The 115,343-nt window shown below is 41.2% G+C and carries 115 protein-coding genes, 1 pseudogene and 3 riboswitches (1 of these 119 only partly in view); of the genes and pseudogenes, 48 read left to right on the top strand and 68 right to left on the bottom strand.

Annotated elements, in window-relative coordinates; translation table 11 throughout:
- The 4 genes in view from gerPC to CUU64_RS11955 are tightly spaced (at most 44 nt apart) and all read left to right on the top strand, a layout consistent with a single transcriptional unit that may run on beyond the window.
- Nucleotides 1–324 carry the 3' portion of a spore germination protein GerPC gene (gerPC, locus tag CUU64_RS11970; protein WP_142383621.1) on the top strand. The gene continues 288 nt to the left of window position 1, outside the view, so the window shows 324 of its 612 coding nt (coding positions 289–612); the start codon falls outside the window, past its left edge; the stop codon is at nucleotides 322–324.
- Entirely contained in the window at nucleotides 314–490 is a 177-nt protein-coding gene (locus CUU64_RS11965) for a spore gernimation protein GerPD (protein ID WP_101633963.1), read from the top strand. The genes gerPC and CUU64_RS11965 overlap by 11 nt, the downstream gene beginning before the upstream one ends.
- Nucleotides 491–492: 2 nt before the next feature.
- Nucleotides 493–927 carry a spore germination protein GerPE gene (locus CUU64_RS11960; RefSeq protein ID WP_101633856.1) on the top strand — a complete coding sequence of 145 codons (435 nt, stop codon included), beginning with the start codon at nucleotides 493–495 and terminating at the stop codon, nucleotides 925–927.
- Between the two features lie 44 nt (nucleotides 928–971).
- Nucleotides 972–1,190, top strand: a complete 219-nt coding sequence (locus CUU64_RS11955; RefSeq protein ID WP_101633855.1) for a spore germination protein — start codon at nucleotides 972–974, stop codon at nucleotides 1,188–1,190.
- Between the two features lie 63 nt (nucleotides 1,191–1,253).
- Here CUU64_RS11955 and addA read toward each other — a convergent pair whose 3' ends face one another.
- From addA to CUU64_RS11935, 5 genes are all read right to left on the bottom strand, one after another.
- Nucleotides 1,254–5,030, bottom strand: a complete 3,777-nt coding sequence (addA, locus tag CUU64_RS11950; RefSeq protein WP_101633854.1) for a helicase-exonuclease AddAB subunit AddA — start codon at nucleotides 5,028–5,030, stop codon at nucleotides 1,254–1,256.
- Nucleotides 5,023–8,517, bottom strand: coding sequence for a helicase-exonuclease AddAB subunit AddB (gene addB / locus CUU64_RS11945; protein ID WP_101633853.1), 3,495 nt, complete (start codon nucleotides 8,515–8,517; stop codon nucleotides 5,023–5,025). Before addB ends, addA begins: the two co-directional genes overlap by 8 nt.
- Before the next feature lie 70 nt (nucleotides 8,518–8,587).
- Nucleotides 8,588–8,713, bottom strand: a complete 126-nt coding sequence (locus tag CUU64_RS22600) for a hypothetical protein (RefSeq protein ID WP_257985498.1) — start codon at nucleotides 8,711–8,713, stop codon at nucleotides 8,588–8,590.
- Between the two features lie 193 nt (nucleotides 8,714–8,906).
- Nucleotides 8,907–9,461, bottom strand: coding sequence for a signal peptidase I (lepB, locus tag CUU64_RS11940; RefSeq protein ID WP_101633852.1), 555 nt, complete (start codon nucleotides 9,459–9,461; stop codon nucleotides 8,907–8,909).
- 39 nt (nucleotides 9,462–9,500) lie between these two features.
- On the bottom strand, nucleotides 9,501–10,115 hold the full coding sequence (locus CUU64_RS11935; RefSeq protein ID WP_101633851.1) for a TVP38/TMEM64 family protein: 615 nt from the start codon (nucleotides 10,113–10,115) through the stop codon (nucleotides 9,501–9,503).
- 381 nt (nucleotides 10,116–10,496) lie between these two features.
- Here CUU64_RS11935 and CUU64_RS11930 point away from each other — a divergent pair, with 381 nt between their 5' ends.
- Entirely contained in the window at nucleotides 10,497–10,874 is a 378-nt protein-coding gene (locus CUU64_RS11930) for a YhjD family protein (protein WP_101633850.1), read from the top strand.
- 70 nt (nucleotides 10,875–10,944) lie between these two features.
- Here the strand turns inward: CUU64_RS11930 and CUU64_RS11925 are convergent, their stop codons facing one another.
- Entirely contained in the window at nucleotides 10,945–11,532 is a 588-nt protein-coding gene (locus tag CUU64_RS11925) for a competence protein ComK (RefSeq protein ID WP_101633849.1), read from the bottom strand.
- Between the two features lie 246 nt (nucleotides 11,533–11,778).
- Here CUU64_RS11925 and CUU64_RS11920 point away from each other — a divergent pair, with 246 nt between their 5' ends.
- Complete coding sequence (locus CUU64_RS11920) at nucleotides 11,779–12,015, top strand: IDEAL domain-containing protein (RefSeq protein WP_101633848.1); 237 nt, start codon at nucleotides 11,779–11,781, stop codon at nucleotides 12,013–12,015.
- A gap of 146 nt (nucleotides 12,016–12,161) precedes the next feature.
- Here CUU64_RS11920 and CUU64_RS11915 read toward each other — a convergent pair whose 3' ends face one another.
- Together CUU64_RS11915 and CUU64_RS11910 are read right to left on the bottom strand one after the other, a co-directional pair.
- Entirely contained in the window at nucleotides 12,162–12,971 is an 810-nt protein-coding gene (locus CUU64_RS11915) for a YitT family protein (protein ID WP_101633847.1), read from the bottom strand.
- 169 nt (nucleotides 12,972–13,140) lie between these two features.
- Nucleotides 13,141–14,412, bottom strand: a complete 1,272-nt coding sequence (locus CUU64_RS11910) for a M48 family metallopeptidase (protein WP_101633846.1) — start codon at nucleotides 14,410–14,412, stop codon at nucleotides 13,141–13,143.
- A 269-nt stretch (nucleotides 14,413–14,681) separates the two neighbouring features.
- Here CUU64_RS11910 and CUU64_RS11905 point away from each other — a divergent pair, with 269 nt between their 5' ends.
- The gene (locus tag CUU64_RS11905) at nucleotides 14,682–15,269 is read left to right on the top strand and encodes an SCO family protein (RefSeq protein WP_101633845.1); all 588 of its coding nucleotides are present in this window, start codon (nucleotides 14,682–14,684) and stop codon (nucleotides 15,267–15,269) included.
- Nucleotides 15,270–15,327: 58 nt separating this feature from the next.
- Here CUU64_RS11905 and CUU64_RS11900 read toward each other — a convergent pair whose 3' ends face one another.
- The 4 genes from CUU64_RS11900 to CUU64_RS11885 all read right to left on the bottom strand — a co-directional run bounded on the left by CUU64_RS11900 (nucleotide 15,328) and on the right by CUU64_RS11885 (nucleotide 17,921).
- Nucleotides 15,328–15,633: an AzlD domain-containing protein gene (locus CUU64_RS11900; protein ID WP_101633844.1), complete on the bottom strand. Its 306-nt coding sequence runs from the start codon at nucleotides 15,631–15,633 to the stop codon at nucleotides 15,328–15,330.
- A complete protein-coding gene (locus CUU64_RS11895) occupies nucleotides 15,633–16,361 on the bottom strand; it encodes an AzlC family ABC transporter permease (RefSeq protein ID WP_101633843.1) in 729 nt (242 codons plus the stop codon). Before CUU64_RS11895 ends, CUU64_RS11900 begins: the two co-directional genes overlap by 1 nt.
- Nucleotides 16,362–16,471: 110 nt before the next feature.
- Nucleotides 16,472–16,999 carry an HD domain-containing protein gene (locus tag CUU64_RS11890; RefSeq protein WP_101633842.1) on the bottom strand — a complete coding sequence of 176 codons (528 nt, stop codon included), beginning with the start codon at nucleotides 16,997–16,999 and terminating at the stop codon, nucleotides 16,472–16,474.
- 145 nt (nucleotides 17,000–17,144) lie between these two features.
- Nucleotides 17,145–17,921: an enoyl-CoA hydratase-related protein gene (locus tag CUU64_RS11885; protein WP_101633841.1), complete on the bottom strand. Its 777-nt coding sequence runs from the start codon at nucleotides 17,919–17,921 to the stop codon at nucleotides 17,145–17,147.
- Nucleotides 17,922–18,334: 413 nt separating this feature from the next.
- On the opposite strand from CUU64_RS11885, the gene CUU64_RS11880 reads away from it, so the two are divergent.
- Nucleotides 18,335–19,330 (top strand): cation diffusion facilitator family transporter, encoded by a 996-nt coding sequence (locus CUU64_RS11880; protein WP_101633840.1) that lies wholly within the window; start codon nucleotides 18,335–18,337, stop codon nucleotides 19,328–19,330.
- A 20-nt stretch (nucleotides 19,331–19,350) separates the two neighbouring features.
- Here the strand turns inward: CUU64_RS11880 and CUU64_RS11875 are convergent, their stop codons facing one another.
- The 3 genes from CUU64_RS11875 to CUU64_RS11865 all read right to left on the bottom strand — a co-directional run bounded on the left by CUU64_RS11875 (nucleotide 19,351) and on the right by CUU64_RS11865 (nucleotide 22,867).
- Nucleotides 19,351–20,901, bottom strand: coding sequence for a fatty acid--CoA ligase family protein (locus CUU64_RS11875; RefSeq protein WP_101633839.1), 1,551 nt, complete (start codon nucleotides 20,899–20,901; stop codon nucleotides 19,351–19,353).
- Between the two features lie 183 nt (nucleotides 20,902–21,084).
- Complete coding sequence (gene lplA / locus CUU64_RS11870; RefSeq protein ID WP_101633838.1) at nucleotides 21,085–22,074, bottom strand: lipoate--protein ligase; 990 nt, start codon at nucleotides 22,072–22,074, stop codon at nucleotides 21,085–21,087.
- A gap of 58 nt (nucleotides 22,075–22,132) precedes the next feature.
- Entirely contained in the window at nucleotides 22,133–22,867 is a 735-nt protein-coding gene (locus CUU64_RS11865; protein WP_101633837.1) for an MBL fold metallo-hydrolase, read from the bottom strand.
- A gap of 184 nt (nucleotides 22,868–23,051) precedes the next feature.
- On the opposite strand from CUU64_RS11865, the gene yhfH reads away from it, so the two are divergent.
- Nucleotides 23,052–23,186, top strand: a complete 135-nt coding sequence (yhfH, locus tag CUU64_RS11860) for a protein YhfH (RefSeq protein WP_101633836.1) — start codon at nucleotides 23,052–23,054, stop codon at nucleotides 23,184–23,186.
- Between the two features lie 346 nt (nucleotides 23,187–23,532).
- Here the strand turns inward: yhfH and CUU64_RS11855 are convergent, their stop codons facing one another.
- The 4 genes from CUU64_RS11855 to hemE all read right to left on the bottom strand — a co-directional run bounded on the left by CUU64_RS11855 (nucleotide 23,533) and on the right by hemE (nucleotide 27,820).
- Entirely contained in the window at nucleotides 23,533–23,925 is a 393-nt protein-coding gene (locus tag CUU64_RS11855; RefSeq protein ID WP_101633835.1) for an acyl-CoA thioesterase, read from the bottom strand.
- 305 nt (nucleotides 23,926–24,230) lie between these two features.
- The gene (gene hemY, locus CUU64_RS11850) at nucleotides 24,231–25,676 is read right to left on the bottom strand and encodes a protoporphyrinogen oxidase (protein WP_101633834.1); all 1,446 of its coding nucleotides are present in this window, start codon (nucleotides 25,674–25,676) and stop codon (nucleotides 24,231–24,233) included.
- A gap of 75 nt (nucleotides 25,677–25,751) precedes the next feature.
- The gene (gene hemH / locus CUU64_RS11845; RefSeq protein WP_101633833.1) at nucleotides 25,752–26,684 is read right to left on the bottom strand and encodes a ferrochelatase; all 933 of its coding nucleotides are present in this window, start codon (nucleotides 26,682–26,684) and stop codon (nucleotides 25,752–25,754) included.
- A 95-nt stretch (nucleotides 26,685–26,779) separates the two neighbouring features.
- On the bottom strand, nucleotides 26,780–27,820 hold the full coding sequence (hemE, locus tag CUU64_RS11840; RefSeq protein WP_101633832.1) for a uroporphyrinogen decarboxylase: 1,041 nt from the start codon (nucleotides 27,818–27,820) through the stop codon (nucleotides 26,780–26,782).
- 336 nt (nucleotides 27,821–28,156) lie between these two features.
- On the opposite strand from hemE, the gene CUU64_RS11835 reads away from it, so the two are divergent.
- Together CUU64_RS11835 and CUU64_RS11830 are read left to right on the top strand one after the other, a co-directional pair.
- Nucleotides 28,157–28,666, top strand: coding sequence for an antibiotic biosynthesis monooxygenase family protein (locus CUU64_RS11835; RefSeq protein WP_101633831.1), 510 nt, complete (start codon nucleotides 28,157–28,159; stop codon nucleotides 28,664–28,666).
- Between the two features lie 168 nt (nucleotides 28,667–28,834).
- A complete protein-coding gene (locus CUU64_RS11830) occupies nucleotides 28,835–30,040 on the top strand; it encodes a M20 family metallopeptidase (protein ID WP_101633830.1) in 1,206 nt (401 codons plus the stop codon).
- A gap of 26 nt (nucleotides 30,041–30,066) precedes the next feature.
- Here the strand turns inward: CUU64_RS11830 and CUU64_RS11825 are convergent, their stop codons facing one another.
- The 3 genes from CUU64_RS11825 to CUU64_RS11815 all read right to left on the bottom strand — a co-directional run bounded on the left by CUU64_RS11825 (nucleotide 30,067) and on the right by CUU64_RS11815 (nucleotide 32,838).
- On the bottom strand, nucleotides 30,067–30,792 hold the full coding sequence (locus CUU64_RS11825) for an EcsC family protein (RefSeq protein WP_101633829.1): 726 nt from the start codon (nucleotides 30,790–30,792) through the stop codon (nucleotides 30,067–30,069).
- A 104-nt stretch (nucleotides 30,793–30,896) separates the two neighbouring features.
- Nucleotides 30,897–32,105, bottom strand: a complete 1,209-nt coding sequence (locus CUU64_RS11820; RefSeq protein WP_101633828.1) for an ABC transporter permease — start codon at nucleotides 32,103–32,105, stop codon at nucleotides 30,897–30,899.
- Entirely contained in the window at nucleotides 32,098–32,838 is a 741-nt protein-coding gene (locus CUU64_RS11815; protein WP_101633827.1) for an ABC transporter ATP-binding protein, read from the bottom strand. Before CUU64_RS11815 ends, CUU64_RS11820 begins: the two co-directional genes overlap by 8 nt.
- Before the next feature lie 609 nt (nucleotides 32,839–33,447).
- Here CUU64_RS11815 and CUU64_RS11810 point away from each other — a divergent pair.
- From CUU64_RS11810 to CUU64_RS11800, 3 genes are all read left to right on the top strand, one after another.
- Nucleotides 33,448–33,870, top strand: a complete 423-nt coding sequence (locus tag CUU64_RS11810; protein ID WP_101633826.1) for an HIT family protein — start codon at nucleotides 33,448–33,450, stop codon at nucleotides 33,868–33,870.
- A gap of 180 nt (nucleotides 33,871–34,050) precedes the next feature.
- Nucleotides 34,051–35,154: a 3-phosphoserine/phosphohydroxythreonine transaminase gene (serC, locus tag CUU64_RS11805; protein ID WP_101633825.1), complete on the top strand. Its 1,104-nt coding sequence runs from the start codon at nucleotides 34,051–34,053 to the stop codon at nucleotides 35,152–35,154.
- A 141-nt stretch (nucleotides 35,155–35,295) separates the two neighbouring features.
- Nucleotides 35,296–35,814 (top strand): tryptophan transporter, encoded by a 519-nt coding sequence (locus CUU64_RS11800; RefSeq protein WP_101633824.1) that lies wholly within the window; start codon nucleotides 35,296–35,298, stop codon nucleotides 35,812–35,814.
- A gap of 52 nt (nucleotides 35,815–35,866) precedes the next feature.
- Here CUU64_RS11800 and yhzF read toward each other — a convergent pair whose 3' ends face one another.
- A complete protein-coding gene (gene yhzF / locus CUU64_RS11795; protein WP_483861837.1) occupies nucleotides 35,867–36,049 on the bottom strand; it encodes a membrane protein YhzF in 183 nt (60 codons plus the stop codon).
- Nucleotides 36,050–36,385: 336 nt separating this feature from the next.
- Here yhzF and CUU64_RS11790 point away from each other — a divergent pair, with 336 nt between their 5' ends.
- The 3 genes from CUU64_RS11790 to CUU64_RS11780 all read left to right on the top strand — a co-directional run bounded on the left by CUU64_RS11790 (nucleotide 36,386) and on the right by CUU64_RS11780 (nucleotide 38,116).
- The gene (locus CUU64_RS11790; RefSeq protein ID WP_101633822.1) at nucleotides 36,386–36,766 is read left to right on the top strand and encodes a YtxH domain-containing protein; all 381 of its coding nucleotides are present in this window, start codon (nucleotides 36,386–36,388) and stop codon (nucleotides 36,764–36,766) included.
- Between the two features lie 304 nt (nucleotides 36,767–37,070).
- On the top strand, nucleotides 37,071–37,649 hold the full coding sequence (locus tag CUU64_RS11785; protein WP_101633821.1) for an HTH-type transcriptional regulator Hpr: 579 nt from the start codon (nucleotides 37,071–37,073) through the stop codon (nucleotides 37,647–37,649).
- Between the two features lie 287 nt (nucleotides 37,650–37,936).
- The gene (locus tag CUU64_RS11780; RefSeq protein ID WP_180954584.1) at nucleotides 37,937–38,116 is read left to right on the top strand and encodes a hypothetical protein; all 180 of its coding nucleotides are present in this window, start codon (nucleotides 37,937–37,939) and stop codon (nucleotides 38,114–38,116) included.
- A 50-nt stretch (nucleotides 38,117–38,166) separates the two neighbouring features.
- Here the strand turns inward: CUU64_RS11780 and CUU64_RS11775 are convergent, their stop codons facing one another.
- On the bottom strand, nucleotides 38,167–38,265 hold the full coding sequence (locus CUU64_RS11775; protein WP_101633819.1) for a YjcZ family sporulation protein: 99 nt from the start codon (nucleotides 38,263–38,265) through the stop codon (nucleotides 38,167–38,169).
- 112 nt (nucleotides 38,266–38,377) lie between these two features.
- Nucleotides 38,378–38,473, bottom strand: a complete 96-nt coding sequence (locus CUU64_RS11770) for a YjcZ family sporulation protein (protein ID WP_101633818.1) — start codon at nucleotides 38,471–38,473, stop codon at nucleotides 38,378–38,380.
- A gap of 200 nt (nucleotides 38,474–38,673) precedes the next feature.
- On the opposite strand from CUU64_RS11770, the gene CUU64_RS11765 reads away from it, so the two are divergent.
- Nucleotides 38,674–39,540 carry a peptidylprolyl isomerase gene (locus CUU64_RS11765; protein ID WP_101633817.1) on the top strand — a complete coding sequence of 289 codons (867 nt, stop codon included), beginning with the start codon at nucleotides 38,674–38,676 and terminating at the stop codon, nucleotides 39,538–39,540.
- 203 nt (nucleotides 39,541–39,743) lie between these two features.
- On the opposite strand, the gene CUU64_RS11760 is transcribed toward CUU64_RS11765, so the two are convergent.
- The 7 genes from CUU64_RS11760 to CUU64_RS11730 form a co-directional block, all read right to left on the bottom strand.
- Nucleotides 39,744–39,926: a sporulation YhaL family protein gene (locus CUU64_RS11760; protein WP_101633816.1), complete on the bottom strand. Its 183-nt coding sequence runs from the start codon at nucleotides 39,924–39,926 to the stop codon at nucleotides 39,744–39,746.
- A 107-nt stretch (nucleotides 39,927–40,033) separates the two neighbouring features.
- Complete coding sequence (gene yhaM, locus CUU64_RS11755; protein ID WP_101633815.1) at nucleotides 40,034–40,972, bottom strand: 3'-5' exoribonuclease YhaM; 939 nt, start codon at nucleotides 40,970–40,972, stop codon at nucleotides 40,034–40,036.
- Nucleotides 40,973–41,198: 226 nt separating this feature from the next.
- A complete protein-coding gene (locus CUU64_RS11750; protein WP_101633814.1) occupies nucleotides 41,199–41,993 on the bottom strand; it encodes a thermonuclease family protein in 795 nt (264 codons plus the stop codon).
- A 185-nt stretch (nucleotides 41,994–42,178) separates the two neighbouring features.
- A complete protein-coding gene (locus CUU64_RS11745) occupies nucleotides 42,179–42,334 on the bottom strand; it encodes an FbpB family small basic protein (RefSeq protein ID WP_101633813.1) in 156 nt (51 codons plus the stop codon).
- A 379-nt stretch (nucleotides 42,335–42,713) separates the two neighbouring features.
- Nucleotides 42,714–43,370: a potassium channel family protein gene (locus CUU64_RS11740; protein ID WP_101633812.1), complete on the bottom strand. Its 657-nt coding sequence runs from the start codon at nucleotides 43,368–43,370 to the stop codon at nucleotides 42,714–42,716.
- A 28-nt stretch (nucleotides 43,371–43,398) separates the two neighbouring features.
- The gene (locus CUU64_RS11735) at nucleotides 43,399–44,739 is read right to left on the bottom strand and encodes a TrkH family potassium uptake protein (RefSeq protein WP_101633811.1); all 1,341 of its coding nucleotides are present in this window, start codon (nucleotides 44,737–44,739) and stop codon (nucleotides 43,399–43,401) included.
- 35 nt (nucleotides 44,740–44,774) lie between these two features.
- A complete protein-coding gene (locus CUU64_RS11730) occupies nucleotides 44,775–46,052 on the bottom strand; it encodes an ArsB/NhaD family transporter (RefSeq protein ID WP_101633810.1) in 1,278 nt (425 codons plus the stop codon).
- Between the two features lie 423 nt (nucleotides 46,053–46,475).
- A riboswitch (cyclic di-AMP (ydaO/yuaA leader) is annotated at nucleotides 46,476–46,616 on the bottom strand.
- Nucleotides 46,617–46,847: 231 nt separating this feature from the next.
- Here CUU64_RS11730 and CUU64_RS11725 point away from each other — a divergent pair.
- Complete coding sequence (locus CUU64_RS11725) at nucleotides 46,848–47,222, top strand: Na-translocating system protein MpsC family protein (RefSeq protein ID WP_101633809.1); 375 nt, start codon at nucleotides 46,848–46,850, stop codon at nucleotides 47,220–47,222.
- Between the two features lie 192 nt (nucleotides 47,223–47,414).
- Complete coding sequence (locus CUU64_RS11720; RefSeq protein ID WP_101633808.1) at nucleotides 47,415–47,606, top strand: hypothetical protein; 192 nt, start codon at nucleotides 47,415–47,417, stop codon at nucleotides 47,604–47,606.
- Nucleotides 47,607–47,823: 217 nt separating this feature from the next.
- Here the strand turns inward: CUU64_RS11720 and CUU64_RS11715 are convergent, their stop codons facing one another.
- The 4 genes and pseudogenes from CUU64_RS11715 to CUU64_RS11700 all read right to left on the bottom strand — a co-directional run.
- Complete coding sequence (locus CUU64_RS11715; RefSeq protein ID WP_101633807.1) at nucleotides 47,824–48,237, bottom strand: hypothetical protein; 414 nt, start codon at nucleotides 48,235–48,237, stop codon at nucleotides 47,824–47,826.
- Between the two features lie 148 nt (nucleotides 48,238–48,385).
- On the bottom strand, nucleotides 48,386–51,382 hold the full coding sequence (locus CUU64_RS11710; RefSeq protein ID WP_101633806.1) for an ATP-binding protein: 2,997 nt from the start codon (nucleotides 51,380–51,382) through the stop codon (nucleotides 48,386–48,388).
- A 27-nt stretch (nucleotides 51,383–51,409) separates the two neighbouring features.
- The gene (locus CUU64_RS11705) at nucleotides 51,410–52,624 is read right to left on the bottom strand and encodes a metallophosphoesterase family protein (RefSeq protein WP_180954568.1); all 1,215 of its coding nucleotides are present in this window, start codon (nucleotides 52,622–52,624) and stop codon (nucleotides 51,410–51,412) included.
- A gap of 171 nt (nucleotides 52,625–52,795) precedes the next feature.
- A pseudogene (locus CUU64_RS11700) lies at nucleotides 52,796–53,230 on the bottom strand (GDP-mannose 4,6-dehydratase); the annotation flags it as partial.
- A gap of 140 nt (nucleotides 53,231–53,370) precedes the next feature.
- Between CUU64_RS11700 and CUU64_RS11695 the strand changes: the two are divergent.
- Entirely contained in the window at nucleotides 53,371–53,559 is a 189-nt protein-coding gene (locus tag CUU64_RS11695; protein WP_101633803.1) for a YhzD family protein, read from the top strand.
- Between the two features lie 68 nt (nucleotides 53,560–53,627).
- On the opposite strand, the gene CUU64_RS11690 is transcribed toward CUU64_RS11695, so the two are convergent.
- Nucleotides 53,628–54,455, bottom strand: a complete 828-nt coding sequence (locus CUU64_RS11690; RefSeq protein WP_101633802.1) for an enoyl-CoA hydratase — start codon at nucleotides 54,453–54,455, stop codon at nucleotides 53,628–53,630.
- Nucleotides 54,456–54,583: 128 nt separating this feature from the next.
- A complete protein-coding gene (locus CUU64_RS11685; RefSeq protein WP_101633801.1) occupies nucleotides 54,584–56,200 on the bottom strand; it encodes a long-chain fatty acid--CoA ligase in 1,617 nt (538 codons plus the stop codon).
- 210 nt (nucleotides 56,201–56,410) lie between these two features.
- Here CUU64_RS11685 and CUU64_RS11680 point away from each other — a divergent pair, with 210 nt between their 5' ends.
- Nucleotides 56,411–57,274, top strand: coding sequence for a dimethylarginine dimethylaminohydrolase family protein (locus CUU64_RS11680; protein WP_180954567.1), 864 nt, complete (start codon nucleotides 56,411–56,413; stop codon nucleotides 57,272–57,274).
- A gap of 44 nt (nucleotides 57,275–57,318) precedes the next feature.
- Here CUU64_RS11680 and CUU64_RS11675 read toward each other — a convergent pair whose 3' ends face one another.
- Nucleotides 57,319–58,833 (bottom strand): coproporphyrinogen III oxidase, encoded by a 1,515-nt coding sequence (locus CUU64_RS11675; protein ID WP_101633800.1) that lies wholly within the window; start codon nucleotides 58,831–58,833, stop codon nucleotides 57,319–57,321.
- 199 nt (nucleotides 58,834–59,032) lie between these two features.
- On the opposite strand from CUU64_RS11675, the gene CUU64_RS11670 reads away from it, so the two are divergent.
- On the top strand, nucleotides 59,033–59,488 hold the full coding sequence (locus tag CUU64_RS11670; protein WP_101633799.1) for a DinB family protein: 456 nt from the start codon (nucleotides 59,033–59,035) through the stop codon (nucleotides 59,486–59,488).
- 45 nt (nucleotides 59,489–59,533) lie between these two features.
- On the opposite strand, the gene CUU64_RS11665 is transcribed toward CUU64_RS11670, so the two are convergent.
- The 3 genes from CUU64_RS11665 to CUU64_RS11655 all read right to left on the bottom strand — a co-directional run bounded on the left by CUU64_RS11665 (nucleotide 59,534) and on the right by CUU64_RS11655 (nucleotide 61,348).
- The gene (locus tag CUU64_RS11665) at nucleotides 59,534–59,782 is read right to left on the bottom strand and encodes a transcriptional regulator SplA domain-containing protein (RefSeq protein ID WP_101633798.1); all 249 of its coding nucleotides are present in this window, start codon (nucleotides 59,780–59,782) and stop codon (nucleotides 59,534–59,536) included.
- Between the two features lie 114 nt (nucleotides 59,783–59,896).
- Nucleotides 59,897–60,763 carry an HAD family hydrolase gene (locus CUU64_RS11660; RefSeq protein ID WP_101633797.1) on the bottom strand — a complete coding sequence of 289 codons (867 nt, stop codon included), beginning with the start codon at nucleotides 60,761–60,763 and terminating at the stop codon, nucleotides 59,897–59,899.
- Nucleotides 60,764–60,991: 228 nt separating this feature from the next.
- The gene (locus CUU64_RS11655) at nucleotides 60,992–61,348 is read right to left on the bottom strand and encodes a YlbF/YmcA family competence regulator (RefSeq protein WP_101633796.1); all 357 of its coding nucleotides are present in this window, start codon (nucleotides 61,346–61,348) and stop codon (nucleotides 60,992–60,994) included.
- A gap of 279 nt (nucleotides 61,349–61,627) precedes the next feature.
- Between CUU64_RS11655 and CUU64_RS11650 the strand changes: the two genes are divergently transcribed.
- The 4 genes from CUU64_RS11650 (at nucleotide 61,628) to CUU64_RS11635 (ending at nucleotide 65,782) form a co-directional block, all read left to right on the top strand.
- A complete protein-coding gene (locus CUU64_RS11650) occupies nucleotides 61,628–63,031 on the top strand; it encodes a YheC/YheD family endospore coat-associated protein (RefSeq protein WP_101633795.1) in 1,404 nt (467 codons plus the stop codon).
- A gap of 19 nt (nucleotides 63,032–63,050) precedes the next feature.
- A complete protein-coding gene (locus tag CUU64_RS11645) occupies nucleotides 63,051–64,106 on the top strand; it encodes a YheC/YheD family endospore coat-associated protein (protein WP_180954566.1) in 1,056 nt (351 codons plus the stop codon).
- Nucleotides 64,107–65,480 (top strand): YheC/YheD family endospore coat-associated protein, encoded by a 1,374-nt coding sequence (locus CUU64_RS11640; protein ID WP_101633793.1) that lies wholly within the window; start codon nucleotides 64,107–64,109, stop codon nucleotides 65,478–65,480.
- 92 nt (nucleotides 65,481–65,572) lie between these two features.
- Nucleotides 65,573–65,782: a YheE family protein gene (locus tag CUU64_RS11635; protein WP_101633792.1), complete on the top strand. Its 210-nt coding sequence runs from the start codon at nucleotides 65,573–65,575 to the stop codon at nucleotides 65,780–65,782.
- Nucleotides 65,783–65,815: 33 nt separating this feature from the next.
- Here the strand turns inward: CUU64_RS11635 and CUU64_RS11630 are convergent, their stop codons facing one another.
- Nucleotides 65,816–66,112 (bottom strand): hypothetical protein, encoded by a 297-nt coding sequence (locus CUU64_RS11630; RefSeq protein WP_101633791.1) that lies wholly within the window; start codon nucleotides 66,110–66,112, stop codon nucleotides 65,816–65,818.
- Nucleotides 66,113–66,556: 444 nt separating this feature from the next.
- Between CUU64_RS11630 and CUU64_RS11620 the strand changes: the two genes are divergently transcribed.
- The 3 genes from CUU64_RS11620 (at nucleotide 66,557) to CUU64_RS11610 (ending at nucleotide 69,608) form a co-directional block, all read left to right on the top strand.
- Entirely contained in the window at nucleotides 66,557–67,207 is a 651-nt protein-coding gene (locus tag CUU64_RS11620; protein ID WP_101633789.1) for a M15 family metallopeptidase, read from the top strand.
- Nucleotides 67,208–67,500: 293 nt separating this feature from the next.
- A complete protein-coding gene (locus CUU64_RS11615; RefSeq protein ID WP_180954565.1) occupies nucleotides 67,501–68,388 on the top strand; it encodes a PucR family transcriptional regulator in 888 nt (295 codons plus the stop codon).
- Nucleotides 68,389–68,510: 122 nt separating this feature from the next.
- Nucleotides 68,511–69,608, top strand: a complete 1,098-nt coding sequence (locus CUU64_RS11610; protein ID WP_101633787.1) for an ABC transporter ATP-binding protein — start codon at nucleotides 68,511–68,513, stop codon at nucleotides 69,606–69,608.
- Nucleotides 69,609–70,189: 581 nt separating this feature from the next.
- On the opposite strand, the gene fumC is transcribed toward CUU64_RS11610, so the two are convergent.
- The 4 genes from fumC to CUU64_RS11590 all read right to left on the bottom strand — a co-directional run bounded on the left by fumC (nucleotide 70,190) and on the right by CUU64_RS11590 (nucleotide 73,209).
- Nucleotides 70,190–71,575: a class II fumarate hydratase gene (fumC, locus tag CUU64_RS11605; RefSeq protein ID WP_101633786.1), complete on the bottom strand. Its 1,386-nt coding sequence runs from the start codon at nucleotides 71,573–71,575 to the stop codon at nucleotides 70,190–70,192.
- Nucleotides 71,576–71,826: 251 nt separating this feature from the next.
- Nucleotides 71,827–72,093: a transporter suffix domain-containing protein gene (locus CUU64_RS11600; RefSeq protein ID WP_101633785.1), complete on the bottom strand. Its 267-nt coding sequence runs from the start codon at nucleotides 72,091–72,093 to the stop codon at nucleotides 71,827–71,829.
- A gap of 274 nt (nucleotides 72,094–72,367) precedes the next feature.
- The gene (locus CUU64_RS11595) at nucleotides 72,368–72,547 is read right to left on the bottom strand and encodes a hypothetical protein (RefSeq protein ID WP_101633784.1); all 180 of its coding nucleotides are present in this window, start codon (nucleotides 72,545–72,547) and stop codon (nucleotides 72,368–72,370) included.
- A gap of 32 nt (nucleotides 72,548–72,579) precedes the next feature.
- On the bottom strand, nucleotides 72,580–73,209 hold the full coding sequence (locus tag CUU64_RS11590; protein ID WP_101633783.1) for a spore coat protein: 630 nt from the start codon (nucleotides 73,207–73,209) through the stop codon (nucleotides 72,580–72,582).
- A 167-nt stretch (nucleotides 73,210–73,376) separates the two neighbouring features.
- Between CUU64_RS11590 and CUU64_RS11585 the strand changes: the two genes are divergently transcribed.
- Entirely contained in the window at nucleotides 73,377–73,625 is a 249-nt protein-coding gene (locus CUU64_RS11585) for a sporulation protein (RefSeq protein WP_142383620.1), read from the top strand.
- 95 nt (nucleotides 73,626–73,720) lie between these two features.
- Here the strand turns inward: CUU64_RS11585 and CUU64_RS11580 are convergent, their stop codons facing one another.
- The 4 genes from CUU64_RS11580 to pxpB are packed head-to-tail and all read right to left on the bottom strand — an operon-like array spanning nucleotide 73,721 to nucleotide 77,428.
- Nucleotides 73,721–74,914, bottom strand: coding sequence for an NRAMP family divalent metal transporter (locus CUU64_RS11580; RefSeq protein WP_101633781.1), 1,194 nt, complete (start codon nucleotides 74,912–74,914; stop codon nucleotides 73,721–73,723).
- A gap of 25 nt (nucleotides 74,915–74,939) precedes the next feature.
- The gene (locus CUU64_RS11575) at nucleotides 74,940–75,710 is read right to left on the bottom strand and encodes a LamB/YcsF family protein (protein WP_101633780.1); all 771 of its coding nucleotides are present in this window, start codon (nucleotides 75,708–75,710) and stop codon (nucleotides 74,940–74,942) included.
- Nucleotides 75,711–75,722: 12 nt separating this feature from the next.
- Entirely contained in the window at nucleotides 75,723–76,724 is a 1,002-nt protein-coding gene (locus CUU64_RS11570; RefSeq protein WP_101633779.1) for a 5-oxoprolinase subunit C family protein, read from the bottom strand.
- A complete protein-coding gene (pxpB, locus tag CUU64_RS11565; RefSeq protein ID WP_101633778.1) occupies nucleotides 76,721–77,428 on the bottom strand; it encodes a 5-oxoprolinase subunit PxpB in 708 nt (235 codons plus the stop codon). The genes CUU64_RS11570 and pxpB overlap by 4 nt, the downstream gene beginning before the upstream one ends.
- A 279-nt stretch (nucleotides 77,429–77,707) precedes the next feature.
- Between pxpB and CUU64_RS11560 the strand changes: the two genes are divergently transcribed.
- From CUU64_RS11560 to metC, 3 genes are all read left to right on the top strand, one after another.
- The gene (locus tag CUU64_RS11560) at nucleotides 77,708–80,365 is read left to right on the top strand and encodes a PAS domain S-box protein (RefSeq protein WP_101633777.1); all 2,658 of its coding nucleotides are present in this window, start codon (nucleotides 77,708–77,710) and stop codon (nucleotides 80,363–80,365) included.
- A gap of 333 nt (nucleotides 80,366–80,698) precedes the next feature.
- Nucleotides 80,699–80,813, top strand: a riboswitch (SAM riboswitch).
- A gap of 87 nt (nucleotides 80,814–80,900) precedes the next feature.
- Entirely contained in the window at nucleotides 80,901–82,013 is a 1,113-nt protein-coding gene (locus CUU64_RS11555) for a methionine biosynthesis PLP-dependent protein (RefSeq protein ID WP_101633776.1), read from the top strand.
- The gene (metC, locus tag CUU64_RS11550) at nucleotides 82,010–83,185 is read left to right on the top strand and encodes a cystathionine beta-lyase (RefSeq protein WP_101633775.1); all 1,176 of its coding nucleotides are present in this window, start codon (nucleotides 82,010–82,012) and stop codon (nucleotides 83,183–83,185) included. The genes CUU64_RS11555 and metC overlap by 4 nt, the downstream gene beginning before the upstream one ends.
- A gap of 313 nt (nucleotides 83,186–83,498) precedes the next feature.
- Here metC and CUU64_RS11545 read toward each other — a convergent pair whose 3' ends face one another.
- Complete coding sequence (locus CUU64_RS11545) at nucleotides 83,499–83,798, bottom strand: YppG family protein (protein ID WP_101633774.1); 300 nt, start codon at nucleotides 83,796–83,798, stop codon at nucleotides 83,499–83,501.
- Between the two features lie 254 nt (nucleotides 83,799–84,052).
- On the bottom strand, nucleotides 84,053–84,196 hold the full coding sequence (locus CUU64_RS11540) for a YjcZ family sporulation protein (RefSeq protein ID WP_101633773.1): 144 nt from the start codon (nucleotides 84,194–84,196) through the stop codon (nucleotides 84,053–84,055).
- 472 nt (nucleotides 84,197–84,668) lie between these two features.
- On the opposite strand from CUU64_RS11540, the gene CUU64_RS11535 reads away from it, so the two are divergent.
- On the top strand, nucleotides 84,669–85,388 hold the full coding sequence (locus tag CUU64_RS11535; protein WP_257985497.1) for a class I SAM-dependent methyltransferase: 720 nt from the start codon (nucleotides 84,669–84,671) through the stop codon (nucleotides 85,386–85,388).
- A 59-nt stretch (nucleotides 85,389–85,447) separates the two neighbouring features.
- Here CUU64_RS11535 and CUU64_RS11530 read toward each other — a convergent pair whose 3' ends face one another.
- The 4 genes from CUU64_RS11530 to CUU64_RS11515 all read right to left on the bottom strand — a co-directional run bounded on the left by CUU64_RS11530 (nucleotide 85,448) and on the right by CUU64_RS11515 (nucleotide 90,098).
- Entirely contained in the window at nucleotides 85,448–85,759 is a 312-nt protein-coding gene (locus tag CUU64_RS11530) for an LSm family protein (protein WP_101633771.1), read from the bottom strand.
- Nucleotides 85,760–85,985: 226 nt separating this feature from the next.
- On the bottom strand, nucleotides 85,986–87,254 hold the full coding sequence (locus CUU64_RS11525; RefSeq protein ID WP_101633770.1) for a cytosine deaminase: 1,269 nt from the start codon (nucleotides 87,252–87,254) through the stop codon (nucleotides 85,986–85,988).
- Nucleotides 87,251–88,531 carry a cytosine permease gene (gene codB, locus CUU64_RS11520; RefSeq protein ID WP_101633769.1) on the bottom strand — a complete coding sequence of 427 codons (1,281 nt, stop codon included), beginning with the start codon at nucleotides 88,529–88,531 and terminating at the stop codon, nucleotides 87,251–87,253. Before codB ends, CUU64_RS11525 begins: the two co-directional genes overlap by 4 nt.
- 307 nt (nucleotides 88,532–88,838) lie before the next feature.
- On the bottom strand, nucleotides 88,839–90,098 hold the full coding sequence (locus CUU64_RS11515; protein WP_180954564.1) for a homoserine dehydrogenase: 1,260 nt from the start codon (nucleotides 90,096–90,098) through the stop codon (nucleotides 88,839–88,841).
- A 112-nt stretch (nucleotides 90,099–90,210) separates the two neighbouring features.
- A riboswitch (SAM riboswitch) is annotated at nucleotides 90,211–90,317 on the bottom strand.
- A gap of 445 nt (nucleotides 90,318–90,762) precedes the next feature.
- Between CUU64_RS11515 and CUU64_RS11510 the strand changes: the two genes are divergently transcribed.
- On the top strand, nucleotides 90,763–91,116 hold the full coding sequence (locus CUU64_RS11510) for a hypothetical protein (RefSeq protein WP_101633767.1): 354 nt from the start codon (nucleotides 90,763–90,765) through the stop codon (nucleotides 91,114–91,116).
- Between the two features lie 232 nt (nucleotides 91,117–91,348).
- Here the strand turns inward: CUU64_RS11510 and CUU64_RS11505 are convergent, their stop codons facing one another.
- The 7 genes from CUU64_RS11505 to CUU64_RS11475 form a co-directional block, all read right to left on the bottom strand.
- Entirely contained in the window at nucleotides 91,349–92,461 is a 1,113-nt protein-coding gene (locus tag CUU64_RS11505) for an MDR/zinc-dependent alcohol dehydrogenase-like family protein (RefSeq protein ID WP_101633766.1), read from the bottom strand.
- 18 nt (nucleotides 92,462–92,479) lie between these two features.
- Complete coding sequence (locus tag CUU64_RS11500) at nucleotides 92,480–93,601, bottom strand: ABC transporter ATP-binding protein (RefSeq protein WP_101633765.1); 1,122 nt, start codon at nucleotides 93,599–93,601, stop codon at nucleotides 92,480–92,482.
- The gene (locus tag CUU64_RS11495; RefSeq protein WP_101633764.1) at nucleotides 93,589–94,728 is read right to left on the bottom strand and encodes an ABC transporter ATP-binding protein; all 1,140 of its coding nucleotides are present in this window, start codon (nucleotides 94,726–94,728) and stop codon (nucleotides 93,589–93,591) included. The genes CUU64_RS11500 and CUU64_RS11495 overlap by 13 nt, the downstream gene beginning before the upstream one ends.
- A gap of 20 nt (nucleotides 94,729–94,748) precedes the next feature.
- Complete coding sequence (locus tag CUU64_RS11490) at nucleotides 94,749–95,564, bottom strand: carbohydrate ABC transporter permease (RefSeq protein WP_257985496.1); 816 nt, start codon at nucleotides 95,562–95,564, stop codon at nucleotides 94,749–94,751.
- A 12-nt stretch (nucleotides 95,565–95,576) separates the two neighbouring features.
- On the bottom strand, nucleotides 95,577–96,542 hold the full coding sequence (locus CUU64_RS11485) for a carbohydrate ABC transporter permease (RefSeq protein ID WP_101633762.1): 966 nt from the start codon (nucleotides 96,540–96,542) through the stop codon (nucleotides 95,577–95,579).
- A 56-nt stretch (nucleotides 96,543–96,598) separates the two neighbouring features.
- A complete protein-coding gene (locus CUU64_RS11480) occupies nucleotides 96,599–98,014 on the bottom strand; it encodes an ABC transporter substrate-binding protein (protein ID WP_257985495.1) in 1,416 nt (471 codons plus the stop codon).
- A 193-nt stretch (nucleotides 98,015–98,207) separates the two neighbouring features.
- Nucleotides 98,208–99,701 (bottom strand): rhamnulokinase, encoded by a 1,494-nt coding sequence (locus CUU64_RS11475; protein WP_101633760.1) that lies wholly within the window; start codon nucleotides 99,699–99,701, stop codon nucleotides 98,208–98,210.
- 242 nt (nucleotides 99,702–99,943) lie between these two features.
- Between CUU64_RS11475 and CUU64_RS11470 the strand changes: the two genes are divergently transcribed.
- From CUU64_RS11470 to CUU64_RS11455, 4 genes are read left to right on the top strand one after another with little or no spacing between them, the layout of a single operon-like run.
- On the top strand, nucleotides 99,944–100,702 hold the full coding sequence (locus CUU64_RS11470; protein WP_101633759.1) for a DeoR/GlpR family DNA-binding transcription regulator: 759 nt from the start codon (nucleotides 99,944–99,946) through the stop codon (nucleotides 100,700–100,702).
- Nucleotides 100,703–100,736: 34 nt separating this feature from the next.
- Nucleotides 100,737–101,405, top strand: a complete 669-nt coding sequence (locus tag CUU64_RS11465; RefSeq protein WP_101633758.1) for a class II aldolase/adducin family protein — start codon at nucleotides 100,737–100,739, stop codon at nucleotides 101,403–101,405.
- On the top strand, nucleotides 101,406–102,860 hold the full coding sequence (locus tag CUU64_RS11460; RefSeq protein WP_257985494.1) for an FGGY-family carbohydrate kinase: 1,455 nt from the start codon (nucleotides 101,406–101,408) through the stop codon (nucleotides 102,858–102,860). It abuts the gene before it with no gap.
- A 15-nt stretch (nucleotides 102,861–102,875) separates the two neighbouring features.
- Nucleotides 102,876–103,508 (top strand): histidine phosphatase family protein, encoded by a 633-nt coding sequence (locus CUU64_RS11455; RefSeq protein ID WP_180954563.1) that lies wholly within the window; start codon nucleotides 102,876–102,878, stop codon nucleotides 103,506–103,508.
- Between the two features lie 182 nt (nucleotides 103,509–103,690).
- Here CUU64_RS11455 and CUU64_RS11450 read toward each other — a convergent pair whose 3' ends face one another.
- Complete coding sequence (locus CUU64_RS11450) at nucleotides 103,691–104,479, bottom strand: DeoR/GlpR family DNA-binding transcription regulator (RefSeq protein WP_101633756.1); 789 nt, start codon at nucleotides 104,477–104,479, stop codon at nucleotides 103,691–103,693.
- 340 nt (nucleotides 104,480–104,819) lie between these two features.
- Between CUU64_RS11450 and rpiB the strand changes: the two genes are divergently transcribed.
- From rpiB to CUU64_RS11420, 6 genes are all read left to right on the top strand, one after another.
- Entirely contained in the window at nucleotides 104,820–105,281 is a 462-nt protein-coding gene (gene rpiB / locus CUU64_RS11445; protein ID WP_101633755.1) for a ribose 5-phosphate isomerase B, read from the top strand.
- A gap of 1 nt (nucleotide 105,282) precedes the next feature.
- Entirely contained in the window at nucleotides 105,283–106,287 is a 1,005-nt protein-coding gene (locus CUU64_RS11440) for a dihydroxyacetone kinase subunit DhaK (protein WP_101633754.1), read from the top strand.
- Nucleotides 106,288–106,301: 14 nt separating this feature from the next.
- A complete protein-coding gene (dhaL, locus tag CUU64_RS11435) occupies nucleotides 106,302–106,952 on the top strand; it encodes a dihydroxyacetone kinase subunit DhaL (RefSeq protein WP_101633753.1) in 651 nt (216 codons plus the stop codon).
- A 136-nt stretch (nucleotides 106,953–107,088) separates the two neighbouring features.
- A complete protein-coding gene (gene glpX / locus CUU64_RS11430; protein WP_101633752.1) occupies nucleotides 107,089–108,054 on the top strand; it encodes a class II fructose-bisphosphatase in 966 nt (321 codons plus the stop codon).
- A 210-nt stretch (nucleotides 108,055–108,264) separates the two neighbouring features.
- On the top strand, nucleotides 108,265–109,053 hold the full coding sequence (locus CUU64_RS11425) for a TIGR00266 family protein (RefSeq protein ID WP_101633751.1): 789 nt from the start codon (nucleotides 108,265–108,267) through the stop codon (nucleotides 109,051–109,053).
- A gap of 339 nt (nucleotides 109,054–109,392) precedes the next feature.
- The gene (locus CUU64_RS11420; protein ID WP_101633750.1) at nucleotides 109,393–109,650 is read left to right on the top strand and encodes a hypothetical protein; all 258 of its coding nucleotides are present in this window, start codon (nucleotides 109,393–109,395) and stop codon (nucleotides 109,648–109,650) included.
- A gap of 114 nt (nucleotides 109,651–109,764) precedes the next feature.
- On the opposite strand, the gene iadA is transcribed toward CUU64_RS11420, so the two are convergent.
- A complete protein-coding gene (gene iadA / locus CUU64_RS11415) occupies nucleotides 109,765–110,943 on the bottom strand; it encodes a beta-aspartyl-peptidase (RefSeq protein WP_101633749.1) in 1,179 nt (392 codons plus the stop codon).
- 158 nt (nucleotides 110,944–111,101) lie between these two features.
- Here iadA and CUU64_RS11410 point away from each other — a divergent pair, with 158 nt between their 5' ends.
- Nucleotides 111,102–111,416 (top strand): hypothetical protein, encoded by a 315-nt coding sequence (locus tag CUU64_RS11410; protein ID WP_101633748.1) that lies wholly within the window; start codon nucleotides 111,102–111,104, stop codon nucleotides 111,414–111,416.
- A gap of 218 nt (nucleotides 111,417–111,634) precedes the next feature.
- On the opposite strand, the gene CUU64_RS11405 is transcribed toward CUU64_RS11410, so the two are convergent.
- Both CUU64_RS11405 and CUU64_RS11400 read right to left on the bottom strand, forming a co-directional pair.
- The gene (locus CUU64_RS11405; protein WP_180954562.1) at nucleotides 111,635–114,091 is read right to left on the bottom strand and encodes a transglycosylase domain-containing protein; all 2,457 of its coding nucleotides are present in this window, start codon (nucleotides 114,089–114,091) and stop codon (nucleotides 111,635–111,637) included.
- A 219-nt stretch (nucleotides 114,092–114,310) separates the two neighbouring features.
- Nucleotides 114,311–114,508 (bottom strand): hypothetical protein, encoded by a 198-nt coding sequence (locus CUU64_RS11400; protein WP_101633747.1) that lies wholly within the window; start codon nucleotides 114,506–114,508, stop codon nucleotides 114,311–114,313.
- A 294-nt stretch (nucleotides 114,509–114,802) separates the two neighbouring features.
- Between CUU64_RS11400 and CUU64_RS11395 the strand changes: the two genes are divergently transcribed.
- Nucleotides 114,803–115,327, top strand: a complete 525-nt coding sequence (locus CUU64_RS11395) for a universal stress protein (protein ID WP_142383619.1) — start codon at nucleotides 114,803–114,805, stop codon at nucleotides 115,325–115,327.
- Nucleotides 115,328–115,343: the final 16 nt, after the last annotated feature.

Below are 115,343 nucleotides of genomic sequence, written 5' to 3'. Positions count from 1 at the left end.
GAGCGGGAAGCCGTTATTGGGCAAATTACACAATCCATTCAGGGACAGATGGATGACATCATTACCGAATCTGAACGCAGGGCTGGACGTCCCATCGACTCTTCATACAGGGAATTCATTAAGAGCGACGTAGCCAGGCAGCTTCAACAAAGAATCGAGCTATATCTAGATAGAACAGCGCCCACTGAGCGAGTTAACAGCCAGGTTGATCAAGTCAGGGATAAGGTAACCGAACAAATAAAGAACGACATCTTGAGTGCGATTGGTAATTTTCTCACTTTTTCGCATAAACAAACGGGAGGTTATAATGACAATGCAGTATAATGTGACAAATTGCGGTCTGCATGTAGGCTCTATCAATATGATTGGTATATCCAGTGCTTCCTTGTTCCTAATCGGGGATGCACATACCATCCAGCTTTCATCAGCCTTTGATACTCCTCCGGAATCCTTGATTATTGGTCCTTTGACGCCTTTTGTACAGAGATAAAAATGTTTTCAAGAATTTCAAAAGTAGACAGTGTATCAATCAAGTCCTTAGATTTGAGTTCTACTATTCAAATCGGCGACTGCTCATACATTCATAGCATTGCAAATGTATTTGCCGTTCAAAGACAAATACCAACTTATTTGGGAAACGAAGCAGATGTCCTTCCTTATGAAATTTATTCTTATCCCGACTTTTTTTTGCCAATAACAGAACAAGTCACAACTACCTATGTAAACAAACAGCCATTTATTAATGTCGGGGAGATAGATATTAAGGGTATAGCTGCCTCTTCAGTCGTTATGTTAGGGAATACGGGTGATACTCTCATGCATGCCAGGATTAAGCATATCCGCCAGCTTTTAAATGGCAGCCGCCCAATACCTTATGAAACTCCTTCAACAAGCATTCAAACAACTGGGAGCCAACCTTTCGATTAAATGAATAAACACCAATACTAGTTTAGCAAAGGAGGGGAAGAAAAATGCCAGCTATTATTGGACCGGTCCAAGTAATTAATATAAGCGGGGGAGCACTTCAATTCGGGGACACCCTGTCTACTTCTCCAAAAAGTTCCTCAAAAACATACCTGGGCAGCGGAGGGTACAACCTTGGGGCATTTGTATTATCAGGAAGCGGAATAAGCGGGACCAATGTCATAAACGCAAATGGTGTTGACCAGCCTGTTACAGGCAATTTTTAGTAAAAAAAGAAACGGCTTGCGCAACGCTGCCGTTTCTTTATGGTATAAACTAATCATTTCGTTTCAGCTGTTATTCATGTTCAATAAATGTGCGCCATCAAAGAAGAACAGGTAGCTCTCAGTTACCGACTTCTTTAGTATGGTTTCAATTGCCCGGGTATATAATTTCAACTGGACGCGGTACCTGTCAGCCAAGATTTCCCTGGCCCCCTCAAATCCACTGGCAAACCGCCCAGTAATCGTGTCCGTTTTATAATCGAGGAGAACCGTTCCTTGCTCATCCTCGAAAATACAATCGATGACCCCCTGGATAAGAATATGTTCATCGCCGTTTTCCCAGTCATTATAGGCCTCATGCGCAGGCACTGCCATGGTAAACGGCACTTCACGACGAATCGCGTCAGCTCGTTTTAAACGCTCACCGATCTCACTTTCAAAGAAACCTACTATAACGGCAGGATCTATTGCCGCTTTTTGCTCTTCTGTCATAAGCTCGCGCTTGATTAAATCCTCAGCCAACTGATTTATAGTTTGTTCTGTAACTGGAAGGGCCATATCAATATGCTGCATAATCAAATGCATAACCGTCCCTTTTTCAGCGGGGGTCAGCGATTTTTCCTGCATAAAGACCGGGCGGGTTAAAATGGGGCGCTTAAACTTCCGCAGCAATTCCGTAGAACTTTGGTCATCACGAACCTCAGCCTGCCTCTTTAACTCTGACACCGATTGTTTAGAACGATGAACAGCTGCATCAGCATAAGGATATTCCCAATTCAATTGGTGAACAATTTTATCCTTATATTCTGACTGTGCATTAGCTTTCTCGAAATTTTTCACAGCGTCCAGAAGTTTTTCCTGCTCCATCGCTTCCTCATCATCCGCCAGTTGCAAGTCCCCGCCTGGTACGATTTCAATTTGCCAACTTGATGGATGGCGGTAGACGTCTTCATTGGCGGCTTCACCGTATTCCGTTCCAAATAAGAGATCGCTGTGGTTGTGTCGCACAATCGCAGGACCAATCCAATCCATATAGCTTTTAGCGCCTGCCCTGACATAATCCTTTAGCAGCCAATCGTTATTTGTGCGGGCGGTTGCCCATTCCTGTAACTTTTTTTCCGCATCCTTAACAGTGCCGATCAGGTAGAGCTTTTCCTTAGCCCTTGTTAAAGCAACATAGAGAACACGCATTTCCTCTGCAATCATTTCTAGCTGTTTTTTCTTTTTGAATGCGATTTGCGGCAGGGATGGATATGTTATACGCAGCTCCGGATTTACATATTTTGAAGCAAAACCGTAATCTTTATCAAGTAAATAAGACTTCCGGATATCCATCATGTTGAATTGCTTGGAAAGCCCCGCAATGAACACAACGGGAAACTCTAACCCTTTAGAGGAATGGATGGTCATCAGCCGGACAACATCCTCCTGTTCCCCCAAAGCCCTTGCAGCACCCAAATCATCCCCACGTTGCTGCATTCTTTCGATGAAGCGCAAAAAACGGAATAACCCGCGAAAGGAGCTGGACTCATACTGCCGTGCACGGTCATATAACGCTCGGAGGTTGGCCTGCCGTTGTTTTCCACCTGGCATTCCGCCGGCAAAATCATAAAACCTCGTCTCGCGGTACAATAGCCAAATCAAATCGGAAAGGGGCTCCTTGGCCGCTAACCTTCTCCACTTCACAAGTTTTCCAATAAACCAGGCCGCCCTTTCATAAAGAGAGCCATATTCTTCAGCATCAGCTTTCCTAAAAAAATCGGACATGGCCTCATAATAGGTTCCCGAATGAAATAGTCGGATCTGAGCCAATTCTTCTTCATCCATGCCGACAATCGGCGAACGGAGTACAGAAACTAACGGGATATCCTGCTGAGGATTATCGATCACCTTCAACAAGGAAATCATAATTGCCACTTCAGTAGCCTCAAAATAGCCGGTCGACAAATTCGCATACACCGGTATCCCTTGATTCTTAAATTCCTCCATAATTTGCGGAGCCCATGGCATGGATCGCAAGAGGATGACAATGTCCCGATAGGTAATAGAACGGTAGTTCTGTGTTTTGGCATCAAAAATTTGCTGTTTTTCCGCAATCGCTTTTCGAATCAGCTTCGCCATCATCCTTGCTTCCAGCTGGGCGTTTTCTAATTCCTCCGTATCGAAAGCCGCTTCCGGTGAATCGGTCTCCGGTTCGTGCTGAGACAAACTAACCTCTCCCTCAGTGTTTGTCCCATCAATTAAGTACAATTCAATCGGATATTTGTCTTCCGGATAAGCAGCCCCTTTTTTTAGCTCGGCGTCCTGATCGTACTCGATCTCTCCTACTGCAATGCCCATTAGCTGCTTAAACAAATAGTTTGTACCATCCAGCACTTCCCTTCGGCTGCGGAAGTTTTGGTTTAAGTCAATCCGCAAGCCCGTATCGGTGCCTTCATGTGTAAAGCGTGTGTATTTCCCTAGAAATAGGTTCGGCTCCGCAAGCCGGAAACGGTAAATGCTTTGCTTTACGTCACCAACCATAAATAGATTTCCATTTTCCTCTCCATCAGCGGTCACAAGCTTTATAATCGACTCCTGAACAAGATTCGTATCCTGATACTCGTCAACCAGTACCTCTTTGAATCTGCTTCGGTATTCCAGCGCTGCTTGTGAAGGCAACCTCATCGAATCATCATTCGATTCTGTAAGGATCTCCAGGCAATAATGCTCCAGGTCTGCAAAATCCACCAGATTCTTTTCCGCCTTTGCTGCAAAAAATCGCGAATCAAACTCTTTGACCAGCATGACAAGTGTTTCTGCATATCCTTTTAGTTCACGAATATCACGAATATAGCTGCCCGGCTTTCGGGAGAATAATTCACTTTTCAACTTCTCTAGTATTTTTTTCGCTTTGTTGCGGTGACTTGTAGCTAAATCAACCAGTTCTTTAATATATTGGTCACCGGTACAACGCTTAGCCGTCGAAAATTTCCAGGTCTGCATCGACTCGTAAAGATGGTTCCACGACTGCTCACGGGCATTGGATAATTGCTCGACAATCCTAAGATCATCAACGAAATTTTCAATACGTGGGGCTGGCCCCCCCGGAAGATTTGCCAGGTCCATTGCTTGATTTAGAAGATCGTGCGCTGTTTGGAGCTGTATATCAATATCAAATTTTAAGGCATCAATAAACGAGAGGTCGTCGATCAAGCTATTTTCATCGACTTCATACATTTTGACCAGATTATCCAGCCAAAGGTCCGGCTCTGGATGTGACCTTGAAAAATCATGCAAGGAGCGGACCATGTTTTGCAAGCCTGAGTCATTTCGGTCGCTCGTAAATGCATCAACCAGGTTAAAAAAGCGCTCATTATCGCTTTGGCCGTACTGTTCCTCGAACATGTCTTCCATCACTTCATCCCGGAGCAGTTCAGATTCGGTGGAATCTGCAATCCGGAAGCCTGGATCAATTTCAGTCAAGTAATAATACTTCCTTATTACTTCCAGGCAAAAGGAATGGAGAGTAGAAATCGAAGCCCGATTGATCAGGCCCAACTGCTTTCGCAAATGCTGTGAATCGGGGTTTTCATCAATCGCCTTCTCAAGCGCTTCTCCAATCCGATGTCGCATTTCTGCCGCTGATGCATTGGTAAAGGTCACAACAAGCAGTTCATCCACATCTATCGGATTCTCATCTGAGAGAATTTTTTGGATAATACGATTTACCAAAACGGCTGTTTTCCCTGATCCGGCGGCTGCCGCTACAAGGATATCCTGCCCCTTTGCCCAGATCGCTTTCCACTGGTCGTCTGTCCAGGTAACGTCAGCCGGCTTAACCGGAATCTGCTTTTTACCCATTATCCTGTGTCTCCTTCCTCAGCATTTCCAAGATATCGGACTGCTTTCTTGGTGTTAAAATTCTAAATTCGTTTTCCGCCAGCGACTGATCGAATTGGCAAACTGACTTAAATGAACAAAACGTACACGGAGTCCGGTCTTTCAGTTTGTATGGAGTAATATCAACCTTTCCCTCAACGATAGAATCGCCTGCATCCTGATACACTTCCCGTACGTGTCTTTTCAACAGCGAGAATTCTTCGCGGCTTGCAATTTTGGAGTGTGATTTAATAGAGCCATCTTTATTAAAACCAGCAGGAATCACATCTGAAGACTGTGATCCCTCTTGTTCAAGCGAGCGGTCCATCAATTGGAGAATACTATGTTCCCCAAGCAGAAGGCCCTTCATTTTGAAGCTCTTATAAATCCCCTTCTCTATTTCATCCATTCCAACCATGCCGCTTGTGTTTACCACCGGATTATGGACATGAAAGTAAAGTACACCAGCTGGAAAAGCATCTGTCCCGATCAGAGGCACGGAGTGGGTAATGACTACATCCAGGTAAGTAAGCATTTGTAAAGCAAGCCCATAGTAGACCTCACTGATATTGACATCCTTTTCGCTAGACTTATAATCCATTACCCGTAAATAAACGCCCTCGTTTTCTACCGCTTTATCCACCCGGTCTATTCTACCAACGAGCTCCATTTTTGTTCCATCCTTCAAGGTAAAGGAAAGGGGTGGCAGTTCTCCGTTCTTTCCGAATCCAAGTTCAAGTCCGATCGGCGCAAAGCCGCTGACCTTTGCATGCTCGCTTAAAATCATCGAGGCACGGCCAATGACATTTTCTAGCTTCTTCTTTAAATAATGATGGCGGTTTGTGCTAAGCAGTATTTCATTTTGAAGCCTTGGAGCCAGCCGGTCCACTGCTTCTTTTGCCAGCCTTAGACATTGTTCCTTTGTAAGGGATGCCCAGGAAATATGGTGGTCACGCAAATAATCCGAAATCAGCTTGAGTGCACCATGGAACATCTCTCCTATATCCGGGGCATCAAGCCGGTAAATCTTACGTTCATTTAGTTTCAATCCGTGAGCTGCATAATGGGAAAACGGACAGCTGTTGAACATTTCCATCCGTGATACACTCGCCGTAATTGTATCTCCATATAATTTTTTGCTCGTAGAAGCTGATAATTGCTTTGCCTTGTTCTCATAAAAAAGGCTGGAAAGGACGCGTACCGCTTCCTGTTTCATGACTTTGTTATCAATATAGGCGTTATAAACATCCCACCAGAGCGGATCGATTGGATAATTTCTTTTTTTCAGCTGCAGCTGTGCAGTTAAGTATGATAAAGCCACATCAAAATTCGCTGCATATTCCACTTGCCGAGATGCAGGAAGGTCTGACGGATCATTCATATAAAACGATTCCGCGAGGTTAGGAAGCACATCTCTTACTCTCTTAATATAGGAAGACGGTAATAGTGTTTTTCCTTCTTCATCAGCTAAAGGATAGGAGAGATAAAGCTTCTGTGAAGGCGTCATGAACGCTTTATAGGCGGTAAATTCCTCATCCATCAGCCGAATTTTTGAGCTTGGGGCAATTGGGAGCCCTTCAGTGGATAAAGCGTCCCGGTCACCGTCGGAAAATATCCCTTCTTCACCCGCTTTTGCCGGCAGCACACCTTCTGTAAGACCAATGACAAATGCGGCCTTAACATCATCTAAACGTGATAAATCTAAATTAGCAATAAGGATCTGATCAATGGCGGGGGGAACAAGGGAGAACTTCAATGTTTCTAAACCCGTCTCGATAACGGCAGAAAACTGTTTCAAGCTACTCATTTCATTTCCGAGCATTTCTACAAATTGGTCCAATAAATCCATTACAGCGTCCCACACTTGTTCATGCTCCCGCGCAGCAAGCAAATCCCCTTCATCTTCCGCTTCAAATTTCCATTTATCCAGTTTTTCAGGGACATGCAATTCCTCAAGATACAAATAAAGGGCTTCACAAAATTCGCGTCCATTTTTTGCGCGTTTTAAGCGGCGGGACAAACGAAGGATCGGTTCAGTAAACATTTGTTTCAGCTCATTGAAATCATCCTCTATCCGCTTTTCACTTTCTGTCTGAGTGCGCTCTTCTAGTTCAAGTCCACGGAACCGCACGTATTTCCAACGTTCCTTCGACGTCCATTTTTCTCCCTTGATTCCACGGGAAAGAACAAAATTTTCAAGCCTGTCCACCCGTTCCCTGATGCGATCGTGATTCCCGGCAAGCGGGTACAGCAGTTCTGTTTTAATGGAGCGGAAAACCGGTTCGTATCTCCAATTTGAAAGCAGGATTTCAAGGGTGGACCGAATTAGTTCGATCATAGGATGGTTTAGCATGGAGCGTTTCGAATCAACGAAAACCGGAATTTGATAATCCCGGAAAACCGTTTGGATCAAGTCATGATAGGAATCTCCATTACGCACTAAAATCGCAATATCTCTCCAACGGTAATTTTCTTCACGGACAAGCTTTAAGATTGTACGCGCAGCTCCCTCCACCTCTGCTCGCCGGTTAACCGAAGGTACCAAAGCAATATCTGTACCGTCCGGAAAAATTCGGGCTGGGCGGACATTAAAATTTGCTTCGAGATGAGCAAGAGCTGGACTTGAACTAAACCGTTCAGCCCGTGACAAAACAATATCCGATTCCGGCATCATCCCGAGGTTTAGAGCCTCGTTATAAATGCTATGGTAAAGCGATCCTGTCTGCCTGAATAATTCCAGGTTTTCCGGTGGGGTTTGCTTGTACGGCCGGTCCAGTGTGAGGGCTACGGTGACACCTTTGCTTAGTCTCATAAGTTCCTTTACTATTAGAAGTTCCTGTGGTGTCATGCTATAAAAACCATCAATATAAATCTCGGCTGATGAGATATATGACGACATTGCCACCTTTTCTACCAGCAATGTAAAATAATCCTCCGAAGCCAAATACTTGCCAACCAGTTCGTCCTCAAATGCGCGGTATATCATTTCAAGGTCATGAAGCTTCGCATCCAGCCCCCCGCCTTTTTCCTTTTGCTCTACAAATTCCTTAATGTCCTCAGGGTTGATGCAGTATTGCTTAAATTCTGTAAGCATTTCTTCAATCTGGGCAATAAATCCCTGTTTGTCTGCAGAGCGGCGAAACATTTTTAAATCATCTTTCTTATCTTCAATAATCTTGCGGATAAGCATATTGGCTCCAACACTGTCCAAGTGGAGCCTTGTCATTCCGCCGGTTTCCTGGAGAACGCGCCAGGCAAGGCGGGAAAAACTATACACCTGGGTACGTATCATCCCCGAAAGGCCCGGGGTGGTTATTAATTTATATTCTGATAAAAACGTCATTTGATCTGGAACAAGATAAATAATCGGACTTCCTGACGGATTACTATGCATTTTCCCACGGATTTCATCAAGAATTTTCGTTGTTTTCCCAGTCCCGGTTCTTCCAAGCAAAAAACGGAGAGACATCCTATTTCCTCCTCTATCCCCTTTTCACCGCCCAAAACCGCCATCGAGCAACGAAAGCGATTTGACCAGATCAGCGGACCAATCTCTTTAGTACAATCATATCAAAAATACCTGTCAATTTTCCGTTCAGGTTTGTGTAAATTAATGGCACCACAACAGTAGTAAGAACGATAGCCGACAATACGGCAAAAGACATCGGAATTCACCAATGCCTTCTGGAAAACTTGTCTCTACTTTAGCTAATTTTTATCAGTTACCTTCTTTCTCCATTTTACCGATTCTTGGACAAAAAGTACAATCATATGTTCCCTTTTATATAAAAACAAATAAAGCTGACCCCTTTGCAGCAAAGTCAGCTTCCTAACGGTCAAACCTTGAATTTTAGCCCCTTAAAATTCCACATTGAATTTGTCTAAAGGCCAATACCGCACATCGACCTTTCCGACCACTTGGTCTATGGACACATAGCCAAAATGCCTGCTGTCCATGCTGCCGAGCCGGTTATCCCCCAGGACGAACAGCTTTCCGCTCGGAACCTTCCGGAAACCTGTCAATTCTCCCAGGGTAAAATCACCAGTAAGATTCCGGCCGGGGAGCGGCGGGGAGAAGTGCTTAAGATAAGGTTCGCTATATTTAATTCCGTTCACATATAAGCTGTCATCCTTATATGCTATTGCGTCTCCAGGAAGACCGATGACTCTTTTCACATAGTCTTCTTTATCAGTGGCATGAAAAACAATAACATCAAAGCGATGGATGTCCTCGATTTGATAAACAATCTTGCTTACGACGAGTCTATTTCCATCCTGCAAGGTGGGCTGCATTGATTCCCCTTCCACTTCATAGCTGGCAAAGAGAAAGGTCCTGATCAAAATGAATATGACAAAAGCAATGATACCGGCTGTAATCCAGTCGCGAAAATACGGTTTGCTCTTTGTTGACATATCTATGGCCCCCAGTAGTAAAAGCCTGATGTTTGGAATTTAACCTCCATTCTCACTCTTGATGCCCTTATTTAATCTTATCTCAATTTGTTTACCCGCATACCACAGAATCACGATAATTAGAAGGACGATAATCGTCCTCGCTGGCTTATGTATAAGCGAAACAATATCGTAGCCTACAAAGCTTATTGTGAAGATCATTACCATTTTTCCTGCCAAAACTGCTAAGGCATACTGGAACGGGCTTATTTTTGAAAGGCCGGCCACAACATTGACGAGTGCTGATGGGGTGAACGGAAAGCAAAGCAATAAAAACAATGGGCCAAAACCATGGTGGTCAACCCAGTCCATTAATCTTTGCACCTGTTTATGCTTTTGTAAAAATCTGAGCATCCGTTTTTGCCCATACTTGCGGAATATAAAGAATACGAGCATTGCGCCAGTAACCGAACCTACCCAGGAAAATAAAAATCCCAGCCAGAGACCGAACGCGCTGGCATTCGCTAATACAAAGACGACGAGCGGCAAAAAAGGCAAAAACGCTTCTAGTAAGGGCAGCAAAATCCCGGGTATTGGTCCAAGAGAGCGATATTGCTGGATAACGTCTAATATTTTCTCAAGTGTGAACCATTCTCGCAAAACATCAAAATCCATATTAAATCTCCTTGGGCGCACCGCCTTACTCAATGACGGCTTTAAATGTTCCAGTCCTAGCTGAACTACTAATTTAGATATAACACGTTATCTTGAAATTGCAAGTATTATTCTTTTAGAAAAAAGAATTATAGTAAAAACTTTCCCTGATAAATGGATTCATAACCTATTTTGTGTAAAAACTCTTTTTTAAGGAATTCAGGCTTGCATTAAGATTTTTTTTTGATTACGATATAAAACGGAACAAATGTTCTTATTTTTACTCCCCAAACATACATAATATATAGAACAAAACCAAATGAGGGCGTTGCCTGTGTAAGGAAAATCAGTTTCAGGCCATAGCTGTACCTCCGCCTGAATTTTTGAAGGGAGCAAGTAAGCATGACCCGCATTCCCGAGCATGACCGAAACATGATCGAACAATCCATTTATCTCCCTATGGTCATTACTGTATTAAACCGGGACAGGATGATTATTGAGGCCAGTCCTTTCAAATTGCCCAAGCCTTATCTCGACTTGGTCGAAGAGGCCCTTAAGGCAGTCCAAATCGAACTGGCTGCTGTGAGAAGATATCTCAGGAAGGAAAATATTAAAGTGAGTGAATTGCAGCGCGATGAAGCATTCACTATGTACAGCTTCATTTACAGGGGGTATGAAGAGCATCACAATTATTTCAATCCCAGGCTAAGGAACAAGGTGGAGGAGCTGTTGGCCTATTTTTTATTTAAACGGTTCATTGCGGATGAAACCCGGGTTTGAACAGAAATAAGCCCACACTCCTTCTGGGCGGGGCGTTACCTAGTTTCTTGCTAGTTTACCTGAGGAAGAATCAATGCTCCTCCCAATGGATTTTTTTATATTTTGAATACTTCGCCCCCATCTCGGACGCTTTCAGCTGATGTGGACCGGAATGGAGATAGACGTACTTGCGGTCTGTTTCTTCAATTCTTTGGATGAGCTTATCTTTGAGGAAAACCGTTCTCATATATTGGTTTTCAAATGAGCTTGTTGAGATAGGCAATTCTGCTTGTTGGTTATTTTTGAAAGTGACAAAAGTATGGGATAGGTCTATTCGTTTAAAAGATTCAATGTGCTCAAGTGACACCCATATGCATTGAGGGCGCAAAGGAGAAGTAGTTGGAAAGAAAAACATGGAGCTTGTTGGGTTGATGGCTATCGGCGCTTTATGTGTAATTCCGATAAGCTGCCTCGTTCCTTCTTTCCTGCCTTCGTAACTTGTTCCAAAGTAGTGGCAGCTCTTTTTGATTATGTCGATTGGCCTGAAGGGGGAAATAAATTCATCATCAAGTTCGATAATATGCGAATAGATCTTGCTGCCATACGTAATGGGCTTGACCATTATTGTATAAGGGGTAATCTCATATTCTTCTATTAATCCTGGTTTCACATCCTTCATAAGCAGGGCTCCTCTCCAATATCCAAATTTACATGCGAGAAATTTCTTCATCATGGTATCATATTTTTTTATAAGTATATATAAAATTCACAGAATATTAAAAATTTAAAATTATTTATTGTCTTTTTTGATTCATTTTGTAATAAATTGTAGTCGAAAATAAAAAAAAGAATATTTTAAATTTTCTGTTGATTTTATTGAGATAAATTCCATATAATATTAAAAAGGTGTCAGGGGTGGTTCTTCGTGAACAATGGAAAATCGTATTCGGAGATGGCCAAGTCTTACGCGATGAATAAGAAAAAGAAAGATGCCCACATGAAGGAACTAATGATTGATATGATCATCCATGAATCTATTCTAACTTACAAAAAAATGAAGCTTGCAGAACAGATCAACGAGGCATTAGACACAAAAGACAGAAAGCTTTTCACCCTTTTATCCACTGAATGGAACGAAATCACCAAAATGTTCGGCACGTAATCCCCTTCAGGTTTTTTCACTTTGTGTCCCTGAATTTTCTAAACAAAAATAAAGAAAATCGCTTTCCATTAGTTCGTAAAAAACCCTCCTAATCTATCGTTAGGAGGGTTTTTCTTCAATAATATGTTAAGACCAACCAAAACTTGTTATGACCTATGAAATGATCCCATCACTTCAGTTGTTTCCGTAATGTTCACAAATGCATTCGGGTCGACTTCATTGATTACCGTTTTGACATCGGTAAGCTGGTAACGGGTGATTACCGTCATTAGTATCTTACGACCCTCACCTGAAAACGCTCCTTCTCCATCCATGATCGTTATCCCTCTGTACAGATTAGCAAGCAGCTTCGCCTTCATTTCGTCCCCATTTTTCGTCACAATCATCAGAGTTAGCTTAATATGGTTCGTATGGATGGTATCTATTACTTTTCCGGTTGCATAGATCGCTACAAGCGTATTTAATGCCGCATCCCAATTAAACACAAAGCCTGATAATACTACGACGATCGCATTCATCGCCGAAATAAGGGCACCTAAAGGAAAGTCTTTTTTCTTCGTCAGCAGCATGGCAATGATATCAAACCCGCCTGATGAGCCTGATGCCCGGAAAATGAAGCCAATTCCGATGCCTGTGATGACGCCGCCGAATAAGGAAGACAATATGGGCTCAGAACTAATAGCATGTACTGGTATTATATATAAACTGGCCGATAGTACTAGCACAGACAAAATCGTGTAGCTGATGAACCTTTTCCCCAGCTTGTATACTCCAAGGATCAAAAGTGGGAGATTCAACAAAAAATTCAACAAGCCCGTGTTGAACGGTGTGACGAGCCCCAGCATGATAGCGATCCCGCTGAGACCACTGCTTAAGATCTGATGTGGAATCAAAAATAAATTGTATGCCGCACCCACGATGACGGAACCGATGATGATCGTTATCAGTCTGTTCATTTGTCCAACTCCTTGCCGGAACTAACTAGGTTGAATTTATTATAGTAAAGAATCAAGGAACAGAAAATTTAAAAGTTTATTCAGATAATAACTCGTTAAAATGGCAAAAACGCTTGGATGACTTCACCTCCAAGCGTTGACATTTTATCATATAATTAGATCTCCGAAGTTAATCAGTTCCTGATTCTTGTTTATAGTTCTCAAGCCTTGAGATCCGCTCTAGCATAGTTGGATGCGAGTATCGGAACCATTTGACTAATGCAGGGGGATTGACTTCGCTCAAGCCAGCCCGCGTCAATTCCTGGAAGGTACTTACAGCGGCCTCACTGTCTTTTGTCATCTCTATGGCGTAACGGTCGGCGCGTGTTTCCTGATAGCGTGAAACATAGTTCGACAGCGGCTCAGATGCAAAAAGCAGCACTGCAGTTATGAGCAGGAAAAGCGGAAGCGAGCTGATGCTCTCCACGGAAGGAATTTTTAGGACTTTTCCCCATCGTTGTATGATATAGCCCATCATCCATGCTGTAATCCGCAAACCGACAAGCGATAGCAACAAGTAGATGGCGATTCCTATATAAATATGCTTCTCCACATAATGAGCCATTTCATGGGCCATGATGAACAGGATTTCATTATCTTTCAGTTTGTTGAGAGTAGTATCCCAAAGCACAATCCGGGAATTGGAACCAATCCCGGTAACATATGCATTTAATGAATTCGTCTTTTCCGCCATGTTCACCTCATATACATGGTCCGCAGGTATATCTGCCTTTGAGGCAAGTTCAAGTATTTTATGCTCAAGCTCCTTGTTTTTAAGCGGATAAAAATCATTGTATAGCGGATCAATCAATACAGGTTGAACGAACATCATGAATAGTGAAAACGGTACAGACAGGAGCCAGGCATATAGCCACCATCTTTTTGCACTTTTCCTGATAAGCCAGTATAACACGGAAACAATAATCACCATTGTCCCAAAACTGACCCAAAAATCGATGATTTCATCTTTCATCCATGAAGCAAAATCCTGCGTGTTGATATTATATTTTTTTCCAAGGGTGTAACTGAAATAATTGAACGGAAAGACAACAATATAGGAAAGCACGGACAACCAAAACAGATAAATGGCGGCTTGAAGGACTCTCCACTTTGACACCGAAACCGCCCATTTTTCAAACATTCTCGATAAGCCGAATAGTAAAATCAAAAAATAAAACAGCCATTCATAAGGAGTGGAAACAAAAAATAGGAAATTTCTTATACTTGAGTATTTCTCGCTTAACAACAATTCCTTAGCGTTTAAAAAAGTGGCCGGATCAGCGGCTGTCCCCTTTAACGCAGCGGGAACCGCGGGATCGTTCACGCTGAATATATACAAATACATGAAAACCACGAGCAATAAATACAAAAGAATCGCAGTACTTGCCCATTTTCTTGCCATTGCTACCCCCCTTTGACAAACCTTCCCTTATTATTGTAGTAAAAATAAGACAAGTTAGAACAGAAATGCCTAGGAAAAACAATTTTGGCAATTGTAAAAAAATGTTCATATAATTTTCAACGATTGTTCCTATTTAACTTTACTTTCATTCCGATGCATACAGTATAGTTAAAATAAATTAACTACACATCTATGTAACGAATTAAGTCCCTTTATCATATCAATACATAGGCTTTGCTTCTTAATACAATCTCGAGGTGGCATTCTCCATGAAAAAAATCTATGTTATTTTTTCTCTTCTGCTGGTCGCGGGCATCAGTACGGGCATTTGGTATTTTACAGAATACCGGGAATCAAAAATGAATTTCCCAAAGGATGTATCGATGGTAAACCAAAGTGGTGAAACCTATAGCTTTAACAATATGGAGCCAAAAATCAGGTTACTGGAGTTTATGTATACCAAATGTCCCGATGTTTGCCCGAGCACAACGTTTAAACTGCAAAAACTGCGTGATCAACTGGAGAAGGAAAATGTATTTGGCAGTAAAGTCGAGTTTTTGACAGTGACGTTCGACCCGGAAAATGATACGGAAAAAGTGCTCGACCATTACGCAAAGACTTTTGAAATGGACAAAACGGACGGATGGCATTTACTTCGCGGTAGCAATGAAGATACAAAAAAGCTTGCCGACCAATTTAATTTCCAGTACCGAGACCCTGGGACCGGACAATTCGTCCATACAAATGCTACCTACCTCGTGGATGCGGAGAATCGGGTGATTGAAGTGATGGGAATGGGTAAGGAAAACTTTGACCAGGATAAAATATATAATAAGATTATGAGTGAAGTAGATTAAGATATAACAATGGAAGAAGCGCCCATGATAATCATCGACGCTTTTTTTCCTTTAGAAACTAAACAAAAACGGAATAAACGCTTAACACAGCGATTGCTCCAAGAACAACCACGATGACATTCGCCCCGAGGTAGGCTATCAGGAAAGCAGCGGCCGCTCCCAACAACCCAAAAGATAGATCATCCTGAATAAACAATATTCCCGGGAAGATCAAAGCACCCAAAGTCGCAAATGGGATGTTCTTTAAAACCCCTTGAAGAAAAGGAGGCATTTCCTTTCCTTTAAACAAAACAAACGGCAGGAGCCGTGGAATATAGGTTGCGATCCCCATTCCGATAATCATCCAGAATATTTCACTATTCATCACTCCTGCCGCCTTCCTTTTCCTAGCCTAGTATATTCGATAATTTCGATTAAAAATGATGAAATCAAAGTAGATAATACGATTGACCAGCCGCTGCTCAGTGCGTCCGTCACAGTAAAAACACTATTAAAGCTTGCAGCGACCACCGCAAGGTAGATCACTTTTTTTGCTCCCTTCATGGAAGGAACTAGAAGTCCGATAAACATGGCGTACAGGGCCACAGACATGCTTTCCTGCAAGGTCTCAGGCAAGCTTGCCCCAAACATGTGCCCAAGGCCGGAACAGACCACCCAGCTTGAGTAGGCCATCAAATTTAGGCCCATCATATAGCCGGCAGCCACACTCCCTGGCTTTGTTGCAGCTACAGAAAACGTCTCATCTGTTAGCCCAAATGCGTAGGCCGACTTTTTTAGAAGGCCGTCAGCCTCATCGCTCTTTTCATTCAATGCGGTGGACATTAGAAAATGACGGATATTCACGATGAATGTTGTAAGAATGATTTCAAATGCGCTTGTTCCAAGAGCCAATAAATTTAAAGCTATGTACTGGGACGCTCCAGCAAAAACCACAAGGCTCATCATCACGGTTTCTGCCATTGTCAGGCCTGTGGTTTTTGCCAGGAGCCCATAAGTCAAAGCGATAGGCGCATATCCTATGGCAATGCTAACCCCAGCCTGAAGCCCCTGTTTAAAATGGGGTGCCTCCCCTTCAACTGCTGTAACCGCCACAGCTTTTCCCCCTTTACTCCAAAGATCACACCTTATATTTTCTTAAAATAATGACACTTTTTCAAGCTCTTTCTTCGGGTTCCGAAAGATTTTAACTATAGTAACCCTGCCTATTTTGCCAGTTTATTTTCATAAAATTCATCAATCAACTTGTCAAGGCGGATGATGCTGTCCCTCGCCCTCTCAACATCGATTTTTCGGTAGTGGTGCATCCCGCCTGCTTCCTCGTCCTTTTCATCGGCAAGTTTAACAATTTCCTGAAGCGGAGTACGGACAATATCATTCGTAGGAAGGAAAGAATCAGTGTGGAATAAAATTGCTAGGGCGATGGTTTTTGCCTTGATTGGATTTTCACCAAGGCGGATCAATAGCTTATGGGCCCTCTCGGCACCTTTGATTGCATGAATATCATTCTGTTTATAGAGATCGTAATCCCATTTGCCGTTCCGGTACCAGGTGAAATGGCCCATATCATGAAGCAGGCCGGCTTTCGCAGCCACGTCAACATTCTCTCCCCTCTCCTTTGCAAGGTTGAAAGCATGATACGAAACTGCCATAGCGTGGGCCATACCTGAACGGTTTAAATATTTCTGAGCGATGTGATGATTGAAAATATCCAAAAGGCTAACGTCCCTCATAATATTTCTCCTTTCTAGCGAAAAAATTTTTTAAAAACTATAATAACTTTTCTGTATCTACAAATCAACAAAAAGACTCCGTTATGGGAGTCTTTTTAATAAATATATTCATATATATACACTTTGTATCCTGGACAACAGCGGCTTATTTACCTGTAAAACCGGGCCGCCTTTTTTCAAGAAATGCCTTTATGCCGATGTCCCGGTCCTCGGTATTTAAGGCCTTCAAAAGTGCTGTTTTTTCAAGCTTCAGCGCTGACTCCATATCCGTTTTTAGACCTTGCTTCACTGCAAACTTTGCTAAGCGGACCGCCGTGGGGCCATTTCCGAGTATCTCTTCTGCTATATGAACTGCTTCATCCTCCAACTTATTATGTGATACAACCTTCGTAACGAGGCCGTATTGGTAGGCCTCTAATGAGGTGATTCTTTTTGCTGTCAGAATCAACTCTAAGGCCCTCGATTCTCCGATCAAGCGGGGCAGCCTTTGTGTGCCTCCAGCGCCCGGGATCAATCCCAGCTTTGTTTCAGGAAGGCCTAGCAGCGTCTGGTCTACAGCGATCCGAATGTCACATGCCAATGCCAATTCAAGCCCGGCGCCAAAAGCAAAACCATTAATTGCAGCTATGGTTGGCTGCGGGAGTGCTTCAATGGCATTACATAGGTCTCCAAGCTGATTTTTAAACCGTAAAATTTCTTCCGGTGATTGATAAACCGTGTCCTTTACATCTGCTCCTGGACAGAACGCCTTATTCCCCGCCCCGCTTAAGATGACCACACGAACCTGAGGATTATCGGAAATATCTTTTACAACATTATGCAGCCTTTGAATGACGGTCGTATTCAGTAAGTTTAGCGCCTCCTCGCGATTGAGAGTGACGTGCGCAATTTCCCTGCATACTTCATACAGGACCGAGGGCATTGTTAACACTTCCTTCCGTTTTTCATGTTGTCTATTTATTTGTTCCTTTTCCCAGTTTCAGTAAAAAGTAAGCAAAAAATTAAATATTGTTCCTAGCCAAGAGAGGAGAAGCTATCCCAAAATTTTTCGTATCATATAACAAGGAATTATAGTTGCCATAGAAATTTTTCCGACTTAGTTCAAAGTAAATTTCCCTCTGACGTTGTTACTTTTCACTCATTATTTCCTCTGCCTACCTTGCACATCCACACTAGTGGATTACTAAAAAAACTTTTAGCTTCGCTATTTTTGTTTCTCAGAAAACGCTACTAACCGTATGTAGACATGAAAACATTCCACATGGACAAGGGTTTCCTTTCGCTGATTCCAGGGAATAATACAGCAAAATCCAAAGGATAAGCGAGGGATGCTACTTGAGCCAAACATTAGTCTTATTAAAAAAAGGAAATAAGTCTGCACTTTTGGCCGCAATCGTAAACACGGTGATTGCCATTATAAAGGGTGCAGCATATTTATTTACAGGAAATGTAGCCATGTTTGCAGAGACCATGCATAGCCTGGGTGATGCCGCCAACCAGTTCTTCGTGTTCCTTGGCTCGGCTTTAAGCAAAAAATCGCCAACTGATCGGTTTCCCGCAGGATTTGGACGGTTGGTACACTTAGTTCTTCTTGGTGCCGTGCTGATTGTCGGTATCATGTCGTATGAAACAATCATTGAAGGCTATCATCATATTGTTGATCCAGCAAAATCAGAAGGTTTTCTTCTTGTCGTTCTTGTTTTATTGGCAGCTGTTATCCTGGAAGCGTTTGTCTTATATAAAGCGATGAAGGAAATCGTTCATGAGGCAGATCTAGAGGCGAAAGGATTCGCTGTCATCCCTAAAAGCCTTGCCAATTTCAAAAAGGGGAAACCTGCTACAAGACTTGTATTCTTGGAGGATTCAGTAGCCACATTAGGCGGGCTTTTAGCTTTAGTAGCTGTAATCATATCCAGATATACTTCTTTTCACGAAGCAGAAGGAATTGCGTCCATTCTCATCGGGATCATGATGTTTTTCGTAGTAGGTAAAGTATTTCTTGATAACGCAGCCGGTGTATTAGGGGAAGCGGATGAGTACATGGAACAGAAAATCGGGGACATTGCTATGGCAGACCCCGGGGTGAAAGATATACAGGAGGTCACAGTGATTAAAGAAGGGGAAGACCTTCATGTTGAACTCGAGGTTGAAATTGACCCTCGCATTACGGTGGCACAAGCGGATGATATAAAAGACAGGCTCGAAAAGAGGATAAGGGATGAGAGAGGCGTTACCGAAGTAACCATTGAATTTGATGAGGATGACGGGGTAAAGACCTGGAGCAGCCATAAAGATATTGATATAGTAAGAGAAGGAAAGGCGAGAGAATGATATTCCCGCCTTTCTTTTTTTTACTTTTGCAATACCTGGGCCTTCAATGAACGCCTTAAGATTTTACCTGTTGTATTCTTTGGCAGTTCTTCCAAAAATTCAACAGATTTAGGAACTTTATACTTCGCGAGATGCTCAGCACAATAAGCAATCAGCTCTTCTTCTGTAAGGGACTCGTTCTTCTTCACGACAAAGCATTGTACCACTTCTCCCTGGTTTGGATCAGGAACCCCAATAACAGCGGCTTCTACTATATCCGGATGGGCAAATAAAACTTCTTCCACTTCACGCGGATATACATTGTAACCGCCTACAATGATCATTTCCTTTTTGCGGTCTACAATGTAAAAATAGCCTTCATCATCCACTCTCGCTAAATCCCCGGTATAAAGCCAGCCATCCTTTAGTACAGCCGCGGTTTCCTCTGGAAGCTTGTAGTAGCCCTTCATAACATTGGGGCCGCGGACAATCAATTCGCCTACCTGGCCAACAGGGGCCTCCTCGCCTAATTCATTAACGACTTTATTTTCGACATTCTGGATGCTTGTCCCAATTGATCCCGGTTTGCGAAGACGATCAAGAGGGTTAAAGCAGGTTACAGGGGAGGCTTCGGATAAACCGTACCCCTCTGATACTCGTACATTGAATTTCTTCTCAAAATCGTTTAATAACGCAACAGGCAAAGCCGCCCCTCCTGAAATACTTAACCGCAGGGATTTAAGATCCTCAGGGTTTCCTTCCGGATATTGATAGAGGAAATTATACATGGTCGGAACGCCTGCAAATACGGTCGCTTCATATTTCTTTGCAAGTCGGAACACTTCTGCTGGGCTGAACTTCGGCACAATGAGAAGGGTTCCTCCATTGATGAGCGGTGCATTTAATGCAACGGTTAGACAGAACACATGGAACATAGGAAGGGCTGTGATCACACGGTCATCACCTGTGATTCTAAGGTAATCGCTTACATCTTTGGCGTTGGAGTACAGATTTTTATGGGTCAGCATTGCACCCTTTGGTTTCCCGGTCGTACCGGATGTATATAGAATTAATGCCGTATCATCATCGTCCACAATGGGACCTGTAAAAGATAGGTCGCCAGTAGCCACTACATCTGTAAACGATTTCATTTTTGGAAAGATAGAGAGCTTGCTGATATCCATTTCACTATCATCCTGCTGTGTTTGACAAATGATGAAATTCTCTACACTTGTTAAAACTGGATTCATTTTTTCCAATAATGGAACCAACAAGTCTAGTGCGATGACTGCTTTTACGTCCCCATTGTTCAAAATAAAACCAATTTCATCAGGAGTATATATAGGGTTAACCGGTATTACTGTTGCACCCGCCCTTAAAGCACCATACATTCCAATGATAAAGTGCGGTGAATTTCCCAATAGCAGGGCCACATGGTCCCCTTTTGAAATGCCTAGCTTATGTAACCCATCCGCGAACTTTGTAACTGCTCCGTCCAATTCTCCGTAAGTCGTTTCCTGATCCATGAAGTAATAAGCAGGTTTGCCAGCCAGCTTGGCGGCTGTTTCATGAAGCTGTTGAGTTAAATTCATAAAATTCTACCTCCCCCTTGTCGTCAATGAATGAGTAGTCATTCATTTTTATGTGTTACAATATTCAAAATATATTATATTAAATGAAAATAGGACTAGCAACTGTTTATGCAGATTATGTAAAAAAAACTCATATTTCGGCGAAAAAATACCTCCTGGCGAGGCACAGGAGGTATTATTCCATTAGTAAATCAACCCTATTATTTCTTCTTTTGTTACATCGCCAAAGTAGTGGCCTACATTCACATCCGCTAAAGCTGCTTCAATCGCTTCCTTTTCATAACGCAGGCCCTTTAGCCTCTCCTCTATCTCACTCACATCCCCAACACCGAAAAAGTCACCGTAAATTTTACAATTCTCGATAACTCCCTTGTTCACTTCCAGGCGGATGTCAACGGATCCTACAGGGAATCTATGGGAATGCTTAAGATTAAACTTCGGCGATTTTCCATAGTTCCAATCCCAATTTTGGTATCTCTCTTTCGAAAGCTTATGAATGTTTCCCCAATCCGGTTCAGTAAGCACATATTCTGGAATTTTTTTATTACCTTCAAAAATATGCTGCAGCAACAAGGTTCGAAATTGCTCGATTGTCAAAGGTTCTTTAAGGAATTCAGAAATATTTGCTACCCGGCTTCGGATTGATTTAATTCCTTTTGATTCGATTTTGTCCTTCTTAACCCTTAAAGCAGAAACAACATTCTCTATTTCTGAATGTAACATTAGCGTGCCATGGCTAAACATTCGGCCTCTTGTCGAAAATTGCGCATTGCCGGATATTTTCCGTCCATCGACTACAATATCGTTACGGCCGCTTAATTCCGCATTTACCCCCAGCTTTTGGAGAGCCTCTATGACGGGTTCGGTAAACTTCCGAAAATTGTGGAAGCTCTCTCCGTCGTCCTTGGTTATAAAGCTGAAATTCAAGTTACCCAGGTCATGGTAAACCGCCCCGCCCCCTGACAACCGACGAACCACCTTAATGCCATTGTTTTCAACATATTCTGTGTTGATTTCTTCTATGGTATTCTGGTTCTTCCCGATAATGATTGATGGTCTGTTTATATAAAACAACAAGTAGGTTTCATTGATATCCAGGTTCTTTAAGGCATACTCCTCTATTGCCAAATTAATAGCCGGATCGGTAATTCCTTTATTATCTATGAACAACATCTTGCTAGAGTCCTCCTAAATTCTCGCACAGTTCTCAACCACTAGTACTAGCACACTTCTATAGCTGGAATTCCATTGAGCTTCTAGCAACGGCAATCCCACGTGTAAAGGTTTCTCCTGCTTCCTTTTTTAATTGTGAATGGTCGCCAAAATGCGGAAGATGGGTTAAGAGCAACAGCTGTATATTTGCTTTATCTGCTAATCTACCCGCTTCCCTGCCCGTCATATGGCCTGCACCCGAGCCATCCATATCTCCATAAAAATTACTTTCACAAAGTAGAACATTCGCATCCCGTGCAAATTCGGCGAGTTGATCCATATAGGCGCTATCACCCGTATACACGAGCGTTTGCCCTTCAGCTTCAATTCGCATTGCAAAACAAGGGACAGGGTGTTTTGTTCTTAAAAACGTAAAGGTAAGCGGCCCAATCTGTAGCGGCTCTTTATCTGAATAAGCAATGCCTTTCGTAATATCCTTGTATGTTAGCTTATTAAATTCTGCTTCATCAAGGTTATGACCGTAAATGGGCAATGTTTTCTTTTCTCCACCGAGCATCTGCTGTATTAAAACAGCATGCTGGAGCACACCGATATCTGCCACATGGTCTGGATGGTAGTGTGTGAGGACAACTGCGTCTAAATCTTCAGGTTTCATATGATTTTGGAGCTGTGAAAGCACTCCGCTTCCACAATCAAGCAGGATTCGGTAATCCTCATATTCAAGCAAATACCCGGAGCTGGCCTCATTTTTTGCGGGATAACCTCCCCAGCAACCTATTACAGTGATCTTCATATGGCATCCACTCTCCTTGTCCGTTTCCCTTTAGTTTTCTTTCCATACTATAATTCATTCTACCCTTTTTTTCATCTTTTTGAATTTTGTTATAAAACATAGTTGACAGAACATAACTGTTATAATACAATCAAGATAAGTTAAAAATATTCAGAAAACAATATAACATTGGAGGTTGAAAACGATGATTCAGAGCAGCGTTGAATTTTTTAGAAACCTACCAGCCAAGCAATGTGCAAAATGTGGCGAGAAAATCGAAGAGCAGCACGAATGCTACGGCAGCACATGTAACCATTGCATTAATGTATCTTTAAGTTAATCTGTGTTTCACCATCTGCTTCTCACCAAAGCAGATTGCTTCCATAACATGCGTCACTTATCTCACAGGCGCATTTCCCTATTTGTTTGCTGTATGCAAAAACCAGCCGCACATATTGCGACTGGTTCTTTTTTTGTTTTTAAAATAGTTTTTACGAATCGGATATTACTTAAAAAAGTTATGATGTTAGTTCACCATTTCAAATTTAATTTGGCAACAGGACTTAGTTGCGATACTTGGCGGTTTTGTTGCGAAAGACCATAGTTTAAAAAATCTTCATTCCACTTTTTGAAAATCGTGCACGGGGTGTAGACGTTTATGTCTACCTCCCCTGCTACACTTGGAATTATTCAGCCATATGCTTTATTAACTGTTCACGCAGGTCATCTGGAATCCTCTCCGGCTGCTTCTTGTCAAAATTGTAATTTACATATGCCGATGATCCCTTCGCACACAAAACATCCTCCTGGTAAATTTCCTCTTTGATCGTGAAGCTGGAATTACCAAGGCGGTCAATCCATGTCTTAACCACAGCCTCCCTGCCGTAGAAAATTTCGTGTGTAAAATCAACGTTCATATTCACCAAAACGAGCTTCCAATCCTTGAAGCTCCCGCTTGGGGTAAACATTTTAAAAATTTCTTCACGGCCAGCCTCAAACCAAATGGGCACGGTCGTATTATTGATATGACCGGCCCCGTCCGTTTCCGAAACGCGCGGCTGAATCTTCGTAATAAACATGCGGGTCCCTCCCCATACTAAATTGATGGCGCTTTGATGTGGATCATTTTACATTCTCCATGGGAACGTATTATTCCTTCTTCCCGAGAACAATGAAGGGAAAAACACAAGCACAAAGCACTCTGGGTAAAAAGAAGGACGGCGTTAACCACATAATGTGTCTAAACGCCGTCCTCTACAACAGGAATACCTTCAAAAATATGATACACCCGACCATATGAAATTCTAAAAAGAACGAAGAGAAAGTAAAGTTTTTTCTGGCCAAGTATAAAATTTGAAACTTGCAGCTAAAAACAGCCTAAACGCTAAGTGTTTTCTTGGATGGATTCTTCCTTTTCCTTCAGGAATTTCACCACGTCCTCAACAGCTCGTTCCCCCTGGTCGATACAATCAGGTAGGCCGAGTCCTTCAAAAGAACTTCCAGCAAGAAATACACCGGGCAATTCTTTTTTTACACTATTTTTGACACCCTCGATTCGCTGCTTATGGCCAACGGTATACTGTGGCATTGAATCCTTCCAGCGTGTGATGATCGAAAAATCAGGCTTCTCTGTAATGGACATTGTCTTATTCAGATCTTCCAGAACAATCTTGGTAATGTCCTCGTCGGATAAATTCACAACCGCTTCATCACCGGCCCTGCCGACATAACAACGGATCAACACCTTACCCTCAGGTGTAGAGTGAGGCCATTTTTTATGCGTCCAGGTACAGGCAGTAATCGTATAATCACTGTTCCGTGATACAACAAAACCAGTCCCGTCGATATCCTGGGTGATAGCTGATTTATCAAAGGCCATGGCGACAGTTGCTACACTGGTCGCTTGCATTTCCTTAAGCGGTTGAAAAAATGGTTGCATCGGAAACATACCAGGAATAGCGTGATGGGGCGTAGACACAATTACCGCATCCGCGTACATCACTTCCTGATTATTTAAGCGAAGGCGATACGTGTTATTGTTTTCTTTCGCAATTTCCTCCACCCGGACGCCTTTTAGCACTGACCCGCTTTCAAGATGGGCTTCGATAGCATCAATAAAAGATTGCAGACCGGTAGTAAAGGTCAGGAATCCGCCTTTTTTTGGGCCGCTTTTTGCAGGCTTTGACGGAGAGGCAGGTGTCGATTTTTTCATTCCGAGAATCAGGCTTCGGTGTTGCACTTCCACCTCATAAAACTGCGGGAATGTGGCCATGAGACTTAATTTATCAATATCCCCTGCATAGATTCCGGATAATAAAGGTTCAATTAAATTCTCGAGCACTTCATCTCCAAGACGGCGGCGGAAGAACTCACCAAGAGATTGATCTCCCTTTTTCCCGGATCGGGGCAGGACAAAATCGGCGGCAGCCCGCAATTTTCCGAACGGACTGAAAAGGCCTGTCTTGATAAATGGCCCAATTTCAGTCGGAATGCCCATAATTGACCCGCCTGGCATAGGGTGAAGGCGGTCTTTAACAAGGACATACGATTTCCCTGCCGAATTGTAAATTAGTTTGTCTTCCATGCCAACTTCCCGTGCCAGTCTCGATGCACTTAATTTACGTGCAACAAAAGAATCAGGGCCCTTTTCAATCACAAAGCCGTCACGGACAGCTGTCTGCACTTTCCCTCCCAAGCGTGGGGAAGCTTCGATTAACACTACTTGATAAGGGAGATTTTCTTCCTTTGCTTTTTTTTGAAGGTAAAAAGCAGCAGCTAATCCGGTGATGCCTCCTCCGATAACGGCTACTTTTCTTTTTGACTGACTCACGGTATATCGCCTTCTTTTTTATTTGCTGAATTTAAAGAATGGTCCTACTTAGGGACCCTTATAAAATAGTTCTAATTATTGATTTAATTTTTTTAATACAATTGTAGCTAGTGCATCAATAAAAGCCGGATGGTCATTCGGCATTTCCGGACGGTAATAGGAAGCGCCAATCTCATCTGTAACGACCTTGCATTCATAATCGTTGTCGTAAAGCACCTCTAAATGCTCCGCAACAAAGCCTGCCGGAATATAAATAAATGCTTTGTATCCTTTTTCATTAAATAAATCCCTGGTTAAATCCTGGACATCCGGACCGAGCCATGGCTCAGGCGTTTGTCCCGCACTTTGCCAGCCAATCTCGTAATTTATTACCCCTGCTGCTTGTGCAATGAGTTCAGCTGTTTCTTTAAGCTGGTTCGGGTAAGGGTCTCCCATTTGCAGGATCTTTTCTGGCAGGCTATGGGCGGAAACGATTAAGACAGAGTTATCTTTTTCTTCTTTCGTCATTGTTTCATAGGTTTTTTCTAATTGGTCTGCCCAATATTGGATGAATTTAGGTTCTTGATACCAGCTCTCAACAGCTGTGATGGTGAGTCCGCCAAGCTTTTCAGCTTCTTCCTTGGCACGTCCATTGTATGACTTTACGCTGAATGTGGAAAAATGGGGGGCCAGCACAATACTTACCGCTTCGGTTATGCCATCTTCATGCATTCGCTTCACAGCATCTTCCACGAATGGCTCAATATGCTTTAATCCTAAGTATGCCTTGAATTCGATCTCATCCTGGATTTTATTTAGGTGTTCTTCCAGCTTATCTGCCTGAGCCTGCGTAATTTTCGCCAGTGGGGAAATGCCGCCGATGGCCTCATATCTATTTTTCAGATCAAGAAGCTGTTCATCAGTCGGCCTTCTTCCATGGCGGATATGTGTATAATACCGTTCAATATCTTCTTCTTTGTATGGTGTACCGTAAGCCATTACCAGTAGGCCCATTTTCTTTCTCGACATTAAATCTGCACCTCATTTATAGAATATCCTTATATTTTGCCTAAAAAGGAAGTATTTTTGCAAACAGTTCGCTCGGGGCTAAATTGCCCGATGTCTTAGCGTTTGCTGGCAGAATATTCATGTATAAACGCTGTCAGCCGCTTCAATGTTTCTGGATTAACCTGCGGGAAAACCCCATGTCCGAGGTTAAAGATATACCCCGGTTGTTCCATTCCCATATCAATAATCTTTGCCGCACGTTCTTGAATCACATCCCAAGAAGACAGAAGGATAGCAGGATCCAGGTTACCTTGGACTGTTTTATTAATTCCCATTGTACGTGCCTCCGAAATTGGCAGTCTCCAATCCAGGCCTACAACATCGAGCGGAAGGTCATTCCATTCGAGCACGAGATGGCTTGCCCCTACTCCAAACATAATCAACGGCACATTTTCCTCTTTTAATGAGGAAAAAATCCGCGACATGACCGGCTTAATGAATAATCGATAGTCTTCCACATTCAATGCGCCCACCCAGGAATCAAAAATTTGAATCGCTTTTGCACCTGCTTTGATCTGCGATTTTACATAAACAATAATCATATCAGCAAGCTTGTCCATTAACGCAAACCAAGCTGTAGGTTCTGTATACATAAATGCCTTTGTTTTATTATAGTTTTTGGATGGACCGCCCTCAATCATGTAAGATGCAATGGTAAATGGGGCGCCCGAAAAACCGATTAATGGAACCGATAATTGTTCCGTTGTTAACAATTTAATTGTCTCAAGCACATATGGAATATCATCTTCCGGACACAATTCGCCCAATTTTTCCACATCGTTTATTGAACGGATGGGATTGGAAATGACAGGGCCGATCCCTGTTTTTATTTCTACATCCACGCCAATTGCCGGAAGCGGTGTCATAATGTCTTTATACAAGATAGCCGCATCCACATCATACTGTTCAACCGGCAAACGGGTTACGTAAGCGCAAAGCTCTGGCTGGTGCGTGATTTCGAATAATGAATATTTTTCTTTTAACTCCCGGTATTCCGGCTGGGACCTACCCGCCTGCCGCATATACCAAACCGGCACATAGTCTGTCCGTTCCCCTCTCGCAGCCTTCAAAAATGTATCATTGAATTCCCTGGTCATCCATATCCACCTTTCACAGCTGACCCCCTTGTTGTTTAACGCTTCACCGTGCCGGGGGCCTGACCCTCGTTGACGCTTTTATTCACAGGGTCTGCAATCAAAGTTATTATTATATCCTTACATAGCATAGCATGAGGTTAATTTTTTTCAAACGTAATCTGTTCTCACTATAGCCTTTTCTACTATGTATGTATAGGTAACCATTTCATTTGTCAAAAAATCGCCTCTTTTCTTTGTAATCTCACTATTTTCAGAAAATATGGAGGCAAGAATGGGAAAACCGAAGGTAATTTAGGGTAATATATTGTTATAGATTTCAATCGGGAGGAGATAGCCATGAATATTTATATGACAACAGGAACATATGAATTTTTACAATCCAGAAAAGAGGAACTTCAGGAAGAAAAAATGTTTTTGATGCAAAATGCCGACAACGCCCTTTTATTACACGAGACGAACGGAAAAACGGTCTTTCATTCTCCTCGTAAATTTGAAATAATCGATTCGATAGGGGAAATACAGGAGGATGGATTCGTTGTCATGAACAACATTCCCGTAACTGAGGAAGGGCGCCCTATTTTTGAGTACCGCTTCAAGAACAGGGCAGGACTTATAGAAAAAGAGCCTGGATTCATTGCTATACGGGTACTGCGCCCATTGAATTCAGATACTTATGTCATTTTCACACAATGGGAAAACCAGGCAGCCTTCAAAAATTGGCAGGCCTCTCAATCATTTCAACAGGCGCACAGTCAAAAGGGAAATGAAAAGGTGGACACAACCAAAAAAATCTTCTCCGGTTCTTCTTATGTGACCCAATATACCTTATCTTCAAAGAACGATTAAAGGTTTGAAAAGCTTACTTCTGTCAAAGTACTGGGTAAGCTTTTTGCGCGTTTTCGCTTACGACTGCTTTCTTTACAGAAAAGCAAAATGGATACCTCAGGTCCGCCTCTCCCCATTGTGTTATAATTAAATTAATATTTTTACAATTCTAGGTTGGGGGGGACGGTCTTGATTCAAAAATTACATTCACTGTTGGAAGAGTCTTTTCAGGAGATGGTTGCAATTCGAAGATACCTTCACATGCATCCGGAGGTATCATTTAAAGAAACAAAAACAGCCGCTTACATCGCTGAATTCTATCGACAGCTAGGAATTGAAGTGCGAACTGGTGTTGGCGGCAATGGGGTAGTCGCGCGAATTTCGGGAGCAAAGCCCGGCCTTACGGTCGCGCTTCGGGCTGATTTTGACGCATTGCCAATCCAGGACGAAAAGGACGTTCCGTATAAATCGACGGTACCTGGTGTTATGCACGCCTGCGGACATGACGGCCACACCTCTGCCCTTCTGATACTGGCAAAGACCATGCATGGTTTAAGAGAGGAATTGGAAGGGGATTATGTGTTCATTCACCAGCATGCTGAGGAATATGCCCCCGGCGGAGCAAAACCCATGATTGAGGATGGTTGTCTGGATGGTGTCGATGCCATTTTTGGCACTCATTTATGGGCTACGGTGCCGACCGGTCAAATTATGTACCGCTTTGGCCCAATTATGGCTGCTGCTGACCGGTTTCAAATACTAATCCAGGGACGCGGCGGCCATGGAGCACAGCCCCATAAAACGAAAGACGCGATTGTAGCAGCTTCCCAGCTGGTCCTCGAGCTTCAGCAAGTCGTCTCAAGAAGGGTAAGCCCCGTTGACCCAGCAGTTGTGACAGTTGCCTCATTTGTTGCTGAAAACGCATTTAACATCATTGCTGATAAAGCCAAACTCATTGGAACCGTCCGGACATTCAAAGAGGACGTTCGCGATTTCATTGAATCAGAAATTGAAAAAGTCATAAAGGGAATCTGCCTATCCTCTGATTGTTCCTATGAATATACGTACACCAGGGGTTATCCTGCGGTAGTCCCCCATGATGAAGAAACGAAGCATGTTATAGAGTGTGCCAGCACCGTATCTGAGGTTACGTCCATTGAAGAAATGGACCCTGATATGGGGGGCGAGGATTTTGCTTATTATCTTCAAAATGTCAAGGGCACTTTCTTTTTTACCGGTGCAAAAGCGCAAGGTGTCGAAGTGATATACCCCCACCATCATCCAAAGTTTGACTTTGATGAAAAAGCCATGTTAATTGCAGCCAAAACACTAGGAACAGCAGCTATTACGTATCAAACGAAACAGACCGATTCCAAGGTCCCAGTAAATAAATAAAAACATAGAGGGAATAGCAATATAAGCTATTCCTTCACAACTTTTTCAGTCAAGAGGCGTATCCTGCAGCAATTCATCACCGTTTCACCGAGATGCTGTAATAGATGGTAATTGGCATAGGCACCAACAACTGCACCAATCCCCGGTATGAACTGACACATTTTCATGATATCAATATAATCCCTATACTCCTGCTGGAAGGTCTTCCAATTCAATTCAGAGATCGTACCTTTCCGCTCATCCCAATTTTCGAGGATGTTCAGTGTTTCCAACCTTTTTGCCTCACTTGAAAAAGCAAGCTGGAATACATGCAAAATAAAAAGCCGTTCTGTATAATCGTTCACGTCAAAACCATAAAGACTTACTGCTTCAAACAGGAATTTCATCTTGATGGTGAGTAAAAGAGGGAAATCCGCCAAGCTAAGGAAAATACCTGCCGCACCGGTTCCTGCTCCTTCTATGGTCGCTGTCTTTTTATAAGTCTCAATTTTGTCCCTGACCCATCTTTCTTTCTGTTCAAGCGTGAGCAAAGAAACATCCTTTTCTTTTGTTAAATATTCAGAACCTGCCAGAACACCTTTTACAAGGCCTTTCATGCTTTCTGTTATGAGTTCATGGGCTTTTTCAGGAATAACTTCACTCATTTTTTGTTGGGCTTTTCTTGACAACCTGTTAAAGCGTCCAGGCCTTTTTAAAAGCTTCTTTTTCCACGCCTCTAATTCAGCCAACGCAGCCTTTTCATAGATTTCCATTCTATCCCCCCTACCCTTTGTTTATTTTATGGGCGATTCTTACATTCGTTCATCTTATGTTCACCGGTTTATATAAAAAATCCCTGTAGCCAAACAGGGATTCCCTAAAATTTTTCTATTTTGTTTTTAGCATAGGCGTGGAATAGCAAAATGAAAAGCAATCCTGCAGCAAACGCAAGTACACCTGTGAACAGCCCCCCGCTAAAAAGTGCTGCTGTAAAAAATATAATATTTTCGATCATCAAAAAGATTGTGATGATTTGGATTACTGCCTTTTTGCGCAAATCCTGTTTAATTGGGTAAAGCGACACCCAAATCTTTAGCTCATGGTGTTTCCATGCAGGCAGTAGCTGTAAGCCCGTGATGTACAGGAAAAGCAGGACGACAAGCAGCTTCGCCCATAGCCCCGGCAATGCAGCGAGCACAAAGGATCCAATCACACTCAATCGAAATAACAGGCCAACATAATCATTAGACCTAAGCATCGTACGGGCATATAAAAATTGGTATGAGGAGTTTTGGCTGTATGGTATGAAATGAAGCAACGGATCGAGCCATTTCCTTCTTGATACTTTGTCCCTTAATTTTGGAACATCGGTGAAAAGGTTAGCAATCCGGTAAAAGGACATTAACCGCTTCCCCTCAAGTTCAATTAACCTCTCCCATTTTACCCCCTTTGTCCTAGCTATTTTTCGGTAATACATCCACAGCAGTAGTAACAATAGCCCTGTTATAATCGGAAACGCAGGATTAGAACTAGAAAAAAGAAAATACAAGAAAAGAATATCTATAACGAGACGAACAACTCCATCTATGACGTGGGCTGAATTTTCCTGGAATTTTAATGCGTACCAATGGACCTGTAGGTTGATATATTTAAGAGCCAGCATGACGGCAAACATCCAAGCAAATTCCGCTAGGGCTGCCCCTGTAACTTTAGCGTACATTGGCATAAAAGCAGCAAAGACCATTAATAGTATGTAACCCTGGATCACTAGCGTTAACAAAATGGACTTAGAAAAATAGCTGCCAAGTCTCGTTTCCATCGGAAGGAAAAAAACAATATCCGCGTCCTTTAAAAATGTATAGATTGGACTTTTTGCTACCACCATCCCGAGTACTAAAGCCATGATGATTTCGGCAGGGAAATCACTGTCCAAGGTTTTTACCCATTCACTGTAATAAAACGAAAGCCCACCGGCCGCAAAAATAAGAACAAACAAAAGGTGTCCGTTGAAAATGTATTTTAAATACTTTTGAATTTCCTTGCTAAAGCTTCTAAATCGCGTCCCCCATAGCCCTTCACTATTCATGGAGATCTTCCTTTGTCAATTGTATATATAAGTCATCAAGGGTAGCGCCAGGCATTGAGAACTGCTCTTGCAGCTCTTTCAGATTTCCTTTAGCCTTAATTTCTCCGTTATGTAAAATAATGAAAGAATCGCAATACCTTTCCGCCGTAGCAAGAATATGGGTGGACATCAGGATGCCGGCACCATCTTCTTTCATTTTCTTCATGAGATCCAGCAGTGATTGGATGCCGAGTGGATCCAGGCCCACGAAAGGCTCATCTACAATATAAAGGGAAGGCTGTACCAAAAAAGCGCACATGATCATGACCTTTTGTTTCATTCCCTTGGAAAAATGGGCTGGAAACCAGGACAGCCTTTTTTCCATCCGGAATTCTTTAAGAAGAACATCCTTTCTGTCCTTATAGGTTTGTTCATCCAGTCCGTATGCCATGGCAGTTAACCGCAGATGCTCTTCCAGCGTCAATTCGTCATAAAGAATTGGTGTTTCCGGTACAAAAGTAAACTGTTTTCGATATTCTTCCGGAGCCTCTTGAAACGACTTTCCGTTAATTGAGATATTACCGGTTTTGGGTTCCATCAGTCCGATAATATGTTTAATCGTAGTGCTTTTCCCGGCACCATTTAAACCGATGAGGCCAACAAGTTCTTTCGAGTTAACCGAAAAACTTATCCCTTTTAATACGGGTGTCTTGGTATATCCCCCGACAAGTTGATTTATTTCTAATAAGGACATGTTAACAATCCCTTCTATATCTATGTCATTACCTTTTCATTTTATCAAATAACTAAGGATCGATGCATTAAAAGGCATTCATGAATTCCATTATTAACCATTAATAAATTACATCCGTTATAGAGATGATAATTAGAGAAGAAGGGGTTCTTCCTTACAAATGATTGAAATAACATCATACTGTAAATGGGGTGTCAGTTAAAGACATATTAGCTGAGAACCAATAAGGCTTCAGAACACGTTTCATTGCAAGGGGATGATCACTTTGCACGTACTGGAAGAACAATCATTCAGAATCTGTCGAATATGCTTTTCAAGTTGATGAAACTTTGAAGATATAGGAGATGGTTCGAATGAATGATAAACCTCTAAAATCATAACCCAATTACAATTTGTAAATGAGGTGTTGATCAAAGAGAATTCTACAGTAATGAACGTACAATAAGAAGCTGAACCCCTTTTTCTAGGCAGGGTGCAACTTACGGTTGCATCCTGTTTTATTTTGGGCTAAAAATACTTGTTTCTGTTTCCCCTTTTCGAGCAAGCTATGATACGATAGAAAACACATCCAGGTTAATCGAAAATTTCAAATGTAAAGGATGGTTTTTCATGAGTGATTGCATATTCTGTAGCATCATAAACGGGGACATCCCCGGTGCTAAAGTATTTGAAAATGAACATGTCCTTGCCTTTCTTGATATCAGCCAGGTAACAAAAGGGCATACTTTGGTCATCCCAAAAGTACATAAAGAAAACATCTATGAATTGACACCTGAAATCGCGAAAAATTTATTTGAAGCGGTTCCGGAAATAGCTAAAGCCATCAAAGCCGAGTTTAATCCAATCGGCTTGAACATTCTTAACAACAATGGGGAAGCAGCTGGACAATCCGTTTTTCATTACCATATGCACCTGATCCCGCGCCACGGCGAGGATGATGGATTCGGTGCCGTTTGGAAGACGCATACCAGTGAATATTCTTCCGAAGATCTCCAAAATATCGCCGGTTCGATATCTAAGCACATTAAATAAGAACAGATTTACCATTAGAGCCAGGGACAATTATTCCCTGGTTTTTTATTCTCTGTACAAGCAGAGAAATGAGTCATCCTTTAAGAGAAAATTCAAAATTATGTTCCATTTTGTCGAACATTTCTGGTACGATAGAAATAAATTTTTTACTTTAGCGCATCACTGTGAGGAGGAAGTCCATTGAAACGTGCACTAAACTTTAACGCTGGACCTGCCGCATTACCAGCAGCTGTTTTAGAAAAGGCCCAGAAAGAATGGTTAAACATTGAGGATACAGGCATGTCGGTTATGGAATTAAGCCACAGAAGCCAAACGTTTGAGAACATCCATAACAAGGCGATTTCCTTGCTGAAGGAAGTAATGGAAATTCCGGATAATTATGAAATCCTGTTTTTACAGGGCGGTGCCAGCCTCCAATTTTCCATGGTACCGATGAATTTGCTCAAGCAAGGCAAAAAGGCATATTATGTGCTAACAGGATCTTGGTCTGAGAAAGCATTGAAGGAAGCTGAAAAACTGGGTGATACTGTAGTGTCCGCTTCTGCAAAGGACTCTAATTATACTTACATTCCTTCTGCAGAAGAAATTGCTTTTGAGGAGGATGCCTCCTATGTCCATATTACGACAAACAATACAATTTTCGGCACGCAGTGGAGCAGTTATCCAGAATTAAAAGATGTACCTCTTGTTGCTGATATGTCGAGCGATATTTTGAGCAAGAAAATTGATGTCAGCAAATTTGGACTGATTTATGCAGGCGCCCAAAAAAACCTCGGCCCATCTGGGGTAACGTTGGTCATAATCCGTAAAGATCTAGTTAACAGCTCGCTTACAAACCTGCCAACGATGCTGAACTATGAAACACATGTGAAAAACAATTCGCTTTATAATACACCGCCAACCTTGGCTATTTATTTGCTCTCCCTTGTTTTAGAATGGGTAAAAGAACAGGGAGGCGTAGAGGCTCTTCAGGAAATCAATAGCGCCAAGGCGAAGGTCATTTACGATGCAATAGATAACAGTGAAGGTTTTTACAAGGGACATGCGGAGCCTGCGAGCCGCTCCCATATGAATGTGACATTCACTCTTCCTGATGAAGCTTCGACAAAACAATTTCTGGAAGAGGCAAAGCAAGCCGGTTTTGTCGGCTTAAACGGCCATCGTTCCGTAGGCGGATGCCGTGCTTCCATCTACAATGCTGTACCTTTATCTCACTGTGAGGAACTGGCTGGATTCATGAAAAAGTTCAAAGAATCTTATTCTGCCACAGCTGTTAAAGAGTAAAAATTGGATTTAAGAAAAAAACCCTTCAAAAAATAGAGTATGCATGGTATACTGACTGATGGAAACTTCCCGCATCAGGCAATAAGTGCACTGCTGGGGAAGCCCAAAAATCAGATGAGAAGAGAATAGGAGAGATGAGAAATGAATACGAAAATGTTAGCGGCTTTATCCCTTATGGTGGGGATTGGAGCAGCACTGCACATATTAATCCCTGGCTTTGTCCTTGGAATGAAACCGGACATGATGCTGATCATGACATTTTTGGCCATTGTCCTTTTTCCAGATAAAAAAAGTGTATTCCTCGTAGCAATTGCGAGTGGGATTATATCCGGCCTTACTTCTTCATTTCCCGGCGGATTCATCCCAAATATTATAGATAAATTCATCACTTCTTTTGTTTTTTATTTCATGCTGACAGTACTGAAAAAGTATGCTGGCTCAACCGTTACTGTCGCTGTCTTGACCGCGATTGGTACATTGATATCCGGAATTGTCTTTTTGACATCGGCTTACTTTATTGTTGGTCTGCCTGGGGCGTTCGTAGGCATGTTCACGGCTGCCGTTTTGCCGGCAACTGCCTTAAACACTATTGCAGTGGCAATCCTTTACCCAATTATCAGCGGGATCCTAAAGAAGTCAAATATTACTGCACAGATTTAAATGCGAAAAACACCGGAATCCTTTCCGGTGTTTTTTCTATATTCTATGCCCCTTATATAAAGGATCGAATAACAAAACCAACAAAGAATAAGACTGCCCCTGTGGCTCCAAGCATGATTCCACGCTTTTTCAATTGCTGTTTAGGAGGATAAACCCCTGGCTGCCTGGATTGGCCGAGAAAGAACAGCATTCCCGCAAGGCAAAGGGTGCCTAACGTAAAAATTACATATATCACTTTCTCCAAGAATGGTCCCCTCCTCCCCAAAAACAATGGCTCCTACTTACATCTATATGTCGCTTGTCTACGGATTATTCCCTAACACTCCGACTTGGCTTATTGAACCATCCGAAATCACACTATTTTTAAATACTAAATATTTTCGTATTTACGTTTAAATAAAAGTTTTTGTGATATAAAGATATAAAGAATGTTCCGCTTTTAAAAATATGAAGATTATGGTACTTTAAGAAAAAAGGACAACCTCTGCCTATACTCATGCTAGGCAATTTTACTAATCTGCTGCTTCCTGAATTAACTTATTAAAAAATATTTTAAAAAGAGGTGATCGCTGTGAATGGAAAAACATTTTTTATCGGTTTCCTGACAGGGACCGTCATTGCTGGAGCTGCAACTATGCTTACAGCCCCATCCTCTGGCAAGCAATTAAGGACGAAAATAAAGGACAATAAGGATGAAATTTTGGCAACGCTTACGGAAGTGAAGGAGCGGCTGATCGATATAAAAGAGGAAACAGCAAACGCCTCGAAGGTCAGCAAAGAATCAATAAACACATTTATTGGAGATGTTAAAGTATTGATTGAAAACTGGAAGCAGGACATTGAGCCTAACAAGCAAGAGCTGACAAGCCATATCCAGGAACTAGAGTCTTCCATCAGTGAATTGGAGAATACGGCAGCGGCTTCACCAATCTTAAACAAACAGGCTAACTAAGAAAAAATCCGGCGCATTCGGAAGTCAGTACGGCCCCCAGTGCCCGGATTTACCTGCGCTTTCCGATAATGGCCACACTGCTTACCCATGCAGCCGACTTAAAATATAAGGAGGAAAATCCCTCACATTAACTTCAATCTTCTCTATATTTATTATGTAGCTATGTTCAAATGCTAAAAACAATAGGCAACGGGTTTTGGTGGTTCTAAAAGTTTCTAAAAATTTTGTTAATTTTTATCTTTATTAATTTTTATTTTATTGTCATAATAAATATAGAGAATTATAAAAGTAGGTGAGCCAGTACATGCAGGATAAAAATTATTCTATGAAAGAAGCTTTGCTTTTCAGCCAGCGGGTTGCCCAACTGAGCAAGGCACTATGGAAATCGATTGAAAAAGATTGGCAGCAATGGATCAAGCCGTTTGACCTCAACATTAATGAGCATCACATACTATGGATTGCCTATCATTTAAATGGGGCATCCATATCAGATGTTGCCAAATTCGGTGTAATGCACGTGTCAACCGCCTTCAACTTTTCAAAAAAGCTTGAGGAACGGGGTCTTCTACAGTTTTCGAAAAAAGAAAATGACAAAAGAAACACCTATATCCAGATCACAGACAAAGGTGAAAACATCTTACTAAGCCTGATGGAAACTTATAATCCGGATAACAATGCTGTATTCTCTGGCGCTCTTCCTCTGCGTGATCTGTATGGCAAGTTCCCTGAGATGATTGAAATGATGGCGGTAATCAGAAACATTTATGGGGAAGACTTCATGGAAATATTTGAACGGTCATTTGCCAATATCGATAAGCAATTTGTAGTCGAAGACGGAAAAATCACAAAAAAAAAGATACAAAAAGAAGCTGAGCCTGTCTGAACAGCATGATTATTTTCCAATTTTGGGCAATCGATTAAACCTGCTAGCTCTCTCGGAAACTGCCAATCTCCATTTAAGCGGACTATGGTTAGAAAACCTCCGCTTCTTATTTCGGCCTATTTGCTCACTTCTTCACAAAAATGTTTGAATGCCTGGAAATTTCTCTCCTGTCCCGGCTTGAGCAAAGCTTCTTGCCAATACAATCCCAAACTTTTAGTCTATCTTTTTTGGATAATTTTTGGTATCGTAGATATACATGAATGCATGAAGGAGGGATTCAGGAAGTGATTTCGTTATTTTTTATTCTCTTCTCGATCGTAATCTTATACAACGTGAACAGCATGACAAATGCTTTATGTCTCCAAAAAGAAATTCCTGAAGACCGTCAGCCTAAGGTGTTTCGAACAATCAACATATTAATTACGATCCTGCTTTTATCTTCTTATATCGAAATACTGTATACATAGGAACAACAGTAAAGAGAAGCGCCCCAATGCGCTTCTCTTTTTTGGGGAGATTAGAACCAACAGGAGCATCCGATTATTACCAAAAGGATGAAAAGAACAACCAATAAAGCAAAACCTCCGCCGAAGCCACCAGCATATCCTCCAGACATTGATTTTCCTCCTTTCCTTTGGATCAATCAGCTGCTAAATTATGCAGCTGTCTCATCTTATTCTTATAGCCTTAAAAGGTTTAGGCTTCTTTCTTGCATGGCATGATTCGCATTACCCCCAGCAAGCACATCCCACAATAATTAATAAAACAAACAGTACAACTAACAATGCAAATCCGCTGCCATAACCAACAGCACCGTCTGCCATATCCTCTCTCCTCCTGTGTTATTTTCGATACATCATATGTGCTATGGACTATATCTGGATAGGTCATTAACCCAGTTTTTTATAATTTAAGTAAAAGAAAATATTCGATATTATTTTTTGTAAAAGTCCCATTTTATGTTATAGTAAGATTTGTGGATTTAGTAAACGAACACGAATATATATACAGGAGTTGTTTCTTAATGAGGAAATGGGCATTATCAATTGCGGTTGCTGCTGGCTTGATTGGCCTTACTGCTTGTAACAACGGCGGAGATTCAGAAGCTGTTGTGAAAACGAAATCCGGTGATATTTCAAAAGAAGAACTTTATAACGCAATGAAAGACAGATATGGCAACCAGGTTGTCCAGGAGCTGGTGTATGAACAAGTCCTTTCTGAGAATTATAAAGTCTCTGATAAAGAAGTAGACAAAAAAGTGGACGAGCTTAAAGAACAGATGGGCGCTAATTTTGAAATGGCACTAGCACAAGCCGGCTATAAAGATGAAAATGCATTAAAACGCTCCATGAAAGTGAGCATGATGCAAGAAAAGGCAGCAATAAAAGATGTCAAGGTAACTGAAAAGGAAATGAAAGAGCATTATGACTCACTGAAGCCTGAAGTAAAAGCCAGACATATCCTAGTTAATGATGAAAAAACAGCTAAAGAAGTAAAGCAAAAGCTGGACAAGGGTGAAAAATTCGAAGATCTGGCCAAAAAGTACTCGCAGGATCCAGGATCTGCTGAAAAAGGCGGAGACCTAGGCTGGTTCGGGGCTGGACAAATGGTACCTGAATTTGAAAACGCAACGTATGCATTAAAGAAAAACGAGATCAGCGCCCCTGTAAAATCAGAGCATGGCTACCATATCATTCAGCTCTTGGATAAGAAAGAAAAAAAATCGTATGCTGAAATGAAGAGCCAAATTGAAAAAGATTTAAAAACTTCCAAGCTTGATGAAGCAACTGTTCAAAAAGCAATGGATAAGGAACTGAAAAACGCTGATGTTGATATTAAGGATAAAGACTTAGAAAATGCCTTAAAGCCACAACAGTCGCAAACCGAATAACATCAAAGGACTGTCCAAAAAACTTCCCCTCCGACTTTTACAGTTGAGGTAAAGTTTCAATTGGACAGTCCTTTTTTATGAGCTTGCAGGAAACTGCTCTAACGCCTAGAGCCGAATGCACACTGCATTCGGCTCTAAAAAATCTCTCTTGCGATTATTCGGCTTTTCTGGTGTCCGTACAGTCCAGCTGCTTTCTTTTTCGTTTATGCCCCATGTTGCACGTCGCTTTTCTTCCTTTCTATTTCTTCATTCATCCTGTCGATATACTTTTGTCCTTCTTGTTCAATGTATAGGTCGTCCTCTTTCCGTTCCTGTTTCGCTGTCCTTACTGTCATCACCGCACTTACAAGAATACCCGCCAATACAAGCCAAACCCAAATCGGCATTATGTTTTTCTCCTTTCAAGGGAGCTGGTCCCTTCTCCTTAGTAGAAAATATGCTTTTGCATAAAAAAATATGCTTCCTCTCAAACTTTGAGAAGAAGCATATTTCATTAAATTTGAGGTTTATAAAATGAACGGTTTTCAAGGGCAAAGACTCTTTCCGTGAATTCGCCTGGTTTTACTCTCTCTAGAGCCCGGTCCATCATATTGATCTTGGCATCAATATTATCAATATAATGAAGGACTTCTGCCTCCATGACAAGCGGTGGCTTTGGGCTGCCCCATTCTGCCTTGCCATGATGGGATAGAACCAGATGCTTTAGTATCATAATTTCTTCCCCATCTAGACCGAGCTCATCGGCAGCTTTACTTATTTCACTTACCATAATCGTGATATGGCCAAGCAAGTTGCCTTCAACTGTATATGCAGTCGAAACAGGTCCCGACAATTCCATTACCTTTCCAAGGTCATGAAGGATTACCCCCGCATATAGTAAATCTTTATTTAGCTTCGGGTATAAACCAGCAATGGCCTTAGCCAAGTCCAGCATAGAAACTACATGATAGGCAAGCCCTGACATGAACTCATGGTGGTTCTTAGTGGCTGCAGGAAATGTAATAAATTCAGATTGGTATTTTTTAAGAAGATGGCGTGTAATACGCTGTATATTCGGATTCCTCATTTCAAAGATATACTGCGTAATTTTCTCCATCATTTCTTCCTGTCCAATGGGTGCTGTCTGAATCAAATCTGATATATTAATAGCATCCAGGTCCGTTGTCAATCGGATATTTCTAATCTTCAACTGGCTTCTGCCGCGGTAATTCTGAATTTCACCCATAATTTTAACGGCGTTTTCAGAAGAAAAGCTTCTCACGTCATCTTCGGAGACATCCCAAAGCTTAGCCTCAATTTCCCCGGTCTTATCAGAAAGAATCAGGGTCAAAAAAGGTTTTCCATTACTTGCAACTGCTTTTGTACTGCTTTTTATATACATATATGTATCTATTGAATCACCAATGCCATAGTGTATAATCCCTTTTTGCATACGGCTACCTCCGTTATTTTGTATAGATATTATACCATATCACACAACAGCTTTGGAGGAAGTAAAAAAGAGTTGTAGCTTCATTTGGATTGATTCATAGGACTATTATTTTTAGTTTAGAATTTCTAATTTTGTATCTGTATCGAAACAACAAACGAATATAGCGGGATAGAGTGCTGTTACCCTTTCCCGCTATTGTTCGATGTATCTTTATTTATACATGATGTTAGTTTTTTGATTTCCGGTAGCCCTCGGCTTTCGCCTCATCTTCTGTACAGAACCACACAACGTTATCTGCTGCGACTTCATCGTAATGCGCACCGCTTGGTAGATGATAAATCCTTGAGTTTTTATTTCCTTTAATCTTTCCATCGCATTCTTCATTCTGTATTACGTCTTGGTTTTGTTCGTTATTCGTGATGCTAGTTCGCTTCTGCTGGATATCAGAATTATATCTTTTTTCCTGCACATAGTTCTCTATGCTCCAAATGCCTACACCTTTTTTCTGGGCTTCCTTTTGCTTTTCGATAAAACGATTGACATACTTTACATCAGGCGGGAAGGTAGCAACACGTGCTAATCCCTTTTTGATTAGTGTTTCGTTATATAACTCTCCGTCTACCCAAATGTAAGCCAACATTCTTCCATAACGGTCACGTTCAGATACATCTTTTTCCAACCCCACTTGCTTCCCTAATAACTCATGTTTTGTATGATCAAATGCTTCAGGTCCGTACGGCTGTATAGGTTTGGAAGGATGCTTTGTTTCTGGTGTATCTATTAGTAATAAACGAACTCTCTCTTCTTTATTATTGATCTTTACATCAATGGTGTCACCATCTACTACATTAGTGACGGTAGCAGAAAGCAGTTTCACACCATCCGGATTGGTTTCTTCTTGTTTGCTGCTTGGTCCGTTTGATTGTTGACTATAGTTATTGCCTGGACTACAAGCTATTAATCCGAACGAAATAATCCCTACTATGGCAAGCAGGAAAGTTAATTTAAAATATACTTTCATTTAAATCCTCCTGTGACTTTGTATGGGTACGGTGGTTAAAATTATTCGTCCTCTTGTTGGCCCTGAAAAAAAATCATAACATATTTAATTAACTCTAAAAGAGATATAAGGGCAGCCTCCTATTATTATACATTCATATTTTCTATCTATTTAAAAGAACAATATTACGGTAGTTTAGATTAACCCTATTTCGCAGGTACGGTTGTATTATGCTCTCTTACTTTTTTGACTAGTTTCTCATCAACCCTACGGTCAATTTTCTCTATTTCCTGCCTATCCTTCAAAATTTCTTCTTTATTGCTCCGTATTAAATCGTCTAAAGAAAATCTCATTCTCTTCATCCGTTATCACCCCTTATTATTTAAGCTATAAAAATAAAAAAGTGGCCTTCACCAATTGGTAAAAAGCCACAAATAAAGACCTTTACCAACAATGATAAAGGTCTTGCTAACAACTTTAGTTGCCAACAAAGCCGAGAGTTAAACTCTGTAATGACGACTTTGCTGTGAAAGCTACTCCCCTTTAGGGAACTTAGTATTAAGTTAATTTTATTGTATACAACCTGACCAAATTTGTCAAATGTTCAGTATTTAGTCCTTATCACCACACTCAATCTCAATTTTTCATTCATAAAAAGATCATTCCCCGAAGTAATTTTTACTCTACAGTATCGCTTTTGAAAATATCAGTTTCGTTTAATTAAAGCTCTAGAACCGATTGCTATTCTAAATTAGAAAAATCCGATAGATCATCTCTACTTCCAATTAGCACCAACATATCTCCTTTATGTATAACTTCATCAGGGGAAGGAGAGATCACGACATTTCCATCTCGAACGACGGCAATGGCACTCACATTATATTTTGCGCGAATATCGAGTTCTCGAAGACTTTTTTCCGCCATACTCCGAGGGATTAAAATTTCCTCTATGTTATACTCATGTGATAATTCTATATAATTTAACATATTGGGTGATAAAAGCTGATTAGCAACACGTTCACCCATATCCCTTTCTGGATAAATGATCAAGTCAGCTCCTATTTTTTCTAAAACCTTGCCGTGATGTTTACCGAGAGCTTTGGCAATTACTTTTTTGACTCCCAGTTCCTTTAGAAGCATAGTGGTTAAAATGCTTGATTGCATATCATTTCCAATCGCCACAATTACACAATCAAAATTAAGGATGCCAACTGATTTAAGCGCCTCCTCCTCGGTAGTATCGGCAACAACCGCATGGGTAACGGATAATTCAGCCTCTTCCACCCGCACCTCATTAATATCAATGCCCAAAACCTCTTGTCCAGCCTCGTGTAACCGCTGTGCCACGCTTATTCCAAACCTTCCTAAACCAATAACAGCATATTGACGTATGCCCATAGATTAGCATCCTCCTGAAGATTACAACTTAACCAATCATGATCTTTCCTTTTGGTTGACGAACAGCATTAGGTTTTCTTCTCACAGATACAGCAAACGCAAGAGTAAGCGGTCCTAACCGCCCTGCAAACATTGTAAAAATAATGATTAACCGGCCGATTGGCGACAATTCAGGGGTCAGTCCCATCGAAAGCCCTACCGTACCAAACGCAGAGGTAGCTTCAAACAGGTACATCATGAAAGGATGCCGTTCATCTTCTATAATAGTAAGGAGCATAGTAACCGCCATAACAACAAACATTCCTATGGTCGCTACAGTAAGTGCCTTTAAAATAGTTTCAATCACAATCCGGCGTCGAAACATGACGACATCTTCTCTCCCCCTGATTTGGGACCATACTGTAGCTGAAAGCACAGCTAAAGTTGTTATTTTAATTCCTCCAGCAGTGGAACCCGGCCCGGCACCAACATACATTAGAAAAATAATCAGGAACAAAGTAGATTGTGTTAAATCCCCGATGGGCAATGTGTTAGCACCAGCAGTCCTAGGTGTGACGGCCTGGAACAGCGAACCCAATACCTTTCCGGTAAATGATAAAGGTTCGAGCGTTTTGTGATTTCCATATTCAAAACCAAAAATCAGGATGGTGGCACCTAGTGTGAGGATCAGCGTGGTTGCCAAAACTACTTTGGTATGAATGGAAAGGCGGCGAGTATCATGATATTCATACAGTTCATTCAGGACAATGAAGCCGATTCCGCCTAACGTTATAAGCGCGCAGACGGTAAGAACAACCGTTGGGTCATCTACAAACGGAGTGAGGCTTCGAAACTCCCCGTTTAAATCAAAGCCGGCGTTATTGAAATTTGATATCGCGTGGAATATGCCCCAATAGATAGCTTTTCCTATCGGCATGTCAAAAGAGAATCTGATGGCCAGAATAGCAGCACCCGCCAACTCTATTATGGCTGTAAATACCAAAACTCTTTTGACTAATTTGACAATACCGGCAAACGAAACGTTATTCATAGCTTCCTGTAATATTAATCTTTCCCGTAAAGAAATCCGCTTACCTAGGAGGAAAAAGAAAAACGTGGCAAAGGTCATAAATCCCAGTCCGCCGATTTGAATGAGTGCCAGGATAACCAATTCACCAAATGTCGTAAATGTATCCGCAGTATCCACGACAACCAGACCGGTCACACATGTTGCCGATGTAGCGGTAAATAATGCATTTAAAAAAGAAAGCCCTTTTCCATCATGAGTTGCAATGGGAAGGGTCAGCAAAAAGGCTCCAATAAGGATCAGTGCCGCAAAGCCCAACACAAGAATTTTAGGAGGGTCGAGATGCTCAGTTATTTTCTTCATAGTTTTCTCCTAACTGACAAAGTATATTGTTACGCTCACCAAAGGTATCTTATGTAAACATAAACCGTAGATATCACTACAGAAACAAGCATTAAAGGAAAACCAATTTTTAAATATTTCATAAAGGAAATAGGGTGGTCTTCTTTTGAAGCCAATCCCGCTACTACCAAATTGGCACTGGCTCCTATAAGTGTCCCGTTCCCCCCTAAACACGCCCCTAAGGAAAGGCTCCACCACAATGGCTGCAAATCTGTAATGCCCATTCTGCCCATCTCTTTAATCATGGGAATCATAGTGGCCACAAAAGGGATATTATCCACAAAAGCCGAAAGTAAAGCACTCATCCATAAGATGAGAAATGTAGTGGGCTTTAATTCTCCTCCAGTCAGAGATAATGCTTTCTCTGCTAAAGCCTTAATAAGACCGGTTTCAACCAATCCTCCGACTATGACAAATAATCCGATAAAGAAGAATATGGTCGTCCATTCTACTTTTTCCAATGCTCGTTCTAAATATTTGTCCCCCGTGATTAACAGCAATAGAAACGCCCCAGCTAAAGAAATAGTGGCCGTTTCGATATCAATGAACTGGTGGACGAAAAATCCACTAATCGTTAAAGCTATAACCAACAAGCATTTAATTAACAATTTTCTATCTTTTATTTCTGCTTTTTCATCTTTCTTTAGTAAGCGTTCCCTCAACTCTTGTGTGGTTGTCAGCCTTTTACGGTAGAGCACCACAAACAGGAACACAGTAACGAATAAAATAATGAAAGAGACAAAGGCCAGATTATCAATAAAAGAAAGAAATGTTAATTCCTCTACGGCGCTGCCGATCATGATATTCGGTGGATCTCCAATCATCGTAGCTGTTCCGCCAATGTTAGCTGCAAATATCTCAGAAATTAAAAAGGGAATTGGGTCAACCTTCAATTGTGCAGTGATGCTAAGAGTTACTGGAACAACTAATAAAACGGTAGTAACATTATCTAAAAGTGCGGATGCGAGTGCGGTCACCAAACTCAAAACGACCAGAATCCGGATGGGGTATCCTTTTACTTTTTTTACAGACCAAATGGCGATGTACCCGAATACGCCTGTTAGCGAGGTAATATTTACAATGATCATCATTCCGATTAGTAAACCCAACGTATTGAAATCAATAAAACGAAGGGCCTCTTCTTGATTTAGTACTCCAAAACCAATTAGTAGTACTCCGCCGACCAATGCTATGATCGTTCGATGTATTTTTTCTGAAATGATTATTGCATATACAACGATAAAAATACTAAGAGCAATTAAAGCCTCCGACATGACTAGCCTCCCTGACACATAAATAACTTCAATTAGGATTCCGACCCCTGCGTTTATTCCATTCCCCCACTAAATCTTAAAAGAGTCAAAAGTCCAAAATAAATTCGGGAGAAAAGCAGATTTGGACACCAAAAAGACCAATGCTTACTTTTCCCCGGCATGCAGCAATACAGTACTTATTAAAGTTCGCAGATATCTATGGATATCAAACGATAGAACTTTAAAAGTCTGCATGAAACATAGAATGGAGAAAAAGTACTCATTGGTCTACTTAACGCCCAGCAAGATATAAAGCTCGCTTTGCTTTCTGTCTCCCAAGAAACCTTTTCATTTGTAGGCATAATAAAAAGACCTACATATGGCACAGGTTGTTATCTTGCTGCAAAAAGCAACAAAAAAACCCCCTGATTAAGGCGGTCTTATGACCTCCTTCGCTTTAGCCGACGAAGTTAGCTGGCGGGTAGGATGGCGAAAGAGTTCTCATCCCTTCTGCAAAATACAGAATTAACCCCAATAGAATGGGTCCTCCGTTCTCAGTTCCCTGAGATTTGGCCGATATCAAATTGATTTTATGAAGATATTTTACGCCTCTCTTTCAATTATTGTAAAACAGTAAAAATCCTTGTTTTTTACCTAAAATCATTCATAATCGCTCATTCCAGCCATATTTTTATACAAATGCTCAATATTGCATGATCCTTCTCATTTTTTATTGAGTTCATTTTATCGTTGACAAGTATTAAATCCGGAATTATGATAAGTTCGATAAATCACAGTAACGCGGGTGGAGGCAATATGTTAAATTCAAAAAAGAAACTTGAGGCTGAAATTAGTGCAGCTTTTATTAAGCTCCAGCGCGAACTGATAGGCCGGGGACCACAGGAGGCAAAAACTTATATTATTAGTGACATGCTTATCACGCGCTTCAAGGGAGTCCTCACTGTAGAAGAAAAGCATCTTGCTAATTGTGAAACCGGGAGACAGCTTGTCAAACAAATGCGTGAAGTACTTCGCGAAATGTACAGCAAACAATATGAAGACATTGTGGAACAATATACTGGCTGTAAAGTCCTTTCATCCCACAGTGATATTAGCACGAAAACTGGTGAAAGAATCGAGGTCTTCATTGTTGATAAAGATTTAGAGAAAAGCTTAGAAACTATTAAATAAATCATGTTATGAAATTCCAAGAAACTATATCAGGTAGAACAGACTGGAATAACATTATTCAGGGTTTGTCTGACTTTGTCATTTCATGTAGAAAAGAAAAGATAGGAATATATATTTTTTTCATATATTATATTTTAATAGGTCAGCATATGATCCATTTTAAAACGAACTTTTTTGTAAAGGTGGACAATTATGGGGAATTCCTCTTGTAGATATGTAATTAATGCTGTTGGCAAAAGTGGACAAATCTACCTAACCCATTGTGAAGATAAAAACGCATTAAAAAAATGGATAGCAGAACATGAAGATAAAATCATTATGAATGAGATAAAAATAACCGATAAGAAAAGGCATCCTTTTTTGAAATGGTTGATAAAAAAATAGTCAGGCCATAGCTTGGAACGTCATTCTCAGAATGGCGTTTTTTTACTGTAAGAAGAACCATACTTAGGTTTGTACACTCCACATATCCAAACCCATATGCGATATTAACAATAAAGCTGCTATTTACTAAATTAAAATCATATAAACGCTGCCAAGTCACTTTGGTTACCACCTAAAAAAACAGCCCGCTATCGGACTGTTCCTGTTTTAAAAAATATCAACTCACGAGCGGCCTGTTCACACAATGGGCAAGGGATTCTGTCCGAACCTTCTCAAAGAGCCCCCGGTCGATGAAAGGAATTAGCCTTTCAGCAATATCCCAGGCATTCACTTCAATTTTATATAATGTATCCATATCACTTGTGATCGACCATTCCCCGCTTAACAATGGAAGCTCAAGATCAAGTGCGTGGCCAGCTTCATGGGCGAGGACGATCCAGGTATACTCATCAAGGTGCTCCAGTGACCCTAGCATTCTTTCGCACTGTATTTCTATGTCTTTTGTATATAAGGTAATGAGATGTTTATCAGCCGAATACTTTCCGCCAACACATCTTGTACCAGGAAATTCTTTTTCAATAACAAGGTTTAAAGAGGGATCAAATTGGGAAAGAAAAGAATATAAATCCATGAGAAACACTCTCTTTTTTTAGAATTTACTTTTACTATATGTTCTTTTAACCTTTTACATGCACGAAAGGACATTATATTAGTAAAATAATAGGATGTATATAACCTAAAAGACCTATATATGTAAAGGAAAACCCAGAGCTTTTCGTTTAGCCCTGGATTTTTTGCTTTTCTAAAGCCGTTATTGATGAATCTGCAAAAAAGCGAAGCAAATGCTCATGGCAGGTAAAAAAGATAATCTGCCTGTCCTTTGACATGTTGTTCAGTAACCGAATCATGTTCACTGCCCGATTTTGGTCAAAGTTTACGAAGGAGTCATCAATGATAAGGGGAAAATCGTCCTCGTCCAGAATGCTTCCTGCAAGGGCCAATCGCAGTGATACATATACCTGCTCTGCGGTGCCGCGGCTGACCTCCCCTGTGTCAAACCGTAGTCCGTCCCTTCTTTCCAAATAAAGCCCGTCGACTTCTTCACCAACTATGATTCGGTTATATTCCCCATCCGTTAACAATGATAAATAACTCTGCGCTTTCGCAACCACTTTAGGAAGCCGTTCACGTTTAAAAGCTGCAATGGTTTCTCTAAGCAATCTTTTTGCCAAGGAATACTTGCCCCACTCTTTTGCTTCCTCATTAAAAGCGGCTCTAGCTTCATGAAATTGATGAAGAATGCTGATGTATGTTCCCCCTTCTTCCAGGCGGTTTATTTTGTGCTTCAAATCTAATAATCTCTCCGCACATTCCGACTGGCTTCTCAGCAGCTCCCTTCTTTCCGTTTCCAGGGCTTCAATGCTGTATTTACTTATATTTGCATCGATTAGGGTGGCAAGCTCTTTCTGGTGAGAGGAAGAATTGGAAAGTTGCAACGAAATCATACGATGGTTGTCCTTCAGCTTCTCCTGTTCCTCGAAAAGCAGTGCCTTCCTTCTGAATTCCTCTTCATCTTCAACACAGGCATCTTCAAAAAGCTGCTCGACTTCTGCATCCAAGCTTGCTAGCACAACCTGAAGCCGCTCGATATCATCCTCAATTTGCTTTTTCTCTTCATGAAATTGAGCAAGATGCAACCGATGCCTCGAGTCCAATGCTAGGGCTTGTTTGACTGCAGCCAAGGCTTCATGCCAGGTCGTTGCAGTTGCACCCATTTCTTTACAAATCGAAAGCAGCTCTTGTTTTTGATTTGATATCTCTTTTTCGAGTTTATCTATTTCTCTTTTTGTTTCATCAGATTCCTGAATGGCTTGTTTTAAAAGAACCAACTGATCCAGGATAACTTCAGAGCTGTATTCCGCCCACGCAACCGAAATGCCCCACTTTTGTTGGACCGACTTGATTTCTTCTATGATATGATTCCAGCTTGTCTCCCACTTCTCCGACTCCTCGATTACTATTTCAAAAGCATGGGATCTCTCTATTCGCTTTACTTCTTCAGCCATAATCTGCCGCTGGATGTCTTCCTCTTTTTGCAGGAGTTTTCGAATCGAGGCTGCTTTCGTTTCCTGTCCGGGATCTGCTTGCCTTTTCAGCTCTTTCTTTTTATTTTCGGCTTCAGCCACTTGTTTCTTTAGGTCTTCAACCATTTCATTTCCTTTAAAAAAGAACTGTAAAAGCCATACTGCTCCCGCAAACAACAAAGTTGCCACCGATATAAAGGATTGTCCTTTCGTCCATGCGTATACTGAAACGACTATGCAAATCACTGTAAGAATGAATGCCAGGATTCCATTTCTCTTTTTATTCTGCTGCACTTTTGCGGAAAGCCTGGAATATCCTTGTTTCAGTTCTCGAATATGATCTTCCAATAATTCTGCCTTAACCCTGGCAATGCCTTCATTGCTGTTTGAATGGTAAGCCTCTTCAAGCCGTTTCCGTTCCTCATGCGGCAGCTGTTTTTCTTTTAGTTCCGCGATCTTCGCCTCTACAACCTCAAGGTTGCTTTTTTCGTGTTTATATTTTTCATCAAGCCGAATGCGCTCGCTTTTTAACCGATGCTTTTCCTGCTCGAGCTGCTTAATTTTTTCTGCCATGAAAACGCTCGTATCCAAACCTAGTATTTCTTCCTCAGGCAAATCAAGGAATAAATCGGATTTATACTTATTTTTTTCTTTCACTTTTGTCTGGTATGATTGCCCAAGCCTGCTTCTTTCAGATTCCAACTGTTCTAGAAAAGGCGCACGGTCAAGCAAGGAGTTTATTCTTTCTTTGTTGGCCTTAATGTATGGTGAGATATGTAGTTCCCCGATTTTTTCATCAATTTTTTGTTTTTTCTTACGGGTAGCTGAAAGCTGTGCATGATTCGGGATCTTCATCGCAGCCAGCTGTTCAAGTCGTTTGATACCCTCGGCTGGGAAGGATATGCTGCCTATTTCTTCAAGCCGTTCTTGGAGAATTTGTTTTTGCTCCATAATCGGCCGAATTCTTAAAAATTCCTGATATTTAAATAGTTTTTCTTCATTGGCTGAGATGGAAGCTTGTAATCCGGAAAGCTCTTCTTCCGTTTTCGTTCGATTCGTTTGCAGCTCGTTATATTCACGTTCATCTTGCTCAGATTTTTTCAGCCTTGCTTGCAGCTCCTTCAACTGCTTTATCCTTATATTTAATTCAGGCTTTTGCCCTGATGGCTTAAATCTGGCATCCAACTCCTTTTGAAGCTTGGATTCTGCTTCCACAAGCATGTCACTGCCGACCATACCTGCTGATAATAGATATTTAGCCAGCGTGGCTTCATTTATGTTCTGGACCCCATAAAGCCCCTGCAAATCGAAAGAAAATACAGATTGGAAATATTGCTTATCTATGCCCTGCAGCAAATCCCGCAAATCTCCTTCATCGCCAATTGACCCGTTTTCAAAGACAATTGTCACATCACCTGCGGCTTTTCCTTTTACCCGTTCAATACTGACTTTTCCGTATCGATCCGAAACTATGATAATTTTACCGCCATACTTGGCATTCAGCTTTGGTTCATATCGTTTCTCATTTTGTACTTTTGTCGGGAAGCCGAACAATATACTATGAATAAAGGACATGACTGTACTCTTGCCTGATTCGTTTTCTCCGAAAAATATTTGGAGCTGCCCAAGATCTGTGAATTTTTTATTTTCAAATTTGCCATACCCATAGATATGAAGTTCTTTGATGATCATTGCTATCCCTCCTTTCCCATCCTAAGTTTATTTAAAAATTTGAAGAATCAGCCTTTGTGATTCACTTACAAGCTCTCTGTTTTCCTCGTCATTTAGCGGATCAAGAAACTTGCGCGCTTCCCGATGTTTATACAATGGTTCCAAGGCCGTATCGATACCCTCTGAATCTAATTCAAGGGTAAGTAATTCATTTAAAAAGGAGTTTTCCATTATGGCTTCCATATCGCTATTCCAGCCATTTACCACTTTAATCCGGTAAGGCCATACAAAGCTGTCACCTAATTCCGCCTCTTCCTGCAGGTTGTCCAGGACAGCCTCTGTGAACTCTTCAGTAAATATAGTAGGGAGTGAATGATTGTCGAGGTCAAAGATTATCTCCAGCAAAAAGGACTTTTTTTGCTCCTGCATTTCTTTTAAAACGCGGCGGCAATCATTCAGAACCTCATCAAATTGGCAGTCGTCCTGTGGCTTAATCGAAATAGAATCCCATACTATTGTGCTTGTTTCAATAAATTCATAGCTTCCCCCTCCCTTTTCCAGCGTAACCAGATAACAGCCTTTATCTCCTGTTTCCTTAGTGTTCCTGCCCTGGATGTTGCCAGGATAAAGCGCAACAGGCTGCTCGGAAATTACCTGTCTTTTATGTATATGGCCCAGTGCCCAGTAGTCAAAGTCCTTTTCGGCCAGTTCACTTATGGAAAATGGAGCATAAGGGCTATGTTCTGTACGCCCTTCAAGGTTTCCGTGCAATAGCCCGATATGATATTCAGCATCAGTCCGCTTTTTATATTGTGAGACAATTCGTTCGGCAACATGTCTTCTCGGATAACTGTACCCATAAATATTAACAGCGGCCCCGTTCTCCTTCTGATATCGTTTCACTTCCGGGTGCGCCTGGAAAACGTGCATGTTTTTAGGTAAGTTCACTGTAACCCAAGATCCGTCCAAATGGTCATGGTTTCCGTGAATCATATACACCTGTATCCCTTTCTCACCTAAACGCTCCATCTCTTTTCGAAAGCGTACCTGTGTGCGCAGGCTGCGATTTTCACTGTCGTAAATATCACCGGCCAGCAGCAAAAAATCTACCTGGCGCATGATTGCCATATCAACGAGTTTTCGAAGCGCATGAAAGGAACTTTCCCTGAGCCGGTCTGTAATAAAAGCAGGTATATTTTTAAGTCCTGCAATAGGGCTGTCCAAATGCAAATCTGCGGCATGTATAAAGACAATTTCACCCAACAGTTATTTCCCCCTTCTACTAGCCATGAGTGTTTTTATTTTACCATAATCCGAACGTATGTGTGGGAGCGAGAGAAGGAAATTAAAAATAGTTTGGTTACCGTGAAGGAATGTAAAACAGCTGCCAGACATGAACCGGCAGCTGTTTTGTATGTATTCTCCTTAGGCCTCTTACTCATTTTCCCTATATCCTGCTGGATTCTCCTTATGCCATTTCCATGCTGTTTCAATAATCGTTTTCAAATTGTTGAATTTTGGCTTCCAGCCTAATACTGTTTGTGCCTTTCCGGACGAAGCGATCAATACAGCTGGGTCTCCTGGCCTTCTTGGACTTATTGTTGCAGGGATTCGATGTCCGGTAACCTCCCGGGCTGTTTCAATCACTTCTTTCACGGTGAACCCGGTTCCATTCCCTAGGTTGAAAACATCACTGGACTTGCTTTGCCGTAAATGTTGAAGAGCAAGCCAGTGGGCGTTCGCAAGGTCCATGACATGAATATAATCACGAATGCATGTCCCATCCTCAGTAGGATAGTCATCGCCAAAAACGGCAATGGATTCTCTTTGACCCAGTGCGACCTGAAGAATAATCGGAATTAAATGGCTTCATTTAATGATAGTAAAATAATACCAGTAACTCAAGTGTTTTATAGTTTTTAACAAAGAATATAAAATCTTTACAACATAATGAATATTGTGCAAAAATAGTAGGAAGTACGGTACATTTCAAAAAAGGGGTAAGGAACATGAGCCGAGTATATAAACTGACTGCTTTTGATCAATCCGGGGAAAAACTTTTGGACGAATCCTTCCAGGCTGAGAATGATGACCAAGCGAAAGCATTAGGGGAAAATCTTCTTAAGGAAAAGGATTTATATGAAAAAACGCATCGCTGTACATCACCTGCAGGTAAGCTGGTCCTTTTCCACCGCTAAGTCTTAAGGATTCGGAAATAATGTAAGCGCAGCCAAAAAAGCCGGCACTACCTGTGCCGGCCGCCTTATTATCTTCCCGTAAAGTTCGGTTTTCTCTTTTCAACAAACGCACGGATTCCTTCTTGGTGGTCGTTTGTCTTTCGCATTTTCATTTGTGCATTTTTCTCAAGCTCGAGCATTTTCAATAAAAGCGGACGATTCTTTTCCCCAAGTATCTTCTTTGTCTTGATCATAGCTTGGATTGGGCTTGACAGCCACTTTTCCAGCTTCGTTTGAATGGACTTATCCAATGTTTCGGAAGCTACCTCATGAATTAAACCCTTTTCAAGTGCTTCCGGTGCCCTCATAACTTTTCCTTCCCAAATCAATTCCTTTGCCTGGACTTCGCCTAGCCTTCTTTCAAGGAAGAAATGTCCGCCACCGTCAGGAATCAGCCCGATGCCGATAAAATTCATAGCAATTTTGCTTTCAGGCTCCGCAATGATATAATCTGTTGCCAAGGCGATGCTTAAGCCAAGTCCTGCGGCTGCTCCATGGATGCCGCAAATCGTGAGTTTTGGCATAAAATAAAGCGTTGTCACCAATTCTGTAATGCAATCCATCAAAGAATTGAAGCTGGCTTCACCTTCTTCACCTGTAGATGAAAGCATCATTTTGATATCACCGCCAGAAGAAAACGCTTTCCCTTTACCCTTTATAACAACAATATCCACATCATCATTGAGGGTGATTTCCTTCAGGGCACTCACGAGTTCCCGGAGCATCCCTTCATTCATAGCATTCATCGATTCAGGACGGTTCATCTCCACTGTAGCTGTCCTTCCCGAATATGTGACCACAACGGTCTCCTGCGCGGAAGCAGATTCAATTCCCAATGATCGTTCCTCCTCTAACATTGATTCTCTCTAATTATAACGTTTCTTTTATTAGAATAAAAAGAAAAAATAGAATTTTTAGTGAAAATTTCAGCGATTATTAGCACGAAAAAGGAGATGATGATCCATCTCCTTTCGCGGAGTCCATTTTATTGCTTTGCATATTTTCCTTGAATTTGTTCACGCAGCGCCATTTTCAAGAACTTTCCTACACCGGTTTTTGGAATTTCCTCAAGGAAAAGAACATCATCCGGAAGCCACCACTTTGCAAATTGAGGCGTTAGGAATTCAATGATTTCCTCTTTTGAAACCTTTCCTTTATATGGCTCGTGCAGCACTACACAAGCAACGGGACGTTCCTGCCATTTGTCATGTGGGACAGCGATAACTGCTGCCTCAAACACAGCTTCATGGGCCATTAACGCATTTTCTAAATCAACGGAAGAAATCCATTCGCCTCCGCTCTTAATTAAATCCTTTGTTCTGTCAACGATCTTTACAAACCCGTCTTCATCAACGGTTACAACGTCTCCGGTATATAGCCAGCCATCTCTAAACGCACCTTCTGTTCTTTCATCCTGGTAATATTCACTGGCAATCCATGGTCCTCGAATGAGCAATTCACCCATTTCTTTTCCATCATTTTTTACTTCCCCATTTTGGCCAAGCACCTTTATATCAATACAGGCAACCGTCAAGCCTTGTTTTGCCTTTAATTCATACTTTTCATCTTCTTCTAATTCATCATGATAGCTTTTCAACTGGGAAGTAAACACCATAGGACTTGTTTCTGTCATGCCATAAGCATGTATAAATGGAATATTATATTTCTGTTCGAACGTCTTAATCATGCTTTTTGGAGCTGCCGACCCACCACAAATCACTGCTCTTAGGCTGCTTGTATCATATTCTTTTTCCGCAAGTTCTTTCAATAGCCCCAACCAAACAGTCGGTACACCGGCCGTTAGCGTAACCCTCTCAGATTCAATGAGTTCTGCTAGGATTTTAGGTGTAAAGTATGGACCTGGCATTACCAGGTTGCTTCCGAACCAAACTCCTGCAAATGGCAAGCCCCAGGCATTGACGTGAAACATCGGGACTACCGGCATGGCAGTATCCCTTTCACATATTCCAAAATTATCAACTAATCCAAGACCCAAGCTGTGCAGAACCGTTCCCCTATGTGAATATACCACACCCTTTGGGTTTCCGGTCGTCGCAGATGTATAGCACATTCCAGCAGGTGAATTTTCATCAAGATCCTGTACAAACTGATGAGTTGGGTCTCCATCAGAAATCAGCTGTTCATAGTGATATACAGGTGATAACTTTGTTTCAGGCAATTCTTTCGAATCCGTCATGATGATATAGCCCTTCACATTTTGAAGTGAATCTTGAATTCCTTCAATTAGGGGGATTACGTCAGCATCAAGCAAAAGTATCTTATCTTCGGCATGATTTATAATATAAGAAACATGCTGCGGAGAAAGTCTAAAATTAATAGTATGCAAAACAGCTCCGGAACACGGAATTGCAAAATAGGCCTCCAGGTGGCGGTGATGGTTCCATGCAAGCGTGCCAATGCGGTCGCCTCTTTCCATTCCCAGCTTTTCGAGCGAGCTAGCCAGCCTTCTGGTACGTTCCGCAATTTGCCGGTATGTAAATTTGTTGATTCCACCATCTGTACGCGAAACAACATATTTTTTTGGATAATACTTTTCTGCCCGTTCAATCATTTGCGTCATAATCAATGGAGTGTTCATCATGTTCATCTTCCCCCTATTCGTAAACGCTTTCATGTGATTGTATTGCACTTCCTTTAATAAATTCGATTCATTCTTCGTAATTCCTTTTTACTATTTGAGAATTTTTAAAAAAATCTGAGTTGGAAGTTAAAACGAAACCCGGATGAAAAAGGTTTTTTCCCCTGTAATTAAGGAAATAGTATAGGTGAATTAAGCATTCAGGAGGGCACTATGACCACATATCAAGATAAACAAACCATGGCCTACTGCTACAGCGAATATGATCAATTGAAACGGGTGGTTCTATGCCAGCCCCAATACATGACGATCCGAGAAGTAATAAACGAAACCCAAGAGCATTTTAAAGATGAAGGCATCCATATTGAAACAGCAATGAAGCAGCATGAAAATTTTGTAAGCGTTCTAAAGGAACACAGAGTAGACGTAATCCTCCTTCCTCCCCAAAGTAAATACCCGGAACAGGTTTTTACCCGTGATATTGGCTTTACGCTTGGAAATACAGTCTTTGTGGCAGAAATGGCCAGCCCGGTCCGGCAGGGAGAAGAGGGATTACTGAAGAAGTGGCTCGAAGAAAAACAAATTCCACACAAGGATCTCCTTAAAGACCGAATTGAGGGTGGTGATGTCATTATAGATAGGGATACGGTATTTGTCGGCATCAGCAACCGCACTCATATTGATGCGATCAAGCATCTAGACTCATTGCTTCCTGAGTTCGAGGTAGTAGCGGTACCATTTGAAGCTAAATATCTACATTTAGACTGTGTGTTTAACGTTTTATCCCCTGAAGATGCTCTTATTTTCCCTGACGTTATCAGCAAGGAGGAACGAGAATTCCTCGCCACACGTTACAACTTGATAGAAGTAACGGATGAGGAGCAATTCACGCTTGGAACTAACGTACTTTCCATTGGCAATAAAAAGGTGTTAAGCCTTCCGGTAAATAAAAACGTGAATAAACAGCTAAGAGAGCGGGGGTATGATGTGATTGAAGTAGACATTACTGAGATCATTAAATCTGGTGGCTCTTTCCGTTGCTGTACGATGCCAATTTTGCGGGAGCGTTCTAATTAATATATAAAGTCCAGGAAATGGCAGCAACAAGAAAACTTCCAGAACTAAGCCTGGAAGTTTTCTTTTTTAAACAATTCATCAAGTATTTCTATTTTCTTATGGGTGTAATGCTTAAAATTATCATTGTATGATTTTGGATCCTTTGGGTTTGCAAATTGCATGATCTTCCCTGTTACTGGGTGCACAAACTTGCTTGAGGCCCCGCATCCCAAGCCGATAATGGTTTGCTGCTCTTCCATGATCATGATGTTATATATGCTTTCCTGGCCCGCGATTGAGTAGCCGACGTTCTCCAGGTTCCCCAGGATATTCTTTTGACGGTACAAATAATAGGGAGTGTAGCCATGTGCGGCGGTCCACCCTTCGGCGGCATCCATCATTTTCTCCACTTCTTCCCTTGAAGCCACTTTATACTTTTGTTTGTTCCGCGTCATTTCCGAAGCGCGTTTAAAAGAAAGAGTGTGGACTGTCAGTGATTCCGGCATCAACTTCTCTGTTTCTTCCAGGGTAGTCCTGAATTCCGGCAGTTCCTCCCCTGGGAGGCCGATAATCAAATCCATATTAATATTGTTCATCCCCATACTGCGTGAAAGGTGGAATTTATCTATAGTTTCTTGAACCGTATGGTGGCGGCCTATTGCCTTCAATGTTTCCTGGATGTATGACTGCGGGTTGACGCTAATCCGGTCAATATTCCACTTTTTCAGTACCTCCAGTTTCTCAGGGGTAATTGTGTCCGGCCTGCCGGCTTCTACCGTTATTTCCCTTACGTTCTCTACATCCGGGAAGGAAGCATACATTTCTTCATAAAGCATATCCATTTCTTCAGCCGTAATGCTTGTGGGTGTACCGCCGCCATAGTAGATCGTTGTTATATTTATATCATTTTCTTTTAACCACTTGCCGACTTCCCTCATCTCGTAATGAAGGCCTCCAAGGAAGGAATTCACAGAACCTTGCCGGCCATTTATCGCATAAGCTGGAAATGTACAGTAAGCGCATTTTGTCGGGCAAAACGGAATCCCGATATAAATGCTAACCTCACTATTTAAGGAATACAAGTCAGGGACAACAGCTAATTGGCGGTCGACGATTTTCTGCATCAACTCAACTTTTTCCTGGGAAATCATATAATCTTCCGCTAATTGTTTATGGGCTACTGGAGCAGGTATACCTTGCTGCACTTTCCGGTGAAGAAGCTTGGTCGGACGGACCCCTGTTAAAATCCCCCATTTCTGATTTATGCCAGTCATATCCTGCAGTACATTGACAAAAACATAGGACACGGCCCGTTTCACGTGTTGAAATAATTCTTTATCCGTTAAGTCAGGTGAAATATCTATTCTATGGTTAGATTCATACTGTTCAGCGGGATCTTTAACTAAAAGTAAAGCCCGTGCAAAAATTGAATCGGAAGCTTCCCATTTAAATTCAACCTGTAAATCGGCGTCCTCTCCGTTTGAAAGAAGGATTTCGGTTTCTTCGAAAAACAGGTTGGCTATATTTTGAAGCGGCCGGTGAAAACGCTCATCTTCCAGCCCTTGTATTTCAATACGCAAGAACATCACCTATCTGCTTGAGATTTTTAATGTAGCTTCCGGTATTATACTACGAATTGTTATAACTAACTAGCGAAACCCAAAGTGCTTCGGCTTCTGTTAAAACAGTTTTAAAACTTGGAAACTGGTGGCAGGTTTTTTTATGATCAGCTAGAAATAGATAAAGGTACTTTATTTAATAAGAGGGGATGTTTTAAGAATGAGTGAGCTTTTATTCAAGCAATATCAATTAACAAGAAATAATTTCATAAAGGAGCTAGGAAGTATCAACACTGAAATTATGGATATCCAGCCACAAGGGTTCAATAATACAATTCACTGGCATATTGGCCATGTGCTCACTACGACAGAGCAGTTCATGTTTGGCTATCCGAAAAAATCAAGCCACCTTCCTGAAAATTACCTGGGTTTATTCGGAAATGGAACCAAGCCTGCTGACTGGCAGGTTGATGCCCCTACGGTCGAGCTGCTTACAGAACAGCTTAAGGAGCAGGCAGGCCGACTAAAAGAAATCCCTGCTGAAAGTCTTCAACAACCATTAAAACAGCCTTTTATGGGACTAACAACTTTCGGTGAACTTGCCAGCATGGCTGTCTATCATGAAGCCAACCATCTAGGCCAAATTCATGCGATGGCACGTTTTCTTAAAAAATAAGTGTTAAAAAAACAGGCCCTTTCAGGGCCTGTTTTTTGTGCAGATTTAAAGCTTATCCTCCTCATATAATTCCTGGAATGCCCTTTCTGCCGCTGCTTCCGATGTGAACAAAGCATCATCATCCTCTATTACATGGAAGGTGTCATTAAGAAACAACGCTAACGCATTCGGGTCCTTCGGGTGCGGAACAATTTCCGCAGCGCGGACATTCGAGACGGTCGGTGTATGAGGATTGTTATAAATGACATATACCTCATCGCCTGTCTTAGCATTCTTTGGATCAATCGTATCCATCATTTCCATTCCTTTCGGTTAGAATGGTCATAGTTTATGGAAATGAGTGTAAATCTATGTTTAAGACTACAAAAAAACGCCCTACGGAACCTTAGGACCGTTGGGCGTTTGTAATCATTTTAAAATATTCATTTTTTCCAAAAATGCTATTGGATGCTGTTTTCGGAAAAATTCCTTTAGCATATAGGCTACCCCATTTTCATCATTCGAGCGGGTCACCCACTTTGCCGCTTTTTTGAGTTCAAAGGGTGCATTGCCCATCGCAACTCCAAGACCCGATTCTGTAATCATTTCCATATCATCCAAGCTATCGCCGATTGTAACGATTTGTGAAGGCTTAATTTTTAACTGGTTGGCTAGATGCAATAAACCAGTCCACTTAGACACACCTTTTGGTACAATGCTTAGACTCATTCCCATACGGCTGATGGGGTGAACTTCCGGAAACATATCAGCAATTAGGCTGAATAAATCTTCTTTGTCTCTATCACTATTGAACAAAACGTCGATTTTCGGTGGCGCAACCGGCTTTTTGGCAAGCTCTTCACTAACCGAATCGACATAATGCTGTGAAAAGATATTTTGCTCATTCATAAACATAACCGCTCTTCCAAGCAAGTTTTCCGGCAGGTTGACCCTATTGCCCAGGATAAACTTTTCATGGGAAACCTGAATTTGGCACTCCACCTTTTCAAGCAGCTGGACAATCTCCAAAGTCAACTTCTCCGGCATTCTTGACACATAAAGTGGTTTTTGGATGTTCGTTCCTACAAAAGCACCTTGATGGGCTACAAGAGTGGGGTTTATTTTTAATGCTTTCGCTACTTTTTTTGCAGAATAAAAGTTCCTGGAAGTTACGAGTGCGACCTGAACATCCTTTCGGTGGACATATTCAATCGCATCTTTTGTCAATTTATTCATTCGGCCATTTGATTGAAGCAGAGTTCCATCTATATTGACCGCTAGCATACGGTAGACCATGCTGATCTCTCCCATCTGTAGTATCCTATTCCATCTTTATGAGTCATTTTTAATTGATAGAACAGCTAAAACGGAGAATAATCTGGTTCAGCCCCGATGTATAACGGAAGCACCCGCATATTAATGGAAAATCCAACGATGAACATTTTCATGAGATTTTTATTTATTTGCTGTTTGAAGCATCCATAAAAAAACACTGCCATTCTGCAGGCAGTGTTCCATTATTCCTTATTGTTGTTCCGGCGCGCCATAAAGTTCTTCAAGGGGCTTCATAATGATTGTGTTTAGTTCAGCGATAACCATGCTCATTCTTTGTTCCGCTTGCATCAATTTTGAGATGATCGGATGCTGTTGGACAAGGGCCACCGTTTTTTGTGCCTGTTCAACTTCCTCAGGCATGATTTCCTGCCCCATCATTTGTTTTTGTTGGAGCCTCATCTGAATTTGGCGGAAATTTTCAAACATCCCTCTTGCGGAAGGATCAGCATTTACATGATCATACAGGCTCTTTAACTCTGCATATTCCTTGCTTCCTCTTACCGCCCTTTCCATGTTATACGCTACATCATATAAATTTGAACTCATTATATTTCCTCCTCATTCATTTGCGATGATCCATTAAACTATACCAAAACATATACCGAAATACACCTTTATGCACATACCAACGGATGCTTGTTATTGTTAGCAAACATAATACCCTTTTATCCCACCATATGCCATGGAAAAACAGAAAGTTCCAGGCCCTTTATCGGCGTGATTCATTATGTCACTTTTTAAACCTGCTTTACATAAGATGAAATATCCGCTTTTGCCCAACTCACTCTATTAAAAATAAAACCATAGCGCAGGACGGGGAAACCTATGAACATTAGTAATGCCAAGGTCCTGATCATATTCGAGGAATCCTTAATTGAGGACCATACACCTATTATACAAATAGAACTATCAATGCTTTCTAAATGGAAATTAAATGGCGGTGAAGAGATAGTATTGAAAGCAGGTGCGAAACGGATTCCACTGCTAGTGCGCCCGTTTTCCGCCGAGCAGCCGCTTATTATCATTTCACGTAATACCGGACAGAGCTTGTCATTGCCGGCATTATCCTTTCCAGTTCAAGTAACCTTTTGCAAGCAAACCAAAGAGATTGCGATCGGTCCATTCTTATCAATTTTAAGTGATTACCCTATTGGGAAAAGAGAAGGAACATTTGGATCAATGGAGCCTTTCTTTCAGGAAATACAATCTTTTTGTGAAGAAAAAGGATTTCCCTTTTATGTACATCTGCTCGAGCCAGAGCAAGAATCAACAGCGGTGAAAGGCTACCTTCTCAAAGCGGGAAAATGGGAACAAACGGTACTTCCTGTCCCGGATGTTGTCTACAACAGGATCCATTCCCGAGCAAAGGAAAAAACAATGCTCTTCCAGGAGTATCAGAACCGTTTAGATAGAATGGATATACCCATGTTTAATCTCGGTTTCCTTTCTAAGCTTGACGTACATGAAGCCCTGATTAAAAATGAACAGCTCCTGCCGTATTTGCCGGAAACTATCCCTTTTCAGGAAGACAAGGATTTTGCCGACTTTCTGGAACGTCATCAAAATGTGTATGTGAAACCTTCTAACGGCAGCCAGGGGAGAAATATATGTAAGCTTACAAATACGGGAGAAGGCTGGGTATTAGAACAATCAACCGTTAATAAGGATAATGTTTTATTTTCCAAGGCAGAAGATTTGTTTACTACCCTGAAAAGGAAAATCAAAAAACAATCGTTCATTGTCCAGCAAGGGATTGATTTGCTTCAAATTGATCACAAGAGAGTTGACTTTAGGATTCTGTTGAATAAAAACCGAAACCAGGCCTGGAAAATTACATCAGTTGTTGCGAGGGTCAGCGATGCAGGGCATATTGTGTCCAATCTATCAAGGGGAGCAGAAATGAAAAATGGTCTTGAATTGCTGAATTCAACTTTTGATGACCCCGAGGCTAAAAGACTATTTGAGCAAATTTGCCTGCTCGCCCTGAAAACAGCAAGTAGTTTATCTGAAAACCAAAGTGGAAATTTTGCAGAGCTCGGCATTGACGTGGCACTCGATATAGAGAAGCAGCCTTGGCTGATTGAGATCAATTCCAAACCGTCTAAAGCTTATCAGGGAAGCTATGAAAAGTTTCGCCCTTCCGTTAGAGCAATCGTTGAGTACATGCATGCTCTTTATCAAAATAAAATACAACAAGGCCTTAGCGACATCGGCCGGAAAGGAGACTAAATTGCTCTCCATGGGTGTTATGGCAACACGAAAACACGCGGAGGAACCATACTTCACAAAAATTGCACAAATGTCCGAAGAAGCTGGAGTTCAAGTCTTCAGGTTTTGTCCCGATCAAATTAAAATCCACGAAAAGACGGTTTACGGAGATGTATTCGATCAACAATTAAGGCAATGGATCCCAAAGGACTTTACGATTCCGGATTTCATTTATGACCGTCATTTCCGAGGTCTTATCCGGAACTCCGATGAGATCTCCCATAACATAAAATGGCTTAAAAAAAATGCGGTTTTCCTGGGCCATGGGCTTCCCGGAAAATATAAAGTTTTTCAATCCCTTTCAAAGATTGATTCCCTGAGCCGGTTTCTTCCGCCCACAAATAAAGTGAGAATCCCGGAAGATATTTGGTTGGATTTGTCCATACACTCTCGGGTTATGTTGAAGCCTGAATTCGGATCAAAAGGTACAGGGATTTACCTTATAGAAAATAAAGAAAACGGATCACTGGTCCGAATGACTAAAAAGGAAGGTGGCTTTGAACGATTGTTCGATAAGAAAGCAGCACTTCACAAATGGTTCCGCTACCTGATTGAACAATGCCCGTATTTGACACAGCCCTACCTAGAACTATCAAACGCACAAGGTAAGCCATGGGACCTGCGTATTCTTATTCAAAAAGACAGCTCGGGTATGTGGACGGAGCGGGTGCGGGGTGCCAGGCTCGGGCGCGCGCACTGCATTACCGCTAACTTGGCCGCCGGAGCACAAGTCATCCCATTTGACATTATGTTAAAGGGATTCCCCTTAAAGCTTCAGGGAAAAATCCAGGAGAGCATCGACCATATCATCCAGCATCTCCCCCATGAATTGGAAACGAGGATAGCCAGGCTTTTTGAGCTCGGGCTCGATTTAGGAGTCGATAAAAAAGGCGATGTTTGGATTCTCGATATAAATTCAAAGCCAGGCAGAAAGATAATGGAGCTGCTTGATCCAGATAACATGCATAAACTTTATAAAGCACCTTCTTTATATTGCACTTTCCTGAATGCAGAACTATTGAAAGCTGGTGAGTAAATGAAAAAAACCTACCCAGTCGAAATTTCGAATTTACAAGAAAATGTTTTCTTTTACCCTAAGGGATTAAGTGGAATGGAAAACATTGACCATATCTGGTATGGCCAGCACTCATGCAACGCGATTGTAGAAGAGAATCCGCATGATGAAGATAAAGCAATCATGTCACAAATTTTGGCGGAAACGATTAAATTCAATGAAAGGAATATCCCCCTGCATCTATTTACTTATCAGGACAGCATTCATATCGGGCCGATCGTGGGAATATTCACATCAGGAATTATCCCCAATTTGCAAAAACCTGTCGGTGAACGCTCTCACTTTTTTGCGAAATTATTATCGCTTAATAAAATGACCGGATGTATTCCCTTCGTATTTGGCGAACACCAAATTGATTGGGCTTCAGAAACGATAAAAGGTTATATTTTTCGTAATCACCAGTGGGATGTCAGGGAGTTTCCATTTCCAAATGTAGTCTATGACAGGCTTCCGAACCGGAAAACCGAAAGCCGTACGGGGCCAAAGGAAGTAAAACGTAGATTTCAGGAGGAATATTCCATTCCGTGGTATAATCCTGGTTTCTTTAATAAGTGGGACATACATGAACGTCTGGCAGATGATGAGGATGCCATCCCTTATCTTCCCGAAACTTATCCATTTCGTTCGTTGTCGGCAATTGAAACGCTGCTTTCTAAATTCCGTCAGGTTTATATCAAACCAATACACGGCAGTCTTGGCCTGGGCATCCACCAGATTCTATATGATAAAAATGAAAATATTTATTATTGCCGATACAAAGACGATCAAAAAATAAATAAATTAACCAAATTCCAGTCCCTTGAGCATCTTTTTAACCACGTTTTCAAGCGTAAACGACTTCACAATTTAATCATCCAGCAAGGGATTGCCCTTATTACGGCAAACAGGAGGCCAATTGACTTCAGAGTTCATACAAATAAAAATCAAAATGGTGACTGGCAGGTAACCGCTATTGCAGCAAAGGTTGCTGGTGCAGGAAGCGTAACTACTCATATAAACAGCGGAGGCCAAGTCAAGACAATAGAAGAATTATTCCCTGAACACGCCAGGGCCATCACTGTTAAGGAGAAGCTTTCAAATGCAGCCATTACGTTAAGCAAAAGCATCGATCGGCATATAGATGGCGTTATCGCAGAAATTGGTTTTGACCTTGGAATCGATAAACAAGGACGCGTATGGATGTTCGAAGCGAACTCAAAACCCGGCAGGTCCATCTTCTCCCATCCGAAGCTAAGGGAGTTTGAAGTGCTGACTCGGCAGCTTTGCCTAGAATATGCAGTTTTCCTAGCAGAGCAATCCTTACAAAGCTCGGGCGAGGCTGTAAGTGAAAATTAACCCTTCCCTCCATTGCTATCAGAATTTTTCATGTACAACAAATCCCCCTTTTCCTTTATACTAAAGAGTACAGGAAAAAGGGGGTTTTAGCTTTGATCACACACTTTCAATGGAAGCCATTATTCGAAGACAAAAATCTTCCCGGCTGGAGGATTTCTTTCTATTCTAAAAAGCAAGCTTTTCAAGCTATCTACCATAAAAGCGGAGAAATTGAATGGAATGGGACAAAACCTAGTGCAGAGGACGAATCAAGCCTGAAAAGCATGATCCATGAACTGATGCTGTTCCATGTTTATGAATGAAGCATCTACTAATCCCTTACATACTTTTTGGACTTATACTGCCTCTACAATGAGGAATAAAATTGATATGCCTATAAGCCAGCTCACCAATCCTTTCGACAATGGATTGGTGTTTTTTTCGCTCTTGAACCAACCTGGAAACTGCCATTTACTCCGGTAAATCACATAGAACAGAAGCAGGTTTGCAACCTGGGCGAAACTCCAAGAAACATTCCGGACTCCCAGCAATCGATAAACATATTGTTCAACTACCGCTAAACCGGTTAGTACGATCACACCCAGGACAACCAGCCCGATTAATTCAAGACAGAACCTCAAAAACTTTTCCACTACATCTCCTCCTTGAAAATTGCTTAAAGCATCCTACAACTTTATGAACTTGGTACATTTTGTTATAAAATACTTTATATCAAGAACAAAAACCGATATCATATTTGTATAAAAACCGTCCAATAATCGAGGAAAACTATTTTTCTTCAACAGTATTATAATTTGTTCCTCATCAGCAATTATTGCCGCCAGCCGCGGCTGGTGCAAAATCCCAGCTTTTATTTTGAACCTGCCAACTTTGTCGCGCAAATCTCAACATTTGTTGGAAACCGGCCACCTTTGTTGCACCAACCTCAACATTTGTTGGAAACCGTCCATCTTTACTGCAAATATTTATTGTTGTGAACGTGCCAACTTTCGGCAAAACTTATGTTAGTTGTAAAATAACCGAAGATTCTTGCTTATATCAAAGATAATAAAAGCATTTCCCCTGGGGAGGCTATCATGCTAAAACAAAGATCAAATTCACTTATACTGCTTACCTTCCTGCTATGCCTTCTCCCTTATGAACAAATTTCAGCAGCCAATTATACCAAAAGCAAGGAAAAAAGCAAACTGGTAGATATCCGGAAGTTTGATAAAACAATTGTCATTGACCTTCGTTACGCAACCAAAAATAATTTTACGAAAAAACAAATATATCCCGCCGCCATTCCACTATTAAGGCAGGAAACCGCGGCAAAACTGGTAAAAGTCAATAAGGAGGCAGCAAAAAAAGGGTATCGGGTAAAAGTATGGGATGCTTACCGGCCATTTTCCGCCCAGAGGACTCTCTATATTGCTGCCTCTAATAAAAGCTATGTCGCCCATCCTTCTAAAGGCTCAAGGCATAACCGGGGTGCAGCCGTCGACCTCACCTTGGTTGACCAAAAAGGTAAAGAACTCCTTATGCCATCTGCGTTTGATGACTTCACTAAAAGAGCTCATAGAAATAACCCCAGCATGAATAAAACGGCAGAAAAGAATATGGATTACCTTACATCCATTATGAAAAAAAATGGTTTCAGGACAATAACCAATGAATGGTGGCATTACGAAGATACCGATTGGGAGAAGTACCCACTTCTGGATGTGCCGCTTACTGCGTTTAAATAACAGGACAACAAGAATCTGAAAAACTGCACCCTTATTGTTAACATGAATTAAAACATAGGGTGCAGTACTATTATTACCAAGAATCTTTAGAAACTTTTATAGTCTACCTTAATGGCTCCAGTCATTCGCCACACAGCTCGAAGTTCTAATGTGATTGGATCAGTATTGCATAGATGGTTAACTCTTTGCCAGATCAACCATGCCTCCTTGTTATAATTGCCCCTTATATTTCTCCGTACGCTATACTTCGTTATAATAGAAGTAAATCAATTTTACATTCAGAAGGGCCAATTATGCTAAAAAATCTATTAAATAAATTTCCTAACGCAGTCTTGCACAAGGGCGATTGCAGCAATCCTGGACTGTATATTTGGTTCAAGGATCATACTGAAACGATCCTTGGGATTCCAAAAAGAGACATAAGCCAAGAAGAAATCCAACTGCTGAAAGTACTGTATCCAGGTGAATCTATAAATGAACGAAATATATCTTTCTCAAATAAACAATGGAGCGATTACCTATACGAGGATAACATACAGCTTCCCATAACCAGCTGGGAACAAGTCAGGTTTACCCAGTTTACGATATCAGGGGAGGACTTTCCTTATAAAGAGTTCGAAGAAGCCTTTTTATCTTTCGTACCCGAAGATTCCCTCATGGTATGGGACAATGATTTGAACGGAACTTTAATAGAAGGGCTCTCTCATGACAATCCCGGGTTGGATGAATGGATCCCCGCTATAAGCACCCTGGAAAGCGATTTTTATGTTAAAATAAAAATTTTTGCAGGGGAATTCCACCCGGTCGATATCCGGCTTCGCTCCCATTTCACAATGGAGAGAAATTGCTTTACTCATTCCAGGCTGCACCTTCCTGATGCGAAAGCAAGTTCTTTACCGGAAGTATTTCCATTCCTTTTCATGAAAGGCATTTCTCTAGACTATAAAGAATGGTATAAAGAACAACTGCTAGGAGAAACGATGGAGGATCAGGAATTGATTCAAACCGTAAAACTTTATATAGAACACAATTCGAATGCAAGCTCTGCTTCCAAAGCACTTTATATTCACCGCAACAGCCTGCAGTACAGGATCGATAAATTCATTGAAAAAACAGGGCTGGATATCCGTTCATTCCGGCATGCCCTAACCACTTATCTGATCATTCTTTTGCGCAAATAGCCATTTTGCAATGTGCACAGTAAAACGTTTATTTTTTTGTGCACCGTGTACATATGTTTCCTTAGGCTTATTTAATACAATGATTTCATAAGAATTGATGATATACCTAGGAGGCATTTAAAATGGCAGAATTGGTATTAGATCATATTTATAAAATTTACGATAACAAAGTAACGGCTGTAGAAGATTTTAACTTAAAAATTGAGGATAAAGAATTCATCGTCTTTGTTGGGCCTTCCGGCTGTGGTAAATCAACTACTTTGCGGATGGTAGCCGGGCTTGAGGAAATTTCCAAGGGGGATTTTTACATCGATGGCAAGCGTGTAAATGATGTGCCCCCTAAGGATCGCGACATCGCCATGGTTTTCCAAAATTATGCCCTTTATCCCCATATGACAGTTTATGACAACATGGCGTTCGGCTTAAAGCTCAGGAAATTGCCTAAAGATGAAATTAAGCGTCGTGTTGAAGAAGCGGCGAAGATCCTCGGACTTGAAGCGTATCTCGACCGGAAGCCAAAGGCACTTTCCGGCGGTCAGCGCCAGCGTGTTGCTTTGGGCCGTGCGATTGTCCGTGATGCAAAGGTTTTCCTGATGGACGAACCGTTATCAAACCTTGATGCGAAACTTCGTGTGCAAATGCGTGCGGAAATTGCCAAGCTCCATAAACGTTTGAATACTACCACCATTTATGTAACACACGACCAAACAGAAGCGATGACAATGGCGACACGCCTTGTTGTAATGAAAGACGGCATCATCCAGCAGGTAGGCGCGCCAAAAGAAGTTTATGAAAAGCCTGAAAATGTCTTCGTCGGCGGTTTTATCGGTTCACCTGCAATGAATTTCCTTACTGGGACGGTCCAGGATGGCACAGTGAAAATCGGAAACCAGTCCATAGCTGTTCCAGAAGGAAAAATGAAGGTCCTGCGCAGCCAGGGTTATGAAGGCAAAGAAGTTATCCTTGGCATTCGTCCGGAGGATTTCCACGATGAACCGGTTTTCCTTGAAACTTCCCAGAATACAAAAATTGATGCCCCTATCGAAGTAGCTGAATTGATGGGCGCGGAAATCATGCTATATTCTTGTATCGGCGGACAGGAATTCATCGCACGTGTTGATTCCCGTAACACAGTAAACCCTGGCGAAACGATCCAACTCGCCCTTGATATGAGCAAAGCGCATTTCTTTGACAAAGACACAGAGGTTCGGATTCGTTAATAATAGTGGAAAATAATGAAAGGCAATAGTCACAGACTGTTGCTTTTTAATTTGGGGCAGGTACATCTATCTTAGAAATTTCGCAAATGTATCTGCAATTCAGCTGAGATATCCAGTATTCCTCCTCTTGGAGTTTGCTGATTATTTTTTCCTGATTAAATCCTGAATTTCAAACCGAGAGTGTAAAGAATTCCTTCAAGTCTCTTCATCCAATATTTCTAAAAAGCTTCTATTTTCCATGGATCTCCCTACTCATGGCAGCAATAAAGGCAGAGTGTATTGCAAACCCATAACACTGTCTCACCCCTTCAATAAAGAGATCCAACAATCTTTCATACAAAAATACCGTTTATAATATTAGTAAAAACACAAATCAATGCCCTTATCATTTAACACACTTCATCTTGCCAAAGTAAAAAAAGCAACCCAACCGGATTGCTCAATTAATCATCGTTGCAAATATCAATTCATCAACAAAATCCAGTGTAAAAAAACAATTAGAGTCCGTACTTTAAAAACGAGCCATACTCCTTTTTAAGATAATAACTTTTTATACACGTACATTGATCTCATTATGTTTTTTATTTCCTATTCACCATATTCTGCGGATTTACCCATTTATCGAATTGTTCTTCACTGACATAACCTAATTTTAAGGCTGCTTCCTTTAGGGTACTGTTGTCCTTGAATGCAAGCTTTGCGATTTCGGCTGCCTTCTCATAGCCGATGTGCGGGTTCAGAGCCGTTACCAGCATTAAGGAACGCTGGACATTTTCCTTAATTTTCTCCTCATTAGCCTGAATTCCCTTGGCACAATTTTCATTGAAAGAATGGATTCCGTCAGTCAGAAGTTTGACAGATTGGATGAAATTGTAAATAATCACAGGCTTAAAAACATTCAGTTCGAAGTTGCCCTGGCTTGCAGCAAAACAAATGGTGGTATCATTTCCAAAGATTTGGGCCGCTATCATTGTCAATGCTTCGCTTTGGGTTGGATTTACCTTGCCAGGCATAATGCTTGATCCCGGTTCATTAGCGGGAATCGAAATTTCGCCGATTCCGCTTCGCGGACCGCTCGCGAGCCATCTAATATCATTGGCAATTTTCATTAAATCCGCGGCAAGTGCCTTTAAAGCACCATGGACATGTACAATTTCATCGTGACTAGTGAGCGCATGGAAGTTGTTCTCAGACACCCTAAAGGCATAACCTGTCGTGTTCCCTATTTCTTTTGCCGCCCTTTCGCCAAATTCCTTGTGGGCGTTTATCCCTGTTCCTACTGCTGTACCGCCAATAGCAAGATCCAACAAATACTTACTGCTTTCTTCAATCATTTTTAAGTCTTTATCCAGCATGGCCTTCCAGCCGCTGATTTCTTGGCCTAGCGTAAGCGGAGTGGCATCCTGAAGATGAGTACGGCCTATCTTTACCATATCGGCAAACTGGTTTTCCTTATCCGCAAATGTATTACGAAGCGCTTTCACTTCTGGAAGCAAAGACTCCATTACACCGGTATAGGCAGCTATATGCATGGCAGTCGGGAACGAATCATTGGAGCTCTGCGCTTTATTGACATCGTCATTAGGATGGAGCTTCTCCTCGCTTCCTTGCTCCCTCAACCATTCATTCCCCTTATTAGCAATCACTTCATTTACATTCATATTAGTTTGGGTCCCGCTGCCTGTCTGCCAGACTACAAGCGGAAAATGTTCATCAAGTGTACCTTCAAGGATTTCACCGCATACCTTTTCAATCGCCTCCCGTTTCATCTCCGGCAGGCTGCCCAATTCACTATTAACCTTTGCCGCAGCCTGTTTCACATGCGCAAATGCCCGGATCAGCTCGATTGGCATTTTTTCATTACCGATTTTAAAATTTTGCCGGCTTCGTTCCGTCTGCGCTCCCCAATATTTATCATAAGGAACCTGGACTTCTCCCATCGTATCCCGTTCAATCCTGTATTTCACCTGCGACTCCCCCTCCTTTATTCACTTACACTTTTTCCCTTTTGAATGTATTATTAACATTATGCAGAATTAAATTTTACATTTTTCCTTCCAACCGAATCTAGAAAACTGTATGTACCCTCATAAATACCTGTCCTGTTTTTGTGCAAGGAACGTCATATTACTAGCTGGAAACGTATATTAAAAATATCAATCTTTGAGCGGGCGTAATTAATACATATTTCACGATTCATCTACCGAATAAAATCCCCTTATTTTCTAAACCAATTAGCCGGATTTAATTTCTTTCGATATTTCCTAAGCATTGCTTTTCCAAGAATGATTCCGCCGATCCAAAAAGTAATCTCCCCAATGACAGCAAAGACGGAAGATATAATAACCTTTGTCTTTACATCAAACGGAAAAAACGGGACAACCAATATAAGCACATAGAATATGGTGGACAAAACGACAAGCGTGATGGCTATGTTTCTCTTTGTCTTACTTATCGTATAGCTGCGTTCATTTTCGTTTCCCATACTTTTTCCTCCGTCTTTTTTGTAAGACTAGTTTAACAGACCGTACAAGCTAGGTCTAAAAAGAGAATTTTAAAAGTGAAAGGGAAATTGTGGTGGTTGCTATACATAGTCGAGGCCTTTTGGTTTTTATCAATTAAGGCTTTCAAATTTTTTGGCAAATTATTTTAACTTGCAAAGAAACTGATTCCCATCAAGCGCCTACAAGCGGTCTTCCACAGGCATGACCACAAAAAAATAGCCAACAAATGTTGACTATAATTCTTACCCATTTCTTTTAATACTCTTTACCGGACGGAATATCCCGGCCTGTTGCCCCAGGTTTCTTGTCCGTATTTTCATTAGTGTTATACCTATGGTCGTTGACACCCTGCTCTTCGGATTCGACACCACCGATATAGCGGGATTTATGGCTTTTTTGGATGCGGTTGAATTTATCAAAATCCATGTTTACCATTATGCACCTCTTTTATTAAATTAAACTTGCTCTTAATGACCTATTGGATTAAAAGTTGACCCAACAGATGGTGCAAAGGAATTCACGATTTGGCTCATATCCTGTTCGGTAAATTGAGGCACGTGGTAATAGTGGTGTTTATTCTGGTAAATTGATAGTTCGTACACCATTTCTACACAGTTTGGCAATGAATCAGCGAGCACCCGACGTACGACCGGGTTTGTCGATTCCAATGCCGCCATTGTTTTCATGATTGCACCGGATTTCTGTAATGTTCGCAGGCAGTCAGCCACAGCTTGATCATTCATTCCTGCTGCCGATTGAATTGGCTGCACCGGCTGGGATGCCTCTAAACCATAAATGAAATCATTATCCTGGTTCATTTCATACCTTTCTGTCCGCTTGTATGGATCCCGGCCTGTTTGAAAACAATCCACGGTTATATTGTATTCGTCCTGCATAAAAGCAAATTGACGATCCATGATATCAATCAATTCCGGATCCTGGACATATTGGCGTAATACCGAGTATTGGTTCATGGTCGCTATAGACCCCATAAGTGTTTCCCTTACATCCAATACCTCATGGCCGCCGTGATTAAAATGCTGAGGCACTGTACCTGTATGCATATTTTCATGCATATGTCCGTGTTGGTATACCATATAGAAAAATCCCTCCAATTTATGTGCTTTCGCACTTATTATGTTTTATCTTTGATGAGTTATGCGCGAATTTGAACAGCGCCCGTTATTTTTCCTTTGAACGGTTTTAACATGTTTTTCAGGGTAAAATAAAAAAAATGAAGGTTCTTTTCGAAAGGGATGAAAACGTGAATCAATCTTTGTTATTTGTAAGGGAAATAATGGCCGGTCATACTGAAAGTAAATTTGGCAAATCAATTTATGATAAGCTTACGAATTTCAGTCATGATACAGAGGACTTTGTAAGAAGTTTAACCGGTGATGAAATGTATTACCTGAACAATGTGTTGGCCGAAGCGATTGACTATTCCAACCAGGAACGGGATGACGAACGTTCCATGCAGCTTAACCGAGTCTACGAATTATTGACCATTTGACCATAATAGGCAAATATAAAGAAGGCGTCCTAGATTTTAGGACGCCTTTTGGTATGACTGCTTAATGCCACTCATTGTATAGATTTTATTTTTGCTTATTTGAACAATGTAGGTATCCCAGTCATGATTGTGTATATACTCATGTAGCTCATCGCAATAACTATGACGATGCCGAACAACGTCATCCATAATGGATGCTTATAATCACCAACTATTTTGGTTTTATAGGCAGCAACTAGCATAACTCCTAACGCAATAGGCAGGATCAGTCCGTTTAAGGCACCGACGAGCACTAGTATTTTTACCGGGCGGCCAATCAATACAAATACCAATGTTGATATGGTTATAAATCCAACAATAAACCATTTTTCATATTTTTGGACGGTTTTGCTTAATGTTGTAATAAATGAAACAGATGTATATGCGGCACCGACAACTGATGTTACCGCCGCAGCCCACATTACGATGCCAAATATCTTATAACCAAAGTTACCAGCAGCATGCTTGAAGACCGATGCCGGAGGATTTCCTGGGTCAATTGCAAACCCTTGGACAATAATCCCTAGTGCAGCTAAAAAGAGGAAGATACGCATAATTGATGCAATCCCGATTGCACTAACCGCACTTCTCGTAACCTCGGGGATTGCATCCTTCCCTTTAATTCCTGCATCCAGCAAGCGGTGTCCACCGGCAAAAGTAATATAGCCGCCAACCGTTCCTCCGACAAGTGTTATGATTGCAAGCAGATCTATTTTTTCTGGTACAAACGTTCTTACAGCCGCTTCACCATAAGGAGGCTGGGCCTGAAACATTACGTAGATAGTTAAGGCAATCATGACAAAGCCCATGAGCTGGGCAAATCGATCCATTGCCTTTCCTGCTTCTTTTACCAGGAATATTGCAATGGCAATAATTCCGCTAAATAACGCCCCCATCTCTGGGGAAACCCCGAATAACACATTTGTTCCCAAACCTGCTCCACCAATATTTCCAATGTTAAAAGCGAGCCCGCCGATTACAATTAAAATTGCTAAGAAAGTACCTAAACCAGGCAGCATTGAATTAGCGATGTCCTGCGCACGCTTTTCAGATACCGCAATGATACGCCAAATATTCATTTGGGCACCAATATCGATAATGATTGAGATTAAAATTACAAAACCAAAACTAGCTACTAAAGATTGCGTAAAAACAGTTGTTTGTGTCAAAAAGCCCGGACCAATAGCAGAAGTCGCCATCAGGAATGCAGCCCCGAGCAAGATGCTTAATCTTGAATTCTTCTTTTCCATTTTTCCTCCAATATTCTGTGAGCCTTTACTCTAAAAAGTCACCAATTTTAGTAATGGTTATACCTGCATCAGTTAATGCTTTGTTTATATACTTCGCAAAATCCAATGCATGCTCTCCATCCCCATGGATACAAATTGTATCTGCGTCTATCGAGATATCAACTCCCTGCACAGCAATCACATTACATTCTTTTACCATCCTAATCACCTGGCTGATAGCAGCTTCACGGTTATGTATTAGAGCATTTGCATCACTTCTAGGGGTTAGTGTCCCATCTGCCTGGTAAGTGCGGTCAGAAAACACTTCATTGGCTGTACGAAGCCCGATTTTCTTTCCTGCTATTACAAGCTCGCTTCCAGCTAATCCGTAGAGAACTAATTCAGGATCTACTTTGTACACAGCTTCCGCTATTGCTTCTGCTAATGCCGAGCTTTTGGCAGCCATATTATAAAGAGCGCCATGCGGCTTCACATGCTGCATCCGCCCTCCCTCAGCCCTTACAAAGCCATGCAATGCACCAATTTGATATACGGTGAGATCGAAAGCTTCTTGAGGCGAAATTTTCATGTCTCTTCTTCCAAAGCCGAGTAAATCTTGAAGGCCGGGATGGGCACCGATCCCTACCTTCTTTTCAAGGGCCAGGTTGACGGTTTTCCGCATGGTTGCCGGATCACCAGCATGAAACCCGCAAGCAATATTAGCAGAGGTGATAAAGTCAAGAATTTCTTCGTCCTTGCCCAACGTGTAGGCCCCGAATCCCTCTCCCATATCGCAATTGATATCAACTTTATGCACGTGTATTCCCTCCTATCTGTATTTTAAAGAAATCCCAATTCTCAATTCCTTTATTCTTCTTTCTTGTTCTAAATGCAATGATTGGGCTTCCTCGAGGGACACTTTTGAAAAACGAAGCCTGTCACCGGGTTTAGCTTGAGCAAGATATGTTAAATCAACAAAAGCTATTTGCCCAATTTTCGGATATCCACCAGTCGTTTGCCGATCCGCCAGCAATACGATGGGATTCCCCTCAGACGGTACTTGTATTGTCCCGAATCCCACCGCTTCAGAAATCATTTCTTCTGCCTTTTCCATGGTTAATATCGGACCTTTTAACCGGTATCCCATCCGGTCTGATTGCGAAGTAACTTCAAATGGCTCGTTAAAAAAAATTTCCTGGCTTTCTTTTGTGAATAAATCAAATTCGCGTCCCTCCATGACTCGAATGGAGGGCCTGTTTGCATAGTCAGGGATTAAATCCCGTGATGCCAACCAATCAGACTCCACGAACGAATTTTCACTTACATTTTTTCTTAACCGGTCATTGATACTGCTAGATAGTTTTCCAGGGGAACCCCACGTCAGTTGGTCCCCCTCTTTTAGGGCACGTCCGAAAAATCCGCCTATTTCCGCCCTTAAATAGGTGGATTTGCTGTTCATAACACTGGGAACAGAAAAACCTCCCGCAACAGCAAGATAAGCCCGGCATCCGGACTTTCCTGGACCAAACTTCAGCGTGCTCCCTCCTCTTACAAAAACCGGCCTCCAATTGCTCACAGCCTGTCCATCTATGGAAGGCGAAAGATCACCGCCACAAATCGAGATAAGGGCATCATTATGAAATTTGATTGTAGGTCCGAGTAACGTGGCCTCCAAGGTTGCTGCATTTTCGTCATTACCTACCAATAAGTTGGAAATTCGATAGGCAAGCTGGTCCATTACACCGCTTGCAATAACTCCATATTTTTGAAAACCGTACCTTCCTAAATCCTGAACACTGGTTAGAAGGCCGGGCTTTATAATCGTAATCATCCCTTCTTCTCCCATTCTATGTATTCCTTATGGCTGATGGGCTTGAACTTAATTTTATCTCCTGCCCTAAGAAGACTCGGTGGTTCTACCTCTGGCTGGAATAGGTCGAGCGGCGTTCTGCCAATCAATTGCCAGCCTCCAGGCGTTTCGATAGGATAGACTCCTGTTTGTTTGCCGGCGATGCCGACTGATCCGGCAGGAATTTTTAAACGCGGGGATTCCCTTCTTGGCGCAGCGATTTTTTCCGGCATGCCCCCCACATAAGGAAATCCTGGGGCAAAACCAATCATATAAACCAAATAGTCACCCGATGAATGGATGTCAATCACTTCCTCCGCCGTCAGCCCATTAATTGTTGCGACATGATCAAGATCCGGTCCAAATTCCCCCCCGTAGCATACTGGTATTTCAACCACTCTCTGCTCCTTTGTATCGCCCGGCTTTACACCTTGCAGTAATTCAGAAAGCTGCTGGCAAGCCTGGTTATACGGGAGACTGTCCAAATTTTCACGAAAGAAATAGACCGGATCATAAAAAACTGTGACTGTCGTAAAAGCTGGTATGTACTCCACCATCCATTTTGGTGGATGCTCATCGAGAAAGGCAGTAACTACTTGTACGTTTTTCTGCGTTTCTTCGTTAATGTCTTTCCCCAATTCAATTATGACTGCATGATCGCCTAATGGATGTAAACCATACTCCATTTTTACACCCCCTGTATTCAATAACCTTTTATTCCCAAATGTTATTGTAAAAAAATTAAAAATTAAAATATTACATTATATTATAATAAAAGCATACTGTTTATCAATACATTACCCTTTCTATTATTTAAAAGGCCAAGAAATTAATGTAACGTAACATAATATTTTAAAAAAACCAATTCCACACGTTTACCAAAAGGCTGTTATAAACAGTAGTAATTAACCACAGCATGTTATACTTTATAATGTGGAGAATTCAGAAGGAATTGAGGGTTAACCATGAACGATAACAGAAAGTACCTTGCAGAATTGCTAGGGAACGGACCGCACCTCTCTTTATTCAAAAACCATCCAGATGCGATCTATGTAATGGACCTGGATGGTAACTATTTAGATGCCAATTCGGCAATAATGAGTTTAACAGGATATAACAAAGAAGAATTCGTTCATTTAAATCCTGCTGACATCATGGATGAAAGTTCGTTTAAAAGCAGGGCTGCCATATTAGAAAATATTAACCATACATCCAAAGAACAGTATGAAGTTACTTTCAAACATAAAAACGGAAATATACTAACCGCCTCCGTAATCTATATCCCGATCATCGAAGGAAACGAAATAATCGGTTTTTATGGAATTGCCAAAAACATAACTGAAAAAAAAGAAAACATAAAAAAAATATTGGATAGCGAAAAACGATTTAGGCTTCTCTCTGAAAACTCATTGGACATGATTGCCCTGCACGCGCACGCGGATGGAAAATATGTGTATGTGTCGCCCGCATCCAAAAGCCTATTGGGTTTCGAACCTGAAGAACTGATAGGCCATTCCCCATACGAATACTTCCATCCAGAGGACATCGCCTTTATTTATGAACAGTATAATAAGGCTTTGAAATTCAGGGAAAAATTCAAGTTAACTTATCGGATAAGGCGGAAAGATGGCGAATATATCTGGATGGAAACAACTGGACGTTTCTTACAGAATGAAACCACCAGTAAAAACACCGAGCTAATTTCCGTGTCACGTGATATCACGGAACGCAAAAAAATACAAGAAAAATATAAAATCAATGAACAATGGTATAAATCCCTTTTTGATTATAACCCGGCTTCAGTCTTTGCTTTTGACATGGACGGGGACTTTATCAGCCATAACGAAAATTTTCTTAAACTGACAGGCTACTCTGCAGAAGAAATCCCGACGATGTCCTTTGTGCCATTCGTCGCACCAAAGGATTTAGCAAAAACAGCAAAACATTTTGAGCTGGCAAAGAAAGGGACCCCCCAGCATTACGAGACAACATTAGTGCAAAAAAGCGGTGAACACCGCCCTGTACAGGTATCAAACCTCCCGATCATTGTGGAAGGGGATATAGTCGGCGTGTACGGAATTGCCTTTGATATTTCTGATAGAGTATGGGCACAGGAGAAGCTAAAAGAAAGCGAGCAGTGGTATAGGTCGCTTTTTGAATATAACCCTTCCGCTGTTTACTCTTTTGACTTGGATGGCAACTATAAGTCTGTAAATAGAATGCTAGAAGCAATGTCTGGCTATACACAGAAGGAACTGCTGCAAATGAACTATGCCGAACTGCTGCATCCTGATGATCTTGAATATACCCAGTGGTTCTTTAACGAGGCCAAACAAGGCAGAGCCCAGAACTATGATGTTACCCTGATCCGGAAAAACGGAGAAGCCATTGAGGTTAACGTCGTTAATATACCCATTATTGTTGATGATAATATCGTAGGCGTTTATGGAATTTGCACTGATATCACAGACCGTAAGCGCTATATGACACAGGTTGAAAGATTAAGCAACCAAAACAGGCTGATTCTTGATTCTGCGGCGGAAGGGATATTAGGATTGAACCTTGAGGGGAAAATCCTGTTTATAAACAAATCAGGTGGGAAAATTTTGGGCTATCAGCCGGAGATGCTTTCAGAAGGAAACCTTAATTTCCTGGTACATCGTAAAGGTGAAATGGAAGAGTTTGATCCGGATGCATGCGAAATTGTACAAGCCGGACGCGATGGGATTTCACGCTTTGTGGAAATGGATACTTTTTATCAAGCCGATGGGACTCCCATACCCGTTCAATATTCCGTAAGCCCCTTATATGACCAGGGAATCATTACTGGTACCGTTGTAACTTTTTCGGATATCACAGAAAAGCTCAAGCTTGAACAGATGAAAAAAGAGCATGCACAAATTGAGCTGGAATTCAACCTTGCTTCACGTGTGCAAAAAACGTTGCTAACCCAGGTACAAAAGCTTACACTGCCAGAGAACACCGATCTGGGTGTAGTGTCTGTTCCTGTCCGAAAGCTCAACGGAGATTTCTACAATGTCGTAACGAACCGCGAACAAATCCGATTTGGTATTGCGGATATCTCAGGAAAAGGAATGGCCGCAGCCATATTAATGTCGATGATCAAGTATGCGATGGATGAAATCGATGATCAATCGCTGCCGCATGAAATCTTGCACGAGCTGAATCAATATTGCGCTAACTATCTCGATCCGTCCATGTTTGTAACCATGTTTATGGGTTCATTCGATATAAAAACCGGTATTTTCCGGTATGCATCCGCAGGCCATGAGCCGGGTATTTTATATGAAGCAGAAAAAGAGAAAATGATTGATATTAATTCAAAAGGCGCTGTACTTGGCTTATCAAAACATACTGTATATAAAACGGAAGAATTACATTTAAAGCCGAATGATATGGTTTTGCTTTATACGGACGGAGTTACTGAGGAACGCCAAAACAATGAGATTGATAACAATGATAAACTGAAGCAATTCTTTGCGTCTGCCGATAAACAGCTGCCCGCCCAGAAAATTGTCGATACCCTGTATGAGGAAATTCAAAAAAAGCAAGAAGGCCAGGTCTTCGATGACCAAACCATTTTATTATTCAAAAAAGGATAATCACACAGAATATATGAAGAGCTGTATAGGCAGCTCTTTTTTGATTTAGAAAAAAGACAGCACATCCATGCGATTCCAATGACTTTGCCAATTTGGATGATAGGTTTTGATTCAAGTAAGAGTTAATTGAATTTAGTATTTCTTGTTGTACCTGCTCATATCTTTACTGGAACTGAAACAGCTTCGCCTTTGAAAATTAGGATACCTCCGCCCCCGCCACCTATTAAGGACGAGATTTACCCACTGGATTTGTTGAATAATGGTTTTCTTTTCCCAATAGTGTTGACACTTATAACTTTATATAGTAAATTCAAAAGAAACTGAAATATTGATTTCTTATCAAGAGAGGTCGAGGGAATGGCCCGACGACGCCTCAGCAACCTTCAATGTTTTTGCCACATTGGAAAGGTGCTAATTCCTCAAGTCTGAAGCACTTGGAAGATAAGAAGAACGACTGCTGTAAGCGAATTTCAAAAGTCTTCTTCTTAAAGAAGGCTTTTTTATTTTTTACCATATCTAAAAGGAGCAATGAGCCATGTACAACATTGATACATTCTTAGCACAAATCGGAAACCGGAGCGAAACAGCAACAGGAACAGTGAATCCACCGGTCTACTTCTCTACCGCCTATCGCCATGAAGGAATAGGACAATCATCAGGGTATGATTATGTACGGACGGGCAATCCGACACGCGAGCTGCTTGAACAGGCTATCGCCGACCTTGAAGGCGGTGACCGCGGATTTGCGTGCAGCTCTGGAATGGCGGCAATTTTTACCGTTCTTTCTTTATTTCAGTCAGGCGATGAGTGGGTAATCTCCAAGGATTTATATGGAGGTACATACCGTTTATTGGAGCAGGGATTTAAGAAATGGGGCTTGGATTGTCATTATGTAAACACTAGCAATCTAGAAGAAATTGAAGGTGCGATCACCCCTAAAACAAAAGCTATTTTCATCGAAACCCCCACAAATCCTCTTATGGAGCAGACCGATATTGCTGCAGTGGCAAAAATAGCAAAGCAACACGGCGTGCTTTTGATTGTAGATAACACCTTTTACACGCCGGTTCTCCAACAGCCTATAAAGCTTGGAGCGGATATCGTAATCCACAGCGCTACAAAATACTTGGGTGGCCATAATGATGTCCTTGCCGGGCTGATTGTCGCAAAAGGGAAGGAATTATGTGACTCACTCTTTTTATATCACAATGGCGCAGGAGCCGTTTTAAGCCCGTTTGATTCATGGCTGTTAATGAGAGGCATGAAGACCCTTTCCCTTCGTATGGAAAGGCATGAGAAAAACGCCAAACAGCTGGTGGAATACCTCGGGAACCATGAAGCTGTATCCGATGTCCTTTACCCTGGACATGGCGGTATGATTTCATTCCGGGTAAAAGAGGAAGCCTGGGTTAATCCGTTTTTACAGCAGCTGTCATTGATTACCTTTGCAGAAAGCCTCGGAGGGACCGAAAGCTTTATCACATATCCTGCAACTCAGACCCATATGGATATTCCTGAAGAAATCAGGACAGCGAATGGTGTTTGCAACCGCCTTTTACGCTTCTCCGTTGGCATTGAAGACAGCAGGGATCTAATCAAGGATTTAGAACAGGCATTTGCAGCCGTTAACAAGGAGGCCAGAGTATGAGTGAGAGTAAAGAGTTTTCATTTGAAACGCGTCTATTGCATAACCGACATAAATTCGACAGGGAAACAGGGGCTGTAAGTGTACCAATTCAACACGCTTCCACGTTCCATCAGGCCAATCCTGAACAATTTGGCAAATATGATTACAGCCGCAGCGCCAACCCGACCCGGGAAGCGCTCGAGGACATCATCGCCGAGTTGGAAGAAGGTACGAGGGGCTTTGCCTTCGCTTCCGGAATGGCAGCGATCTCTACTGCTTTCCTGCTTCTCTCTTCCGGGGACCATGTTATCGTAACAGAGGATGTGTACGGCGGAACCTTCCGGATGGTCACAAGTGTCCTGAACAGGTTTGGAATCGAGCATACCTTCGTTGATATGACAGATCTTGACAGAGTACGTGCAGCGGTACGTCCTAATACAAAAGCGATTTACATGGAGACTCCTTCCAACCCGCTGTTGAAGGTCACGGATATTAGGGCAGTTTGTGCGATTGCAAAAGAAATTGGAGCTATCACCTACGTGGACAATACCTTCCTTACTCCGGCCCTGCAAAAGCCGTTAAATTTGGGTGCCGATATTGTCCTTCATAGTGCGACAAAATTCTTGTCCGGGCATAGTGACGTTGTCGCCGGCCTTGCTGTTGTTAAAGATCCGGAGCTTGCCGACCGGCTTTACTTCTTGCAGAATTCCTTTGGTGCCGTGCTAGGTGTGCAAGATGCATGGCTGGTAATGCGTGGGCTGAAAACCCTGCACGTTAGAATGGAACATTCCATGAAAGCTGCCGAAAAGATCGCTGAATTCCTGAAAACTCACCCGCTTGTGAAAGCAGTGTATTATCCAGGACTTCCAGACCATCCAGGATATAGCCTTCAGAATGATCAAGCAAAAGGGCCAGGAGCTGTCCTTTCCTTTGAGCTTGAAAACGAAAGTGTCCTAAATTCATTTGTATCTAATGTTCAGTTGCCTGTCTTTGCAGTTAGCCTTGGAGCAGTTGAATCCATTTTATCTTACCCGGCTAAAATGTCCCATGCCTCAATGCCAGAAGCAGAGAGGGAAAAGCGAGGCATTACAGGCGGATTACTACGCCTGTCTGCCGGCTTAGAAAATCCGGATGATATTATTAAAGACTTTGCTGCGGCCCTCGAAAAAAGCAGGGTTGAAGCAGGGGTATAAGTGTAGGAACCGCCTGGCATGACCAGGCGGTTTTTTAGGTTTTCGCCACAGAACTGAAGTCTTTAATGTTGGGCCTTAGGCGGTTTAGTGACTTATTTACCAAGAATGCGAATGCACACATAGGAGATATTGAAAAATTTTCAAATGCTCCTTTTGGGATTTTTCCTAGAAACGGTATGACAAATGAACACTGTACCTTGTTCTTTTCAAACCGAGCAGGACTTCTCAACGGACCTAAATTCATTAATCTATTTTTATAGTTTTATTTCCTTAAACTTACTAAAAAAAACATGAACTCTCTTTGTGGAAAAAACTAGCCGCCGCTTCCGCCTTTGCTTTTCAGGAAGATGCTAAGCATAGGACTGAACTGGTCGTAGTACCCCTTTAGCTTCTGAGCGGTGTTAAACATTTTTCCAAAGTCCCATGTGCCCTCGGGTGAATGAAATCTGGAAAGAATGCCCTGTACGGGAGATTTACTTGGCTTTGGGTTGGGACGTTGTTGCCGTCTGACCGGAAACAACGATAGCGTTGGTTTTCTATCGGAAGACAACATCAGCCTTTTTCTTTGTGCAGTTGGAAATATGGCCATGGGATTTCTGTTTCTCGGAAACATCCAACATCTCTCCTATTTTTATTTATATAACATATTTATCCCTAGCCAAGATTGTTTACATTTAAAACTAAAGTACACATTTTATAATACACCTGTTTTCTTTTAAATTGTAAGCTTCCAAAGAATGATCAATAATTCCTTAGACCTTCATCTAAAACCAACGACACATCCCACAATTAAAGCAAATCCGTTTCGATAGATTTCCGATAAGCCATCAGGACATTTCCTTGGGATTAGCCTGGATTTTTAGCGAACTAAAAAGTATAGCAAACACAACCAATGATTACTAATAAGATAAACAATACAAGAATGAATGCAAAACTGAATCCAGTCGCAGGAGCTACTGGAGCTTCTTCAACAGGTGCTGTATACCGGGGTCCGCAGCCACACCAAAACATATAAAACGCCTCCTTATATTTTCATGGGATGTTGTTCCTCATGTAGTAAATTGTATGTAAATCTTTAATATCTAGATTGGACAAACATCCTGCTAGCTTAAAAATTCCGCATTCACACAAATCGTAAAAAAGCACCAAAAATTCACCTTGCTGAAAGATTCCCGTTAAGGCTTGTTTAACTAATAAAAGCCTTGTCACTGTCTCATAACTTTATAGCGTGTTGAGATTAGCTGATTGTATTGGAATTAGCTTTTTCCCATTTCATGTAACTTGTTTACGCTATCCATTGTACGCATCTTGTCAGGTATATCTTGTCCCCGCTATAGTTTAATAGTAGAAAGTTATAAGGACGAACGCTGCAGCTCAACAATACGAGTTCGCTTCAAGTCCGCTCTTAAGCTTGAGGGCATAGTACTGTAATGGAACCATCCTGTTAGTAAGGTCATATTATACAAAAGCATGAACGAAGTAGGTGGTTCTTATCAGAGCTTCAATATATCTAGATGCATTGTCTAAATTTGGCGTTAGTGGTGCACATCCTGGCGGTCTTACTCTAACAAAAGAAATTTTCAAGACTGAAAACATCGATCAAACTTCTTACATTTTGGATGTAGGATGTGGTACTGGACAAACAGCAGCGTATCTGGCTGCCCAATACGGAGCAAAAGTAATAGGCTTGGATAACAATCCAACAATGATAGCAAAAGCCAAAAACAGAATGGCTAAATATCAATTACCGGTGCAAATTATTCACGGGTCAATAGAGGAATTTCCGATGAAGAGCAATACCTTTGATTTCATTATTTCCGAATCAGTTCTTTCTTTTATAAACAAGCCTAAGTCCCTTAAAGAGATATTTCGATTATTAAAGAGGAATGGAAGGTTTATTGCAAATGAACTTACTATAAATTATCGGCTCAATCCAGCTAACGAGGATGAAATAAAACGTTTTTACGGAATTGACTCTCTTCATATGGAAAAGGATTGGATATCTTTGTTTGAACAAACCGGCTTTACGAACATAAAAACGCGCAGCCCAGCCCAAGCCATGCACCAAAATAATGAAGTTCCTGAATTTGTGTACTCCAACAATATAGCCCCGGAGCTTTACACGGTGTTCCAACAGCATTTCTATATTATGACTATGTATCAAGGATTTTTGGATTACAGAATATATTCATGCACCAAATAACAGTTAAGACGTTGAAAAGGCCTGCAGAGAAAGATAAACTGCAAGCCTATTTAGTGTAGTTATATAAAAAATGGAAAAAATGGTCCAAATCTGTAAATTCCACCGAATGGAAAACCGAATAAGCCGAATGGTCCAAAGAAGGGAAATTGGCGGCTTTGATCATGAGTCTGCATCGACACATTAGACTGGTTCGAACTAGGCATGATCAGATACATTTTGTCCTTGTCATAGCTGTGAAGCAAGCCTTGATATACAGAGCCATCTTTTAATTCAATCTGAACCATTTGATATAAATGTATTTTGCATTTTTTATGAAAATCCTGTACATCCCGTTGAAGATAATCAAAGTTCTGTTCAACATTTTGTTGCATTAAAATACCTCCTCTGAATCATTACATTTTTAAAATATTCCCAGATAAGGATTTGTGTTACGACTTTATAACGACAGGAGAGCATTCATTTGTAGCTACAAGGTTTTGTCCACAATTCAAATGTCTTGCCGGTATAAATTAGCGGAATCGGCTGCTGTGAATCTAGCGCTGGTTTTTACCCATAAAAAAAGCATGAACCATTAACGAGTTCATGCCATCTCTTTTCTTATTTATCAAATGTGACTCGTTCTGTTGACTCTCCAAGATTCACAGTTGTTTCACTCGGCTTTGTTTTGGCAATTACTTGGCCATTCCGTATAGAGTAGAGTACGGAAGCCTGTTTACGGATGGCTTCGTATTCGTTGTCTGCATCCAACACGATAAAGTTTGCCGGTTTCCCCTCTTCAATTCCGTAGATATCAGTAATGGCTAATGTTCTTGCACTGTTCTCCGTAATAAGATCGATAGAATTATTAATTTGCTCGTAACCCATTAACTGCGTTACATGGATTCCCATATGCAGCACCTGCAGCATATTCCCGGTGCCAAGCGGATACCAAGGATCGAAAATGTCATCATGTCCAAAGCATACATTCAGGCCTGCTTCCTGCAGTTCTTTGACCCGCGTAACTCCTCGGCGTTTCGGGTAGGTGTCAAAACGGCCTTGAAGATGGATGTTCACCAATGGATTGGCTACGAAGTTGATCTTTGATAGCTTTAGTAAACGGAACAGCTTGGATGTGTATGCATCATTATAGGACGCCATTGCCGTTGTGTGGCTTGCAGTGACACGCTCTCCAATGCCAAGGCGATATGCTTCAGCTGCCACTACTTCAACAAAACGGGATTGTTCATCATCGATTTCGTCACAATGAATATCTACAAGACGATCATACTTTTCCGCGAGGGCAAAAACCGCCTTTAACGATTCTACTCCATACTCTCTTGTGAATTCATAGTGCGGTATGCCTCCTACAACATCCGCCCCCATTTTCAGTCCCTCTTCTACCAGTTCCTTACCGTTCGGAAAGGAAAGTATGCCATCCTGTGGAAAAGCAACGAGCTGCAAATCTACATAGCGCGACATTTCTTCTTTTACTTCAAGCAACGCTTTTAATGCAGTCAGGCTTGGGTCTGTCACATCAACATGTGTGCGCACATGCTGTATTCCCTGGGCAATTTGCCATTTTAACGCTTTTTTTGCCCTGGCTTTTACATCTTCTTCCGTTAGTAATGGCTTTCGCTCAGACCATCTTTGAATCCCTTCGAACAGTGTGCCGCTTTCGTTCCAGTTCGGCTCCCCTGCCGTTAATACAGAATCCAGGTGAATATGCGGTTCTATAAAAGGAGGGAGAACCAGTTTTCCCTCCACATCAATGATCTCCTGGCCCTCACTGATCTCCATAGTCTGTGCTACCTTTTGAATTTCACCTTCGTGTACAAGGATTTTCCATAGGCCTTCCTTATTTCGAAGCTTTGCATTTTTAATTATCACGCTTTGCTCACCTTTTTCATTTCAATAGTAGTTGCACTTGCTGCCGACAATTTTTTCACAATAAGCGTTAGTACTACATATACAACGGCAGTTCCAATCAACGCATTCAATGGCGGTATTCCCGGAGCAAATTTACCCAGGGCGGCTCCGATTGCCCATGATGCTATGGCTGTCCAATTCACAGCTTTAAATTTCATTTTGTCAAATTCTTTATATTTCCCCCTATTCAGGATAAAAAAATCTGCTATAATAATCGCTCCAATTGGCGGCAGCGTTGAACCTAGCAAAGTTAAAAATCCTACAAAATTGTCATAAAGCCACATAGCCAACACTGTACCAAGGATACCATTGAAAATAACTACCTTGCTTTTTTTGATTTTCGTTATATTTGAGATTCCAAGCCCTGAAGCATAAATAGAGTTATCATTGGTTGTCCAAATATTTAAACCTAAAACAATAATAGCCGGAATGATCAAGCCTTGTAAAAACATCACTTCAGAAATATCTGATTTTCCTGTTGCAATTGCTCCAATCGCACCAAAAGCAAACATTAGAGAGTTTCCGATAAAAAACGCGATGACAGTCGTGCAAACGCTTGTTTTCTTCGTGTTAGCAAATCTGGTGAAGTCAGGGGTCAATGTACCTCCGCTGATGAACGAGCCTACGCAGATGGTCAAAGCGGCAGCCAGGCTGATTGTTTCAGTGGGCTGGTGCTGCATTAACGCTTGAAAACCGCCAACCGTATCAATTGCTTTTAACGCTGATAATCCACCTAACGCAACAATAGCGGGCACGGCAATGAAGCTTAGAATCGCCAGAGCCTTCATCCCAAAAAACGCAGTTCCAGTCATCATCAGACCAGCTATAAGCACTAGTACAGTAGTATCAATTCCAGTTACTTTCTGGACCGGAATTGCAAACATTGCAACCCCGACGCCAAACCATCCAATCTGTGTTGCACTAAGCAGGAAGGATGAAAGATAAGAGCCCTTTTCCCCAAAAGCATAACGCGTCAATAAATGAGTCGATAATCCTGTTTTAGATGCGATATATGCGAGTGCTCCCGTATAAGCACCTAGAATCAGATTGCCTGCTAACACAATCATAATAAATTCAGGCATTGTTAAACCCAATCCAAGCGTCCCTCCGGATAACATACTTGCGGAGAAGAATGTAAACCCAAGCATGACCACCAGCATTCTCCAGAAACCATTTCTATGGGATGCGGGGACTGCCTGCAGAGAAAAATCTAAATCTACAACCTGTTTCTTTTCCATACCAATTCCTCCTGTTAATACAAAATTGTAATCTGGTACCGAAAAGAGCTTCGATAGTGGTTTTGGAGAACATATAAAAAGGGCTCCTTGCCTATTCTGACAAGAAGCCCGCTTTATATATGGCAATATCCGGGCATATAAAAAAGCACATGCCTAACCATATAATCCTCGCTGTCCTTGTCAGCCTCACAGGACTGACTTTAAAGGTACCAGTATTTAATTAATCATATTATTGCAGGTAGCCAAGTAATTGTCAATGTAAAAATAGATTTATTATTTTGGCAATGATTCACACTGTTTATCCAGATTATACACCAATCGCTTTTTTTGCTGACGAAATAGCACTGCTTACTTTTGCTGAATACACGCTTTTTAATTTGGGATGAGCATGACCTTCAAGTTTCCCGGTAAATAACACGGCAGACAACGCCAGGTTCCCATCTTCTTTGTATGTAAGGACAGTCCCTGAACTTTCCAAGTCACTCATTATTTCAGTAAACTCCCTGAAAGAAAGATTTTGATAGAATAATAACGAGGTTTGCTCTTTGACAAGGGCCGGGTCTGCTTCACCAATATTGTTTTGAGTTCTCTTCGGGCTTTTAAGATGTGGATGATCTTGTGTCAAGTAGAGGGATATTAAATCCTCCACAATCGCGCTGGCTGTAGGCTTTGCTCCCGCACCTGCACCAATCAGGGTCAAATCCCCCAATAAATCTGTTTTAATCAATACAGCATTATTGACGTTTTCCACACTAGAGAGTGGGTGATCCGCATCGACAAACTTGGGGCTAATTTCTACATGAAGGCTTTCATCTATGGATACCAAGTGCTTTACCCGTAAGCCTATTTTTTCCGCAGCCTGGATTTCATCGATGGTAACGCTTGATATTCCTTTTATCTGTACCTCGTCCCAATCAGGCTGTTCACCATAGATCCATTCGCTCAAAATCATTGCTTTGTAAAAGGCGTCAAAGCCCTCAATATCATTTGTTGGGTCCTGCTCTGCATAACCCTTTTGCTGCGCAAGAGCAAGCGCTTCAGAAAACGACGCTCCTTCCGTTCTCATCATGCTTAAAATGAAGTTCGATGTACCGTTTAAAATGGCTTCAATCCGTTCTACTTTATTGACCGCCAATAATTCCCGCAACGTTCTTAAAACAGGAATTCCACCCGCTACGCTTGCTTCATACACAAAGCGAACCCCATTTTCCCTTGCAATTCTTTGAAGGTCTCTGCCATGCTTGGCAATACAGTCTTTATTAGCCGAAACTACATGGCAGCCGTTTCGTAATGAATATTCGATATATGTCCGGGCTGGTTCAATCCCGCCGATTGCCTCAATCACAACTTCCGGCTTTCTTTGGGTAATGACCTCTTGAAAGTCCTTGGAAATAAAAACTCCTTCATTCAATGCCCTCGCTTTTGCTTCATTTCTGATGAGGACTCCTGATATTTCAATTTTTCTTCCTATTAAACCCTCGATCTGTTCCTTTCGCTGGGTTATGGATTCAAACACACCGAGCCCCACTGTCCCCAAACCCAATAAAGCAACTTTTAAAGCAGCCATTTTCATTTCTCCTCTCCTGTTTAGCAGTCCTAGCGCGCAATGTAGGAAATGCCCTTTCTCGAGACGAAAAAGCCTCTCTACATGAGATAGAGAGGCTTTTTCAAATATCCGTCTCTTATCTCGCAAAGTAAACTTTGCAGGATTTGGCACCTTTTCAAAAAACAATTTGAAGGTTGCCGGGCTTCACAGGGCCATTCCCTCCGCCTCTCTTGATAAGAACTATTTATTTATTCAATTGTAGCAGACTAATAACTCACAAACAACAGAAAATTCCAAAAAACGTTGCCGCGATTCTTTTTAGGCTCCAAGCTACGATTTATATCCCTAAATAATATTTATATTTTGCTTCAGGCAAGTTGCAATGTTTAGAATAATTAACAATTTTTCCGCAAAGTATAAAATTTGTCAGTTTTTTGCTGTGACGTAGAGGAGCTATAATGAATGTGCTCTTCCTTGCTCAAACGTCATCCCATCTTAGATCATCATTTCTTTCTCTTTACCAATGCGGCAGACGTTACATAAAGTATAAGGACATGGGGCTAGCAGCCCCACAAATAGTCATTATTAGATTCGTCCGCTATTTTCCTTGCTTGCAATTTCCCTAACAGTGAATAAACTCACTTCCCTTTGGGAAAGCTTGAGAAAAATCAGGGAGATAGAAAATATGAATGGAATCGTACTATTAAACCCCAACTTGCCTATTGGGCAGCTCCAGCAAAAGGAAAGTCTGCTATTTCAAAAAATGCTGGTGTATAAACTGGTCGATGAATGGAAAGTGGAGATTATTAAACTAAACCCTTATCAAATCCACGAGTATTACACTATTCCTCACGCCCTCTTATATGATTTAAAAACAAAAAGAAATGGAATGGTTGATTACCTTCTTTTGTACTCTTTTAAAGCGGTGATAAGATTTCAATACATTTATCCAGAAAAGTGGGTAGAATTGGAAAGTTTTTTTTCAAAAACCGTTTCAGTGGAACAGATTGAAAGAGGCGGCTCCGAGATAATCTTGTGAGCGATAGAAAAAAACTTTTGTGCCTTAGACGGCTAACTGCCCTATTTTGCAAAAACTCAATGCCGATAAACCAGATAAATTTTGGGACCTGGTAATTCCATTCTTTACGTATGGAATAATGCACCATATCAGCAAGCTCCACTTTCCTTTTACACTGTTTCCCACTTTTGAAAAAATTGAATAACAAATCAGGCCACCTTAACGGCTGGCCTGATTTCGGTAGAGTATATAATTATGGAACTAAAATTACCTTTAGAGAATCCTTTCCGCTTTTAACCATTTCAAAGCCCTTTTCATACTCTTCCAGAGGTAGTTTATGGGTGACCACTCCTTTAGTAGGAAAATCACCCTTTTGAATGCCTTCTATAACCAGTGGATAACAATAGGGACCCAGATGAGCTCCAAGTACGTCTAATTCTTTACGATCGCTAATAATACTCCAATCCACGGTTACGGGGTCTTTAAATACACTGAATTCTACAAAGCGGCCAAGTTTACGAATCATTGATAAGCCTTGTTCAACGGATTTAGGATGCCCTGTAGCTTCTATGTAAATATCACACCCATAACCGTCTGTCATTTTCTTTATTTCTGACACTACATCTACTTTTGAAGGATTAAAGACAATATCTGCTCCAAATTCTTTTGCCAACTCCAGCCTGGAATCGACTAGGTCAAGCACAACTAATGTTCCCGCACCAGACTTTTTAGCTGCCCCAACCATTCCAAGCCCAAGCGTTCCTGCACCAGCAAGTACCACGAAATCCCCCAATTGAATTTGAGCCCTTTGGACAGCATGCAATGAACATGCATATGGCTCAATTAAAATAGCATCTTCAATTGGCATGTGGCTCGGAACCTTGTAATTAATTGCTTCCTTTGTAAATTTCATATATTCAGCCATGCCGCCGTTTACATTGTTTTGGAATCCGTAAAGGTCATGCTTTTCGCACATCCAGTACTGGCCTCTGTTACAGAAACGGCATTCCCAGCAAGGGACGATTTGTTCTGAGATAATCCGGTCGCCGATTTCAAATCCTTCTACCTTTTCACCAAGCGCAACGACATGTCCAATGAATTCATGTCCGGGAATCATAGGTGCTTTTATATATGCTGGCTGTGTATCGTCTCCCCAGAAGCTAGGTGCACCCCCATAAGCCTTGACATCACCTGCACAAATCCCGCACGCCTCTATTTTCACAAGAATTTCATGTTCATTTTCTAATACAGGTGTGTTTGTTTCCTCAAGCCGATAGTCACCAGGTCCGTACGCTACAATTGCTCTCATCGTTTTTGGCACTTGAAGCTGCTGTGTGTTTTGTAAGTCATTGCTAATCGTTGACATAACTATTCCTCCCTGTTATTAAACCATTGCAAATGCTTTTTCAATTCTTTCCCCTGTGTTTTCATCAAACACATGGATCCTTTCATCATTGAAATGAAGCTTGATCTCATCATTATGGTTAAAGCGAATAATTTCACTTGAAACAACACTCAGGATATCATCTTCTCCTATACGTATATGGATCCTGCATTCTTCACCCAGGTTTTCAAAAACGGTTACTTTTGTGCTTACCGTATAAGGTTCCATTCCCCTAGCGATCGTTATGTCACTTGGTCGGATGCCGAAGCGGTAAACTTCTCCTTCTTTTACATATGATAGGTATTTTTCTGGTACCTTAAAACGTAAAAAGGAATTCGTAGTATTAAAGTAAGGAACGCCTTCTTTGTTAGATACAATCACATTAAAAATATTCATCGGCGGCTCGCCGATAAATCCAGCAACAAACTCATTGACCGGATGGTTAAATACTTCCAACGGTGTTCCGTATTGTTGTAAGACACCTTCATTAATTATTGCGATGCGGTCTGCCAGTGCCATAGCCTCTGATTGGTCATGAGTAACGATAATGGTTGTACAATTGATTTCAGTATGAAGATGCTTAATTTCGGTCCTCATTTTCTGCCTTACTTTCCCATCAAGATGGGAAAGTGGTTCATCTAAAAGAAGAACTTCCGGTTTGCGAATCAATGCCCTGGCAATATTCACCCTTTGCTTTTGTCCCCCAGAGAGTGCGCCGGGTTTCATGTTGAGCAAATCAGCTATATCCAATAATTTCGCTATTTTCATAATCTCTTCTTTAATTTGTTTTGCCGGCATGCCTTTAGCCCGAAGGTTAAACCCTATATTGTCATATACCGTTAAGGGTGGATACATGGCGTAATTTTCGAATGCCAATCCTATGTTCCGATCTTTTGGATGTAAATCATTAATTCTTCTTTGGCCAATTAAAATATCTCCAGACGAGATATCCTCAAGACCTGCAATCATCCTTAAAGTTGTCGATTTCCCACACCCGGAAGGGCCTAACAAGGCAACGAATTCTCCATCCTTTGTTTGCAGGTTGAGCGAATTAACCGCCTGGATCGGTTGTTTATTTTTATAGTAGATTTTATTCACATCTTTGATAATTAGCTCTGCCACGCCAGGTTCCCCCTCTCGCTGCTTTTCGACAGAATATTTTGCTTGTTGGTATCGAAATAGATTGCTCTCTCTAAATTAATCTCAATATAGATATCCTGGTTCAGTTTTATATCAATTTCTGAAGGCACGGTAAGACGAATGAAATCAGTGTTAATCTGGACTGTCAGAATAGCCTTTGCTCCTAAGGGTTCAAAACTATAGACGCACCCTTGCACATTTTCATCACTATTCTTTACTAGGTTATAGTTTATATCCTTTGGCCGAATACCAATCCGAACAGTGTCTAGGCCTTCATTTTGAAGTACATGTTGGACACTCTTGGATGGGGTGAAATGATGAGCCTCCGAAAAAATGGTTAAAGCCATTTGTCCGGGCTTTCTTTGAATACTAGCTTGTACAATATTAATCTCAGGTTCGCCAAATACCGTCGCGACAAATTCATTGGCCGGTTCATGGTAAATTTCCTCAGGTGTACCGATTTGTTCAATTTTGCCTTTATTAATCACCGCTATCCGATCACCAAGACTTAATGCTTCCAAATAGTCATGGGTGACATAAATAGTGGTTGTGTCAAGATTTCTCTGCATATCCTTCAATTCCGCTCTCATTTGATGTCGAAGCTTCGCATCAAGATGAGTGATCGGTTCATCCATTAAAAAGATATTTGGCGTTCTTACCAACGCGCGGCCAAGTCCTACCCGCTGTCGTTGGCCATTGGATAATTCAGAGGGATTGCGTTCAAGCAGCCAGTCAATTTTCAGGATTTTTGCTACTCTGGTTACTTCTTCCTTAACTTTGCTGTCAGGTTGCCGGTACCTCGGACTTCTTAAAGGTGAAGCCATATTATCAAAGACCGATAAATGTGGATAAAGAGCATAATCCTCAAACACCATCGCCACATTCCGGTCCTCGGGCTCGGTATGGTCAATGCAGGAGCCATTCATGTATACATGTCCCTTATCGGGAAGATGGATTCCCGCGATAACATTTAAAAGTGTGGTTTTGCCTGCTCCGGCAGGACCAAAAACAATGAAAAATTCCTTATCTTTTACTTCTAGGCTAACATCATTTAATGCTGTCTCTTTATGAAAGGATTTGGATACTCCTTCAACTCGAATATCGGCCATCTCTCACCCTCCTTTGGTGGTTAACCCTTCACCGCTCCCATACTCAAGCCGCGAACAAGGTGTTTTTGGATTGCCAGTGCAAGAATAATGATTGGCAATGATGAAATAAGAACTGCTGCTGCCATCTGGCCGTAGTGTACGGTATCAGAAGAAACATACTTTAGCATGGCGACCGTGGTTGTTGTAACATCTTGACCTGCTAATAAAAGCGAGAATGTGAAATTATTCCAGACAAAAATGAAAGATAGCAAGGACGAGGCAACCAGACCCGGTTTAATGAGGGGCATAATCATTTTTATGAAAACCTGCCACCATGAGTACCCATCCAAACGTGCCGCATGCTCCATTTCCACTGAAATGTCTTCGAAGTAGCCTCTTAATATCCAAATCAATAATGGTAACGAGATTACCTGAAAAATCCAAATTAACCCAAAATGAGTATCATAAATTCCTAACTGTTGATAGATTAAAAAAATAGGAAGCACTACCAGAATTTCCGGTGCAAAGCGAAAAGATAGAAATTGGAAGGCAATTGATTCTTTTCCTTTAAAGTCATAGCGGGCAAGAGCATAGGCCGCAGGCACCCCGACAATGATGGATAAAAGGATAGCCCCAACGCTCACAATAATGTTATTGGCAAAATAGCCAAAGAAGTCTCCATTCGAAAATAGAACCTTATAATTTTCAAGTGTTGGTGTGAAAATAAAAACAGTGTTATACATCTCCCTATCATGCTTAAAAGAGATAACCAATAACCAGATCAAGGGGAACAGTGCAAAAATAGCGTACAATACAAGTGCCAGATTTTTTAGTTGGTCAATAACTTTGCTTTTCACCTGAATCCCTCCTTATTTACCAGATGCGTTTTTCTGGGTATTCGACCAATACTTCACCATATAATGACTGACGAAATATACAAAGACCCAAAGTATTAACATATAAGGCAATGAGTAGCCTAATTCTTTAAAAGTAAAAGCCTCGGTATAGGCAGTTAATGGCAAGGACATCAACGTGTCTCCGGGACCACCGCGAGTTAAGGCAAATATGATATCAAACATTTGAAGGGACTGCATAAATCGGAAAAGTACTGCGATTAACAACATTGGCAAGATCATAGGCAGAGTTAAAGTTTTGAACGTAAACCAGGCTGAACCGCCATCAATCATCGCAGATTCGAATGGTGCCTTTGGTAATGAACGAAGGCCGGCAAGCACAAGTATGATGACAAACGGTGTAAACACCCATGCGTCAATTAATAGTACTGTAAAAAGCGCAGTACCCGGATCCGCACCCCATGTGAAGTTTTTGATGCCAATTGCTGAAAGCCATTTACTTAAAACACCTACAGAAGAGTTCGTCATTAGCTGCCAGACTAATGTCGCTATTACAGGTGCTATAACAAGAGGAAAAATGAGAACAATTCGCAAAGACTTGGATAATAAATTTTCACGGTTCAAAAGAAGTGCAATAGCCACTCCCAAAACGGTTTCAACCACAGTACTTAAGACAGCGTATGTTAAAGTAACCTGGACGCTGTGCCAAAACTTTGAATCCTTAAACATATAAAGGTAATTCTCCAACCCAACCCAACTATAATCTGCATATTTAAAAGAATAATTTGTAAATGAATAATAGATTGCCATACCGAATGGAATCAAAATACCAATTGTTAATAAAAAAGCTGGGCTTAAAATAAGGTAAGGCCTGATTTTTCTTTTAAAGGGGATATTAATTTGTTCCTTCCCCTTTTTATTCTTTGTTTGAAGCGGATCGCCTTCTAACGCTATGCTCTTTCTCTTTAGTTCGGCACTCATCGAATTACCTCCTAAAACAATGAAGGGGCAAGCCCCTTCATTGTTAGTTCTTCCAATTAATCATCAACCCTTATTCTTTCTACACGTTTATTAACCTCTTCTGTCAATTGATCCAGTCTTTTCTTAGCGTCTGCTCCATTAACGATGTCTTGCAATGCTGCTGCCCACTCAGTAGTGGAATTAAAGAATTCAGGCTGTGGAGTAAATTTAATGGTAGAGTTATCAATAATTGATGAGAATGTTTCTTCATACCCGTCAATTTTGCTGATTCTCTCTTTAAACCCAGCGTCTTCCCAGACTGATTTACGGACAGGGTCAACAACATTTGCATTAGTTGCACCCCAAATCATGTGCTCTTTGCTTGTGAAGTACTGCATGAATAACCAAGAAGCATCTTTCTTCTCTGAAGTCTTATTCATCGCAATCGACCATACCCACATATTCGCCCCTACATCTGTTCCATCTTTTGTTGTTGGCGGTGGTGCAACCGCTAAATTACCAGCTTCCTGTGATGCGCCTTCTTTATTGTTATAAAACGAGAAATTGTCTGCGTCGAATGCCATAGCCGCCTTGCCTGCCCCCAAATCAGTTGAAACCTGATACCAGGTATAATTTGACCAGTCTTTAGGACCTGCCTTTTTGATTAAATCTGCATATTTCTGAGTGATTTCGACTGCCTCCGGGCTGTTTAGCTTTGCAACTAACTTGCCATCTTCAATTTCAAAATCCTTTGCGCCGTGATTAGCAAAAGCAGTCATATAACCAGGATGGATTGTTGCCCATGAACGTGTACCACGAGTTCCAATGCCGTAAGACCCTTCACCATTCCATCCATTCAACTTGGTAGCGGTTTCAACTAATTCATCAAAAGTCTTTGGCGGTCCGCTAATCCCTGCTTCCTTAAATGCACGCTTGTTATAGTGCAGGACGTTAATCTCAAAACCAAGCGGTATTGCCCATAGATTTCCAGTGCCTACTTTGTGTCCTGGTGTTAAATCCCATTTGTCTGCCCCTAACACACCTTCAAAGAAATCTTCCTGATCATAGTCATCAGATGTTCGAGTTTTATCTTTAAGAAATGAATCCAATTCCTGTATGTATCCTGCTGGTGCATATTCCCATAGCTGGTAGGAACCTGTCATGAATACATCTGGATTTCCATTTTTTGCATTCAAAGCTGTTGTTAACTTATCAAAATAGCTTTCTTCAGGCGTAACGGAATGCTTAACTTTGATGCCTGTCAATTTTTCGAACTCTGGCAATCTTTCAATAATAGCTTCAGCATAAGGGTGTTGATTCAATAAAACATTAATTTCTTCGCCTTTAAAGCGCTTCCAATCAAACCCGTCCAATTTATCTAGTTTTGTTGCTTCTTTTTCAGAGCTATTTGTTTGAGTTTTACTTGAAGAACACGCTGTAAACATGATCATTACTACTAACGCGACAATTGAAATCAGAACTCTTCTTAACATAATTCTCCCCCTTTACTAATGTATAAAGCTGAACTTCCAAAGTGTTTTTAACAAATTTGCCCTTAACTGATTTTTTTGAAAATTCGTTAATTTCATTTTAACTTATTTTCTTATATCGTCAATACCTTTCGTTTATTTTTATTTTTAATTGTTTTTTTTTATTTTAATGAGATTAAGTTCATTTTATTATCGTTTATACATACCTATCACTTAATAAAGGTTCTTCTCTCCCCATAATTTCTTTAAATTGTTGAAATGCTTCTTGCCAGCTCAATGATTCCTGTGGTTCATATACATTGATAGAGAACGAATTTTTCACTATATCCCTCGCTTCTCTCAAATCTTTTATTTCCCTTTTAGCAATGTATTGCATTAAGAGGTTTCCGATTGCAGTTGCCTCTTTTGGTCCAGCCCATACATGCCTTGATAACGCATTAGCCGTAAATTGGCACAATAACTGATTTTGAACTCCTCCGCCAACAATGTGAAGACATGGATATTTCACCTGTGTCAGTTCTTCAATACGATCCAGCACAAATCGGTATTTTAACGCGAGCCCCTCAAGGATTGTTCTAACTATTTCACCTTTAGTTTCAGGTATCCTCTGCTTTGTTATTGAACAATAATGTTGAATTTGACCAGGCATTTTATCAGGATTCAAAAACATTTCGTGGTCGGGATTTATGAAGGCAGTAAATGGTGATGCTTGGTTTGCCAAATTGATCATTTCTTCGAATGAAAGTAATTGACCTTCCTTTTCCCAGGTGCGTCTGCACTCCTGGATTAACCAAAGACCCATTATATTCTTTAGCAAACGCGTAGTTCCATTTGCTCCAGTTTCGTTAGTGAAATTCCATTCCATTGATTGTTGATTAATGATTGGCTCCTTTAATTCTGTTCCCAGCAAGGACCATGTACCGCAGCTTAAATACGCAAAATTTTCTTCTGCAGTTGGTACCGATATAACGGCAGATGCTGTATCATGCTCAGCTACCGCTACTACTTCCGTTTTAGGGATCGCCAATTCATCCGCAATAGATTGTCTTATAGTACCCGCAGGCGATCCTGCGTCGACAATTGGCGGAAACCAATGGGAAGGAAATCCAAGTTTTTGTATGATTGTATGCTCCCATTCTCTTGAATTAAATAATTGTGAAGTGGATGCAATCGTACCTTCAACTGTTTTTTCTCCCGTCAAGAAGTAACGAAGTAAATCAGGGATCATGAGGAATGTATCAGTGACTTGCAAAATAGGATTTACTTCTTCTTTCATGGCAAATAAATGATAGAGGCCATTTACCGGTGTAAATTGAATTCCTGTTTTTTTATACATTTCTTCTTTTGGAATAATGCTGCATACTTTTTCAATCATCCCTAACGATTGTTTATCCCGATAATGGCTTGGATTTGCAAGCAAATGACCATTTCTGTCGATAAGGCCGAAATCAAGGCCCCACGTATCAATGCCAATGCTGGACAAAACCTCGCTATCTTCTAACTTAGCCCGTAAAAGCCCCTGTTTTATCTCATGATATAAACGTAAAATATCCCAATAAAATCTTTCACCAATTTTCACTGGATCATTACTAAACCGATGGACTTCGCTAATGATTAATTTACCCGATTTCAACTTTCCAATGAAAGCTTTCCCACCTGATGCTCCTAAATCAAATGCCAGAGCTTGCAAACTAGCACCTCCCCAATAGTGTCTTTACTGAAAATTCTGTATTTTTTTGTATTTTATCCCCATACCAATAATAAAGTCAATAAATCTTGTTAATGTTCATTAATATATATTAATTAGTTTTATGTTTCGTTACTATAAATCGTTATTTTTTTAACTATTTTTTAGAATATTGACAATAAACAGTAATAAACGTTAAAATTTATTAGTAAATTACTATCTTTTCTGAAGGCAGGTGCATAACCTTGTTAGTAGCCCAAAGGCATCAGCTTATTCTTGAGTTATTGGAACAAAAAAATGCCATTAAGATTGAAGATCTCAAACCTCTTTTTCCTGTTTCAGAATCTACCCTGCGAAACGATTTGCGCTACTTGGAAGAAAAAAAAAAGTTACGGCGCTCCCATGGAGGAGCAATTAAAATTCAAACAAACCAGGAAACTTCTTTTCAACAGCGCACTTATTCCTTCAAATCTGAAAAAGAGAACATCGGGAAGGCTGCTGCTGGACTTATAAGGCCAGATGAAACCATTTTTTTAGACGCTGGCACTACTGTTATGGAACTGGCTAACAATCTTCCTGAAACGTTTGAATTTAACATAGTTACTCCTTCTCTTACTGCCGCTATGGCAGCAGGAAATCATACTAATATATCAGTTCATCTAGTAGGCGGTGTACTTCGACATTCCTTACAAGAGTTGGTAGGTCCAAAAGCAGTTCAGGGTTTTCTTGAGGTATCTGCCCAAAAGGTTTTCCTTGGTGCAAGCGGTTTAAGCTTTGAACGTGGTGTCAGCGAAAACCATGTATTTTCCGCAGAAGTTAAGAAAGCAATGGTGGCATCTGCCGAGGAAGTCATCCTTCTCTTAGATTCCAGTAAAATAGGAAAATCCTATCTAATGGAACTATTGCCTTTAACGAAACTAGATAGAATCGTCACTGATTCCAATATTTCCGACCAAAACTACCAAAAGTTAGTTGAATTGGGCATCCAGGTTTTAATTGCTTAATCGAAATATCTTTTTTAAAAAAGGAGTGTATTTAATGCGAATTGCAGAACCTTTACTATCGGACCTTAGGAATTACAGCAAAAAAATAGTGGATAATAACCTAGTGGTAGGGCCTGGCGGTAACACCAGCATCCGGGATAATAATGTCATGTGGATCTCCCCAAGTGGTTTTGCACTGGATGATATTAGTGATGAAAACTGGGTACCAGTAGATATTGAGACAGGAGAAGTCATTCATCCGTCATTAAAACCATCCTCTGAGCTTGCGATGCATTTAGAAATTTATCGAAAACGTAAAGATGTCAATGCGATTGTACATACGCATCCACCCATTACCCTTGGTATCATCAGTACAGAACATAATGAAATACCGCCCATGTTTCCCGATTATGTCGCACTTGTAGGTGAAGTTCCCTTTATTAATTATGTGGTGCCATGTTCGAACGAACTTGCAGAAGCTGTTATCTCTGTTCTTGATAACCCTTCTTACAGTGCTTTATTCATGAAAAACCATGGCTTAATTACTATCGGGTCCACAATGAAACAAGCATTCTACCGAACTGAAATCATTGAAGATGCAGCCCGGATTTTTTGGGTAAGTACGAGTGTTGGTAAACCGCAGTCGCTCTCAAAAGATGATGTGAAAGAGATTCTAAACCTTGAAGCTGAAAAATATCGACAAAATTTACTTGAGAGGGCTTGATTGCAATTGGGAATCGCTCACGCTGTATTTATTGGAGTAGACGTAGGTACGCAGGGGGTACGAGTTATGGCCCTCTCGGAAAACGGAAACCTTTTGGCTAGCCATTCGTACACTTTTTCAATGGCAAATGACTCCAAAATCAGAATCGAACAATCAGCTAACTTATGGTGGAAGTGTGTTTTAGAATCCCTAATTAACGTAGCAAATGAGTTAGCAAAAAAAGACAAACTAAAACATGTAGTGGCAGTTTCGGTTACCTCTACCTCGGGGACCATCCTGCCTGTTGACCGAAATTACCAGGCAATCCATCACGCCCTTATGTACAGTGATCCCAGGTCCGAAAAAGAAGCAGCCATTTGCAAGGACATATCAAAGAACGAGGATCTCCCTCCATTTAACAGTTCATATGGGCTCCCTAAAGTGTTGTGGTTCATAAATAATTTCCCGGAGAAGACAGAGTCCATTTACAAATGGTGTCATGCTTCCGATTTTATTATCGGGAAATTGAGCGGGATTTGGGGTGTCACTGATTATACGAACTCGTTAAAAACTGGATATAATCTTGCCAATGATGAATGGCCGGATTTTATTAGTACGAAATTAAACCTTCCTTCGTCTTGGTTTCCAACCGTTGTAAGGCCTGGGACGATTCTTGGCAGGCTGTCATCTGAGACGGCAGCTTTAACCGGCCTCCTTCCAGACATTAAAGTTGTGGCTGGTTTGACCGACGGCTGTGCCTCCCAAATTGCTGCCGGATCCTTAGGCCCAGGACAGTGGAATACGACAATCGGAACGACAATGGTCATCAAAGGTGTTACAAAGCAAAGGATAATTGATCCATATGGGCGTCTCTATAATCATAAACATCCCAGAGGCTATTGGATGCCGGGGGGCGCAAGCAATACTGGTGCGGATTGGGTCTCAAAAGATTTCGCCGAGGATGACCTTATATTATTAAATGGGATGGCGGGGAAGATAATCCCCTCTAACCTGCTGTCTTACCCACTTCAACAGCAAGGTGAACGATTTCCCTTCGTTTCGGAACGGGCCAGGGGATTTGATCCTCCGAAAGCGGACAAATTTCACTTATTTACATCAAGGATGGAAGGTGTTTCTTTTATAGAGCGGCTATCCTATGAAATGATAGAAGACCTTTCCGGAGAAAAGATAAAAGAAATATATACAGCCGGTGGAGCCAGCAAGAGTGATGTATGGCTTTCGATTCGAAGCAATGTATTAAAAAAACCGATATATAAAATGAAGCATGTCGAAGGTGCAGTCGGGGCTGCATTGACAGCAGCAGCAGAAACATATTTTTCAGACATAGAAGAAGCCGGGTCAAACATGCTAATTCAGGAAAAGATAGTGGAACCAGGCAGTCTCACCGATAAATACGATGAATTATACCACCTCTTTAAAAAATCCTTACAATCAAAAGGCTACCTTACCAACTAATTCGGGGGAATGATAATGACGACTTTCTATTTGTTGCGCCATGGTGAAACGGAATGGAACAGTGACCATAACCGATATTGCGGCAGAACCGATATCGGCCTCTCCTCTAATGGAACAACACAAGCAGCCTTAGCTGCAAAATGCCTGAATCAGATTCAATTTTCAGCTGTATACTCATCCCCTCTCAGACGGGCATACGAAACAGCTAATATTATTAATCCTAATGGCTCACTTCAGATAAAAAGTGACGACAGGATTATGGAAATAGATTTTGGAAATTGGGAAGGACAAACAAGGGACGAGATTGAACGTAATCACCCTGAATCATGGAAATCATGGCTTTCACATCCCGCCAACACGAATGCTGGAGAAAGTGGAGAAACCGCAAATGATGTCTACACACGGGCTGCGGATTTCTTTATCGAAAAAAGCCAACAGCACCTAGGCAATAATGTTTTAGTGGTGGGGCATAATACCGTAAACCGATTTTATATTACTGGAGCGATGGGACTTCCCTTCAATAATTATCGTACTATTAAACAAAGCAATACTGGAATTACAATATTTGAAATAAATCAATCAAATAAAATTGAATGGTTGCAAATAAATAGCATCATGCATCTTATCGCTGTATCCGAACAGATATAATGGCAATCTGATACTATTAAACTAAAATTAGGCTTTAAACCCTTACCTTTTAAACAAGGGAATAACGTTTACGAAAAACAGTGGGTCATGCGATTGGCCATATTTTAATACGCTGGAAAAACAAAAAAACTCGAGGTTTTGAGTACACCTCGAGTTTTTTGCAGCAACATAATTAAAGTTCCCTAAAATTGAGGATTTGGAACAAACATATAATCTATTCCTTTTTCATTAAGCATTCTATCTTCTTCTTTAGACAATGGATAATCGGAAATCACAATATCAATTTCATTTATTGAGGCAAAGGAAGCAATGGAGTTCTTATGAATTTTACTATGGTCCAATAATGCAGCTACTTTTTGAGAAGACTGCACCATAGCCCTTTTTAGCTCAACTTCATAAACACTGAAATCTAATAAGCCGGATTCAAATGAAAAGCCATTAGCCGAAGTAAAAAAGATATCGACATGAATTTGGTTTAGAATGCTTGCTCCCAGATTTCCTTCTAACCTGTTAGATCCCCCTTTTACAACCCCGCCTAACAATATAACGGTAATATTCGGATTTTCACTTAACTCTGTCGCCGTATTAATTCCACTGGTCACCACTGTCAATCTAACTTGCATATTTTTTAAAATCCTGGCCAGCTCCAGAGCAGTAGAACTGGCGTCAAGCATTATACACCGGCCATTCGTGATGATTTCAGCTGCTTTTTTTGCAATCATATACTTTTCATTTTTATTTTTCTGTTCCCTTACTGAAAAGCTAGTCTCATTTTCTATATAATCTGTGAGTACAGCTCCCCCATGAGTCCTTACAAGTAATCCATCTTGTTCCATTTTTGTGAGATCCGTCCGCAAGGTTGCCTCAGAAACGCTGATTTCTTTTGAAAGTTCTTTTACAGTTATTTTTTGCTGTTTATTTAAAATTTCCAATATCATCTTATGTCTTTCAGGAATTAGCATTTTTGACATCTTCATCCCCCATACTTCTATTCAAAATTCCCTCTAATAATTATTGTTAACTAATAGGCCACTGTATAAAAAATTTTTCAGTTCTACTTATTTTGGAATGATAAAAATTTGGTGATTTTTTTATATACTTCTTCACTTTATAATGTAACCGCTTTTAGTCAAGAAGTAAACCGAAAAACAAAAAAGTTGCTTATTAAATAAAGCAAAAAGAAAAGTATCAAAAGAAAATGATTAAAAATGAAGAAAAACGATAATTGCTTATTGACACATTTTGATTTAGATGGAAAAATGATAATTAAATTAGAATATATCGAAAATTCTTGCTAGGAGTGTGTTTATAATGAAGATAGGATTGGGTGCGGACCACAATGCCTTTGATATGAAAGAAGATATCAAAAAATTAGTGATTGAGCTCGGACATGAAGTTGAGGATTATGGCTGCTATTCCTGTGAAGAAGTGGATTATCCGGATGTTGCGTTCGAAGTTGGAAGCGCTATCGTGGATAACAAAATTGACAGGGGGATTCTAGTTTGCGGCACAGGAATAGGTGTTGCCATAGCCGCCGGAAAAATTCCTGGAATCCGGGCAGCCTTGTGCCATGATACATACTCAGCTGAGAGGGCTCAAAAAAGCAATAATGCCCAGATTTTGACAATGGGAGCAAAAATAATTGGCATTGAAGTAGCCAAACAGGTAGTAAAAGCTTACTTAGAATCTGAATTCAGTGGCGGGAACTCCGGTAGAAAAGTCCAAAAAATCATTGACAAGGAACAAGAATTTTTAGGAGGAGTGAAATCTTAAAATGAAAAAACTTATTAATGATCCAAATACAGTGGTAGATGAAATGATTGAAGGTTACGTTAAAGCCTACCCTCAATATGTTAGACAACTGGAAGAAAATAAACGCTCCCTGGTTACTGCAAAAGAAACAAAGGAACATAAAGTCGGAGTACTAATTGGCGGAGGCTCCGGCCATGAACCGGCTTTTATGGGATATGTCGGGGATGGCATGGCCGACGGTGTTGCTATAGGAAATATCTTTGCCTCACCTCCTCCAGACCCTATTATTGAAGCAACGAAAGCAATCGATAAAGGCCAGGGTGTACTGTATATTTATGGTAATTATGCTGGTGATATCATGAATTTCGGTATGGCTGCTGAAATTGCGGAGCTTGAAAACGGCACTCAAATTGAAACTGTGATCGTAACAGATGATGTCGCATCTGCTCCAAGGGATCAAATAAACAAAAGAAGAGGGATAGCAGGTGAATTCTTTGTTACAAAGGTTGCAGGTGCAGCCGCAGAGAACGGCTCCTCATTAACAGAAGTTGTTAGGATAGCGAATAAGGCGAATGATGTAACTCGAAGTATGGGTGTAGGGTTGTCACCTTGTTCATTACCGCAAACAGGCCAACCTAGCTTTGAACTGGCGGATAATGAAATGGAGATCGGTCTTGGGCATCATGGAGAACCTGGAATTGAAAAAGGTGAACTTCAGACCGCCGATAAAGTTGTTGATCGATTGGTTAACGATATCCTAGATGATATGCCAGTTGAAAAAGGTGAAAAGGTTTCGGTTTTGGTAAACGGATTGGGTTCCACTACAAAAATGGAATTGCTTATTATGTTTAGAAGGGTTGAGCAATTATTAAGCGAAAAAGAAATCAAGATCCATCGGTCCTATATTGGTGATTACAGCACTTCCCTTGAAATGGGTGGGGCTTCAATCACGTTAATAAAGCTAGATGATGAATTAACCATCTTAATAGACCACCCGGCTGATTGCCCTATGTATGTACAAAAATAGGAGGGGATTTTTCTATGATTTTTACATCGAAAGATTTTAAAAGTTTTTTATCAAATGTTGTTGAAGTCATTGAAGAAAATAAAGATTACTTATCAGAACTCGACCGTAAAATAGGTGATGGCGACCACGGGGTTACGATGTCGATTGGCTGGCAGGCAATTAATGAAAAACTGCAAAATGAACTTTTAAATGAAGAAGATTGCAGTAAAATCTCTGTATCAGCAGGAAGAACATTTCTAAGTGCCGTGGGTTCTTCAGTCGGTCCTCTTTATGCGACTGGATTTCTTAGAGGAGCGAAAGCTATCCAAAATAAAAAAGAGCTAACAGATGAGAACTTAAAAGATTTTTGGATCGCTTTTATATTAGGTGTGCAGGAACGAGGACAAGCAGAAATAGGTGATAAAACGATGATAGATACACTATTACCTGCTAAGAAAGAATTAGAGCTTCAGTACGGGCTCACAGGAAATTTGTACGAATCTTTTTTGAAAGCCCTTACAGTTGCCAAAAAGGGAATGGAATCCACTAAAGAAATGCTTTCAAAGCGAGGCAGATCTAGCAGATTAGGTGAAAGATCGATTGGAAATCAAGATCCGGGAGCAACGTCTGCTTATTTAATTTTGTTGACATTCTTTCAAACATTGAAAACAGTTCAAGAAGTCTAATCTAAAGCCTTCACTCCTGCCAGGCTGACTGGATTACAATGTGGTCAGTCTGTGCGACTTAAATTACAAAATGGTATTTTCATTAACTGTTATCAGACAAATTTTTAATAAGCCAATAAATGAATGGAGGAGAAATATGGAGGTTACCACATCGGCTGAAAGCAGCATCCATCATTTAGTATTAGATTTTCTTAGGGTTTCGCAGTCTGCTGCTTTAGCCGCATACCCATGGATCGGCAAGTCAAATAAAACAATGGCTGATGATGCAGGTACAATGGCGATGCGAAAACAATTAAATCTCATAAATATGAGTGGAACAATTGTTATTGGAGAGGGTGAAATGGATGATGCACCAATGTTGCACATAGGAGAAAAAATCGGAACAGGGAACGGTCCTCTTATTGATATAGCAGTGGATCCAATTGAAGGAACAAGCCTCCTGTCAACTGGACAGGACAATTCTTTAGCGGTAATCGCTGTAGCGGCGGGCGGAAGTTTATTGCACGCCCCTGATATGTATATGACTAAGCTTGCAGTAGGCCCTAAGGCAAAAGATTGTATAAACATCGATATTTCTCTCACGGAGAACATGAAAATTGTCGCAGAAAAACTCGGAAAAGAAGTTAGTGAATTAACAGTCATGGTACAAGACCGTCCTCGGCATCACCGGCTCATGAAGGAAGTTATGGCGTTGAACGCCACGATAAAGCTTTTTTCAGATGTGGATATTACAGGAGCAATCGGTACTGCCATTGATGAATCTGGGGTCGACCTTTTCGTAGGAACCGGCGGTGCACCGGAAGGAGTTATTGCTGCTACAGCCCTTAAATGCTTAGGTGGAGATTTTCAGGCCAAACTTGTCCCTCAAAATTCTGCGGAAATTGAAAGATGCAAACGGATGGGAATTAATGATTTAGATCGAAAATTCACAATAAACGATATAATTAAAACAAACGATTGTTTTTTTATAGCAACAGGCATAACTGACGGTATGTTGTTAAAAGGGGTACAAAAGAAAAACAATGGCTCGAAGCTAACCCATTCTCTTGTTGTAACGGGCAAAAATCATGTTTATCAGTTTATTGAAGCACACCATAAATAAGAACTCATGATTTATTTAAATGTTCTTTTGTTTATCCAGCCTTGTGAAATTGCTGGATTTTTTTATTGCCAAGTGATTGCAAATTACGATAAACAAATGTTTTCTTATAAACCTAATGCCCCGACTGAAAATTGGTAAATAATAATAGCGCAACCCCCTTCTATCTTTTACAATTAAAGATAAGTTTAAATAATAAATGGAGGTATACATATGAATAACCATAAAATTGATTACAAAATTTATGGTGATGACATGCAGTTTGTGGAAGTGGAGCTTGATCCGAATGAGACGGTGATCGCTGAAGCCGGAAGCTTGATGATGATGGAAGACGGTATCCATATGGAAACAATATTTGGGGATGGTTCAGGCGGTGGCGGCGGGATCATGGGGAAATTGTTTGGTGCCGGGAAGCGATTGATTACTGGTGAAAGCTTGTTCATGACCACATTCACCAACCAGGGCCAAGGAAAAAAACACGTTTCGTTCGCCTCCCCATATCCAGGAAAAATTGTCCCGATGGACTTAAGCGAATTGGGCGGAAAAATTATTTGTCAAAAAGATGCTTTCCTTGCTGCTGCTAAAGGTGTGTCAGTCGGTGTGGAGTTCCAGAGGAAGATTGGTGCCGGTTTCTTCGGCGGTGAAGGATTTATCATGCAAAAGCTTGAAGGTGATGGAATGGCTTTTGTTCATGCTGGAGGAACGATTTATAAAAAAGAACTTGCACCTGGTGAAATACTCCGTGTCGATACAGGCTGTTTAGTCGCCATGACTAGCAGGGTGGGTTATGACATCGAAATGGTGAAAGGCGTTAAAACCGCCCTATTTGGTGGGGAAGGTCTTTTCTTTGCCACTTTACGCGGCCCTGGAACAGTTTGGGTCCAATCTCTTCCATTCAGCCGTCTGGCAAGCCGCGTATTTGCCGCTGCTCCAGGAGGAGGCGGTTCCAAAGATGAAGGAAGCATGCTCGGCGGCGTATTCAGAATGCTTGATGGAGATTGATTTATAAACACCACGAATGATATGTTTCATGCAAGCCTGGTCAATTCAAACGATTGGCCAGGCTTTTTTGTTTTGCTGAAATCAATAAGGGTAAAGAAGAGGTACTACATTCAACTTTATCTCGTAGTTCATCATGATTTCCACAACTACAAGCGAAATATCGCGAACTTCGCCACTAAGTGGCAATTTGTCGCAACGAAAATCGATCTTTCGCAGCAAAGAACAAAATATCACAACTAACATCAAAATTCCGTAACGTAAAACGAATCCCAAAAAAAGCGCTTTTCAAGAATAAAATTCGTACCCCGATCTAATTCTAAAGCACATTGGAGGCCCGGCATGGAACTGATTAAATGGTCTTATTCCAGGCGAAATGAAGTGAAAGCATCTTTTGACAGCCACCCTAATTCCTCAGTAAGGTTTAGGAGAATAAAAAATTATTTTACTTATTCTGCAGACTGGTCTTTAGCAGACCCAATCATCACAGGTGCGGATATGGAAGAAATGGAACTGCTTTTAAATAGGGCACTCGGTTTTGAAACGGCATACATAAATAAAAAACAGAAATACCAAAACCAGAGTAAAAATGGAAAATAAAAAAATCATGATGATTAGCGAAATCCAAATAGATCAGCGATAATCAAGCATATCAGCTAAAATCCAAAATATATCAGCGAAACACTATTTGAACATATGATAGCCAACACGGCACTATTTTTCTTCGAAGGTCCCCTTTACAACAGCTTTGCCGTTTTCCACCATGAGCTGTCCCATTGCAAAAACGGAATCCACTTCCAACGTTTCTTTATTGAGGAACACGAGGTCAGCATCCATTCCTTTTTGAATTCGTCCCTTTTGTGAGAGCTTGAGGATACGGGCTGGATTTTCCGTTATAACACGGATTGCCTTTTCAATAGGGACGCCCTCTTCAACAATCGCTGCACGAACTTCTTTATACAAGGATGAACATTTTCCGATATTCAGGCCTCTCAAGTGTCCGGTGGAATCGAAGTCGGGTAAACTTGCCTGGCCATCCGAGGTGAAGGTGATCCTGCTGATATCTACACCGGCTTCAAGCGCCCTTTTAAGCGCTTTGCTGGATTTCACCTCGCCCTCCTCAATGAATTTCTTAATGGAACTTGTTGTAAAATCAATGAATCCACCCTTTTTTGCATATTTGACTCCTGCCTCAAATAAATGATGGTTCCGGTTGATATGGGTCGGATAAAACTGATGAATCGGAATTTCAGTTTTATCGATTACTTCTTCAATAACATTTAGATGGTCCAAGCTGTCCCCCACATGGATATTAACGATACCGGCTTTTCCTGATAACATCCCCCCAATACGGGCAGCAGAAGCCACTTTCGCTAATTCTTCCACTGTCGGCTGGGATGAACGGTGGTCAGAGATCGCTATCTCCCCTGCACCGATGATACGGTCAATTAAGATAAGATCATCTTCAATTTTTCCTGTAAGCGTTTTTACAGGCACTTGATAGGAACCTGTATGAACATAGCAAGTAATCCCTTCTTCCTCCAGGGCCCTTGCTTTTGCAATCAGGCTTGCCATCGTTCTGGTCGTCCCGTCCGTACCAATTACTCCTACAAGTGTCGTAATACCGGCTAATGTCGCATCTGTCAATTGAATCTCAGGTGTACGTGTTTTATAGCCCCCTTCCCCACCGCCGCCTATAATATGGACATGGGAATCGATGAACCCTGGAACCACCAGTTTCCCTTTAGCATCAATGATTTCTACTTCAACGAACTGCTCGGGTACCTCAATATGATCCTGAATAAAACCAATATGTTTTCCAGTTAACAAAAGATCTTTCTTCCCAATATATTCGGGGGCATATACTTCTCCATTTTTAATCAAGGTTAACATATGACTCATCTCTCCCTGCCTATCAATGAATGTAGAGGGTTTAACACTTTTCTGATATAACGAAAAGGTTTCAACTTTATTGTTCCGGGTAAATAAAAAACATAACCAAGTTAGCTAACAAACATATAAAATGATTGAACTAAAGGAGCATTCACATTATGTATGAAATCATCTCATCAGATATAAAAATAGATAAAAAATTATCCGTTCAGCAAATGATGGCACTATATCAGGAAGTCAGCAGCTTTGACGGCAATGTCTATTTCCTTTTCAAACATAAAATCATTGATGCGGCGAAGCTATCAAAGTTAGTTTCATTTATGCTTACTATAGAGGAAAGGACTTCCATTAAGGTGATTATTGAAGGAAAAAAAGTACAAAAAATGGTTAGCACAGTGACAAAATACTGTGGTGGAAAGCTGCAAAAAAATTATAAATTGTATATGAATCCTAAGGATACAATTCAAATTTAAAAAGCAATCATTAACCAGTAATATTTGTAATTACCGCACAGAATAGTCCGATAACAAGACTGCCTTTCATAAATGGCGGTCTTTTTCCATGCAGTTTTTTATTTTTCGTTCCATTCCCACTTTTTATACCTCTTAACAAAGAGTACATCACAAACAACTAATTTATTTAAAAAGGAAACGGAATGGTCTTCCCGTTTCCTTTCCTGTTACATGCTAAGTCATTCTGTGGGCTCGCTAAGTACCCGTTTTCCAACGCTGGTTTTAGGAGGATTTTCTTCCGGCTTTGGCTCATTGGGCTTTTCCTTTGGAGGGATTGGTTCATCCTTCTCCTTAGGAGGCATTGGTTCATCCTTCTTCTTAGGGGGCTTTGGTTCTTCTTTTTCCTTCGGTTTTGGTGGTTCTTGTTGTTCTTTTGGTTTTTGTGGTTCTTCCTTTTCCTCTGGCAGCGGCTTAGGCTGCTGTGATTGTTTATTCTCCGCCGGAGGAGGCGATTGTTCCGTTTTCTTTGGCTGTTGGGTTTCTCCTGATTCTCCCGTTGGCCTTGCTTGTTCCCGTTTTTCATCTGCTTTGACCTGTTGTGGCGGATTCACATTACTCCCGCTGTGTGCCACAGGTTCAGTTGGCGAAGGAGGCTTGTAAGCTCCTTCCTCCTGATCATTTCCTTCAAAGATTTTATCTCTCCACTTTTTAAAGCCCTTTTCCACTTCTACTTTTTTATCATTCCAGTAACGCTGGACTTCTTCACGTTCCTCCTGTTTCTTCCTTTGTTCAATCAGCGGGCCAATTCCCTCGACGTCAAATCCTTGAGGTTCCTGATTCTTTAAGGCTTCAGCCATCAAGTGCTGGAATATGATTGCAGCCCCTTCACTGCTGTGTGTCGTAAGGTGGTTTTTGGCGTCTGTCTTATCATAGCCTGTCCATACCGAGCCGACCACGGTAGGTGTATACCCCACAAACCACTGGTCTTTCACGCCCGTTTCCATCCCATCTATGGGTAGCTGAGTCGAACCGGTTTTTCCGGCAATTTCCCATTCATTCACTGCAGCGTTTTTGCCTGTACCAAAATTAACCACTCCCAAAAGCATGGATGTCATATCATCAGCGACAGCTTTAGTTGTTACCCTTGTTTTCTGCTCCTTCCAGCTTGCAACCAGATTGCCATTCGCATCCTCAATTTTGATGATAGAGTGGGAGTGAACCCGTTCTCCTTCATTGGCAAACGCAGAAAAGGCTCCTGCCATGTCAAGGGGAGATACACCATATTTCATTCCGCCAAGGGCGATGCTGAGGTTTCGGTCATCCTTATCCAACGGAATTCCGAATCTATCAAGGGCAGAAATTCCCTTTGCAACGCCTATCTCATTTAACAGCCAGACAGCGGGAACATTGAGGGATTTCATAACTGCTTCATACATTGGTACCTCGCCTTTATACTTCCCGCCCATATTTGAAGGTTCATAATTCCCGAAAGCCATCTTTTCATCTTTTAACTCGTCCGAAATTGTATAACCTTCCTCAAGCGCCGGTGTATAGACAGCCAGTGGCTTAATTGTAGAACCCGGGCTCCTTTTTAGCTGGGTGGCTCTGTTATAAGCAAGGAATTGATGTTCGCCTCTTCCCCCGATCAGAGCTTTGATCCCTCCTGTTTTAGGATCTAATAGAACCGCCCCGCTTTGGACCATTTTGTCACTGGTCCCTTTTGGAAAGATGGAATTGTTCTGGTATACTTTTTCAACTGCCTGTTGCATGCCCTGGTCAAGTGTAGTATAAATTTTATATCCTCCGGTTAACAGCTCATCCATTTCAATGTGATATGTATGAGAGGCTTCTGAAAGGACATGGTCGACATAATAAGGGTATTTTCCTTTTAAGGGATCCCCTTTATACTTCGTATTCAATGCAACTTTTTCATTCAAGGCTGCATTGTATTGGGTTTTGGTTATAAAGTCCTGCTCCTGCATCCTTGATAACACAAGATTGCGCCGCTGAATCGATTTATCCATATGCTTATACGGATCGAGAGCAGCCGGGACATTGATGATTCCCGCTAACATCGCACCTTCGGCAACAGTAAGATCTTTCACTTCTTTACCAAAATACACTTGAGCCGCGCGCTTAATTCCCCACGCGCCGTGTCCGAAGTAAACTTGGTTAAGGTACATTTCCAGAATCTCATCCTTGGAATATTCCTTTTCTACCTCCCTGGCCAAAAAGAATTCTTCTACTTTTCTTTTATAAGTCCTGTCGGTTTCCAAAAGGCCAATTTTTGTAAGCTGTTGGGTTATGGTGCTGCCGCCTTCTTTAATTTCTCCGGCTTTTAAGTTTATGAAAAATGCCCGTGATATGCCCTTATAATCAACTCCATTGTGGTCATAAAACCGGTGGTCTTCAATGGAGATGACCGCATTGATCACATGTGGCGGAACTTCCTCTATTGAAATCCCCTCTGTTTTATTGGCGCTGATTTTACTGGCCACCCTTCCCTTTTCATCATATATCTCTGTCGAATGCTCGAGCTGGTCCTTCAAATTGCTGATGTTCGTTTCAGGTTTAAACAACGCTAAAAAACCAACTGCAAGCACGGTTACAGCTGAAAAAATAATAAAGCTTCCCCGAATCAGCCAGGAAGGAGTGACACTCTTTATCCCGCTAAAAAAACCGATCACTGCTTTCATACAAACCCCCTATTCCCCGAATAATGGAAAAATAAATTATAATATGTATACGGCGGATCATTACTCTTTTTCTATACCCTCAGGAAGCCAAACTCACACCTAAAATAAAATTTCTTTGATTGTACCTATAATGAAATCAAAAAGAGGGAGTTTTATTGAAACGCCCCCCTTATAAAAATGCAAAAAAACAACCTCCCTTTATAGAGCGGTTGTTTACTTTCAGTTCTTGTTTTGATTTTTTCCAAAATCGGACGTTGTTTCTGTTATGACAGTATATTGCGCCAAAGATACTTCCCTGACTAGCGTCTCCATGTACATATATACGATTTGTCTTGTCTTATGATCCGCACCTAGGATTTGCAAGTGTTTCAAGCAGCGTTTTATCGTGGGGTGTATTTTTGCATCAGCATGAAGCATATATACCACCTCTTTTTTACTGGCTTTTATCAAGAGTATCCTACTTTCCATAAATAAACATTAGACTATTGTCTCATTTGTTAGCTTTTGTCGGAAAATTGCACTTGATATTTCACCAACACTATTGTTAAATGCTTAATATTGAATAAAAAGGGAAAACAAGTAAAAATTATTTTATTTTTAGAAAAAGTAACCTTCATATTTCTGCCGCTTTTATATAAAGTTTTCTTTCCACAGGACGTATATATTTTTTATTGTTTTTTAAGGATTGAACGAGAAAAGGAGCTGAAAAGAATGTTCCCTAAATTAAACCATATAATTGCTGCGTTTGATTGCAGCGAAAACAGCAAAAAAGCAATAGAATGGGGAGCCAGCTTAAAAAAATCTTATCCGGATGCAACGTTGACCGTTGTACACGTATTCAAGGAACGGGTCCAACAAAAAGCGGCAGGGAATCCATCCCCTCGTGGCTTTGCAAATGACGGATTTTATATTGAACCTACGCAAGTTCATTACGTGAGGGACATCGAGCAAAATACATTAGAACATAGCAACGATACACATGCGCTCGTGAAAGACAGTCTAGCTCTTGCAAGAAGTAAAGCACTTTCTGAATTGCGAGGGTTTGGAGTGGAAGGGAAATTTGAAATCCTAGAAGGCAACCCCGCCGAAAGCATTTGTAGCTTTGCGAAAACAACAGACGGTGATGTGATTATTATTGGAAGCAGTTCAAAAAGCGGATTACAGAAATTTTTCCTTGGCAGTACCTCCAGCCGGGTAGCGAATGAAGCTCCATGTACTGTTTTGATCGCAAAGTAAGAAAACATGGAAGCAA

The organism is Bacillus sp. V5-8f (assembly GCF_002863565.1).
Lineage (GTDB): Bacteria > Bacillota > Bacilli > Bacillales > DSM-1321 > Peribacillus.
Note: the sequence above shows the minus strand (reverse complement) of the source record. Positions and strands in the feature narration are given on the sequence as shown.

Bases quoted from the DNA above. Each gene is read 5' to 3' on its own strand.
- CUU64_RS11560 (WP_101633777.1), top strand. From the start codon at position 77,708: ATGAACGATAACAGAAAGTACCTTGCAGAATTGCTAGGGAACGGACCG.
- CUU64_RS11410 (WP_101633748.1), top strand. From the start codon at position 111,102: ATGTATGAAATCATCTCATCAGATATAAAAATAGATAAAAAATTATCC.
- CUU64_RS11875 (WP_101633839.1), bottom strand. From the start codon at position 20,901: ATGAATTTAACTCAACAGCTTCATGAAACAGCCGCCAAGCTGGCTGGC.
- CUU64_RS11645 (WP_180954566.1), top strand. From the start codon at position 63,051: ATGGCAACACGAAAACACGCGGAGGAACCATACTTCACAAAAATTGCA.
- CUU64_RS11425 (WP_101633751.1), top strand. From the start codon at position 108,265: ATGAATAACCATAAAATTGATTACAAAATTTATGGTGATGACATGCAG.
- CUU64_RS11670 (WP_101633799.1), top strand. From the start codon at position 59,033: ATGAGTGAGCTTTTATTCAAGCAATATCAATTAACAAGAAATAATTTC.
- CUU64_RS11775 (WP_101633819.1), bottom strand. From the start codon at position 38,265: ATGTCTGGAGGATATGCTGGTGGCTTCGGCGGAGGTTTTGCTTTATTG.
- CUU64_RS11540 (WP_101633773.1), bottom strand. From the start codon at position 84,196: ATGTTTTGGTGTGGCTGCGGACCCCGGTATACAGCACCTGTTGAAGAA.
- CUU64_RS11420 (WP_101633750.1), top strand. From the start codon at position 109,393: ATGGAACTGATTAAATGGTCTTATTCCAGGCGAAATGAAGTGAAAGCA.
- CUU64_RS11690 (WP_101633802.1), bottom strand. From the start codon at position 54,455: ATGTTAGAGGAGGAACGATCATTGGGAATTGAATCTGCTTCCGCGCAG.
- yhfH (WP_101633836.1), top strand. From the start codon at position 23,052: ATGATTCAGAGCAGCGTTGAATTTTTTAGAAACCTACCAGCCAAGCAA.
- CUU64_RS11785 (WP_101633821.1), top strand. From the start codon at position 37,071: ATGCAGGATAAAAATTATTCTATGAAAGAAGCTTTGCTTTTCAGCCAG.
- CUU64_RS11835 (WP_101633831.1), top strand. From the start codon at position 28,157: ATGAATATTTATATGACAACAGGAACATATGAATTTTTACAATCCAGA.
- CUU64_RS11915 (WP_101633847.1), bottom strand. From the start codon at position 12,971: ATGAACAGACTGATAACGATCATCATCGGTTCCGTCATCGTGGGTGCG.
- lplA (WP_101633838.1), bottom strand. From the start codon at position 22,074: ATGTTGTTCATAGATAATAAAGGAATTACCGATCCGGCTATTAATTTG.
- CUU64_RS11885 (WP_101633841.1), bottom strand. From the start codon at position 17,921: ATGCCCTCGGTCCTGTATGAAGTATGCAGGGAAATTGCGCACGTCACT.
- CUU64_RS11600 (WP_101633785.1), bottom strand. From the start codon at position 72,093: ATGGGAAACGAAAATGAACGCAGCTATACGATAAGTAAGACAAAGAGA.
- metC (WP_101633775.1), top strand. From the start codon at position 82,010: ATGAGTGAGAGTAAAGAGTTTTCATTTGAAACGCGTCTATTGCATAAC.
- CUU64_RS11530 (WP_101633771.1), bottom strand. From the start codon at position 85,759: ATGCAACAAAATGTTGAACAGAACTTTGATTATCTTCAACGGGATGTA.
- CUU64_RS11855 (WP_101633835.1), bottom strand. From the start codon at position 23,925: ATGTTTATTACGAAGATTCAGCCGCGCGTTTCGGAAACGGACGGGGCC.
- CUU64_RS11910 (WP_101633846.1), bottom strand. From the start codon at position 14,412: ATGGCAAGAAAATGGGCAAGTACTGCGATTCTTTTGTATTTATTGCTC.
- CUU64_RS11760 (WP_101633816.1), bottom strand. From the start codon at position 39,926: ATGCCGATTTGGGTTTGGCTTGTATTGGCGGGTATTCTTGTAAGTGCG.
- CUU64_RS11595 (WP_101633784.1), bottom strand. From the start codon at position 72,547: ATGGTAAACATGGATTTTGATAAATTCAACCGCATCCAAAAAAGCCAT.
- CUU64_RS11615 (WP_180954565.1), top strand. From the start codon at position 67,501: ATGCTAAAAAATCTATTAAATAAATTTCCTAACGCAGTCTTGCACAAG.
- CUU64_RS11660 (WP_101633797.1), bottom strand. From the start codon at position 60,763: ATGGTCTACCGTATGCTAGCGGTCAATATAGATGGAACTCTGCTTCAA.
- CUU64_RS11570 (WP_101633779.1), bottom strand. From the start codon at position 76,724: ATGATTACGATTATAAAGCCCGGCCTTCTAACCAGTGTTCAGGATTTA.
- hemH (WP_101633833.1), bottom strand. From the start codon at position 26,684: ATGTCGAGAAAGAAAATGGGCCTACTGGTAATGGCTTACGGTACACCA.
- addA (WP_101633854.1), bottom strand. From the start codon at position 5,030: ATGGGTAAAAAGCAGATTCCGGTTAAGCCGGCTGACGTTACCTGGACA.
- CUU64_RS11735 (WP_101633811.1), bottom strand. From the start codon at position 44,739: ATGAAGAAAATAACTGAGCATCTCGACCCTCCTAAAATTCTTGTGTTG.
- CUU64_RS11935 (WP_101633851.1), bottom strand. From the start codon at position 10,115: ATGGATTTTGATGTTTTGCGAGAATGGTTCACACTTGAGAAAATATTA.
- CUU64_RS11400 (WP_101633747.1), bottom strand. From the start codon at position 114,508: ATGCTTCATGCTGATGCAAAAATACACCCCACGATAAAACGCTGCTTG.
- CUU64_RS11965 (WP_101633963.1), top strand. From the start codon at position 314: ATGCAGTATAATGTGACAAATTGCGGTCTGCATGTAGGCTCTATCAAT.
- CUU64_RS11640 (WP_101633793.1), top strand. From the start codon at position 64,107: ATGAAAAAAACCTACCCAGTCGAAATTTCGAATTTACAAGAAAATGTT.
- codB (WP_101633769.1), bottom strand. From the start codon at position 88,531: ATGGAAAAGAAACAGGTTGTAGATTTAGATTTTTCTCTGCAGGCAGTC.
- CUU64_RS11745 (WP_101633813.1), bottom strand. From the start codon at position 42,334: ATGAAGAGAATGAGATTTTCTTTAGACGATTTAATACGGAGCAATAAA.
- CUU64_RS11650 (WP_101633795.1), top strand. From the start codon at position 61,628: ATGAACATTAGTAATGCCAAGGTCCTGATCATATTCGAGGAATCCTTA.
- CUU64_RS11450 (WP_101633756.1), bottom strand. From the start codon at position 104,479: ATGTCAAAAATGCTAATTCCTGAAAGACATAAGATGATATTGGAAATT.
- CUU64_RS11580 (WP_101633781.1), bottom strand. From the start codon at position 74,914: ATGGAAAAGAAGAATTCAAGATTAAGCATCTTGCTCGGGGCTGCATTC.
- CUU64_RS11810 (WP_101633826.1), top strand. From the start codon at position 33,448: ATGAGTGATTGCATATTCTGTAGCATCATAAACGGGGACATCCCCGGT.
- CUU64_RS11710 (WP_101633806.1), bottom strand. From the start codon at position 51,382: ATGATCATCAAAGAACTTCATATCTATGGGTATGGCAAATTTGAAAAT.
- CUU64_RS11395 (WP_142383619.1), top strand. From the start codon at position 114,803: ATGTTCCCTAAATTAAACCATATAATTGCTGCGTTTGATTGCAGCGAA.
- CUU64_RS11720 (WP_101633808.1), top strand. From the start codon at position 47,415: ATGGGGAATTCCTCTTGTAGATATGTAATTAATGCTGTTGGCAAAAGT.
- CUU64_RS11955 (WP_101633855.1), top strand. From the start codon at position 972: ATGCCAGCTATTATTGGACCGGTCCAAGTAATTAATATAAGCGGGGGA.
- CUU64_RS11750 (WP_101633814.1), bottom strand. From the start codon at position 41,993: ATGAAAGTATATTTTAAATTAACTTTCCTGCTTGCCATAGTAGGGATT.
- CUU64_RS11930 (WP_101633850.1), top strand. From the start codon at position 10,497: ATGACCCGCATTCCCGAGCATGACCGAAACATGATCGAACAATCCATT.
- CUU64_RS11440 (WP_101633754.1), top strand. From the start codon at position 105,283: ATGAAAAAACTTATTAATGATCCAAATACAGTGGTAGATGAAATGATT.
- CUU64_RS11685 (WP_101633801.1), bottom strand. From the start codon at position 56,200: ATGATGAACACTCCATTGATTATGACGCAAATGATTGAACGGGCAGAA.
- CUU64_RS11545 (WP_101633774.1), bottom strand. From the start codon at position 83,798: ATGTTTCCGAGAAACAGAAATCCCATGGCCATATTTCCAACTGCACAA.
- CUU64_RS11665 (WP_101633798.1), bottom strand. From the start codon at position 59,782: ATGGATACGATTGATCCAAAGAATGCTAAGACAGGCGATGAGGTATAT.
- CUU64_RS11715 (WP_101633807.1), bottom strand. From the start codon at position 48,237: ATGGATTTATATTCTTTTCTTTCCCAATTTGATCCCTCTTTAAACCTT.
- CUU64_RS11515 (WP_180954564.1), bottom strand. From the start codon at position 90,098: ATGGCTGCTTTAAAAGTTGCTTTATTGGGTTTGGGGACAGTGGGGCTC.
- CUU64_RS11495 (WP_101633764.1), bottom strand. From the start codon at position 94,728: ATGGCCGATATTCGAGTTGAAGGAGTATCCAAATCCTTTCATAAAGAG.
- yhaM (WP_101633815.1), bottom strand. From the start codon at position 40,972: ATGCAAAAAGGGATTATACACTATGGCATTGGTGATTCAATAGATACA.
- CUU64_RS11865 (WP_101633837.1), bottom strand. From the start codon at position 22,867: ATGAAGATCACTGTAATAGGTTGCTGGGGAGGTTATCCCGCAAAAAAT.
- CUU64_RS11900 (WP_101633844.1), bottom strand. From the start codon at position 15,633: ATGAATAGTGAAATATTCTGGATGATTATCGGAATGGGGATCGCAACC.
- CUU64_RS22600 (WP_257985498.1), bottom strand. From the start codon at position 8,713: ATGTCTTTTGCCGTATTGTCGGCTATCGTTCTTACTACTGTTGTGGTG.
- CUU64_RS11620 (WP_101633789.1), top strand. From the start codon at position 66,557: ATGCTAAAACAAAGATCAAATTCACTTATACTGCTTACCTTCCTGCTA.
- hemE (WP_101633832.1), bottom strand. From the start codon at position 27,820: ATGACCAGGGAATTCAATGATACATTTTTGAAGGCTGCGAGAGGGGAA.
- rpiB (WP_101633755.1), top strand. From the start codon at position 104,820: ATGAAGATAGGATTGGGTGCGGACCACAATGCCTTTGATATGAAAGAA.
- CUU64_RS11610 (WP_101633787.1), top strand. From the start codon at position 68,511: ATGGCAGAATTGGTATTAGATCATATTTATAAAATTTACGATAACAAA.
- CUU64_RS11740 (WP_101633812.1), bottom strand. From the start codon at position 43,370: ATGGGCATACGTCAATATGCTGTTATTGGTTTAGGAAGGTTTGGAATA.
- CUU64_RS11480 (WP_257985495.1), bottom strand. From the start codon at position 98,014: ATGTTAAGAAGAGTTCTGATTTCAATTGTCGCGTTAGTAGTAATGATC.
- CUU64_RS11925 (WP_101633849.1), bottom strand. From the start codon at position 11,532: ATGAAGGATGTGAAACCAGGATTAATAGAAGAATATGAGATTACCCCT.
- CUU64_RS11730 (WP_101633810.1), bottom strand. From the start codon at position 46,052: ATGTCGGAGGCTTTAATTGCTCTTAGTATTTTTATCGTTGTATATGCA.
- CUU64_RS11695 (WP_101633803.1), top strand. From the start codon at position 53,371: ATGAGCCGAGTATATAAACTGACTGCTTTTGATCAATCCGGGGAAAAA.
- CUU64_RS11680 (WP_180954567.1), top strand. From the start codon at position 56,411: ATGACCACATATCAAGATAAACAAACCATGGCCTACTGCTACAGCGAA.
- glpX (WP_101633752.1), top strand. From the start codon at position 107,089: ATGGAGGTTACCACATCGGCTGAAAGCAGCATCCATCATTTAGTATTA.
- CUU64_RS11770 (WP_101633818.1), bottom strand. From the start codon at position 38,473: ATGGCAGACGGTGCTGTTGGTTATGGCAGCGGATTTGCATTGTTAGTT.
- CUU64_RS11820 (WP_101633828.1), bottom strand. From the start codon at position 32,105: ATGAATAGTGAAGGGCTATGGGGGACGCGATTTAGAAGCTTTAGCAAG.
- CUU64_RS11655 (WP_101633796.1), bottom strand. From the start codon at position 61,348: ATGAGTTCAAATTTATATGATGTAGCGTATAACATGGAAAGGGCGGTA.
- CUU64_RS11555 (WP_101633776.1), top strand. From the start codon at position 80,901: ATGTACAACATTGATACATTCTTAGCACAAATCGGAAACCGGAGCGAA.
- CUU64_RS11960 (WP_101633856.1), top strand. From the start codon at position 493: ATGTTTTCAAGAATTTCAAAAGTAGACAGTGTATCAATCAAGTCCTTA.
- lepB (WP_101633852.1), bottom strand. From the start codon at position 9,461: ATGTCAACAAAGAGCAAACCGTATTTTCGCGACTGGATTACAGCCGGT.
- iadA (WP_101633749.1), bottom strand. From the start codon at position 110,943: ATGTTAACCTTGATTAAAAATGGAGAAGTATATGCCCCCGAATATATT.
- CUU64_RS11405 (WP_180954562.1), bottom strand. From the start codon at position 114,091: ATGAAAGCAGTGATCGGTTTTTTTAGCGGGATAAAGAGTGTCACTCCT.
- CUU64_RS11455 (WP_180954563.1), top strand. From the start codon at position 102,876: ATGACGACTTTCTATTTGTTGCGCCATGGTGAAACGGAATGGAACAGT.
- CUU64_RS11725 (WP_101633809.1), top strand. From the start codon at position 46,848: ATGTTAAATTCAAAAAAGAAACTTGAGGCTGAAATTAGTGCAGCTTTT.
- pxpB (WP_101633778.1), bottom strand. From the start codon at position 77,428: ATGGAGTATGGTTTACATCCATTAGGCGATCATGCAGTCATAATTGAA.
- CUU64_RS11825 (WP_101633829.1), bottom strand. From the start codon at position 30,792: ATGGAAATCTATGAAAAGGCTGCGTTGGCTGAATTAGAGGCGTGGAAA.
- CUU64_RS11465 (WP_101633758.1), top strand. From the start codon at position 100,737: ATGCGAATTGCAGAACCTTTACTATCGGACCTTAGGAATTACAGCAAA.
- CUU64_RS11485 (WP_101633762.1), bottom strand. From the start codon at position 96,542: ATGAGTGCCGAACTAAAGAGAAAGAGCATAGCGTTAGAAGGCGATCCG.
- CUU64_RS11505 (WP_101633766.1), bottom strand. From the start codon at position 92,461: ATGTCAACGATTAGCAATGACTTACAAAACACACAGCAGCTTCAAGTG.
- CUU64_RS11890 (WP_101633842.1), bottom strand. From the start codon at position 16,999: ATGAGGGACGTTAGCCTTTTGGATATTTTCAATCATCACATCGCTCAG.
- CUU64_RS11800 (WP_101633824.1), top strand. From the start codon at position 35,296: ATGAATACGAAAATGTTAGCGGCTTTATCCCTTATGGTGGGGATTGGA.
- CUU64_RS11510 (WP_101633767.1), top strand. From the start codon at position 90,763: ATGAATGGAATCGTACTATTAAACCCCAACTTGCCTATTGGGCAGCTC.
- CUU64_RS11765 (WP_101633817.1), top strand. From the start codon at position 38,674: ATGAGGAAATGGGCATTATCAATTGCGGTTGCTGCTGGCTTGATTGGC.
- CUU64_RS11905 (WP_101633845.1), top strand. From the start codon at position 14,682: ATGAAAAAAATCTATGTTATTTTTTCTCTTCTGCTGGTCGCGGGCATC.
- addB (WP_101633853.1), bottom strand. From the start codon at position 8,517: ATGTCTCTCCGTTTTTTGCTTGGAAGAACCGGGACTGGGAAAACAACG.
- dhaL (WP_101633753.1), top strand. From the start codon at position 106,302: ATGATTTTTACATCGAAAGATTTTAAAAGTTTTTTATCAAATGTTGTT.
- CUU64_RS11590 (WP_101633783.1), bottom strand. From the start codon at position 73,209: ATGGTATACCAACACGGACATATGCATGAAAATATGCATACAGGTACA.
- CUU64_RS11815 (WP_101633827.1), bottom strand. From the start codon at position 32,838: ATGTCCTTATTAGAAATAAATCAACTTGTCGGGGGATATACCAAGACA.